Origin of the sequence: Streptomyces sp. NEAU-YJ-81, assembly GCF_017592595.1 — a bacterium.
GTDB classification, from domain to species: domain Bacteria; phylum Actinomycetota; class Actinomycetes; order Streptomycetales; family Streptomycetaceae; genus Streptomyces; species Streptomyces hygroscopicus_B.
Genome location: NZ_JAGFNO010000017.1, coordinates 112,093 through 227,435, shown reverse-complemented (window position 1 = coordinate 227,435; position 115,343 = coordinate 112,093). Strand labels below are relative to the sequence as shown.

Genomic DNA, 115,343 nt, shown 5'->3' with positions numbered 1-115,343 from the left:
GAATCCGGCCTGCGCGACAAGAAGGCGCTTCCGTACGGCGTTTTCCGCCAACAGGTGCTCGGCTCCTCGTACACCAAGAAGGCGGTGGACATCCTCAGCAAGGCCAACAAGCAGGTCCACATCGTCAGCCAGGACGCCGATACCAGTGTGTCGACCACCAAGGGGATGGGCGTCCTCGCCGCCTACACCAAGGTGCTGGGCGAGATGCGGGAGCACCCGCTGCTCACCATTGGGGGCTACACCTTCGAGAACTTCGACTGGAAGAAGGACGCCGACCCCCGCACCGTCCAGCTGACGACGCTCTCCAACCAGGTGGACCGGGCGATCCGGGAGGCCATCGACAAGCGGTACACGCAGATGCTCTACCCGACCGAGCCGAACATGCTCATCAAGGCGTGGGACAAGGAAGGCTCCCCAGGCATCTTCCAGGATCCCCGGACCCAGGGCCTGCTCGAGGCCCAGGGAGAGCTGTACCCCATCGGCGGTGCCGAGGGCCGGAAACTCAAGATCAAACTGATGGAGCTGTTCGGCGACGGCTTCTCCATCGTCTACGCGCCCCTGGCCGGCACCACCACGAGCCCGGCCCCGGGCGACGACAAGCGCGGTCTCTCCGTGACCCCGCGGAACGTCGTCGGCGCCGAGCACGGCGAAGGTCTCGATCCGAGACTCGGCGCTGAGGAGATCGCCCGTCGCAGCCACCGGGCCTACGCGCTGGTGCTCCAGTCGCAGTCCATGGCCAGCGCCACCCGGCTCGCCCAGGAGTTCATCCTGTCCACCCCGAAGCCGCAGGGCGTGAGCAAGAAAGCATGGGCGAAGCTACAGGCCCAACTCCAGGACGTCGTCTTCGTCCATGTCGAAGAAGTCGTCAAGCTGATGGCCGACGATCCTCGGCGGACCGTGCACAGCGTGGTGATCAGAACTCGCGCCAAGAAGCTCAGGCAGGACGCCAAGCACCTGGCCCAGACTCTGTCGGAGGCGGGCACACCGCAGGCCGGGCAGGTGGTCGAGCAGGCCCGGAAGGTGACGCGCCGGATCATCACCGCGCTGACCGCCGACGCGCTCAAGAATGTCTGGGGCGAGCTCGCCCCGTTGCTGACGAGCATCATGGAGGCCGAGCGGACCGGAGAGGGGCCGGAGTGACCGAGGACGCGCTGCGGCGGCTGCGCGCCGAGTCGTCACGCGACGACTACGCGTCGATGGCAAGCCTGGCCAGGGCCCTCTACACGCACGGACTCGGGCCCCAGGAGGTGGTTCGGGAGTGCTACGGCGTCGGCTTCCCGGAGGAGTTCTTCGTGCTCGCCGATGCGGGCCCCCACTCCCTGGACCTCATGGTGGACTTCCCCCTTCTGCCCTGGCGTCTGGCCGTACCCCCCGATCGCGGTGGCGTGCCGGAGCGGCCCGATCCGATGGCGGACATCACGCGCAAGGTCTTCGCCCGCGAGCCGGACCTGGTCCCCCTGTTCCTCGGCATCAACGTCAACCTCGAGCACGGCGGCCGGGTGCACTGCTACAGCCTCTCCGAGCTCGGGGCGGGCCGGACGACCGTATTCGGGATCTGGAAGGACGTCGAGCCGCACAACGAGGTCGAACGCTGCGGCGATTCCCTGCTCGCCGTCCTGCACGAGCACCACACGCAGTACGTCGACTGGCTGGAGAACGAGTCATGGGACCCCGCGAACGTGCGGACCGACCCGGTCGACGAAGAGACCGTGGCCGAGATCCGCGAACTGGTCCCGATGATCGAGGGGTTCCAGCGTCGGGCCGCCTCGCGTGGGGGCGGCTGAAGCACCTGGGATTGTGGTGCGTGGCTCTCCGGTCCCCGGGGGACCGGAGGCCGGGGCTCACGGCCTCGGGGTCGTGGTCTGCGGCACGGGCGCCATGACCGGCACCGCCCGCAGCGCGGCATGGGCCACGGCCGCGTTCCCCGACTGGTCCTGACCGGCCAGGAGCGAGGTCCCCACCGTGGCAAGAGGGTGCGCTGCGCGGGCCACCGTCGCATTGCTCACGGGCGCCGGAGCGGGAGTCGGTGCCGGGCTCGGGGCCGGCCCCGGTCGGACCGCCGTCGCGACCTCCTGGGGGCGGGCCGGTGGGATCGGGGCCACCAGGCGGTGGAGGGAGAGCGGGGGTTCGGTGGGCAGCATCGGCTTCACCCCGGGATTCCGTCGTCGAGCAGATGGGCGTGCGGGCCTAGTTCGGCCGGGCGGAGCAGGCGGGCCTCGCGTTGGAACTGGCGTGCCACACCACGTACGACATGGCGCATGGTAATCGTATCGCCGCTTCCGTCCGCCGCGGCCAGTGCCGCCGTGCGGGCCGCCGCGGCGATGGCGGCGCCCGTCATGTCCAGGCGGGCCAGGGCCTCCAGGTCCACGTCGGGCGCGAGCGGGGCCTCCTCGGGGAAGGCGAGGCGCCACAGTCTGCGGCGTTCGGCGGCGGCCGGGCGGGGGAAGTGGACGACGAAGTGGAAGCGCCGGGTGAAGGCCGGGTCGATGTTGTCCTTCAGGTTGCTGGTCAGGATGACCAGGCCGTCGCTGGCCTCCAGGCGTTGCAGCAGATAGCCGACTTCCAGGTTGGCGTAGCGGTCGGTGCCGTGCTTCACCTCGCCGCGCTTGCCGAACAGGGCGTCGGCCTCGTCGAAGAGCAGCACGGCGTGGCTCTCCTCGGCCTGCCGGAACGCGATCTCCATGTTCTTCTCCGTCTCCCCCACCCATTTGGAGACGACCTGGGCGAGGTCCACCTTCAGCAGTTCCAGGCCGAGCATGCCGGTGACGATCTCGGCGGACATGGTCTTGCCGGTTCCGGGCTCCCCGGTGAACAGCGCCTTGACCCCGCCGTGCCCCGAGCGGCGGGCGAATCCCCAGCTCTCGGCGATCCGGGGCCAGGCGCGGAAGGCCGACGCGATCTCCAGGATCTGGCGGAACTGGACATCGGGCAGGACCAGGTCCCCGACGGTGCGCCGGGGCGTGATCGCGTGGACGGCGCTGCCGCTGCGGCCGCGGGTGACGGTGGCGATGGCGGGCTCGACGTGGTCGGCGACCGGCTCCGGGTGTCCGTTGCCGGCCAGGCGCGCCCCGGCGTCCGCGACCGAGGCGACGGCGCGCAGTTCGCCGCCGCTCATCCGGTAGCGAACGGCGAGGTCTTCGAGGAGGGTGCCGTTCAGGTCCGGGAGCGCGGCCGACCACATCGCCCGGCGCTCGGTGAACCCCGGGACGGGCACGGTGAGTTCGGCGTATGCGCGCGCGGCGAGCAGGCCCGCCGGGCGCCAGGGCTTCAGGCCGGTCAGGCACACCGGCACGCGCGAGCGCAGCAGCGCGGCGGACACCGCGTCGGCGGCGGGCCTCTGCCCCTCGCCGTGCAGGTCGTCGGTGGGGATCCACAGCACGGCGCCCAGCACGGCGGCCGTCCGCAGATCGGCCTCGGGGTCGGCGGTCAGGGTGCGCAGCGGCGCTCCGGCGGCCCGGGCCAGCGCCTGTACGGCGTCGAGCTGGCCGTCGGGCGGGCAGCCCCACAGCCCGGCCAGGTCGAGGTCGCCTGAGCCCAGCGCCCGGCCCAGCCGGGTGAGCCGGTCCGAGGAGAGGTACGGGGACAGCACGCGGGGCTCCGGCGGCGCGACCTCGCCGGGGTCATGGCCGAGCAGTCCCACGTCGCCGCCCCAGCCCAGCAGGAAGTCCAGCACCCCGGGGCCGGGGACCAGTTCCTGGGCGAGTTCGACCGCGGCCTCGCCGTGCGCGCGCAGCAGCCCGTACCGGCGCAGTGGCCCGGCCGGGCCGAGGGCGCGGCGCAGGGCGAGGCGGGCCGCCGCGCCGTCCGCGCCCACGGCCACCAGCAACTCCACGCTCGGCAGCCGCCGGTTCAGGTTGTCCACGACGTAGGCGTAGATCCGCTCATAGCCGCGGTCCAGTTCGGGCGCGGCGGCCAGGAGCAGGGCGTCCTGCTCCGCGCGGGTCAGGCCGAACCGGGTGGCGAGCGCGTCCAGCGGCAGGGTCGTGCCCTCGGCGGACGCGCGCCGCCTCAGGTCCCGTTCGGCTTCCGGCTCCGGCTGCCGGGGGGCGTACGGCTCGGCCATGGTGTCGGCGAAGACGTGCACCTCGCCGAGCAGTACGTCGACCTGTTCGTCGGTCACGCAGTACGGGGTGAGGTCGGGCCTGGTGAGCCGGGCGGCGAGCGCCGCCTGGCGCTCGACGGCGGCCCGCAGCGCCCGGTGCAGGCCCGCCAGCCGGATCCGCAGATGCTCAAGCGCTGGTTCGCCCATGTGTCTCACCCGGCCGAGAAGGTCAGGGTCCGGCCTCCCAGCCAGGCCACGTCGGGCACATCGGCGAGCAGGCCGCCGCGCAGGAGGTCCGCATGGCGCCGTCCCATCGGAACGCGCACCCGGACGGCCGCGGCCTCGAACCGCACCGTGGCCTCCAGGTCGGCGAAGCGGTCCAGGGCCAAGAGCGGATCCGGGGTCTCGCGCTCGCGCCAGAGCGTCCAGGCGATCGTGGACAGGCCGAGCGCGGCGGCCAGGGTGACAGTGCGCTCCAGACCGCCGTCCTGGCCGAGCGGCACCGCCCGGCGCTCGGTGACCAGGGCGGTCACCAGGTCCGTGCACCGCTGGGCGTGGGCGGGCAGCTCCGCGGCGAGGCGCATGTCCGGTGCGGTGCCCGGCGCGCTCCACAGCGGGGTGCGCCAGGGCAGCCGCGCCACCGGGTCGCCGCGCAGCGGCCGTACGCCGGTGAGGAACGGCACGCCCGCCGAGGCGAGGTCGCGCAGAGTCCCCGGGGGCAGGGGCCCGTCGCAGAGCAGCACGGGCGGATGCCCGCAGAACTGCCAGTACGGCAGCAGCCCGGCGGCCTCCGCGGCCCACGCGATCGGGAACATGCCGTGGGCGTCGATGAGAAGCAGTCCGTCGTCGGCGCCCGTGAGCAGCAGCGGGTCGGCGGGGGCGTGGCCGCGGCACACGGACAGCGCCAGGACGCCGTCGAGGACCGGGAGCGCGGGGCGCACCTGCCGGGCGAAGGCGGTCAGCCGCTCCTCGTCCAGGGGTGGGGAGAGACCGGCGAAGGCGGCCGCGGCCTCGCTGTCCCGTTCGGTGCGCCGCCAGCCCCGTGCGGTGGCGCCCAGCACCTTGTACGCCAGGGCTGCCGCGAACAGCGGTGCGTCCTCGGCCAGTTCGACACCGGACAGGGCAGGCCGGATCGCGTCGAGGTACCCGATGCGGGCCAGTGGCCCGGCGAGCAGGAAGGGCAGGGCGGACCACACCTGCACCTCGCCGGTGGTGCGCACCCCGGCGGCGGTGCTCGCCCCGGCGGGGGTGCCGCCCGCCGCGCCGGTGCCGCCCGCCGCGCCGGACGGCTCCTCGGCACCCGGGTCGTACGGACCGGCCGGGGGCTGGATCAGCCGTACCGCCTCCGCACGGTCCGCCGACGCCAGGAAGTCGGCGAGCAGCCGCGGCAGGTCCGCAGTGTCGGCGCCCGCGACCGCCGCGCGCAGCCGCTCGGGCAGCGGCTCGGCGGGCCCGGGGCGGGCGGCCTCGCCGTGCGGACCGGCGGGCGGAGGGCCTGCCGTGAGGACGCGCCCGACGAGTTCGGCGAGCAGCCGGGCGGCCGCCGTGTCGTCGACGCCGAGCAGGGCCGGCAGATACGCCCGTACCGACACGTCCGGCAACAGCGCGAGCAGCGCGTCCAGTTCGCCGCGCTCCGCGAGTTCGGCGAAGAGCGCGGCGGCGCTCGGGGCGGTCCACGGATCCGGCGCCGCCGCGAAGGACTCCTCGAACGACACGGCGTCGGTGTCGGTGCCGGTGCCGGGCGCCTCGGCGGGGACCTCCACCATCGGCACCGGCGCGAAGTGGACCTCGACGGGCGGCCCACCGCCCGCCGTCCGACCGGACCAGCCGTCCCGGCCCGGCCGGACGGTGACGGTCAGCGGCTCGGTGATCTCCACATCCGGCCCGTCGGTCGCCAGCCGCTCGGCGAAGTGATCCGCCAGCAACTCAGGCAGGGCCTCGACCACCTGGCGGACCAGGCCGCGTGGCTCGGGCCCCCAGCTCCACCCACCGCGCCGGACCACCGTCACGGTGCACCGGTGCACCGTGATCTCGCCGGGCTCACCGTCGTCGCCGGTCTCGCCGGTCCCGCTGGCGGTCGGCGCGGTGGGCGCGCTCACGTCACCCTCACCTTCCCCAAGTGGCCCGCCCAGCCGGCCGCGAGCACCAGCACACCGTGCACGCTGTCCGCCACGAGGGTCACCGGCAGTTTCACCTGGGTCTGCTGGGCGGGGATCTCCCCGGCGAGCACATGGGTGTCCTGCTCGTCGGAGACCAGGGCGACCACGGGGGTGGGGCGGGCCACGGCGACCTTCACGGTGACGGTGAGCCCGTCCGTGGCCAGCGCGATGCCGTCGGTCCACGACGCGAGCCGCACCAGCGCCGGTTTGGGTTTGCCCTCGGGCGTCATCTCGACCCCGAAGGCCAACGGCTCGGCGAGGGCGGCCGGTTCGTCGTCCACGGCCGCCACGGCGAGGTCCCGGGCACTGAGCGGAAGGGCCGCGACGCGGCCTCCGTCCAGGGATACGCGTAACGGCAGCGCGCGGCCGACGAGCGCGGCCACCTCGTCCGGGGCAGCGCCGCCGGTCAGAGCCAGCGCGCCCACGACGTGGCCGGTGTCGACGGCGTACACCACGGAAAGTGCCATCGTCAGCCACCGCCGTTCGTCGGCGCGACCGTCGCCAGGACGAGGAAGTCGACCGCACCGGGCTGTTCGACGACCTCGGGGGTGGCCTTCAGGGGGTCGTACAGGCGCACCCGGCAGCGGACCCGCCGGTCTCCGTCCACAGCGACCTCCACCGGGCTGTAGAGCATCGTGCCCGCCAGGGGCGGTGTGCGCGGGGTGAGATGGACATGGATCACGACCCGCCCGTCGGCGACCTGTTCCGGGGTGATGCCGGACGGCAGCGGCAGCAGCATTCCGTCGGTGGCGGTCCCGGAGGTCACCAGCGTGCTGCCGGCCGGCATCCGGCCGCTGAAGCTGCCCTCGATCGTCAGGTTGCCGTTGGCCGCCACGGTCATCAGCGGGGCGACCGCGCCGCCGCCCTGGTAGAGGCCGAAGACCAGGGTGGGCTGATCGCCGCCGGACAGGACGAGGGCGGGCTTGCCCTCCTCGGCCTCCGTGCCGGTCCGCAGGGTCAGCGCGCCCGACCGGGCCGAGACGGTGTCCGCACGCACTCCGGCGAACCGCGCCGCGACGCCGCGCGCCGTGGTCTCGATGCCACTGAAGTGGCCGTCCGCCCAGTGGACATAGCCCAGCAGGACGAGCCAGCGGGCGGGCGGATCGGCCGGTGGGGCGCCGATCGCGGGCGGCTGCTGCTCCGCCGCCAGCCGCTCGTCGCCGAGGCGCCCGAAGAGGATCTGGTACGACTCCTCGACCCGGGTCTTCGTGGCGCTGCCGGAGCAGGAGACCGGCCCCGGGAGCTGGGCCGGTTCCCGGTCGGCCGCGGTGAGGAAGACCGGGTAGGGCTCGTCCGTCGGCTGGTCCGCGCCGTTGACCTCTTCGAAGTCGCTCTCGCGCAGCACGACCGGCTCGGTGACGACCACTTCGCGGCCCGTCCCGTCGACGGCGATCCCCGCCGAGACGCTCACCTCGACATGGCGGACACCCGTCAGCGGGTCGGTACGGGGCTCGGTGGCGAGGCCGAGCCCTTCGACGATGCCCCACTCGTGCAGGTGCCGCGCGTGCCGGGCGGCCCCGGCGCGCGCGTACTCCACCGTGGCCGACAGGTCCGTGGCGGCCAGCACCTGGCCCTCGTGGAAGGCGGGGCGCAGGGGGCCCGTCATGGCGTCTCACCGGGCTTTCGGGTACGGGGCGAGCGGCTGCGCTTGGCCGGGGGCTTGGCGGGTTCGGCCCCCTGCTCCGGCCCCTGTCCAGGTTGGTCGGGCTGGTCCGGCTGATCCGGTCCCTGGTCCGCCGCTCGGTCCGGTGTGCCTTCGAGGTCCGCGAGGCGGGGCCCGAGCCGTTCCGGCACCTGCCCCTCCAGGTGGGTCATCTGCGTCCGGGCGCTGCCCAGTTGGGTGCGCAGCCCCTCCACGGCGGCGGTGAGGTCCGAGACCTGGGTCCTGAGCCGGGCGAGCTCCTGCATGCTGTCGGTGACTTCGCTGGGGGTCGTGTAGACCTGTTCGTGCAGCGCCTTGGGCGGTGTCTCGCCGGGTGCGGGGGTCAGCAGCAGGGACAGCATCTCCTCCAGGTCCCCGGTGCGCGGCCAGTCGCCGAGCAGGTCGTCCGCGTACGGGCGCGCCACCGGTCCCTCGGACGGGAGCGTCGGCTTCTGGTGGTGCGGAACGGGCAGGCAGCACACCCGCTCGGCGAGTTCCCGCAGCCGGTAGAGCTTGGGCAGCCACTCGCCGTACGCCGATCCGCCCGGCAGCACCTGCTCCCGGGTGGCCGAGCAGACCCGCACGACCTCGCAGCCGTCCAGCTCCAGGCGCGCGAGCAGGACGTCGGTGTCGGCGCAGTCACCGCACGGCGGGTTGAGCGTGGCGCACGCCGCGTCGGTCAGGAACCGGCGCAGCGCGGTGCCCAGGGCCGCGGCCGCCTCCGCGATCTGCTGCACCTCGGCGACGGTGGCCTTCTCGGTGCTGTCCGGCGGCGGGGGCGGCAGCAGCGGGGGTACGTCGACGGCGGCGACGTCCGTGCGCAGCGCGCAGTCGGCGAGGTCGGCGGCCTGGTCCAGCCGGCACAGCAGCCACTCCCGGATCAGGCCGAGGTCGGCGCGGAACTCCACCCGCAGCGCGTGACCGAGCGGTGTGCCCTGGGCCAGCATCCGCACTTCCAGCGGCGCGTCCGGGTCGCCCCGCTCCGGTACGACGCGGGCCGCGGTCTCGGTGACGACGGCGCGGGCGATCGTACGGCGCAGCGGGTCCGGCCACGAGGCTTCCATGTCGGCGCCCTTGAGCCGCTCGCACGCCGTGCCCAGGACGCCGCGGGCCTCCCGCACGGTGGCGAGGTCCGGGTAGTCCCTCCCGAGCTGCTCCTGTCCGGCCGGGTCGTAGGTGTCGTACCGGGCGACGGCGGCGGCCAGCGCGCGGACGTGCTCGGTCATCTCGCGGGCCGTCGGCGGGGAGGGCGGGCCCTCCCCGCCCGCGTTCTCGCGCAGCCAGGCGAGGGCGGTGGCGTACCGCCCCGCGTCGGCGGCGTCGAAGCGGAAGGCCCGGCCCGTGGCGAGCGACGCGACGGTCAGGGCGTCGGTGTAGTGGCCGAGCCGCCGGTCGCGGGTGCGGGCCCGGTCGGCCCGTGCGAGGTCGCCGAGGCTCATGAGGAGCCGGGTGCCGGGGTTGTGGCGGTGGTCCTCGAAGTCGTCGCACTTGACGACGAATTGGACCCCCTCCTGGATCCTGGAGGGGACGCATCCGGGCGAGGGGCAGGGCTCCTCCGTGGCGTACGGGGCCACCGGCTCGACGGGCAGCTCCCGATAGCGCACGTAGAGCCCGTAACGGCGCCCGCCCTCGTCGGCGTTGTCGGCGCAGTTTTCCCCACAGTCCACACCGAGGCCGCTGATGCGCCGCTCCCGCACCAGTGCCTGGACGTCGACCCGCTCAGCGCAGGGCACCACGATGTCGTTTCCGGCGCAGTCCAGCGCGTGTCCTGGGTGCACCGCCACGGTTCCGCCGCCGCACGGGTCGCAGGTGACGCCGAGGCCGCAGATGACACCCGGCCCGTACAGGGAGCGGTTGTGCAGTCTGGCCTTCGCCGTCGTGTACTCGACCAGCAGGCTGAGATCGTCCTCGGTCAGCAGTTGCCCTGCGAAGAAGCGAGGACGTACGAAGGCGGAGGTCCGGGTGGCGTCGCCACCGCAGCCGCATCCGCAGTCTGTTCGCATGATCAGCGCTCCTTCACGAAGAACCAGCTCTCGAAGACGTCCCCGCCCGCGCCGGTGCCGGACGTCCAGGGCCCGATGCCCGAGGGCGGGAGGTCGCAGCACTCGTCGCCGTGCGCGGCCGACAAGGTCGCGCCGGTGTGGATGACCGGGACGCGTCCGCCGACGTGGGTGCCGTCGACCGGGCGGCAGCAGCGGTCGAGGAGGAACGCGGCGCGGACGGTGATCAGTACGCGGTCGCCGTCCTGCAGCGTCTCGCGGGTGGTCTGGCGGTAGCGGAACTCCCGGGTGAACTCGTCGCATTCGTCGGCTTCCGGGTCCGGTTCGGTGAAGGTGCCGCCCATGTACCAGGTGGAGGCGTTGCGGCCGCTGCCGCCCTCGATCACCTGGAGCTCCACCACACCGGGCCGCAGCGTGTCGGACCGTACGTCGGCGGAGAACCGCACCACGAGCCCGCCGTCCTCGTGCTGGGTGCCGAGGAGGTCCTTGGCCTCGTCGATGGTGTAGGTGTGTCCGTGGATCCAGTTGATGCCGGTGATCACCGTAGGCAGATGGCGGCCGAACGGGCGGCGTACGTTCATATGGATCTGGTCGCGGCGCACCGGCTCGTACCAGTCGACGTAAGTGATCCTGGCCAGCCACAGCACCTTGTGCTCGCACGCGGAGCAGCAGGTGTCACAGCGCTCGTCCACCGGTGGCTCGCACCCGGTGACCCGCACCGTGTAGCACTCCTCGGTCCAGCCGAACTCGCAGTCGGAGGTGTCCGCGCAGGCGTCGTTGTAGACGGCGCGGGTGGGTTCGACGGGCCGCTCGGCGTACTCGATGCCGACCCAGACGGTGTCGGTGTCCCGTTCGTGCGGGGGCAGCGCCTTCCACAGGTCGATCTCGCAGCCGCCGCGCACCACGACCTCGTTGCCCTCGCAGTCCACGGCGAGACCGGGAGTGATCCGCACCTTGGCCCTGCGCCGGGTGCGCTCCGGCTCGGTACCGCCCTCCTCCGCGCTCTCCGCGGGCCGCGTGGACTCGTCGGCGGAGTCGTCCGGCGGGCAGTCGTCCTCGTCCCGCGGCACCGGCTCCACGTGCAGGCCGCACACCACGCCGTAGCCGAGCAGACAGCGCATGCGCAGTCTCAACTTCTCACGGTGGTAATCCTGTTCGCGCTGGAAGTCCCGCGCACCCAGCATCTGGCCGTGGAAGTACCGCAGCCGGCGCAGTGGTGGCGCGTCGAACTCCTCGGTCCTCGGTGTTCCTGGCTCGGTCATCGCCCCGTCCTCTCACGACACTTGTGTCTGAATGCCGACGGCGGAGACGACTCCCACGCCCACCCCTCGGCGCAACCCTCTCGGTCCTGGCCTGAGCACCCCGTCGCGGTTCAGCCGCACGGGGTGCGCACCGCCCAGTACGGGCGCCGGGAGCGGAACGAACGCGGTGTCCACGCCGACCGTGGACCGCGAACCGACCACGAACCCCGCGCCGCCGGTGCGTACCGACCCCACCGTGTGCGCGGGCGCCTGCCGCTCCACCAGCCGTCGCAGCGCCGCCACGTCCGCCGATCCGGCGGGCAGGAGCAGCCGGAACCGGTGCGCGTGCGCGGTGAACGGGTCGCTGTCCGGCGTGCCGAACGCGCGCAGCGGCGCCGCGCCCAGCGCCGTGCCGCCGACCCGGAAGCGGCTCGCCGACCGGCCGAACAGCCGCACTGCGCCGAGCCCTTGGGCCGGTCCGCCTCCTTGCCGCGCCTCGCGCAGCCACGCCCAGCGGCGATCCGTCGCCAGCTCGTCGACGACCGGAGTCACCCCGAACACGATGCGCACCGCCTCCCGCAGCGCCCACGGCGTGCCCCGGCGCCGGTACAGCTCCGGGGCGGCGGCCAGCAGCGCGCGCCGGGTGCGGGCGTCCCAGCCCGCCTCGAACGACAGGCCCAGCAGACCGGCCAGCCACGGCAGCGCCTGGTCCGGCACACCGGCCGGATCCAGGAGCGACGGATACCGCTCGATCACCCGGTCGAGCTGGGCTAGCGTGGCGTCGAACAGCGACAGGAAGCGCTCGGTGAAGTCGTCGGCCGCGGGGTCCTCGCGGAAGGCGGGCGGCAGCAGATCGGCGCTGGTGACCCGGGGGAAGTCCAGCCGGATCCGGCGGACAACCGGAGTCGAGCCGCCGTCGCCCGACAGCCGCAGCCGTAGCCGGAGGAAGCGGCCGGGCGGCTGGTCGACGAGGAAGTCCGTGGCGCCGGGAACCGACGCCTGCCAGTCGCTCTCCTCGTACCGCCCGTCCTCGCTCACCACGATCTCGACGGCGGCCGCCGTCCCGGCGGGCACGTCGGCGTCCACGCGCACCCGGTGCCAGCGGCACCGCGAGATGCCGCTGTCGATCAGAGTGGTGAGGTACGACCCGCTGGTCACATACGCGCCGGTGGCCGGTGGCGCGGGGTCCCTGGGCAGGCCCTGCCAGGTGAAGCAGCTGGTCTCGGGGCCCTCCGGGCCCTTCTCGCTCAGGCAGAACCCGTCCTCGTCCGCCGAGGTGAGCGTGGACGGCGGCAGGTCCGCGGCCAGTTCGTCCACGGTGACGGGGCGGAAGGGGCGGCCAAGACCGCCCCGGTGGATCCCGAGCCGTCCGCCGTCGTCGGTGAGCAGCCACACGGTCCGCTCCGGTCCGGTGCGCAGGCCGATGACCTCGCCGGGCGCGTCGGTGCGCAGCACACCGCGGAAGCCGCCGGTCGAGTCGAACCGCCGCAGGTCCGTGCCGCCCTGACAGGCCACCAGGACGTCGTCGCCGGGACCGAGGGCGGCCCACCGGGGCCGCTCGGCCCGGATCACACCGGCGAGTTGCTCGCCTTCGCGGCGCCACACCAGGACCCGGTCGGACTCCACCACGGCCAGCCGGTGTCCGCGCGCGGCGACGGAGACCGGCTCGCGCAGCGGGCCGGGGTCGCAGCCGGGTGGCCAGACGGGGGTGAAGGCACCGCTGCACATATCGCGGCGCAGCAGCCGCCGCTCGCCGGGAACGAGCAGGTACCAGCCGCACGGTCCGCATCCGGGCGCGAGGCGGGGGTCGGGGAACCACGGCAGCAACTGGTCCCGGGTGGGGCCTTCCGGGTCGGCGCCCTGGTGGGCGAGCCGGAGGCCGGCCGGGTCGTCGAAGCCGACGATGCCGTCCACGCCCGGTTCGCCGCCGGTCGGCTCGTCCCAGCCGACGTAGGCGTCGAGGAGCCGGAAGGTCGCGGGGTGCGGGGTGCACGTCATGGCCGGTCTCCTACCGGGATCAGCAGCGGGCGCTCCGGCCAGATCAGGGTGTGGGGCGGGAGGGTGTGGTCGGTGCAGGGCGGGCGGCGCACTCCGTCGACGGTGAGCGCGAGCCGGGTGACGGCCAGCACCCCCTCGACCGCCAGCAGCCGCCGGACCAGCGCCGTGTGGCGCAGCGCGCCGCCGAACGGCCAGCCCGCGCCGTCCTCCCCGCCGCGCAGTGGATCCAGGTAGGTGCGCACCGCGTCCCCGGCCCGGGCCAGGACCGCGGCCCGGTCGAGGTCGGGGTCGAGGGAGACCCAGGACTCCACCGCGACGCGGCGGTACGGCGCGGGGGCGGCGACCACCGTGACTCCGGCGGGGGCGGCTTCACGGATGAGGAAGTCGGCGACGGCCCGCAGGGTCGCGGCGGTGGGGACCGGCGGTTCGCTCGCGTCGTCGCCCGGCGGTAGCGGCGGTACGACGAGGACTCCCACCACGCCGGGGATCGGCACCCCGGCGAAGTCGGGGTGCAGGCCGGGCACGCCCCGGGCGCGGGCCACCGACGCACCGGGCGCGCGGGTGGCGAGCTGCCCGTAGTCGGCCGGGGCCACGGCGCGGCCGCGGGCCCGCAGTTCACCGGCGCCGCGGCGCATGGCGTCGGCGTCGGGTTCGGCGTCCGTTCCGCCGGAGGCCGGGAAGGGGTTGCCCACGCCGGTGACGAACGGGAGCGCGGTCACCACCCCGTTCACCGCGCCCGCCGGTACGGCGCCGGCGCTGCCGCCGCCCACGCGGTAGCGCACGGCGCGGACGTTGCGGAAGCCGGGCGGGACGGCCGCGCCGCTGACGCCGTCCCCGAAGGTCACCTCGCCGCTCTCGTGGTCCACGGTGAACACCCGGTCGTCGGCGCCGTATCCGGCCAGGCTCTCCACCTCACGCCACCGGGACGCGGTGCCGGCCGTGGTGCCGGCCGTGGTGCCGGCCGTGGTGCCGAACACATCGCCGCCCGTGTCGTCGTCGACCTCGATGACCACCGATCCGGCGAGGATGGGCACCTGACTGAGCTTCATGCGCCGCCGCCCGGCCGCCGCGAGGTCCTGGACGGGCTGCAGCGGTTCGTCCCGGATGGTGCGGGCGGCGGTGGCGGCGACCACGTTCAGCCGCAGTCCGGACAGCACGGGCGCGGGTCCGGCGAAGGCGCCGTGCGCGATCCGCAGGCGCAGCCAGCGCAGCCGGGGCCGGGTACCGGACGGACTGCCCGGCTCCCAGGAGCGCGGGACCCTCAGCTCGACGGTCCCGTCGGCGCCGAGCCCGGCCGTGGAATCCCGCATCACCTCGGCCGGTACGAGCCGGGCGCCGTCCAGTACATCCCAGCGCAGCAGCGGCGCGGGCGGCAGCGGCAGGGGCGCCGCGCCGCCGGCGGCCGCGGGGGCGGGGGGTGCGGCGACGACCACGAAGCCCAGCGACAGCCGCGGGTAGGGGGCGGCCGGCCCGGCGAGTCCGATCCACAGCGCGTTGCCGGGCTCCGGGTCGCGGCCGAAGGGCTCGAAGGGGCGGCTGGGCCCGGCCGGGCCCAGCGGCAGGGCCTGCAGCGTTCCGGCCTCCTGGACGGCGAGGTCGGCGAGGGCGGCCGGGGTGGCGTACAGGTCCTGATCCGTCTCGTAGACGACCTGCCCGGCCGGGGTCGAGGCAGCGCTCTGGAACCCGGCGGGGACGAGCACGGAGGCGCCCTCCGGCGGGTTGACGGTGAACTCCAGGAGCGCCGCCGCCGCACCGGCGGGGCGCCTGCGCACGCCCGCCGTCGCCAGATGTTCGGCCAGGACCTTCTCCGGCAGCCGGTTGACGCGGCCGAGCACGGGTTCGGCCTGGGTGCCGAAGAGGCGGACGAGGGCGACACCGGCGTCCTGCCGGTCGGGGTCGGTCCAGTCCGGGGTGTAGCCCGCGATCCGGCCGCGTACGTCGGCGCGGACGGCCTCGCGGGTCGCGTCGACCAGTTCGGGCCGGCCGCCGGTCGGGCCGGGGCCGGGCACGATCCGCCCGTCCTCCCTCTCCCGTTCCCGCGCGTCCTTCTCCCACCACACGTCCCCGGTCATGCCAGCCCCTCCCCCGGTTCGGCGGCGGGCACGATCCGGGTGTGGACCGTCCGCAGGACGGGAAGCTCCCCCGCGCCGAGCGGCACCTCGTCGCACTCCTCGTCCGGTTCGGCCCCGTCCAGGCCGATCGCCACGGCGGCTACGTCCGCGAGGTCCCCCAGCGACCGCTGCGCGGCCCGCAGCAGGGCCGAGGGCCGCAGCGGCTGTCCGAACGGCCAGCCGTCCTGGTCCTCACCGCCCACGAGCGGGTCTAGGAAGCGGCGCAGCGCGGCGGTGAGCACGGTGGACACGCGGGTGTGGTCGGCCGGGTCCCCGGACAGGGTGACGCGCAGCGTCACCTCGCGGTAGCGGGGCGCGCGGACGAAGACCTCGGAGGTGAGCAGCCGCGCCTGGTCGAGGCGGGCGGCGGCCGCGCACAGCATGCCGGGGTCGGGGAGCGGCGCGGCGACGAAGTCGTCGCGGGTGAGGTCGTCGCGGGGCGCGGCCGGGACGATGTGGACGGTCACCGCGCCGGGCACCGTGGCGCACGGGAAGCCGGGGTGCTCGCCGACGGCCGGGTGCGCGCGGGCGATGGCGACGCCCGGCGTCGTACGAGCCAGGGTGACGTAGTCGTCGGCGGTGACCGCGCGGGTCACCTCCCCCAGGGACGCGGCGGCGCGTTGGCGCGCCTCGGTGATCGTCTCCGGGTCCGCGCCGCCTTCGGCCCGTACGAGGTTGGCGGCCGAGACCGCTCCCGGCGGGGCCGGAAGGTCCTCGGCCGGCAGCCAGTTGCCGGTCATGCCGCCATTGCCGCCCCGGCCGCCGCCGGTGACGTAGTCGATGTGCGCGTCCGGGTCCGGGCGGGGGATGCGCCCGGTGAGTCCGTCGCCGAACACCAGCGCGCCTTCGGCCCGGTCGAGCACGAAGATCCGGTCGGCCGGTGCGCCGAAGGTGAAGTCCGGCGCCGGCTGCCACTCCTGGCCCGCCAGCCGAAGGGTGGCCTCCAGAAGGCGGCCTGCGGCGCCCGGCAGGACGAGGTGCTGGCCCGGCAGTCTGAGCCAGGCGTCGATCTGCTCCCGGAGGTCGGCGCCGCTCGCGGTGCGGTACGTGCGGTGGTGTGCGGCGGACACGTTGACGGCGAGTTGGAGGAGGCGGGGCGGGGCCGTGTAGGTGGCGGCCGGGGTCGAGACCAGGAGCCCGGAGTCCTGTGTGGTCCAGTCGGCCGAGGGGTGCAGCCGGACGACACCGGACCGTCTGAGCCCGGCCGTGCCGTCCTCGACCTTCTCGAATCCGCCGGAGACGTCCGTGCCCGGCCGGAACCAGGACCAGGTCAGCTCCGCCGGAGGCGGTACGTCGGCGACCGCCCCGGGCAGCCATGAGGGCGCGGACGCGGCGGGCGCGTCCAGCTCGACGAGCAGGCCGATCGGGCCGGGCGCGGGGTGCGCCCCGGTGAGCGGCAGGGTGAACCGGACCTGTGCCGGGGCGCCGTCGCTCGCCAGCAGCGCGATGCCGCGGCGGGCCCGCAGGTCCGCCGTACGGTCGCGGTCGGTCCACACGGTGACCTCACCGCCCTCGGCGAGCGGGAGGACGGCCACGTCGTCGTCGAGGGTGAAGACCACCTGCCCGGTGGGGTCCCGGGTCAGCGCCGTCCCGGCGGGGACCACGGGTACGTCGGTGCCCTCCTGCCGGGCGGCGAGGCGCAGCACGGTGGCGGCGGGCCGGGCGGGGCGCGGCGGTTCGAGGCCGAGCAGCCGCAGTATGGCGACCACGAGCGCGTCCGGCACCTGGTCGAGCCAGTACAGCCGCTGTTCGAGGAGGTAGGCGAAGAGTTCGAGGAGGGTGACACCGGGGTCGACGGGCGCGTGCAGCGTCCAGGTGCCGTCCGACTCGGCGGGGATCCGGCGGCGGATGGCCGCCATCATGTCGGCCCAGGTGAGGTCGTCCAGCTTCGGTGCGGGCAGGGTCATGAGATGCCCCCGGTGAAGCCGGTGAGGCCGGTGTAGAACGGGAACACCAGGTTCGCCTTGGTGTTGCTGCGCCGGATGCGGTAGACGACCGAGACGGTGATCCGCGACTCATCGGCCGGGTCGGCCTCCGCGCGGACCTCCTCCAGCTCCACCCGCGGCTCATGGTCACGGACGGCGGCGGCGATCGACTGCTCCAGGTCGCGCAGGTTCTGCACACTGCCGGGGGCGAACACCAACTCATGGGCGCGGGTGCCCAGTTCGGGCCGCATGACCCGCTCGCCGGTGCCGGTGAGCAGCAGCGCCCGCAGACAGTGCTCGATGCTCTCCTCCCCGACGGCGTACCCGAGCCGCCCGGACGCGTCGGGCAGGATCGGGAACCGCCAGCCGGTCCCGAGAAACTCCTCGCTCATGCCGTCCTCGCCTTCTTGGCCAGTACGGCGGGGGTGAGCGGCGGGGTGGGCGGGCCGGTCGGCCCGGCGGCGGAGGGGTGGGTGTGGGTGTTGAACGCCTGGAGCAGCGCGTTGCCGAGCACAAGCGGTTCGGTGGCGCCGCCGCCGAGGTCGATGGAGGGGGAATCGACCGTCACCTTCGGCGCCTTGAGGGTGATCTCGCCCTGTGCCGTCACGGTGACGCTGCCGCCCTCGGCCGCGGTGATCCGGAGCGCCTTGCCCTGGTCGTCCAGTTCCACCACGTGTCCGGCGGCGGAGGTGATGCGTACGGCGGCCTTGGACTCGGTGTCGTCCAGGAGCACTTCATGGCCGTGCCGCGTCCGGATCATCTTCTGGTCGCGGCCCTCGGTGCGGGCGGTCGGCGGCTTGTCCTCGCCGTTGTAGAGGCCGCCGAGCACGATCGGGTACCGCATGTCCCCGTGGACGAAGGCGACAAGCACCTCGTCGCCCTTCTCGGGGACGAACACCGAGCCGTAGCCGCCGCCCGCGTACAGCTGACCTACCCGGACCCAGTCGGTGACCGTGGTGTCGTCGAACCAGGGGAACTTCAGCTTGACCTGGCCCTCGTCATCGCCCTCGTTCTCCACCACGAGCGCTTCGACGACGCCGTAGTAGCGCTTGTCGGTGGAGCGGGCGCGTGGCGTACCCCTCATCGTCACTGGTCCCCCTGATGGATCCGCCGTGCGGTGAACTGGGTGAAGAAACCACCAGTGCCCAGGGTGTGCTCGACCCGTTTGACGAAGTAGGTGCCGGAGAAGCGGCGGCCGAGGCCGTAGATCTCCAGGTTGTCGCCGGGCCGCAGCTCGGGCAGGCCCGCCACCTTGCCGGTCGCGGTGATGAACTCGTACGCACGCTCGCGCAACAGGCTGATCGCCAGTTCGCGGGCCTCCTGGTCGCTGCCGACGGGCGCGTCGACCACGACCTCCTGGCGGCCCTGCAGGGTGGACTCGGCGGCCTGCGGGCCGCTCTGCCCATCGGCCGTGTTCTGCCCGGCGGGAAGGTTGTCGGCGGTCGCGGTGAACGCGATCGGCTGTTTGGTACGGGGGTCCCAGCCGCGCACGGTGACCTTGCTGACCTGCTGGGAGACGGTCAGGGTCGGGGTGAACTCGATCAGGTTGGGAATCAGCCCAGCGGGCTGCCCGGTGGGGCCGGTGCTCAGCCCCGGCGCGTACGCCAGCCGGTACAGCCGGATCGGGCGGCCGTCGCGGCCGTCGGTCGGCTTGATGAAGTACAGCGTGTCCTCGCCGGTCGTCGCGTCGGGGAGGATGTAGCAGTCGAAGTCGAGCCGCTTGGCCCGCTCCAGCAGGAACGTCGCGTCGTCCTGGTTCTTCTGCACCACCCGGTCGTGGGTGGGCCCTTCCCTGGTGACCTCGATGCGCAGGTGGTTGCGCTGGGCGATCTGCTCGGCGATCCGCCAGTCGGGCAGATTGCGGTAGATCTTGGTCTCGTTCTCGGTGGGCTTGCGGTCCTTGAGCCGCAGCAGCCCGTCCACCCCGCTGACCTGGACGGTGGGCGACGCGCCGTCGGTGAACTTCGGGCTGAGCGTGGAGATGGTGCCGGTGGCGACGGTGAGCAGCTTGTCGGCGTAGCCGAGCCGCACCGAGACCCGGCCGCCGAGCCGGAAGCGCGGCGAATCGCTGTGCTTGAACCGCAGATTGGCGTCGTCCCAGTTGTTCAGGGTGAGGTCGAACCCGGACATCTCGTCGATGTCCCGGTTCACCTTGATGTCGATGATGTCGTTCTTGGTGGACGGGTCCATCTCCAGGCCCTCGATGCGCACATCGAACTCGGGCGCGTACCGGTCGGGCGACGCGACCTCGGGTGTGGGGGTGCTCATCGGGCGCTCCTCACGGCAGCCGGGGCACGGTCAGCACACGGCCCGGCCGCAGCTCCCGCGGGTCGCTGATGCCATTGGCGCGGGCCAGCTCCCGCCAGGCGTCGGGCCGCCGGTACAGCGCGGCGGAGATGGAGCTGAGCGTGTCGCCGCGGCGCACCACATAGCTCTTCTCCACCGTGGGCGACGAGCGTGGTGTCTCGGCGACCTGCACGGCGGCCGTGCGGAACTCCTTGAGCGAGAGGTCCAGCATGGCCCGCAGCGGCACACCGTCCGGCCGGAAAAGCTGGTAGTTGACGTCCAGCTTCTCCACGACGCCGGTGAAGACCTCTTCGTCCCAGACGAACCGGACGACCGGCGGGGCGTGTTCGCGGCTGTCGGGCCGCAGCAGATTGCGCACCGCGTTGACGTAGAGCTTCCGTACGTTCTCCAGGGTGTCGGAGGTGTCCACCAGCGCCTGCACGGTGAGGGTCTCCGTGCCGCCGCGGACGTACTGCAGGGGCGGTGTCTCCAGGCCGGGGATGGTGATCTCGGCGAAGGTGTTGCTCTTGCTGAGCTTGTAGTCGGTGGGGTTGAACCGCAGCGGGATCCGCCGCTGCCGCTCGTCGGCGATCACGGGCCGGACGATCTCCAGCCGGGCCTTGGCGGCGCCCTGCCGGGCGAAGGACACGGGCGTCACGCTCACGCTGCCTCCTTGTTCGCCCCGCCGCGGCAGCGGCTGATGTCACTGCCGCCCGCGCGGCGCAGAGGTGCGGCTTTCGTCGCTGTCTGCGGCCCGGCGGCCGCGCGTGCGACGCTCATCGCACCTCCTCGTTCGTTCGCCTCTCCGCCCGCGCGGCGCAGAAGTGCGGCTTTCGTCGCTGTCTGCGGCCCGGCGGCCGCGCGTGCGACGCTCATCGCGCCTGCTGGTTCGTTCGCTTCTCCGCCCGCGCGGCGCAGAGGTGCGGCTTTCGTCGCTGTCTGCGGCCCGGCGGCCGCGCGTGCGACGCTCACAAGTGGCCCTCCCCGTCGCCGAAGCTGCGTTCGCCCTGGGTGTGTTGGGCGCGCGCGCACTGGTCCTCGTACAACTTCGCCCACGCCTGGATGTGCTTGTTGAACAGGCGGGTGAACACGGCGCCGTCGTCGCCGTCCACCTGGAACCGGACCTCGAGATGGTGAATGGTCACCTTCGGCACGTCGGTCACCTCCCTTGGATCAGGCGCGGCAAGGCGCTCGCCGCGGCGTCCTGCAGGACCTTCGTCAGCCCCTCGTGCGCGATCTCCAGCGACTCGATGGCGATCGCGTTCTGTTCCGCGTGCAGGTCCGGGCCGGTCCACTTGGCGGCGAGTCCGCCGTGGAAGGCCCACGCCGCGCCGGGCACCCCGTCCGGGCCGAGCACGATCACCGCGCCGTCGCGGCGGGCGCCCAGCGAGTCGGCGAGCCCGGCCTGGTACCAGGACCACAACCCCGGGTCGCGCACCACCCCGCGCTTGAGCGTGATCCGGTTCCACGAGTGGCGCAGCGGCAGTTGGTGGACCGAGTCGTTGCGTCCGCCCTCCGCGTAGCTCGTCACCTCGAGCTGTGCGCCGAGCCCGGTGACCTCCTGGAACGCGCCGGAGGCGGCCAGGGGCAGCAGCAGCGCCTGCGCGGCCGGCAGATATGCGTCGCCGGGGTCGAGGGTGACCAGGAAGCGGTATTTCGGCAGCGGATCCAGGCTCACGCCTCGATCACCTCCAGACCTCGGTCCTGGCCGAGTACGAGACGCAGCCGGATGAACTCCATGGGGACGGCCGGGGCGACCTCGATCTCGCAGACCAGCTGCCCCGGGTCCTGCTCGGGCGGGTTGTTCGTGTCGTCGCACACCACCCGGAACGCCTGCTCGGGCCGGGCGCCGGCGAGCGCCCCGGCCCGGTAGGCCGAGAGAAGCACGGAGGTCAGCGCGCGCACCAACGTCAGCCGCAGCTCGGCCGAGTTGACGTCGAACACCAGCGGGCTCGCCGCCCGCCGGATCGCGCGCACCAGCAGATGCACCAGTCGGCGGTGGGCGATGTAGCGGGTGCTCGGGTCGGCGGACAGAGTGCGCCCGCCCCACACCACCAGCCCTCGCCCGCGGGTGCAGCGGATCAGGTCGAGGCCCGCGTCGAACAGCCGGACCTGCTGCGGCTCGGGGTATTCGGCGGCGAGGTCGACCGCCTCCAGGATCACGGCGCCCGCGGGCGTGTGGTGCGCCCCGCGCTCGCCGTCGAGGCGGGCGATGACGCCCAGGACGTGGCCGGAGGCCGGGACGGTGCGCACGTCCTGCCCGTCGGGGGTGCGCAGCGGCGGGTGGTAGACGGCGGCGCAGCCGAGTAGCCCGCTGTCGCCGCTGGCCGCCAGGGCGCCCACCCAGTCGACCGCCTGGTCCACGGAGGACAGCGTGGGCGGCACGTCCAGCACGGCGAGGCGGTCGTGCAACGGCTGTACGCTCCGCAGCAGTTCGAGCACCGCATCGGTGTGCGCGGCGCCGGATAAGTCCGAGCCCAGGTCCGGCAGCGCCACCAGCGCGGGTTCCGGCAGTTCGGCCTGTACGGCCACGGCGTCCGTGTACGCGCCGCGGGTGGGCGCCGCGTCGGCGCCGCCCGCGAGCGTCAGGTCCCAGGACATCGAGATCGGGCCGGACCGCCCCGGTGACGGTGGTGGCCCGTCTGGGACCAGCCGGATGTAGCGGGATGCGATCAGCCGGTCGGCCAGGCCGGCCGGCGGCAGTCCGGGGAAGGTCTCGGGCGGCTCGCCGGGCATCATGACCCGTACGCCCACGGTGGGCGGACCGGCGACGGTGCTGGCCTGGTAACGGATGGCGACGCGCCCGCCGTTGGCCCAGGCGCCCGGGCTGGTGGCGACCACCTGGTAGCGCGTGGTGTCCCAGCCGCTCAGCGGCCCGACCGTCCACGCTGTCCGGGCCGTGGTGGCCGGCCCGGACACGCGGAGCACCCAGGCGGTGCGGCCGCCGTTCTCGAAGAAGCCGCGCAGTGCGTACGGGGTGGCGAAGGCGCCCTCCGGCGGCCCGAAGGTGCCCACGACGTCGTTCCAGCTCTCCACGCGGACCGGTGTGGCGACCGGGCCGCGGCGGAGCCGGCCCAGGAACGCCGCCACATCGGTGCGCAGCGGCTCCGCGTCGGAGTCGCGTGGCGCGAACGCGAGGGATACGCCGGGGAGCGCTTCGCCTGCCATGTCAGACTTCGATCTCCAGCTTCTCGACCGCCAGGACGAGCGTCTCCATGGCGATCTCGTTCTTGGTGGCGCTGAGCGTCGGGCCGGTGTACTTGGTGGGCCAGCCACGGTCGAAGTTCCAGCGCATCACGTCGTTGCGGTTCTCGTCGCACAGCACGATCGAGCCGTGGGTACGCTTCACCGTGCCGTTGAGCGCGTCGGCCACCCACTTCCAGAAGGCGGCGTGGCCGGTGATGCCGCGTTTGAAGGTGAGGTTGGTGAACTTCTTCAGTCCCGGGATCTTGCGGACGGTGATGTCCTCGCTCCCGTTGCGGTACTCGATCGGCGGGATCTCCAGCTCCAGCCCGCTCGCCTCGGTGAAGGACCCGCTTACCGCGAGCCCGTCGTCGCTGACGTTGAACACGAAGATCTTGAAGTTATAGGACGCGTACGGATCGTCCCTGGTCACAGGTGGCATGGTGGACTCTCCTCGGGCACTCAGGCGAGTTGGGTCTCGCGGGTCTTCTGCTGGATCCGGAAGATCACGAACTCCGCCGGGAAGACCGGCGCGACGCCGATGGCGCAGATGAGCCGGCCGTTGGCCAGGTCGTCCTCGGTCATCGTGGTGCGGTCACAGGCGACGAAGAACGCCTCGTCGGCGGTGGTGCCGGCGAGCGCGCCGCTGCGCCAGACCGTGGTGAGGAAGTTCGTGACCGTCTGGCGGACCAGGGACCACAGCGCCTCGTCGTTCGGCTCGAACACCACCCACTGGGTGCCCTCTTCGATCGACTCCTCCAGATAGAGGAACAGCCGCCGCACGTTGACGTACTTCCACGAGCTGTCCGAGGAGAGCGTGCGCGCGCCCCAGACCCGGTGGCCGAGCCCGGGGAAGAACCGGAGCGCGTTGATGCCCTTGGGGTTGAGCACGTCCTGATGGCGCTTGGTGATGTCCTGGGCGATGCCGTCGGTCAGCCGGATGCCCCGGATGACCGTGTTGGCGGGCGCCTTGTGCACCCCCCGCTCCACGTCCACGCGGGCGTAGATCCCGGCCATATGGCCCGAGGGCGGCACCTCGACATCGCGGCCCGCCGACAGGTCGCGGGTGACCAGCCACGGGTGGTAGAGCGCGGCGTACTTGGTGTCGAACCGCTCGCGGAACGCCTGGACGCCCTCGATGTCCAGACCGTCCTGCGGATCGAGGATCGCGAACCGGTCCCTGAGCAGTTCGCAGTGGGTGACCAGGGCCGATTCGACCGTCCCCGACCACATGCCGGGCACCGCGCAGACCGCGACCTCGTCGATGTCCTCCAGCGCGGTGATCCCGGTCCGCTTGCCGCTGCCGCCGTCCTCGCCGACGAAGTCGGCCACGCTCAGACTCCCGTAGGCGTCGTCCCCGCCTCCCAGCGTCAGCCAGGAACCGACCGCGGGCAGGGGGAACTTCGCCGGGTCGGTGGACAGGGCGCCCAGAGCCGTCGCCCGCACCAGCCGGGAGCGGACGGCCAGGGCGGTCACCAGGTTCGCCGCGGTGTCACCGGTGAGCCGGAGGTTGCGGTGCGTCTCCGTCTCCACGGCCCCGGACGGATCGGTGAACCGGGCGTCGACCTGCGCCTCGACCAGTTGCAGCCGGTCGGTTTCGAACAGCGTCCCGGGCACGTTCCCATCCAGGGTGACCACGTCCGCGGCGATCGACTCGACGGTGCGGATGGTCAGCTGGGTGCCGTCGTCGAGCTGGACGACGGCGCCCTCGTACAGCCGGCTCGCTCCGCCGATCCGCAGCGTCGGCCCCGCCGAGGTGGTGCCCCGGCGCACGCGGCGCACCAGCAGCCCGCTCCGCCACGCCTCATGTGCCGTGCCGGACGGCAGGGTCAGCGTGACCTTCCCGTCCGCCGGCTGGCTCAGTTGGACCTTGAACCGGCTGGAGCCGATCTGCACCCAGACGTCGGGCGGCAGTTCGTCGGGGTCGAGCCCGGTCACCGCGGCGACCTCGACCGTCTCGCTGTCCGCGGCGGCGTCCGCGGCCAGGCGCGTGACGAACAGCGGGCCCTCCTGCGGATCCGGCAGCACCGGCAGCGCGGCCGAGGCCATCGGCTGGATCCGCACCTGTACCGCGTCGCCCCATGAGCCGGGGCTGACGGCGGCGAACTCCAGTGTCTCCTCCGCGTTGCGCGTCCCGATCTGTACGTAGTCGCCGCGGCCCGCCCTGACCTCCGCGGGCAGCTGGGCGTCCAGCTCGATCCGGCGGGTGGTGGCGTCGTAGGCGGCGACACCGGCGGTGTGGATCGACTGCTGGTCGTCGCCGCGGAAGAGCTGGATCTGCTGCCCGACGCCGGAGAACCCGATCAGGTGGCCGAGCTCCAGCCGGGTCGCGCCCTTGGCGGCGTCGCCGGCGACCGGGCTCACCAGGCCGTGGCCCAGCACGCCCGAGGACGGGCTGGCCTGCCTGCTGGCGACCCGCTTGATGTACAGCCGCTGGCCGCCGTTGTCGAAGAAGCCCTTGACCGCCAGTGGGAACAGCCACCAGCGGCCGCCTTCCGCCGGGTCGTTCGCCCAGGTGTCCCGGATCAGCGGGTCCGGCCCACGGAGAAATCCGCCGAAGGTGTTCTGGAACTCCAGGAAGTTGGTGACCAGCTTGGGCTTGCCGGTGTACGGACCGCGCACGGTGACCCCGGCCATGCCCGCCGTACTGGTGCTCACCCCCGCGATCGGCCGTGGGCCCGCATCGATCTCCTCGATGTAGACCCCGGGGCTCAGATACTCCGCCATGGACGGCTCCTTAACTCTCGCGGATCTCTATGACGTGCCGGCGCTCGATGTCCTGGGGCAGCCGCACGACCAGCGATCCGGTCCGGCCCGGCCGCTCGGTGGCCTGCAGGCGGAATGTCTCCTCGACGGCGTGTTCGTCGGCCTTCTCGCCCTCCCACCGCAGGGCCAGCCGGAAGGCGCCCGCTGCGTCGGACAGGGTGCGCTCATGCCATGGCGTCAGGTCCCGGCTGGTCCGTCCCCTGGCCTCGACCAGCGCGCCCGCGACCGGCGCCCGGGTGGCCGCGTCGACCACGGCGCCGTGCACCGTGCGCAGACCCGTCGGGTAGGGGAAGGAGACGCTCGGCAGCAGCCGGACCAGCCGCGGCTCGGTCACCACCGGCGGCGGGTGGGCGTCGTCATACGGGTACACCAGGAACTCGACGCCCACCAGGGCGGCCGAGAACGGCTGGCCGTCGGCCGGGTACAGCGGCTGGTAGCCGGCGGCCGCGAAGCGGGCCCGGTGGCGCCGTGGCCGGGCCGCCCACGGCTCGGCGCACCGGCCAAGTCCCGGATAGGCGAAGGCGGCGCTGGGGGTGCGCACCGCCGTGTCGTCCAGCGGCAGCCAGCCGCCGTCCTCGTAGCGGTCCAGTTGGACCGTCACCCCGGCGCCGCGCACCCGCCGGGCGTAGTCGTCGAAGGGGATGAACCAAGCCGGACTGTGGAGCGTCGACCGCTCCAGCGGTACGAAGCGGCTCATGGCATCGCCGTCCCGCTGATGACCCGGCTGTGCACCGGGCGGACCGGGATCTCGACGGCGGAGTCCAGGTTGACCACGCGGACCTCGTAGTTCAGCGACAGCCGGTACGGCTTCTGAATCGCGTACCAGACCCAGGACTTCTGGTCCAAGGTGAGCGGGGTCAGGCTGAGGTGCAGCGAGTCGGTGCTCGCCGCCAGGCTGCCGGACAGCTGTACGCCGTCCAGGATCGCGTCGTCGTAGAAGGTCTGCAGGGCCCGTCCGAGCATCCGGTGCTGGGTGGCCTGGTCGCCGCCCCAGGGGGTGACCAGGTAGCGCAGCAGCAGGGCCATCGGCGGCTTGCGGGTGGTCGGTGGGTCGGGTGGCTGGGAGCGCACCGGCGGCCGGTTGCGCGAGGTGGGGTCCTCGGCGATCTCGTAGAGGAACACCGTGAGCTTCGGCGGCGGTGTCTGTACCGTCTCGGAGAGGTCGTTGAGTTCCGCGATCGGCGGTTCCACCTGGCTGAGCCCGCGCAGGGATTGGGTCAGGCTCTCCACGATGACCGTCGAGACGTCGGCGATGACGCCGAAGTCCCCCATGCGAATCCCCCCTCTCCGCGCTCGAAAGCGTGCTCCGAGAGAATGCCGGTCCCGGCGTGGCCGGACCGCGATGCGCTCATCACACGAGCGTCACCGGTCCGTTTTCGCGGCCGACGATGACGAATCCGGACACACATCGACAACGCCGAGGTGACACGGGGAGGCATATCTTCTTTTCATGGAAATCCCCTCAGAACGGACCGGTGTCCTGATCCTCCGGGTCTGGGTGGAAGGCGGCAGGCCGGACGGATTCCGTGCTCGCATCGTGCGGACGGAGGACCGGCACCAGGCGCCCCCCACCGCGGTGAGCGCGGTCGACGACGCACTCACCGCCGTGCGCGCCTGGCTCGATCAATTCATCGAGCCCGACAGGTGACGTTGCCGCGACGTCCCGGTGATGCCTGGCCATATAGCGTCCTTTAGCGGGAAGGCCGGACACACGATCATGATCTGCTCGTAACATGGCTTTAGGGCATCCCGATGGGACGCATGGGATGGGTCGCTGAAGCCAATATCGCCCCGGGGGGCCGATGAGCGCAGAAGGCCATGTCATGACGTTGAGACTGCTCAAGAGTTTCGCGTTGTCGGTCGATCACAAACGCGTTCCGATATCCTCCAGCGCCCAGCGCCTTCTTGCGTTCCTCGCCCTGCAGAACATGCCACGGAGCCGGACCTACGTGGCCGGCACGCTGTGGCCTGACGTCACGGCGCCCCGCGCCAACGCCAACCTCCGATCGTCGTTATGGCGCGCCACGCGAACGGGACATCAGGTCATCGACGCGTCCGCACAAGAACTGGCGATCTGCAAGCACATCACCGTGGACATCCACGCGGCGGCGACGCGCGCACACCGGCTACTCGACATGTCACGCCCCTGCGACGACATCCTCACCACGCAGATGCGGGAGGATCTCTCGGCCGACCTCTTACCCGAATGGTCGGAGAACGAGTGGGTGCTGGTCGAGCAGGAGCAGTACCACGAACTGCGGCTGTACGCCCTGGAGGCGATGACCGAACGGCTGACGGCGGCGGGCCGCCACGGCGAGGCCGTCGCCGCCGGACTCGCCGCCGTACGCGCGGAGCCCCTGCGGGAAAGCGCTCATCGCGTCCTCATGAACGCGCATCTCGCGGCCGGCAACAGAGGCGCGGCACTGCGGCAGTACGAGCAATGCCGCCGCGTCCTGCTCGACGAGCTGGGCCTGGAGCCCTCCCCGACGCTGAGAAACCTGGTGCCACCTGGGGGTGCCGCCCCAGAACCCCCGGCGCGCCGGATCGTCTCCCGCCCGGCGAGCGACGCCCCGGCGCAGGGCACCGACACATCGGCCCCGGCGGGCACCGTGCCCGCGTAACGGGCGCGGTGCGCGGACCAGCGGACCAGCGGACCAGACGGACTAGACGGCAGGGACCACCGGCGCCAGGTGGGTGTCGCGCCGCACCAGTGCTGCGTAGCGTCCGTCCCTGGCCAGCAGCTCCTCGTGAGTGCCCCGCTCGGCGACTCGGCCGCCGTCGAGGACGACGATCTGGTCGGCGTCGCGCACGGTGGAGAGCCGGTGCGCGATGGTGATCGTGGTGCGACCGGCCGAGAGGGCGTCGATGGCCTGCTGAACGGCCTGCTCGGTGCGGGTGTCCAGGGCGCTGGTGGCCTCGTCGAGGATGAGGACGGGCGGGTCGCGCAGAATCGTGCGGGCTATGGCCAGACGCTGCTTCTCCCCGCCGGAGAAGCGGTAGCCGCGCTCTCCCACGAGGGTGTCATAGCCGTCCGGGAGGGAGGCGATGTGGTCGTGGATCTGGGCGGCCTCGGCCGCCGCCACGATCTCCTCATCGGTCGCGTCGGGTTTGGCGAAGCGCAGGTTCTCGGCGACGGAAGCGTGGAAGAGATAGGTCTCCTGGGAGACAACGCCGATGGCCCGGGCGAGAGTGTCGAAGTCGAGGTCGCGGACGTCCACCCCGTCGAGCAGCACCCGGCCACCGGTCACATCGTAGAGCCGGGGCACCAGATAGCTGAGGGTCGTCTTGCCGGAACCGGTCGGTCCGACGACTGCCAGGCTGCCGCCCGCGGGGACGGTCAGATCGATGCCGCGCAAGGTGCCCTTCGACGAGCCGCCCTTCGTGCTCTTCGACGGGCCGCCCTTCGATGCGCCGGGGGCCGTGCCCTCGTAGTGGAAGTCGACGCCGTCGAAGCGGACTTCGCCGCGCACCTTCTCCAGCCGCACCGGGTCGGGCGGCTCGGTGATGTCGATCGGCAGGTCGAGGTATTCGAAGATGCGGGCGAAGAGGGCGAGGGAGGTCTGCACCTGCACACCGGTGGACAGCAGGCTCACCGTGGGCCGGAGCAGCCCCTGCTGGAGCGAGACGAAGGCGACGAGCGTGCCGATGGAGACGGCCGGGCCACCGGCCTGGAGGGCGATTCCCGCGGCCCAGTAGATCAGCGCGGGCATGGCGGCCATGACGATGCCGATGGTGGACATCCGCCAGCGGCCTGCCATGTTGGAGCGCACTTCCAGGCCCACGAGGCGCTCGGATTGCTCAGCGAACTGCTGGGTGAGCGACTCGGACCGGCCCATGCTGCGGCCGAGCAGGATTCCGCTCACCGACAGCGACTCGGTGACCATCGCGGACATGGTCGCCATCTGCTTCTGGCGCTGCGAGGTGATCTTCTTGCGCTCGGCGCCGACCCGACGGCTGATCCAGACGAACACCGGCAGCAGGAGCAGCGAGACGATGGTCAGCCGCCAGTCGAGCGCGAGCATCGCGACGACGGTGGCGACCACGCTGGTGAGGTTGGAGACCAGCGAGGTCGCGGTGGAGGTGACGGTGGCCTGCATACCGCCGATGTCATTGGCGATGCGGGACTGCACCTCGCCGGTGCGGGTGCGGGTGAAGAAGGCGAGCGGCATGCGCTGCAGCCGGTCGTAGACGGCGGTGCGCAGATCGTGCATGACGCGCTGGCCGACGGTGGTGGAGATCAGGGTCTGCAGAACGCCGAAGACGCTGTTGACGACGGCCGCGGCGATCATGCCGAGGGCGAGCAGGGTGAGCAGTCCGGTGCGGCCGTCGGGGATGGCGGTGTCGAGGATCTCCCGGAGCAGGAACGGGGTGGCGACCGAGACCAGCGCGGAGGCGGCGACCAGCAGGCCGACCACGGTGAGCCGGCCGCGGTAGGGACGGAACAGCCGGAGGATGCGGCGCACTTGGGCGGGCTGCTCGGGCTCCTGGGCGGACGGGGTCCATGACGGTGGTGTGTCGGGGTGCATGGGCTCCTTCTGGAGTCAGGGAGGCCGCCGTGAGTGACGGCATGGTCGAGCCGTGATCGCGGCGGCGCGGGCTTTGAGAGCATAGCTCATTGTTACCTATACTCACAATGAACCCGGTCCTGATAAACTCCGATCATGCCCACCCCCGAGACATCCGGCCTCCTCGCGGAGCAGCTGCTGCGCCTGACCCGCAGACTGCATCGCGCCCAGATGCGCCATATGGAGCCACTGGGCATCACCCCCGCCCAGTCCCGCCTGCTGCGCACCGTCTCCCACAGCGACCAGCCGCCGCGGATGGCGGACCTGGCGCAGCGCCTCGAGGTGGTCCCGCGCGCCGTGACCACGCTGGTGGACGCCCTGGAGGCGCATGGCTCGGTGCGCCGCGTACCGGATCCGTCCAACCGCCGGGTGGTGCGCATCGAGCTCACCGACACCGGGCGGGCGACGCTGCGCGCGCTGCGCGAGGCCCGCCGAGCCGCCGCGGAGGACATCCTGGCACCGCTCAGTGATCAGCAGCGCGACGCGCTGGGCGATCTGCTGGACACCCTCTCCGGCACCCCGGACCACCGCTGCTGAGGTGGTCCGGACCCTTCAGCCGCTGCGGGAGACACTGCCCGCGGACTCGGTGCGGCCGGTCCCCGCCTGGGCGACGGGGTCCTTCTCCTCAGCCGTCTTCTCCTCCTCGGCCGCCACCCCCTCGGGCGTCGCCTCTTGAGCCGCCGCCCCCTCGGCCGCCCCCTCGGCCGCCTCCTCGCCCGAGAGAACCCGCTGGGCCTTCCGCGCGTCCAGTGCGCCCTCCCAGCGCGAGACGGCGAAGACCGCGACGCAGTTGCCGAGCAGATTCGTGGCCACCCGCATCGAATCCATGATCCGGTCCACTCCCAGCAGCAGGGCCACGGCGGCGGCCGGGATCACCCCGAGGGCCGAGGCGGTGGCGGACAGCGCGAGGAAGGCGGAACCCGGCACTCCGGCCATGCCCTTGCTGGTGAGCATCAGTACGAGGATGACGGTGATCTGCTGCCCCAGGCTCAGGTCCACCCCGACCGCCTGGGCGATGAACAGCGTGCCCATGGAGAGATAGATCGAGGCACCGTCGAGGTTGAAGGAGTATCCGGTGGGCAGCACCAGGCCCACCGCGTCCTCCCGGCACCCCGCGGCGCGCAGCTTCTGCATCATGCGCGGCATGACGGTCTCGCTGGACGCGGTGCCGAGGGCCAGCAGCATCTCCTCGCGGGTGTACTTGACGAACTTCCAGAGACTGAGCCCGGTGATCGCCTTGAGGGCGACGGCGAGCAGGACCAGGAAGAGCAGTGCGACGCCATAACACAGCGCGATCAACTTTCCGTACGTCGACAGGGCCTTCAGGCCGTACTCTCCGACGAGATGGGCCATGGCCCCGAAGACGGCCAGCGGCGCGAGCCGCATGATGAAGCCGACGACGGCGAAGACGATCCCCTGGGCCTGGTCGACGGCCGAAAGGATCGCGGGCACCTTGGTCTTGCCCAGATGCAATACCGCCGCGCCCACCAGACAGGCCAGCACCAGCACCTGGAGCAGGGAGTTCTCGGCGAAGGCGCCGACCGCGCTGTCCGGCAGGGCCTCCAGGATGAACTGGTCCGTCGACGGCAGATGGCCGCCGCCGGTCTGCTCGTCCACAGCCGAGCTGTCGAGCGAGGCGGGATCGATATGCATACCGGTGCCCGGCCCGGCCAGATTGGCGGCGAGCAGACCGAGGACCAGCGCCACGGTGGTGGCCACCTCGAACCAAATCAGCGCCTTCAGCCCGATTCGCCCGAACGCCTTCAGATCCCCGGCCTTGGCGATACCGCCGACGACCACGCAGAAGACGAGGGGCGCGATCACCGCCTTGATAAGGCGGACGAAGCCGTCGCCGAGCGGCTGAACGGCCGTGCCCACGTCCGGCCAGAGCCGGCCGACCGCGACACCGAGCACGAGGGCGCAGGCAACCTGCGCGAACAGGGAGGTACGCAGCAGTCTTGCTACGCGCCGGGGAGCCGAAGGCGCTGATACGGAGTGCGGCACGGAATCTCCTCCGGGGCGGGACTTCTGGGATGCGGAAGATTGATTCCGCGCGGCGCCCACTATGGCGAGCGCACGTTTCCGCCGATGAGATCCGTGTAACAGCCGGGAAAACCCTGGCGCCGCGCTCAGGCGGCCAGATGCGCCTTGTCCCCCATGACCACCACCGGGTGCAGCTTGGGGTCGAGGTTCTTCAGCAGATACTCCATACCGGACTTGGAGAGGCTGACGCAGGCCGAGGTGCCGCTGCCGTGATCCATGTGCAGCCAGATGCTGCCGCCCTTGCTCTGCCCTTCGGGCCGGGTCTGGTCGAGCGGCGAGGCGCCCTTGACCCGGTTGTAGTCAATAGCGATGACGTAGTTGAAGTCCGTCCAGTGGGACTTGGGCCAGTAGTGGGGCGCCGCGAAGGAGCCGGAGGCTGTATACGGCAGCCGGGCGCCGGGGTCGGGCAGCACCCCGCCCGCGTCGCTGAGCGTGTAGACGCCGACCGGGCTGCGCTTGTCGCCCTCGTGATGGCTCGTCGTCCAGCCGCGCTTGCCGTTGTGCGCCGTCCAACTGTGTGTCCGCTCCCATGCCTTGCCCTGCTTGGTGTAGAGGACCACGGTCGCATCCGCGGAGTTCACCCCTTTGCCGTAGACCGCCACGACCTGACGGGACTGGTCCGGGATCCGGGACTGGAGCGTGTCCCCCACATCCGGGATGCGCGTGGGATCCGGCGCGGGCGCCCCGCTGCGCAGCGCTTGTTTGCCCGAGTTTCCGCCCTTGTCACCGCCGCTGTCCCCGCCGCCGTCGCCGCAGGCGGTAAGAAGGACAAGGGCCGCGGCGGCCGCCGCCGCCGCGCGCATGGACATCGTGCCGGAGATTCGCATGTCCCCATGGTCCCACCTGCGTAGGACAGTGCCGTATGCGGGATTGGCGTGTTCCGGCCGCTCCCGGGAAAACCAGTTGAACTCCGCACCTTGGGAACGTCAACCTTTCACGTCTCCTACCAGCCCTCCTCAGCCCGCCCGACCTTGGGACGTCATGCACATTCGCGATCTTCCGTATCCCGACCCCGGCCGACCCGACGTACGGTCAGGTCCGCGGTTTCTCTTCTGGCTGGGCCGGAATCAGTTGGGCGGGCAGATCAAGGCGGCCCTCTGGGGTCTGGTGCATATGGCCGCGCTGGTGTCCTTCCCCATCGCCATCGGCTTCGGCGTGCAGGCGGTCGTGGACCGCTCCGGCTCCCGGCTGGCGATGGCCGGAGCGCTGATGGTGGGGCTCACCGTGCTCACCGCGCTGGGGGACGCCATGCTGCACCGCGCGGCGGTCACCAACTGGATCACGGCGGCGGCACGGGTGCAGCAGTTGCTGGCCCGCAAGGCGGTGGAGCTGGGCTCCGCCCTCACCCGGAGGGTGGCGGCCGGTGAGGTCGTCGCCGTCTCCACGGGCGATGTCGAGAAGATCGGCTGGTTTGTGGAGGCCCTGTCGCGCTTCACGGCTGCCGCGATCACCACCGTCGCGGTCTGCGTGGCCCTGGTTCTCTACCAGCCGGCGCTGGGAGTGGTGGTGGCGGTCGGGGTGCCCGCGCTGGCGCTGGCCGTGCTGCCGCTGCTGCCGCGCGCGGCGCGCAGGGCGGATGAACAGCGGGAGAAGGCGGGCCGTGCGACCGAGCTGGCCTCGGACACCGTGGCCGGGCTGCGGGTGCTGCGGGGCATCGGCGGGGAGGAGCTGTTCCTGGGGCGCTACCGGCATGCCTCGCAGGAGGTGCGGATCGCGGCGGTGCGCAGCGCGCGGATGTGGGCGCTGATCGCGGCCGTGCAGGTCGCGCTGCCGGGGCTGCTGCTGATCGGTGTCGTCTGGTACGGGGCGTCGCTGGCCCGCGACGGACGGATCGAGGTGGGCGAGCTGGTCACCGTCTACAGCGCGGTGACCTTTCTGCTCTTCCCGCTGCGGCACTTCGAGGAGATCGCCATGGCGTACTCCTTCTCCCGGCCCTCGGCGCGGCGCGCGGCCCGGGTGCTGGCGCTGCGGCGCTCCTCCCCGGACAGCGAGGGCGCGGCCACCGTGGACAGCGGTGAGCGCGGGAAGGTGCAGGAGGCCACCGCGCCGCTCGGCGGGGATCTGTACGACCCGGCGAGCGGGATGCTGGCGCCCAGCGGGCTGCTGACCGCGGTGGTGTGCGGCGACCCGGACGCGGCGGGGCGGCTGGCCGACCGGCTCGGCGGACATCCCACCCACGACGGCCCGGGCGACGGGGACCCCGGCGGGGCACCGTCGGCGCTGCTGGGCGGGGTCGCCCTGGACGAGGTGCCGCTAACCGCGGCGCGCGCGGCGGTGCTGGTGCAAGACAAGGATCCGGTGCTGCTGTCGGGGGCGCTCGCCGAGCTGCTGGATGTGCCGAGGTCCGGCGAGGTCACGGCGGAGAAGGCGCTCGAGGCGGCCCAGTGCGGCGATGTGCTGGACGCGCTGGCGCAGGCGTCGGCCGCTGAGGCGGATGACGCCGGCCCCATGCGCACCCGGATCACCGAGCGCGGCCGCTCGCTGTCGGGCGGCCAGCGGCAGCGGCTGGCGCTGGCCCGCTCGCTGGTGACCGATCCGGAGGTGCTGGTACTGGACGAGCCGACCTCCGCGGTGGACTCGCACACCGAGGCGCGGATCGCCGACGGGGTGCGGGGCCTGCGGGCGGGCCGGACGACCATCGTGCTCACCTCCAGCCCGCTGCTGCTGGACCGGGCCGACCGGGTGGTGTTCGTGCCCGACGGCGAGGCGGCGGGGGTGGGCACCCATCGTGAGCTGCTGGGCACCGATCCCGCGTATCGAGCGGTCGTCACCCGCGAGACGGAGGACGAGGCCGCCGTGCGGCGGGCCGGGCGGGGCGCCGGGCCGGCCGGACACGGCGTGAAGGGAATCGGGCGGATCGAGGAACAGATCGAGGAGTCGGCATGATCGGCGTGGCCCCGCCCGTCTATGACCCGGCCGCACCGGAGTCGGCGACGACGCTGCCGGTCGGCACACCCATCACCGTGCGGGCCTATGTGCGTGAGCTGCTGCGGCGGCATCGGGCCGCGTTCACCGTGCTGATGGTCGTGAACGCGACCGCGGTGATCGCCTCCATGGTCGGCCCCCAGCTGCTGGGGGGCCTGGTCGAGGATCTCTCCCAGGGCGAGGAGGACCTCCACATCGGCCGCATCGTGGCGCTGTTCACGGTGGCGCTGGTGGTGCAGACCGTGTTCGTCCGGATGGTGCGGCTGCGCGGGGCGGTGCTGGGCGAGGAAATGCTGGCGGATCTGCGGGAGGACTTTCTCGTCCGGTCGGTGGGTCTGCCCCCGGGGGTGCTGGAGCGGGCCGGGACCGGGGATCTGCTGTCCCGGATCACCACCGATATCGACCGGCTGGCGAACGCGATGCGCGAGGCCGTGCCGCAGCTGGCCATCGGCGTGGTGTGGACCGGGCTGCTGCTCGGCGCGCTGACCCTGACCGCTCCCCCACTGGGGCTCGCGGTGCTGGTGGCGCTTCCGGTGCTGGTGATCGGCTGTCGGTGGTACTACCGCCGCGCGCCGAGCGCCTACCGTTCGGAGGCGGCCGGCTACGCGGCGGTGTCCGCGTCCCTCACCGAGAGCGTGGACGCCGGACGGACCATCGAGGCCCACCGGCTGGGCGACCGGCGGATCGCCCAGTCCGAGCTGCGCATCAAGCAGTGGACGGCGTGGGAACGGTACACGCTCTGGCTGCGCTCGGTGCTCTTCCCGGTGATCAATGTGAGCTACACGCTGATCACCGGTTCGGTGCTGATGATCGGCGGCGTCTGTGTGATGCGGGGCTGGATGTCGATCGGCGATCTGACCACCGGGGCGCTGCTGTCGCAGATGCTGGTCGAGCCGATCGGGCTGATCCTGCGCTGGTACGACGAGCTGCAGGTCGCTCAGGTCTCGCTGGCCCGGCTGGTGGGGGTGCGGGAGATCGAGGAGGGCCCCGCCGACAAGGGGGTGGTCCCCGGGGGCCGGGAGGTGCGGGCGGACGAGGTGCGGTTCGGATACCACGAGGGCAGCGATGTGCTGCACGAGGTATCCATGAAGGTGCCGCCGGGGACGCGGCTGGCGCTGGTGGGCCCGTCCGGGGCGGGGAAGTCCACCCTGGGGCGGCTGCTGGCCGGGATCTATTCGCCACGCACCGGCCGGGTGACGCTGGGCGGGGCGGAGCTGGCGCGGATGCCCGCCGAGCGGGTCCGTGAGCATGTGGCCCTGGTCAACCAGGAGCACCATGTCTTCGTGGGCTCGCTGCGTGACAATCTGCTGCTGGCCCGCGCCGTCGCCAAGGACGCCGAGCTGTGGGCGGCGCTGGGCGCGGTGGACGCCGACGGCTGGGCCCGCGCGCTGGACGAGGGCCTGGACACCGAGGTCGGATCGGGCGGTCTCGCGCTCACCCCCGCACAGGCGCAGCAGATCGCGCTGGCCCGGCTGGTGCTGGCCGATCCGCATACGCTGGTGCTGGACGAGGCCACCTCGCTGCTGGACCCGCGGGCGGCACGCCATCTGGAGCGGTCGCTGGGCCGGGTGCTGGAGGGCAGGACCGTGGTCGCGATCGCCCACCGACTGCACACCGCGCATGACGCGGATGTGATCGCCGTGGTCGAGAGCGGCCGGATCACCGAGCTGGGCAGCCATGACGAACTCGTCGCGGCGGACGGGGCCTACGCCGCGCTGTGGCGCTCCTGGCATCAGTGAGGGTGGCCGCGCCCCGGCGCGGCCACCCCGGTACCGTCCGGGATTCAGATGATGCCGAGGGCGGCCAGCCCACCCATGCCGCCCAGCAGCATGAAGACCGGCATCAGCACCTTCAACTCGACCCAGCTGCCGGCCCGGAACCGCATCCCCTTCGGCGGACCGAGCGCGTACCAGCGCTTGCGGCCGATCGGGATGGGCCACAGGATCGGGCAGCCGGAGACGGTGAGCGCGTCCCCGATGTCGTGGACCAGGGCGCCGAGTACGATCGGCAGGCCGAGCCAGAGGTACTCCTGGCCCGGTGCGGTGAACAGCCAGTCCGAGCCGTTGCCCGGCTGGTGCAGCACATCGGCGAGGATCCAGGCGCTGGCCGCGCCGAGCAGCCATACCAGGACATCGCTGGAGACCCGGGCCGCGCGCCACAGCAGCCCCTCGACGGCCAGCACCATATGCACGAAGAGGATGCCCAGCACCGCCCAGCGCCCGCCGACCATGGCGAGCGCCGAGGCTCCGGCGCCGATCAGCACCGCCCATACCCAGGTGTGGGTGAGGGTGCGGTGGCCGCCCGAGCGGCGCGGGTCGCCCTGCTTCCTGGTCGCCTTGTAGACGGAGTACGAGAGCTTGTCGATCACCTCGCACAGTCCCTTTGAGATGGGCCCGAAGGCGCGCGATATGGTCGCCGCCTTGTGGTCGAGGTCGGGGGCGAGCGCCGCTCCCGCGCAGATCAGCGCGCCGGTGACCAGCACCGGCCAGGGCATCGAGTGGCCGGCCGCCGCGGCCGCCGCCCCCACCCCCAGCCAGGCCGCCGCTCCGGACAGCGAATGCGCCGGTCCCATCATGGTCGTACCCCGCCCCTGTTCTTTCCCGCTTCCGTGCGGGAGTTGACTGCTTCGGCCCGGCACAGCCTAGCGGCGGGCGATCTTCGTCCGCACAGCCGGTTCCCGTCCCGGCGGGGAAACCAGGCAGTATAGGTGCGTGACTCTTATCGATCAGCTGCCGAGCGACGCCGACCCCGACGCACTTTTCGAGGCGTTCTCCACCTGGGTCGAGGAGCGGGGCATCTCGCTGTACCCCGCCCAGGAGGAAGCGCTGATCGAGGTGGTGTCCGGGGCGAATGTCATCCTGTCCACCCCCACCGGATCGGGCAAGAGCCTGGTGGCGGCCGGCGCCCACTTCGCCGCGCTCGCCCGGGACCAGGTGACCTTCTACACCGCGCCGATCAAGGCCCTGGTATCGGAGAAGTTCTTCGAGCTGTGCAAGCTCTTCGGCACCGAGAACGTCGGGATGCTGACCGGGGACGCGTCGGTCAACGCGGACGCGCCGGTCATCTGCTGTACGGCCGAGGTGCTGGCGTCCATCGCCCTGCGGGACGGCAAGGACGCCGATATCGGCCAGGTGGTGATGGACGAGTTCCACTTCTATGCGGAGCCGGACCGGGGCTGGGCGTGGCAGATCCCTCTGCTGGAGCTGCCGCAGGCGCAGTTCATCCTGATGTCGGCGACGCTCGGTGATGTGAGCCGGTTCGAGGGGGATCTGACCCGGCGCACCGGGCGGCCCACCGCGGTCGTGCGGTCCGTGACCCGGCCGGTGCCGCTGAGCTACGAATACCGGACGACGCCGCTGACCGAAACGCTGACCGAGCTGCTGGAGACCCAGCAGGCGCCGGTCTACATCGTGCACTTCACACAGGCGGCAGCGGTCGAGCGGGCCCAGGCGCTGATGAGCATCAATATGTGCTCGCGCGCCGAGAAGGACGAGATCGCCTCGCTGATCGGCAATTTCCGGTTCACCACCAAGTTCGGCCGGAATCTGTCCCGTTACGTCCGGCACGGGATCGGCGTGCACCATGCGGGCATGCTGCCCAAGTACCGGCGGCTGGTGGAGAAGCTGGCGCAAGCCGGGCTGCTCAAGGTCATCTGCGGTACGGACACCCTCGGCGTGGGCGTCAATGTGCCCATCCGCACCGTCCTGTTCACCGCGCTGACCAAGTACGACGGTCAGCGGGTGCGGACGCTGCGGGCCCGGGAGTTCCACCAGATCGCGGGCCGGGCCGGCCGGGCCGGCTTCGACACCGCGGGCTTTGTAGTAGCCCAGGCGCCCGAGCACGTCGTCGAGAACGAGAAGGCGCTCGCGAAGGCCGGGGACGATCCGAAGAAGCGCCGCAAGGTGGTCCGCAAGAAGGCGCCGGAGGGCTTCGTCAACTGGGGCCAGAACACCTTCGAGAAGCTCATCGCCTCCGAACCCGAGCCGCTCACCTCCCGCTTCCGGGTCACCCACGCGATGCTGCTGTCGGTCATCGCCCGGCCCGGCAACGCCTTCGAGGGGATGCGCCGCCTGCTGGAGGACAACCACGAGCCGCGCAAGAACCAGCTGCGGCACATCCGCCGGGCGATCGCGATCTACCGCTCGCTGCTGGACGGCGGGGTGGTCGAGCAGGTGGAGCCGCAGGGCGCCGACGGTGCGGACGGGGCCGCCCCGATCGTCCGGCTGACGGTGGATCTGCAGCAGGACTTCGCGCTCAACCAGCCGCTGTCCACCTTCGCGCTGGCCGCCTTCGAGCTGCTGGACCCCGAATCGCCCTCCTACGCCCTGGACATGGTCTCGGTCGTCGAGTCGACGCTGGACGATCCCCGGCAGATCCTGGCGGCGCAGCAGAACAAGGCGCGTGGTGAGGCGGTCGCCGCGATGAAGGCGGACGGCGTCGAGTACGAGGAGCGCATGGAGCGGCTCCAGGACATCACCTACCCCAAGCCGCTGGAGGAGCTGCTCTTCCATGCGTACGGGCTCTACCGCAAGAGCCATCCCTGGGTCGGCGACCACCCGCTGTCGCCCAAGTCGGTGATCCGCGACATGTACGAGCGGGCGATGACCTTCACCGAGTTCACCTCGTTCTACGACCTGGCGCGGACCGAGGGCATTGTGCTGCGCTATCTGGCCAGCTCCTACAAGGCCCTTGACCACACCGTGCCGGACGACCTGAAGTCCGACGATTTCCAGGACATCGTCGCCTGGCTCGGCGAGATGGTGCGGCAGGTCGACTCCAGCCTCCTGGATGAGTGGGAGCAGCTGGCCAACCCGGAGGACGAGTCGGCGGAGGAGGCGCAGGAGCGCGCCGACCAGGTCAGGCCGGTCACCGCGAACGCCCGCGCCTTCCGCGTGCTGGTGCGCAACGCGATGTTCCGCCGGGTGGAGCTGGCCGCTCTGGACAAGGTCGCCGAGCTCGGGGAGATGGACGCGGACTCCGGCTGGAACGAGGATGCCTGGGCGGAGGCGATGGACGGGTACTGGGAGGAGTACGAGGAGCTCGGCACCGGACCGCAGGCCCGCGGGCCGAAGCTGCTGCTGATCGAGGAGGACCCCGAGCACGGCCTGTGGCGGGTGCGGCAGACTTTCGACGACCCGAACGGCGACCACGACTGGGGCATCTCGGCGGAGGTGGATCTCGCCGCCTCGGACGAGGAGGGCCGGGCGGTGGTCCGGGTCACCGACGTGGGCCAACTGTAGCCTCCTGGACGCGGTCCACGCCGAGGACCGGCACGGCCCCCTCAGTGAAGGAGCACCACCGATGACCAATCCCGCCGAGCGCCTGGTCGATCTGCTCGATCTGGAACGGATCGAGCAGGACATCTTCCGCGGCCTCAGCCCCGATGAGTCGCTGCAGCGGGTGTTCGGCGGGCAGGTGGCGGGCCAGGCGCTGGTGGCCGCCGGGCGGACCACCGACGGGCTGCGTCCGGTGCACTCGCTGCACGCGTACTTCCTGCGGCCGGGGCGGCCGGGCGTGCCCATCGTGTACCAGGTGGAGCGGATCCGGGACGGGCGCTCCTTCACCACCCGCCGGGTCGTCGCCATCCAGCAGGGTCGCACGATCTTCAATCTGACGGCCTCCTTTCATTCTCCTGAGCCGGGTATCGAGCAGCAGCTGCCGATGCCCGAGGTGCCCGGGCCGGAAGGTCTGCCGAGCCTCGCCGACGAGGTCCGCTCCCATCTGGGAGCGCTCCCCGAGGCGTTCGCCCGCATGGAGCGCCGACAGCCCTTCGACGTCCGCTATGTGGAGCGGCTGCGCTGGACGGACGAGGAGCTCAAGGGCGTGGAGCCGCGCAGCGCCGTATGGATGCGCGCGGTGGGGCCGCTCGGGGACGACCCGCTGGTGCACACCTGCGCGCTCACCTATGCGAGCGACATGATGCTGCTGGACGCGGTGCGGATGCCGGTCGAGCCGCTCTGGGGCCCACGGGGCTTCGACATGGCCTCGCTGGATCACGCCATGTGGTTCCACCGGCCGTTCCGCACGGATGAGTGGTTTCTCTACGACCAGGAGTCGCCCGTGGCCACGGGCGGCCGGGGACTGGCGCGCGGCCGTATCTACGACCGTGCGGGCCGGCTTCTGGTGTCGGTGGTGCAAGAGGGGTTGTTCCGCCCGCTGAGGCCCGCCGAAGGTGCCGCCGGAGAAGCCGTCGACGGCGGCTGAACGCCCCCGGGGTGCGTGCCGCGCCGTGTCTCATCGCCTGCCGACCAGCTTCTGCCACAGGCTCCGCGGGCGGCCCGGAGCCCGGGTGCGGTCCTCTGGCGGTCGCTCCGCCGCGCCGTCCGGGCGCGGCGCCGGCCGGGCCCGGCGGGCATCGCCCAGTGAGGAGGCGAGGGCGGCCCGATAGCGCCGGATCTCCCGTGGGTCGTCGGCCGTGACCACCGCGTCGATGACGTCCCGGACCGCGCCGGCTTCGGGGCGCATCCGGACGAGCGCGGGGCGCAGCTCCCGCAGATGTGCCCGCTCGTACGGATCGGCCACGGCCGAGGCCAGTTCGACGGAGCCCAGCACCGAGGCCAGGACCGCGGCCCGCTCCCAGGGGTCCTCGGTCTGCGCGAGCAGCTGGCCGATCCTGCGGCCGCGCCATTTCGCGGCCCGCCAGTCCTCCCCGGCGGCCAATGCGGCGCTCAGCCCAGGCGGCGTGCGACCGCTCAGCAACTCCGGCTGCCTGATGGCGAACTCGGTCAGCTCCGATGCCAGATAGAGCCATACGACGGCCCGATAGCGATTGACATAGAACCGGACGGGGGCGAAGAAACCCCCGCGCGCGAGACGGGTGAGCCGGCCCTGGCTGATGCCGAGCAGCTTCGCGCCCTCCGCCGTGCCGACCACGCGCAGGCGGACGATGAGCGCCTCCGGGAAGCCCTCGGCGGCGGTCACCCGCCTCAACTCCTCGCACGCCACCCGCCGGCCCAGGCCGGTGGTGACGGTACGCACCTCTCCCAGCTGCACGGCCAGCTCGAACTCTCGCGGCTTGAGCCCCAGCGCCCGGGCCGCCGCGCCGAACGCGACGCTCTCGCCCGGTCCGCCCGGCTCCGCCGGCCCGCCAGGGTCTCCCGGCCCGCTCGCCTGTCCCGGTACGCTCGGCTCCCCGAGCCACTCCAGGCTCCACGGCCCCTGGCTCTCCCGCAGCTCCTGATCCATCCGCACTGCCATGGCGACGTCCTCCCCCGCACTGCCTCAATCACTGACAGTGACGACGATAGCCGCGAAGCAAGACGGCCGGTCAGCCCTGTGGATAACTTCCGCGCGGCATCAGCTGGGTGTGCCGGTCTCCTGCCTGGCCTCGACTCCCAGGTGCTCCCCCACCCGGTTGACCAGCAGCGCCATCTCGTAGGCGACCTGCCCCACATCGGAGTCCGGCCCGGTGAGCACACACAGACAGCTGCCGTCCCCGGCCGCCGTGACGAAGAGGACGCCCTCGTCGAATTCGACCATCGTCTGCCGCACCCGGCCCGTCCGGAAGTGGTGCCCGGACCCCTTGGCGAGGCTGTGCAGTCCCGAGGCCACCGCGGCCAGGTGCTCGGCGTCCTGGCGCACCAGTGTGGAACTCGCCCCCGTCACCAGCCCGTCGTTGGACAGCACCAGCGCATGCCGTATCTCCGCGATCCGCTCGGTCAGGTCGTCCAGTAACCAGTCGAGCCCCTTGTTCACTGCCATATCCGATTCCTCCCCGATTCCCCTTCAGCTGCGTGCCAGCCTTTCTCACTGCCGCCGTCTGGGCAACCCGCCCCGCCCGGCACCCCACGGTTGTGCGCTGATTGACGCAGGATGGGGACATGGCACAGAACATGACCAAGGATCAGTGGCAGAAGTTCCTCATGGAGGGCACCCGCACCGCGAAGCTGTCGACCGTGCGGGCCGACGGAAGCGCGCACATCGCCCCCGTCTGGTTCCTGCTGGACGGTGACGACCTTCTCTTCAACACAGGTCAGGAGACGGTCAAGGGACGCAACTTGGCCCGGGACGGCCGGGTCGCCATCTGCGTGGACGACGACAGGCCGCCGTTCGCCTTCGTCACGCTGCGGGGCCAGGCCGAACTCATCGACGATCTGCCGCAGGTCCGCGACTGGGCGACCCGGATCGCCGCCCGTTATATGGGCGAGGACCGGGCGAAGGAGTTCGGCGACCGCAACGGCGTGCCGGGCGAGCTGCTGGTCAGGGTGCGCATCGACAAGGTACTCGCGCTCGCCGGAGTCACCGACTAGCGAGATTCGACCGAAATCCATTCCTTCATGACGCACCCCGCCCATCCGACGTTTACGGGCGCATGAGGATCTTTATCGCACCGTCCTCCTTGTGCTGGAACATCTCATAGGCGCGGGGTGCCTCCTCCAGCGGCATGCGATGGGTGGCGAACCCGTCGACGCCCAACGGGTCGTCGTCCGTCAGCAGCGGGAAGATGTCGTCGGCCCAGCGCCGCACGTTCGCCTGGCCCATCCGCAGCTGGATCTGCTTGTCGAACATGGTCATCAGCGGCAGCGGATCGGCCATGCCTCCGTACACGCCGCTGAGGGAGATCGTTCCGCCACGCCGCACCAGCGCGATGGCGAGCCGCAGCGCCGCCAGCCGGTCGACCCCGGTCTTCTCCGTGAGCTTGGCGGCCCAGTCCCGCGGAAGGAAGCCCGCGACCCGCTGGGCGGTCCGGCCGAGCGGGCTGCCATGGGCCTCCGCCCCCACGGCGTCGATGACCGCGTCCGGTCCGCGGCCGCCGGTGGTCGAGAGGATGGCCTCGACCAGGTCCTCCTGACGGGAGAAGTCATCGAGGTCATGGACCTCGACACCGTCGCCGCACGCTCGGCGCAGCCGTTCGGGGACGAGGTCCACTCCGATGACCCGGTCGGCCATCCCCCGGACCCTCGCCACCCGGCAGGCCATGATTCCGATGGGGCCCAGTCCCAGGACCGCGAGCGTGCCACCGCGCGGAATCTCCGCGTACTCGACGGCCTGCCATGCCGTGGGCAGCACGTCGGAGAGATAGACGAAGCGGTCGTCCCGGACCCCTTCGGGCACCTTGATCGGGCCGTACTGGGCCTGCGGCACCCGCAGATACTCCGCCTGGCCGCCGGCCACCGCGCCGTAGAGCTTGGTGTAGCCGAAGAGCTCCGCCCCCATGCCGTGCTCGGCGACCTGGGTGGTCTCGCACTGCGTCGGCAGACCGGAGCGGCACATCCAGCAGTGTCCGCAGGCGATCTGGAACGGGACCACCACGCGGTCGCCGGGGCTGATGTGCGTCACCTCCGGACCGGTCTCCTCCACGATGCCCATCGGCTCGTGGCCGAGGATGTCGCCGGGGGTCATGAAGGGCGTGAGCACCTCGTACAGATGCAGATCGGAGCCGCACAGCCCGGTGGTGGTGATCCGGACGACCGCGTCCGTCGACGCCTTGATGATGGGGTCCGGCACCGTCTCGACCCGCACATCATGCCGGCCCTGCCAGGTCACCGCTCGCATCGCCGCATCCCTTCGACATGGTCGTCGGCATGGTCTTCCGGAGGCCGTTCCGGGTACCCCGGCGGATCCGGCCGAAGCGTCGGCGGGACCACGGCCCGCGCCGCCGGTCCACCAGGTCCACGAGCCGGGATGTCTCCTCGGCGACCACGCCCGGCTCGGCGCCCGCGGTGCTCAGAACGGCCAGGCACGCGCCGTCCGCCAGCGCCGCGACGCAGAGGAGGCCCGCCGCCATCTCGATCATCGTCCGCCGGAGCGGGCCGCCGCGCCCCCGGCGCCCCGCGCTCGCGGCGACGCGGTGGAATCCGGAGGCGACGGCGGCCAGGTGCTCGGCCTCCTGGCGGGAGAGCCCACGGGACGCGCTGACGGTCGCCCCGTCCCGGGAGAGCACCACGGCATGGCGTACACCTCCGGCCCCCGCCACCAGATCGTCCAGGATCCGGTCGAGATCGGCCATGGAGCGTGCGGCGGCACTGCGGGGCTTGGTCATGGGCGGTCTCCCTCGGTCGGGATGCGCCGCGCCGGGCGGCGCTCCAGGTCCCCCCTGGGTCAGGGACGCTAGACCCGGCAGGGGTGCACCTTGGGGGCGCATTCCGGAACCTGTTGAAATTTGACAGAGTCAGATGCCAGAGCGATCGGTCAGCGTCCGAATCTGCACTCGATGCGGGCGTAGGCTGCTTGCTCATCGCATCGCTTCACCGTCGTATCCAAGGTGTCCCGAGGAGTTCCCGTGCCACATGAGCCCTCCCACGGAAACAGTGCGGCCGATGTGAGGGACTTCTTCACCCCCCGGGCGGCCGACTGGGACAGCCGCTTCCCGGACGACGGCCCCGCCTACGCCGCCGCCGTCGCCGACCTCGGGCCGCGCCCCGGGGACGCGGTCCTCGACGCGGGATGCGGGACGGGGCGCGCGCTGCCGGCGCTGCGCGCCGCGGTCGGCCCCGAGGGAACCGTCCTCGGCGTGGACCTCACGCCCGCCATGCTGGACGCCGCCGTACGCCAGGGCCGGGACGGCTTCGCGGGCCTCGCCCTCGCCGATGTGGCGCGGCTGCCGCTGCGCGACGGCCGCCTCGACGCGGTGTTCGCCGCCGGGCTGATCTCCCATCTCGCCGACCCCGGGCCGGGCTTGCGGGAACTGGCCCGGGTGGTGCGCCCCGGCGGGCGGCTCGCGCTGTTCCATCCGGTGGGACGGGCCGCTCTCGCCGCCCGCCACGGCCGCCCCCTGACCCCCGACGACCTGCGGGCGGAGCCCCGGTTGCGGCCGTTGCTGGCGGGCGCCGGCTGGCGCCTGGAGTCGTACACCGACGAGGACACACGCTTTCTGGCGCTCGCCGTCCGCGAAATCGACTGGACGGGGCGGAACGGCCGGCCGGACGGGACCGGTCAGCCGGATCGGTCCGGTCAGGGCTGATCCCCGATCGCCGCCGCGAAGCCGGGGGCGTTGTCGAACATCACGTTATGCCCCGCTCCGGGCACGGTGCGAACCGTCACTCCGGCCGCCGTCAGCTCCTCGCGCCCGGTGAGCTCCTCGCCGTTCCCGCCGACGAGATACATGCGGGGGATCTCCAGGCCGAGGAGCATTTCTCGCATGGTCGGCCGGGTGCCGCGGGCCAGCGCGCACGCGCTGCGGTGCAGGGCGGTCGGGTCGGCGAGCCGCATCGTCGCCCGCCACACCGGCCCGATCCGCTCCAGGGTCTCCTCGAAACCGCCACCGCGCACGAACACGTCCTCCGTGTACGTGCTGATCCGGCTGCTGCCCGCCGTCAGCGGCGGGTCCGGATCCAGATTGGCCTCGGTGAGCACGAGACGGGACACCAGCTCCGGGCGGCGCACCGCCAGCACGATGGCCACCGATCCGCCCATGCTGTGCCCGATGAGCTCGGCGCCCCGCACCCCGGCCGCGTCGAGGGCCGCGGCCAGTGCGTCGGCGTGGTCCTCCAGCGTGTAGCCGAAATCGGCGGGGCGGTCGCTGATCCCGTGGCCGGGCAGGTCCACGAAGAGCGACCGACGGCCCGCGAGGGCCGGGACGGCGGCTATATGGGCGTGATAGACGGCCGATGACGCGCCGAGTCCATGGACATAGACCCGCGGCGGGCCACCGTCCCCGGCCCCGGCCGTGCCGGTCCATCCGATGTGGGCCCCTTCCGGGCCGAATGAAGCGTGCTGCATGGCCTGACTCCCGCCTTACGGATCGCGTCGAACACCGACAATACATCGTTCTCGATGTATTGCGCCTGCGAGGTACAGCGGCCATGCGACACAATGCGGTCATGCTCGAACTCGCCATCCTGGGCTTCCTCCACGACGCCCCCCTGCACGGTTACGAGTTGCGCAAGCGCATCGCCGCGCTGACCGGACATGTGAAACCCGTGGCCGAGAGCACCCTCTACCCGGCGATCAAGCGGCTGGAGAAGGCCGGGCTGCTGGCCCGCCGGACCCAGCCGGGCGCGGGAGCCGCGCCCCGGCACGTCCTCACGCTGACCCCCGAGGGACATGCGGAGCTGCGCCGCCGCCTCGCGCATCCGGCGGACATCGACATCACCGACGAGAACCGCTGGTTCACCCTGCTGGCGTTCCTGCGGCATCTGGACGACCCGTCGGCACAGGCGGAGCTGCTGGAGCGCCGGATGGCCTTTCTGCGGCAGCCGTCGAGCTTTTTCTACGAGGGTGACCGTCCACTGCGGGCCGAAGAGGTGGAGGACCCCTTCCGGCGCGGCATCCTCACCATCGCCCGGGCCACCAGCCAGGCCGAACTGTCCTGGCTGCGGCGCACGCTCGACACGCTCCGCGCGGCGACCGACGACTGAGGACCGACCGCGACCCGATGTCTCGACTCCATGGCTACTGGGTGGTTAAGGTGCGCGACGACGGATCGCCCTTCGGATCCGCATGCGCAAGAGGAGGCTGTCGTGCCCGCCACGGAGGAGTCAGGCGACGAGGCACTGTATGTGCTGACCGCGGTGCTGCTGACACCCGCTCAATTCCCGAGCGTGCTCGGTGACGACTATCCCGAGGCATGTGCCGTGCTCGGGCTGGAGCCGTACGAGACCGGCTACGGACTGGTGCTGGGGCAGGACGGCGGCGGTGCCCGCTGGACGGTGGTCACCGACGATGTGTCACTCGTGGCGTGTGCCATCGCGACCTGGGACTGCGGTATGGAGTACGCCCTGGCCATCGACGACCGGACGGTGGTCGCCTCCCTTCCCGGCTGGCCGCTCGCGGTGGCCGTGGCCGCCCCGGGCGTACCGGCTCCGCATGACCCCGCTCCCGGCGCCGAACTGGGGGCGGACGCCTCCCGGGCGGCGCTGACACCACCGGACTCCGAGCGGTGGGGCCCGGCCCAGCGGCGGCTGGGTGCCGATGAGATCGCGCTCCAGTGGGCGATCTGGCGTGAGCAGGTCGACAGCGACGTGACGTTCGTGGCCCCGGGCGAGAAGCCGCACGGGGGCGTACGGCGAGTGCTCGAGGAGGCGCGCGGCTATCTGGCCTCGCCCCCGCCGGCGGGCCGGATCCGTTCGGCGTTCGCCTCCGGTGACGCGCGGACCCTCCGGGCCGACGGGCCGGGCTGGAGCATGGTGGCCCGGACCGACGACATCGCCTTCGTGCTGCTGGACGACGCTCCGGGCGAGGTGCTGCCGGTCGGCCGTGGCCCCGAGCTGCCGGAGCTGCTGACGGCCCTGGACAAGCTGGCCATGCGACCCCACTGAGAGCACGACCTCGCCGAGACCTGAGCGGCCGGCCTGGCAACCCCACTGAGAACCTGAGTGCCCTCCTCCGTCCGGGCCGGTCAAGGACGACGAGCGCATGGCCCGCCGTCCTTACGGTCGCCACGGCCCACTGCGCCCGTCCGGGCCATGGACGCCACCCCGGGCCTCAGCGAGACATGACCGCTCCCCCAGCCGGCCGAGCCCGAACGGGGTCGCGGGCGGTCCGCGATCGGTGCTGCACGGTCACTCCCGGGTGCGCGCCGCCCGTGACCCCGAGCCCGGCCGGCCGCCTTCCGCGGCCGCGCTCGGCGGCCCCGGCTGCTTCAGCGGCCCAGCTGCTTCCGGGAGACCCTGTGCAACCTGCGGCGCTGGGAGGAGTCAAGCAGCAGATAGGCCGCCGCCGGCACTCCCACGATCACCAGCAGCGCCGCCCAGAAGGGCAACACCCAGAGCAGGATCACACCTGCCACCACACCACCGGTGGCGACCTTCGCGCGTGTGGACATTTCACCCGCCTCCTTCACGGCCCATAGCCGCACTCACTCCACACAACGGACACCGACGGCACCCGGTTCCTCCTCGCGCCGTCATCCTGTACCCTCGGGCGGCCCGGGCTCCACTAGTCAAATTTGAGGAACGCTCAGCGCTGTGACCCCACCCTCCGCGGCAACACCCTCCGACGTCGCCGAACTCTCCCGCTGCACCGCGGTCTTCCTTCCCGGTGATCCGGCACGCACCGGCCGGATCGCCTTCTGGCGGCCGGACGGGTCCACCCCCTCCGGTCCCGCCACCGGCTCCGCCGAGGAGGTGACGGTCGCCGTCCCGGTGGACGGCGCCGACGACGCCTCCACCGGCCCCGCCCCCACCGGCTTCGACATCCGGACACGGACCGTACGGGCGCTCGTGCTGCCCCTGGGCGAGGCGCTGCCGGTGCTCACCCGCGCCCGGGCGCGGGCCGCACAGGCCGGTCCGGGCCAGTGCGACCCCGCCACGGCCTTCTGGGGCGCCGCGGCCGTACTCGCCCTCCAACTCGCGGCCCGCGGAAAGCTGCTGCCCGGGCTCACCGCCACCGACCACGACGCCTGGCGCGTCGGCCCACTCACCCCCGACGACCTGACACGGGTGCGGGCACTGGCCGCCGCCATGCCGCCCAGCGCGCACGCGACGCCGCTGCCCGCCTCCGGCCCGGTGCTGCTGCCCGAGCCCGAGCGGCATCTGCGCGCGTTCCTGGACGCGGTGGCAGACGGGCTGCCGCGCTCGCCCGCCGCGGCGCCGGCCGCGGGCGGCCCCGCCTTCGCCGCCACCACGCCACGGCGGCTGCCCGAACAGCGGGCCTGGGCCGCCGATGTGGCCGCCGGGCATGACGCGGGGGTGCGGCTCTCGGTCCGTATCGAGCTGCTGCACGGCGGCGGTGGGAACGGTAAGGCGGACAGGCCGCACTTCCGTGCCGTCCTCCAGCTGCACAGCCTCACCGACCCGGCGCTGGTCGCGGACGCCGCCGATGTCTGGGCGGGCACCTCGCCCGTCATCCCGGCCCTCGGTCCGCGCGCCCGTATGGACGCGCTGCTGACCCTGCGGCGCGCGGCCCGCGCCTGGTCGCCGCTCGCCCCGCTGCTGTCGGCCGCCGTGCCCGACGCCCTGGACCTGGCCGACGAGGAGGTCGCCGAGCTGCTCGGCCCGGCGGCCGGGGCGCTGGACGCCGCCGGGGTCCAGGTGCACTGGCCCAGGGAGCTGGCCCGCGGGCTCACCGCACGTGCCGTCATCGGCCCGGACGACGACGAGGCTCAGGACGACGCCGGACCCCGGTTCCCCGCCTTCCTCTCCGCCGACGCGCTGCTGCGCTTCAGCTGGCGGTTCGCCGTGGGCGACCAGGAGCTCACCCGCGCCGAGCTGGACCAGCTCGCAGAGGCCAGCCGGCCGGTGGTGCGGTTGCGCGACCAATGGGTCCTCCTCGACCCCGAAGCGGCCCGCCGCGTCCGCGACCGGCAGGACCGCAAGCTCACCCCCGCCGACGCCCTCGGTGCCGTCCTTACCGGTCGCGCGGAAGCCGACGGCACCGAGGTGGAGGTGCGGCCCACCGGCTGGCTGGAGGCCCTGCGGGACCATCTCGCCGACCCCGAGGGGGCCGCCGGCGCACAGCCGCCGCCCGTGTCCCAGCCGGCCGCTCTGGCCGCCACGCTGCGCGACTATCAGCTGCGCGGCCTGGACTGGCTGGTCCGTATGACCTCGATCGGCCTCGGCGGCTGTCTCGCCGACGACATGGGGCTCGGCAAGACCATCACCCTGATCGCCCTCCATCTGCACCGCCGATCCATCCCCAAAGCCTCCGGACCCACTCTGGTGGTCTGCCCCACCTCGCTGATGGGCAATTGGCGGCGCGAAATCGAGAGGTTCGCGCCGGGCACCCCGGTGCGCCGCTTCCACGGCCCCACGCGCAGCCTGGACGGCCTCGCGGACGGGGAATTCGTCCTCACCACCTACGGCACGATGCGGCTCGACGCGCAGCGGCTGGCCGAGGCCGGGCCGTGGGGCATGGTGGTCGCGGACGAGGCGCAGCATGTGAAGAACCCGTTCTCGGCGACGGCACGGCAGCTGCGCACCATCGGCGCGCAGGCCCGCGTGGCGCTCTCCGGAACCCCCATCGAGAACAACCTCTCCGAGCTGTGGGCGATCCTCGACTGGACCACACCGGGCGTGCTGGGCACCCACGGTGCGTTCCGCAGGCGCTACGCCCAGGCCGTGGAGAGCGGAAGCGACCCCGAGGCCGCCGCGCGGCTGGCGAAACTGGTCCGCCCCTTTCTGCTCAGGCGCCGCAAGTCGGACCCCGGTATCGCCCCCGAGCTGCCGCCGAAGACCGAGACGGACCGGGCCGTCGCGCTCACCAAGGAGCAGGCGGGGCTCTACGAGGCGGTGGTGCGCGAGATCCTCGCCGAGATCTCCGGCACCGGCGGTCTCGTCCGGCGTGGGCTCATCGTCAAGCTGCTCACCGGTCTGAAGCAGATCTGCAATCACCCGGCGCAGTATCTGAAGGAGGACCGGCCCGTGATCCCCGGGCGCTCCGGCAAGCTGGAACTGCTCGACGAGTTGCTGGACACCATCCTGGCCGAGGGCGCGAGCGTCCTGGTCTTCACCCAGTACGTCCAGATGGCACGCATCCTGGAGGGCCATCTGGCCGCGCGCGGGGTGCCGGCCCAGCTGCTGCACGGCGGTACGCCGGTGGCGCGGCGCGAGGAGATGGTGCGGAGCTTCCAGGACAGCGAGGTCCCGGTGTTCCTGCTGTCGCTGAAGGCGGCGGGCACGGGGCTCAATCTCACCCGGGCCGGGCATGTCGTGCACTACGACCGCTGGTGGAACCCGGCCGTCGAGGCCCAGGCCACCGACCGCGCGTACCGCATCGGCCAGACCCAGCCGGTGCAGGTCCACCGCATCATCGCGGAGGGGACCGTGGAGGACCGCATCGCCGCGATGCTGACGCGCAAGCAGGAGCTGGCGGACGCCGTGCTCGGCTCCGGCGAGGGCGCGCTGACCGAACTGACCGACGCCGAGCTGGCAGAGCTCGTGGAGCTGCGGGGGACCGAACGATGAGCCGTGCCGAGGTCGAGCGCACCTTCGCCGCCCTGCCGCCCGCCCGCGGCCGCGGCTTCGCCGGCACCTGGTGGGGCCAGGCATGGCTGAAGGCCCTGGAGGACACGGCGCTGGACGGAGAGCAGCTGAGGCGCGGCCGCAAGCAGGCGCGCGAGGGCGCGGTGGGCGCGGTGTGCGTACGTCCGGGCCGGGTCACCGGCGTGGTGCGGGACCGCGACCGCACGCCTTACCGATCCGACGTGCTGCTGCGGGAGTTCACCGAGGCGGAATGGGACCGGCTGCTGGAGGTGGTCGCGGACCGCTCCGGCCATATCGCCGCCCTGCTGGACCGCGACATGCCCCCGCAGTTGGCCGAGGACGCGGCGGCCGTGGGCGTCGAACTGCTGCCGGGGATAGGCGATCTGGAGCCGGAGTGCGGCTGCGAGGCGTGGGACCACTGCCTGCACACCGCCGCGCTGTGCTACCAACTGGCCCGGCTGCTGGACGAGGATCCGTATCTGCTGCTCCTGATGCGCGGGCGCGGGGAGCGGGAGCTGCTGGACGAGCTCCAGGTGCGCAGCGCGGCGCGGGCCGCCCCGCACCTCCCGCGGACGGCGGAGGACGCCTCTCCCCCTGCCCCGGAGGGCGTACCGGCCCGGGAGGCGTTCGCCGCGCCCGGTCCGCCGGCGCTGCCCGCACCGCCGCCCGCCGTCGCGGCGCCCGGCCGTCCTCCGGCGCTGGCGGGCGGCACGGACCCGGCCGAGGGGCTGGACGTCGCCGCGCTGGAGTTCCTGGCGGCGGACGCCGCCGTACGCGCCCAGCGGCTGCTGGCCGAGGCCCTCTCGCCCGGCCACGCCTCCTCCCCGGTCCCGGCGGCACTGACGGTGTGGCAGGACACGGTGCGGCTGACCGCTGCCGGTCCCCCGGCCCCGATCGCCGCCCGGCTCGCGGCCGGTTGCGGGCGTGACCGCGCCGATCTGGCGCGGGCCGTCCGTGCCTGGGAGCACGGCGGGGCCGCCGCGCTCACCGTTCTGGAGGAGGAATGGACGCCGGACGCGGCAGCCCTCGCGCGTGCCCGCGTGCAGCTCGCCGCCGCCTGGGAGGATGACGAGCGGGCGCCCGGGCTACGCGCCGCGGGGAACCGCTGGACGGTGGTGGGCGCCGATCTCCAGGTGCGCTACGGACGCGACGGCCGCTGGTGGCCGTACCGCAAGGAACACGGCCGCTGGTGGCCGGCGGGCCCGGCCGGACACGACCCGGCGGCGGCGCTGGCGATGCCCGGCTCCGACGGCTGACGCGGCGCACGGCCGGTGGCGGCATCCCTCCGCCACTGGCGCGCCGGGAAGCCGCCCAGCGTCGACGGCGCGCCTGTAAGGGAGAAGCGCCAGTGAGTGGCCCCCGGCCGTCAACCCATCGCGGAGGCGGCCTCGGGGTTGCCCCTTCCAGGCGGCCGTCCCGTGGCCGGTGAGGGCGGACAGGACGGGTGGAAGATCCAGCCGGGCCGAAGGCGACGGGGCGGCAACCTTTGGGTGGGCCGTGGAGACCGTAAGGGCGTCAACCCCCTCGGCACGTCTCCACGGGACGGAGTCACCGACCATGACCCTCAGCCCACGGCGCCCCCGGCGGCGCCGCCCCGCTCCGCTCATCGGCTCCCTTGCCCTTGCCACCGGCGTCGGGCTCGTCGTCGCCCCGGCCGCCGGCTGGCTCGGCGACGGCGCCCGGGCGCATGCCGCCACGCCTCCGGCCGCGGCGGCCACCATCGTGGTGGCCAAGGACGGCAGCGGTAACTACACCACCGTGCAGGCGGCCGTCGACGCGGTGCCGGCCAACAACCCGTCCGCCGTCACCATCTCCGTCAAGCCCGGTACATACCGCGAGACGGTGAAGGTCCCCGCCAACAAGCCGCATATCCGGCTGGTGGGCACGACGAGCGGCAAGAACGATGTGACGATCGTCTACAACAACGCCTCCGGCACCCCCAAGCCCGGCGGAGGCACCTACGGCACCAGCGGCAGCGCGACCGTCGCCGTCGAGGCCGATGACTTCCAGGCCCGCAATCTGCAGTTCGTGAACGACTTCAACGAGGCCAACAGCGCCATCACCGACAAGCAGGCGGTCGCGCTGCGCACCGCGGGCGACCGGATCGTCCTGGACAACATCGGGGCGGTCGGAGACCAGGACACCCTGCTGCTGGACTCCGCGAGCAAGTCCACGGTCGGCCGGGTGTACATCAACAACGCCTGGATCCAAGGGAACGTCGACTTCATCTTCGGCCGTGCCTCCGCCGTCATCAACAAGTCGGCGATCCGGCTCGCCAAGCGCTACGACGGCAGCTCCGGCGGCTATGTCGCGGCGCCCTCGACGGCGGCCGGAAAGAAGGGCTTCCTGTTCATCAACAGCAACATCACCGGGGATGTCAGCAGCCGGTCGTTCTACCTCGGCCGCCCCTGGCACGCGGGCGGCGACGCCAGTCTCGATCCGCAGGCGATCGTCCGCAATACGGATCTGTCAGCGGCGATCAAGACCACTCCGTGGACGGACATGAGCGGCTTCTCCTGGAAGGACGACCGCTTCGGGGAGTACAAGAACACCGGCGCCGGTTCCGGTGCGGCGAGCACCGACCGGCCGCAGTTGACCGACGCCCAGGCCGCGGACTACGAGATCGCCGACTGGCTCGGCGGCTGGCAGCCGTCGGCCTGACGATGAGCCCCGGCCGCCGGTCCCGTCGGGGGGCGGGACCGGCGGCCGGACGCGGTCAGCCGCGCGCGGCGAGCAGATGGTCCATGGCGAGCTGGTCCAGGCGCTCGAAGGCCATACCGCGCTCGGCGGCCGCCTCGACGTCGAAGTCCTCGAAGGCGGTGCGGTCCGCGAGCAGCGCCGCCGGGGTCTCGCCCTCCCCGAGGGTCGGCTCGCCCAGCTGGTCCAGACGCGAGGCGCGCAGCGCCTCCTGGACCTCGGGGTCGGCGCGGAAGGCGGCCGCCCGCTCCTTGAGGATGAGGTAGTTGCGCATGCAGCCCGCCGCCGAGGCCCAGACGCCCGAGATGTCCTCGGTGCGCGGGGGCTTGAAGTCGAAGTGGCGCGGACCCTCGTAGCCACCCGTCTCCAGCAGGTCGACCAGCCAGAAGGCGGCCCGCAGATCGCCCGCGCCGAACCGCAGGTCCTGGTCGTACTTGATGCCGTTCTGGCCGTTGAGGTCGATGTGGAAGAGCTTGCCCGCCCACAGTGCCTGCGCGATGCCGTGCGGGAAGTTCAGCCCGGCCATCTGCTCATGGCCGACCTCCGGGTTGACGCCGTACAGCTCGGGCCGCTCCAGCCGCTCGATGAAGGCCAGCGCGTGGCCGACGGTCGGCAGCAGGATGTCGCCGCGCGGCTCGTTGGGCTTGGGTTCGATGGCGAAGCGCAGATCGTAGCCCTGCTCGATGACGTAGGCGCCGAGCAGGTCGAACGCCTCCTTCATCCGGTCGAGCGCGGCGCGCACGTCCTTGGCACCGCCGGACTCCGCGCCCTCGCGGCCGCCCCAGGCCACATAGGTCTTGGCGCCCAGTTCGGCGGCGAGGTCGATGTTGCGCATGGTCTTGCGCAGCGCGTAGCGGCGCACATCGCGGTCGTTGGCGGTGAAGGCGCCGTCCTTGAAGACGGGATGGGTGAAGAGGTTGGTGGTGGCCATGGGGACGGTCATCCCGGTGGCGTCCAGGGCCTGCCGGAAGCGCTTGATATGCGATTCGCGCTCGGTCGCCGAGGCCCCGAAGGGGATGAGGTCGTCGTCGTGGAAGGTGACGCCGTACGCGCCGAGTTCGGCGAGCCGGGTCACGGACTCCACGGGGTCGAGCGCCGGGCGGGTGGCGTCCCCGAACGGGTCCCGGCCCTGCCAGCCGACCGTCCACAGTCCGAAGGTGAACCTGTCCTCGGGGGTGGGGTTGTAGCTCATCGCGGCTCCCTCGCCTATTTCGTCATGGCGCTTTACAAATTAGTATGCGCGAGCATTCCGGGGAAGCCCCGTTCCACCCGCACACCGCACCACCCATGGACGCAAGGGAGAGCGCGAGATGGCAGCAGCAGCCGTGCCCGTGCCGCAAGGACCGCTCGTCGTCGGCGTGGACAGCTCCACGCAATCGACCAAGGCGCTCGTCGTCGACTCCGCGACCGGCGCGGTCGTCGCCCGGGGACAGGCCCCGCACACCGTCGGCGGCGGCAGCGACGGCACCGGTAAGGAGTCCGCCCCCGAGCAGTGGTGGGAGGCGCTGACCGAGGCGCTGCGCCAGTGCGGGAACCCGGCCCGGGAGGCGGCCGCGGTCTCCGTGGGCGGCCAGCAGCACGGCCTGGTCACGCTGGACGCCTCGGGCCGCTCGGTGCGGCCCGCGCTGCTGTGGAACGATGTGCGCTCCGCGCCGCAGCGCGACCGGCTCATCGAGGAGCTGGGCGGCCCGAAGGCATGGGCGGAACGGGTCGGCAGTGTGCCCGCGCCCGCCTTCACCGTCACCAAGTGGGCCTGGCTCAGGGAGAACGAGCCGGAGGCGGCCCGCGCCACCGCGGCTGTCCGGCTCCCCCACGACTACCTCACCGAGCGGCTCACCGGCTACGGAACCACCGACCGGGGCGACGCCTCGGGCACCGGCTGGTGGTCCTCGGCCACCGAGTCCTACGACGAGGAGATCCTGGACCGGGCCGGGCTCTCCCCCGAGCTGCTGCCGCGCGTGCTGCGCCACGGCGAGGCCGCCGGGACCGTACGGGAGCTGCCCGATCTGCCGCTGCCCACCGGCGCCCTGGTGGCCACCGGCACGGGCGACAACATGGCGGCCGCCCTGGGGCTCGGCCTGCGCCCGGGGCAGCCGGTACTCAGCCTGGGCACCTCCGGCACCGTCTACGCGGTCTCGGCCCACCGGCCCGCCGACCCCACCGGGGTGGTCGCGGGGTTCGCCGACACGCGGGACGCCTGGCTGCCGCTGGCGTGCACGCTCAACTGCACGCTCGCGGTGGACCGGATCGCGGCGCTGCTGGGCCGCGACCGGGAGGCGGTGGAGGCGGGCGGCTCGGCCGTACTGCTGCCGTTCCTCGACGGCGAGCGCACCCCCCATCTGCCGCACGCCTCGGGACTGCTGCACGGTCTGCGCCACGACACCACACCGGGACAGGTGCTCCAGGCCGCCTACGACGGGGCCGTCTTCGCCCTGCTCACCGCGCTGGACCAGGTGCTGGACGCGGACGCGGCGCCCGACGCCCCGCTGTTGCTCATAGGAGGTGGCGCCAAGGGCACCGCGTGGCGGGAGACGGTCCGGCGGCTGAGCGGGCGCCCGGTTCAGGTGCCCCGGGCCGAGGAGCTGGTCGCCCTCGGGGCCGCCGCACAGGCCGCGGGGCTGGTGCTGGGCGAGGACCCGGCGGCGGTGGCGCGGCGCTGGGCGACGGCCGAAGGGCCGTCCTACGGTCCGGTGCCCCGCGACGAGGCGGCACTGGAGCGGCTCTCCCGGGTGCTGGCGGACGCGGACGGCCTGCTGCGCCACGCGTGAGCGCCGTATGGCTCGCGTGAACGCCGCGGCTCGCGTGAACGCCGTACAGCTCGCGTGAGCACCGTACGGCGGCGGCCGGGCGGACCGGTGTCGTAGCGGCCCGGCACAATGAGCGGATCGGGCGATCGGTCGAGAGGAGACGGATTCAGGTGGCAGCGCCACTGCCCAACACCCAGCAGGCGATGCGCCGGCGCAATCTCTCCCTCGTGCTGCACGCCGTGGCCGCCCACGGCCCGCTGTCCCGTGCGTCGGTGGCGGCCCGCGTGGGGCTCACCCGGGCCGCCGTCTCCACGCTCGTCGACGAGCTGATCCGGGACGGGCTGCTGGTCGAGCTGGGCCCCTCCCGGCCCGGTACGGTCGGCCGCCCCGGCAGCGCCCTGCAGCTCAATGAGCGCGGTCCGGCCGGACTCGGCGCGGAGATCGGGGTGGATCATCTCGCGGTGTGCGCGGTGGACCTCGCCGGGCGGGTGCGGGCCCGCACCGAGATAGCTTCGGCGAACCGCGACCGTGCACCGGCCCCGGTGCTCACCCAGCTCTCCTCCCTGGTCCGGCAGGTCGCGGCGGAGGCGGAGCTGGGCGGGCTGCGGCCGGTGGGGCTCGCGGTGGCGGTGCCCGGTCTGGTGGCGCGGGACTCGTCGCTGGTCGTCCGCGCCCCCAACCTGGGCTGGGAGGGGGTGGACATCGGCCCCGAACTGCGCACGGCGCTGCCCGGGCTGCCGGTCACCGTCGACAACGAGGCGAATCTGAGCGCGCTCGCCGAGCTGTGGCGGGGCGGCCACGACCCGGCACCCCAGGACTTCATCCATGTCTCGGCCGAGATCGGCATCGGCGCCGCGGTCGTGCTGGAGGGACAACTGCTGCGCGGCACCCACGGTTTCGCGGGCGAGCTGGGCCATGTGCCGGTGCGTCCCGAGGGGCCCGAGTGCGCCTGCGGCGGCCGCGGCTGTCTGGAGCAGTACGCGGGCGAGGAGGCGGTGCTGCGGGCGAGCGGCCTGTCCCCCGAGCAGGCCGCGGCCCAGCACCCGGGCCCCGGCGGCCGTATCACCGTGCTGGCCGTAAGGGCGGCGAGCGGCGACCAGCGGGTGCGGCGTGCGCTGCGCGGCGCGGGCTCGGCGCTCGGGATCGCCCTCGCGGGCGCGGTGAACCTCCTGGACCCGGAGAAGGTGGTGCTCGGCGGTGCGCTGACGCCGCTGGCGCCCTGGCTGCTGCCCGCCCTGGAGCGGGAGTTGGGACGGCGGCTCACCGACCCGGCCCGTCCGGGCAGCGGCGCGGTGACCGTCTCCCGGCTCGGCCCGGACGGGCCGCTGCTGGGCGCGGCCAACTCGGTGGTGCAGGCGGTCCTCGACGATCCGGCGGGGTTCAGGGACCCCGCCGGAGCCGGAGAGCCGGCCGGGGTCAGAGGAAGCGATGCATGATGTGCAGCCCCACATAGCCCTTCGTGGGGTGGTCGAACGCCTTGGGGATGGTGCCGATGACCTCGAAGCCCAGTGAGCGCCACAGCGCCACCGCCCGGGTGTTGCTCTCCACCACGGCGTTGAACTGCATCGCCTTGTAGCCCTCGGCGCGCGCCCACTCCAGCACATGCTCCCCCAGGGCCCGGCCCACACCGCGCCCACCCTGCTCGGGCGCGACCATGAAGCTGGCCCCCGCGATATGCGCGCCGGGTCCCATGTGGTTGGGGTTCATCTTGGCCGAGCCCAGGACCGTGCCGTCGGGGTCGGTGGCGACGACGGTACGGCTCGGGGGCTCCGGCATCCAGATGTCGCGGGCCCGGTCCTCGTCCAGGTCGCGGGGGTAGGTGTAGGTCTCACCCGCGGCGACGATGCGGCACAGGAAGGCCCAGATGGCGGGCCAGTCCTCGGCGGTGGCAGTCCTGATGAGCATGCGGGCCAGCATGGCGGTGCGGGCGACGGCGCGCGAGGGATTTTGCCGGCCGCCGCCCGCGAGGCGTCAGCGGGCGGCGCGCAGGAACGCCTCCAGCCCGGCCAGGTCGTCGGTGTTGAGGTAGTCCACATCGGCGGCCAGGAGCTCACGCCACAGGGCGTCTCGCTCCGGCCCGGCCACGTCCGGGGTGGCCCAGAAACGCACGGTCTGCCGGGCGGCGTGTGCGGAGGCGACGAGGCGGTGCAGCGTCTCGCGCTCCGCCCGCGGCATCGGACCGGTCCCCGTCCAGGTGAAGGTCTTGGTCCAGTCGGCGCTGATGAGCGGGATGAAGGAGGCGGGCACACCCGAGCCGAGATCCTCCAGACGGCCGTCGTAGAAGGCGTGGCGCACCTTCTCGGCCTCCATGGGGGCCCGCGCGCCGCGGTCGCCGGAGATGACGGCCGTCACCGCGCCGCGGCGCACCCGGCCGTCCACCCCGCCGTAGGCGGCGCTGAACAGGGGGCCGTAGTGGCGCAGCCGCTTGGCCAGCTCCAGGTAGGTGGCCTCCCCGGCGGTCTTGAGGTCGATCAGCAGCTGCAACGACAGGTCGTAGCCGCGGTAGACCCGGCCGCCGTTGGCCTTCACCCGCCGGGCCAGCGGGTCGAGGTAGAGCGACTCCAGGGTGCGGGTGGGGTCGAGGTCGGTGGCGTCGTGCGCGACCAGCAACTGGCCGTCGACCAGCCAGATGTCGGCCTCGACGCTGCCGAAGCCGTGGGAGAGCGCGTCGAGGAGCGGACGCGGGTGCTCGTAGTCGTTGTGGGCGTGGGCTCTGGCCAGCGGCCGCTTGCCCTTCGAGCTGTCCTTCGGGCTGTCCTTCGGGCTGTCCTTCGAGACGGACGTGGTGCCGAGCGAGCTGGCCGTGCTCGCGAACGCGGGCGCGGCCGCGCCGCCCGCCAGAGCGGCTCCGAGGGTGACGACAAAGGCACGGCGTGTACGGCGGACCATGGGGCCTCCCGGCTCTCGTCCCGGCGCGGTGCCGGATACGCAGGATGGACGCCAGTGAGTATCGGGCGGCCGTGTGCCCAAAGGGCAGTGCTGCGCGAAGAGTTCCACGGGTGGTCCCCGGCCATTTCCTCACCGTTCCCGGGGTGGCGAGGCGATGGCCCGCGGTGGCCGCATACGGGGACGCACGACAGGTGCGCGGGCGCCGGGTGGACGGGCGGGGTCGGTCGCGAAGGCCGTCGGCCTGCGGCGCGCATTCGGAGTGTTTACCCGTCCGCGACCGCCGACATAACCATCACCCAGGCACTCTTTTGAGTGAATGCACCACCCAAAGTCCGCTGATAGCTTGGCAGTTGCTCGAGCGGAATTTGTCCTCAAGGTCCGTACAGGGATGGGTGAGCATTCACGATGACGACGTCCGTTGAACCGGGTTCCGGTACCGAAAATTCGCAGCCGCAGTTGAGTCTCGGCACGGCGGCCGCGCGGAATCTGGCGACGACGACCAAATCCGTTCCGCAAATGCAGGGCCTCAGCTCCCGGTGGCTGCTGCGCATGCTGCCGTGGGTGCAGGTTCCGGGCGGTTCCTATCGTGTGAACCGCCGGGCGTCCCATACGCTCGGCGACGGCCGGGTGGAGTTCACCACCACCGGGTCCGAGGTGCGGGTCATCCCGGTCGAGCTGCGCGAGCTGCCGCTGCTGCGCGGTTTCGAGGACGCCTCGGTGCTCGGGGCCCTGGCGGACCGCTTCACCCAGCGGGAATTCGCGCCGGGCGAAGTGCTGGTCGAGGCCGGGCGCCCGGCCGATGAGCTTCTCCTCATCGCCCATGGCAAGGTCGACAAGTTGACCGAGGGCGCGTTCGACGAACCCGCGGTGGTCGGCTCGGCCGCCGACGGGGACCACATCGGGGAGCCGGAGCTGACCGCCGCCGAGGCGGGCACCTGGGGCATCACCGTGAAGGCCGTGACGTCCTGCACGGTGCTGGCCATGCCCCGGCAGGAGTTCGAGGAGCAGCTGGACCGTTCACCGCGACTGCGGGCGCATGTGGAGGGGGTGCGCTCGGCGCCGGAGGCCGAGCAGAACGAGCACGGGGAGGCCGCCATCGCGCTGGCCTCGGGACATTCGGGCGAGCCGGTCCTGCCGGGCACGTTCGCGGACTACGAACTGACGCCGCGCGAGTACGAGCTGAGCGTGGCCCAGACCGTGCTCCGCGTCCACACCCGCGTCGCCGACCTCTACAACGAGCCCATGAACCAGGTCGAGCAGCAGCTCCGCCTCACCATCGAAGCCCTGCGCGAACGCCAGGAACACGAGCTCGTCAACAACCCCGAGATCGGCCTGCTGCACAACGCCGACCTCTCCCAGCGCATCCACACCCGCAGCGGACCACCCACCCCCGACGACCTCGACGCGCTGCTGGCCACCGTCTGGAAGGACCCGGGGCTGATCCTGGCGCATCCGCGCGCCATCGCGGCCATCGGCCGCGAGTTCAACAGCCGTGGCATCTCCCCGCAGCCCACGGAGGTGAACGGCCATGCGATGCCGGCCTGGCGGGGCGTGCCCATCTTCCCGTGCAACAAGATTCCGGTGTCCCGGAGCGGGGTGACCTCGATTCTCGTCCTGCGCACCGGGGAGGAGAACCAGGGGGTCATCGGACTGCACCGCACCGGAATTCCCGACGAATACCAGCCGAGCCTCTCGGTGCGGTTCATGGGAATCAGCGAGCAGGCCATCATCTCGTATCTCGTCAGCGCCTACTATTCCGCGGCCGTGCTCGTCCCGGACGCGCTCGGAATTCTGGAGAACGTGGAAATCGGACTCTGACGCCCGCCCGACCGGGCCCGTGGCCTTCGCATACCTTCCCGAAGATCTACCGAAATGGGTGATGAGCACTTATGACCACTTCCGTGGAGTCCGGTGAGCAGCCGCTGAGTCTGGGCACGGCCGCCGCACGTAATCTGGCGACCACCACCAAGTCCGTTCCGCAGATGCAGGCCATCTCCTCCCGGTGGCTGCTGCGCGTCCTCCCCTGGGTGCAGGTGTCGGCCGGTACGTACCGGGTGAACCGCCGACTGACGTACACGGTCGGAGACGGTCGGGTGGAGTTCATCAGCACCGGATCGCAGGTGCGGGTCATCCCACCGGAGCTGGGCGAGCTGCCGACGCTGCGCGGCTTCGGGGACACCGCCGTACTGGAATCGCTGGCCGACGGGTGCGTTCAGCGTGAGTACGCGCCCGGGGATGTGCTGGTGGAGGCGGGCCGCCCGGCAGACCAGGTGTTCCTGATCGCCCACGGCAAGGTCCGCCAGGTCGCCCCCGGCGCCTATGACGAGGGCACCACGCTGGCGGTGCTGGCCGACGGGGAGTACTTCGGCGACGCGGTGCTGACCGGTCCGGAGCACGCCTGGGAGTTCAGCGTCCGGGCCGTCACCCGGACCACGGTGCTCACTCTCCCCCGCCGCGTCGTCCAGGAGGCCGCCGACCGCTCCGATGCGCTGCGCGACCATCTCCAGGGGCTTTCGGAGCGGTCCACACCCGCTCAGAACCGGCGCGGTGAGGCCGATATCGCCGTCGCGTCCGGCCACGCGGGCGAGCCGGTCCTGCCGGGCACGTTCGTGGACTACGAGCTGGCGCCGCGCGAGTACGAGCTGAGCGTGGCCCAGACCGTGCTCCGCGTCCACACCCGCGTCGCCGACCTCTACAACGAGCCCATGAACCAGGTCGAGCAGCAGCTCCGCCTCACCATCGAAGCCCTGCGCGAACGCCAGGAACACGAGCTCGTCAACAACCGCGAATTCGGCCTGCTGCACAACGCCGACCTCTCCCAGCGCATCCACACCCGCAGCGGACCACCCACCCCCGACGACCTCGATGAGCTGCTGGCGCGGCGCCGCAAGACCCAGTATCTGCTGGCGCATCCGCGCACCATCGCCGCCTTCGGGCGTGAGTGCAGCGACCGTGGTCTGTATCCGCAGGGCATCGAGGTGGCCGGGGTCGCGGTGCGGGCGTGGCGCGGGGTTCCGCTGCTGCCCTGCAACAAGATCCCGATCAGCGAGTCCGGCACCAGCTCCATCCTGGCGATGCGCACCGGGGAGGAGAGCCAGGGGGTCATCGGTCTGCATCAGACCGGTATCCCGGACGAGTACGAGCCCAGTCTGAACGTCCGGTTCATGGGCATCAGCGAGCAGGCCGTGACGTCCTATCTGGTCTCCGCCTACTACTCGGCGGCGATTCTGGTGCCCGATGCGGTCGGTGTGCTGGAGGACGTCGAGATCGGCCGCTGAGCCCGGGCTGGGATTGGCCGGTCGCCGCGGGCGTGGGTCAGGGGTGGACGCTGCTGACCACGTCCGCGGTGGCGGCGAGCCCCTCGGAAATGGTGGGCGCCACGCTGCTGCTCGCCAGGTAGAAGCCCAGCGTCACACAGACCAGCGCATGCGAGATGCGCAATCCGCCGCTGCGGAGGAAGACCACCGTCAGGATCAGAAGCAGCAGGACCACGGAGATGGAAATGGCCATGGGGAGCCTCCTCGGCCACGGAGCATCGGAATCCGGCCGTCAGTGTGGCCCAGAATCGCCCCTGCACCGCCGTCGGCTGGTGCTCCATACGGGTGCCGATCTGCTGTGCGGTTACTCCCCTGCTATCGCCCCTCGGTGGTGAGCGGGCGTGGCGAGCCGTCTCAGGCGTCGTGGCGGATCAGCTCGGCGGCCATCTCGCCGATCATGACGCAGGCCGCGTTGGTGTTGGCCGAGACGATCGACGGCATGATCGATCCGTCGGCGATCCGCAGCCCCTCGACACCCCGGACGCACAGCCGGGGGTCCACCACGGATTCCTCGTCCCCGCCCATCCGGCAGGTGCCGACGTGGTGGAAGTAGGTGCCGGCGTTCTCGCGGACGAAGTCGGCCAGGCCGTCCCGGCCGCTCACACCGGGGCCGGGCAGCAGTTCGCGCGGCTGCCACGCCCCGAGCGCGTCGGTGGCGGCGAGCGACCGGGCCAGTTCGACTCCCTGGACCAGGGTGGCGAGGTCCCTCCCGTCGCTGAGATAGCCGGGGTCGATCAGCGGCCGGTCCTCGGGGTCCGCGCCGGAGAGCCGGACCGTGCCCCGGCTGTGGGGCTGCATCGCGGCGGCCGTCAGGGTGAAGGTGTTCCGCGGGAACGGCAGCAGCCTCGGGTGGAAGGGGATGTGAAAGAGGAACACCTCGAGGTCGGGGCGGGGCAGCCCGGGGCCGGTCCGGGTGAACAGGGCCGCCTCGGCGGTGGTCAAAGGGGGCGGCGGCAGCGGGGTGCCCGCCTCGTGGACCAGCCCGACCAGGGGGTGGTCCTGCAGATTGGCCCCCACCTCCGGGGCGTCCACCAGCACCGGGACGCCCACCTCGCGCAGATGGCCGGCCGGGCCGATCCCGGAGAGCATCAGCAGCTTGGGCGAGTCGACCGAACCGGCGCACACGATGACCTCCCGCGCCGCGCGCACCCGCCGTGCCACACCGCCGGAGCCGGCGTATTCGACGCCGACGCAGCGGGTGCCCTCGAAGAGCAGCCGGTGCGCGTGGGCCTCGGTGCGGACGGTGAAGTGAGGGCGGTCCATCGCCGGATCGAGATAGGCGACCGCCGTGCTCTGGCGGCGCCCCTCGTGGATGGTCCACTCATGGCGTCCGGCGCCGTCGCTCTCCGCCCCGTTGAAGTCGTCGTTGAAGGGGTGGCCGAGTTCCTTGGCGGCGTCGAGGAAGGCGGCGGTCAGCGGGTTGGGCGTGTCGGCCCTGCTGAGCCGCAGCGGGCCGCCGGTGCCGCGGAAGCGGGGGTCACGGCCCTCGGTGTGCTCGATGGCGCGGAAGATCTGCAGCACCGACGCGGCGTCCCAGCCGGTGCAGCCGTCGGCGGCCCACGCGTCGAAGGTGCCGAGGTGGCCGCGGACGTAGGTCATCACATTGATGCTGCTGGAGCCGCCGAGCACCTTGCCGCGCGCGGCGGCCTGCGGATGTCCGGCGAGGCCCGGCTGCGGGACGGTGGTGTAGCCCCAGTCGTGCTCACCGCCGATGAGGGTGAACCACGCGGTGGGGTCGTGGATCTGCTCGGCTGCGTCGTCCTTCCCGGCCTCCAGCAGCAGCACCCGCGTGTCCGGGACTTCCGTCAACCGGGCCGCGACCACCGCGCCCGCCGAGCCCGCGCCCACCACGATGTAGTCGAATTCGCTCATCATGTGCCCCCGTTCCGGCCTCGCACGATGTGTCGTACAGCTGTTCGCCACTAGAGCGCCGTACAGTTGTTCGGCACTCTAGTGGCGTGATCGCGGAACGGGGGCGGGTTCGCCGGATCCGGCCGGTCAGCCGGTGGGGGCCGCCAGATCCACCAGCCCGGCGAGCGCCTGCCGGTGGCGGCCGGGGGTGCCCAGCGCGATCTCATCGCTCTTGGCCCGCTTGAGATACAGATGCGCCGGGTGCTCCCAGGTCATGCCGATGCCGCCGTGCAGCTGGACGCACTCCTCGGCCGCGCGCACCGCCACCTCGGCGCAGTGCGCCTGGGCCACGGCCACCGCGACCGGTGTGTCCGGGCTGTCCGTGGCCAGTGCGTCGGCCGCGTAGCGGGCGGTGGCGCGCGCCGAGACCAGCTCCAGCCACAGCGCGGCCATGCGGTGCTTGAGCGCCTGGAACGAGCCGATGGGGCGCCCGAACTGATGGCGCTCCTTGGTGTGGCGGACGGTCTCGGTCAGACACCATTCGGCCACGCCCAACTGCTCGGAGGCGAGCAGCCCGGCCCCGGTCAGCAGCGCCCGCCCGATGACCGCCGCGGCCCGGTCGGGCCCGGCCAGCCTGCGGGCCGGGGCGCCGGTGAGGGTCACCGCGGCGAGCGGGCGGGTGAGGTCGAGCGAGGTGAGGGGTTCGACGGTGACGCTGGTCTCGGCGGTCTCCACGGCGTACAGCCCGTATCCCTCCGCGCCGGCGGCGGGGACGAGCAGCACATCGGCGCCCGCCGCGCCCGCGACCCCGGAGACCTGGCCGCTGAGCGTTCCGTCGCCGTCGGCCCGTACGGTCGCGGCGGGTGCGCCGGGCACACCGGCCACGGTGGACAGCGGCACCGCGAGGGCGCCGACCGTGCGGCCCTCGGCGAGCGCGCCGAGCAGCCGGGCCACCGGCTCCTGGTCGGTGTCGCAGCCGAGCAGGGCACCGGCGGCGAGGACGGCGCTGGTGAGGTAGGGCACGGGGGCAACGGCGCGGCCCAGCTCCTCCATGACGACGGCCGCCTCGCGCGCGGTGGCGCCCTGGCCGCCGAGCTTGTCGGGCACCAGCAGTCCGGCGGTGCCCATTTCGGCGCCGAGCGCGCCCCACAGCGCGACGTCGTGGGCCCGGCCGCTCTCGGCCTGGGAGAGCACCGTGGCGGGCGGGCAGCGGTCGGTGAGCAGCGACCGTACGGCCGCGCGCAGATCGTCCTCCGCCTCGGAGTAGAGCAGGTCCGGGGTGCTCATCGGGGCAGGTCCTTCCACGGGACGTCCTTGTCGGTCCGCGGCTCGGGCGGCAGGCCCAGGACGCGTTCGGCGATGATGTTGAGCAGCACCTCCGAGGTGCCGCCCTCGATGGAGTTGCCCTTGGCGCGCAGATAGCGGTAGCCGGCCTCGCGTCCGGTGAAGTCCACCAGTTCGGGGCGGCGCAGCGTCCAGTCGTCGTAGCGCAGCCCCTCCTCCCCCAGCAGCTCGACCTCCAGCGCGCTGATGTGCTGGTTGAGGCGGGCGAAGGCGAGTTTCATGGCCGAGCCCTCGGGGCCGGGCTGGCCGACCGCGAGCTGCTGGCGCAGCCGTTCGCCCGCGAGCCGGGCCGCCTCGGACTCCATCCACAGCCGCAGCAGCCGCTGGTGGAGGTCGTGGGTGCGCAGTTCGGGCCGTTCGCGCCAGGTGTCGGCGACCAGGCCGATCATGCCGCCCTCGCGGGGGATGCGGCCGCCGCCGATGGCGACCCGCTCGTTCATCAGGGTGGTCTGGGCGACGCGCCAGCCCTCGCCGATCTCGCCGAGCCGCCGACTGTCGGGGATCCGCACACCGGTGAGGAAGACCTCGTTGAACTCCGCCTCGCCGGTGATCTGGCGCAGTGGCCGCACCTCGACCCCGGGGTCGGTCATATCGCAGATGAAGTAGCTGATGCCGCGGTGTTTGGGCTGGTCGGGGTCGGTGCGGGCGATGAGGATGGCCCAGCGGGCGATATGGGCACTGGAGGTCCAGACCTTCTGTCCGTCGACCACCCAGTCCTCGCCGTCGCGCACGGCCCGGGTGGCCAGGGCCGCGAGGTCGGATCCGGCGCCGGGCTCGCTGAACAGCTGGCACCACACCTCCTCACCGGTCCACAGCGGGCGCAGCAGCCGCTGCCGCTGCTCGTCGGTGCCGAAGCCGAGGATGGTGGGGGCGGCCATGCCCAGGCCGATGCCGATGCGGCGGGGGTCGTTGTCGGGTGCGCCGGCGGCCGCCAGCTCGGCGTCGACGACGGCCTGCAGGGGGCGCGGGGCGTCCAGGCCGCCGAGTCCGGCCGGGTAGTGCACCCAGGCGAGTCCGGCGTCGAAGCGGGCGCGCAGGAAGTCCAGGGGGTCGGTGGTGGCGGGCGGATGGGCGTCCAGGAGGTCGCGGACGCGGCGGCGCAGCTCGTCGGCGTCCACGGCGGGGTGCTGCCCGGCGGCGCTCATCGGGCGCCTCCGGCGGACTGCCCGGGGACGACCACCACACGGCCGGTGGTCACGCCGTCGGCGACGCGCTGCACGGCGTCGGCCGCGCCTTCCAGCGGTACGCGCTCGCTGACCAGCGGCTTGACGGTGCCCTGTGCGGCGAGCTTGGTCAGCTCCTCGTGGCAGGCGAGGACCGCGGCCGGGTCGTGGGTGTTGTACAGGCCCCAGTGAAGGCCGAGGATGGCGTAGTTCTTGACCAGGGCGTGGTTGAGGGCGGCCTGGGGGACGACGCCGCTGGCGAAGCCGACGACCACGATGCGGCCCTCGAAGGCGACGCATTTGACGGACTTGACGAACGCGTCGCCGCCGACCGGGTCGTAGACGACGTCCGCGCCGCGTCCGCCGGTGGCCTCCTTGACGGCCGCCACGATGTCATCGGCGCGCCGGTCGAGGACGAGGTCGCAGCCGAGCTCGCGGGCGACCCGGGCCTTGTCGTCGCCGCCGACGACCCCGATCACCCTCGCCCCGGCCGCCTTGCCGAGCTGGACGGCGGCGCTGCCGACCCCGCCCGCGGCGGCGTGCACCAGGAGCGTTTCGCCGGACTGGAGGCGGGCCCTGCGGTGCAGGCCGAACCAGCCGGTCTGGTAGCCGATGTGCAGCGCCGCGGCCTCGGCGTCGTCCAGGGCGTCGGGCGCGGGCAGCACGTTCGCCGCCTCCACGGGCACCAGCTCGGCGAAGCCGCCCGCGGGGAGCGTGGGCGTGGCCAGGACGCGGGAGCCCACCTCGCCCTCGGTGCCCTCGCCGACGGCGACGACCTCGCCGCACACCTCGACACCGGGGGTGAACGGCAGGGGCGGCCGCACCTGGTACTGGCCGCGGCACAGCAGGGCGTCGGGGAAGTTGACGTCGACGGCCCGGACCCGCAGCAGCAGCTGTCCCGGTCCCGCCTGGGGATCGGGCACGTCGTCGAGGCGCATGACCTCACCCGGCTCGCCATTGTCGTGCACTCGCCATGCCTGCATCCGGTGGCCTCCACAAACGGATCGTCGGGACGCGTTACCCGCGCCGGGCGCACATACTAACCAGTCGGTACGAGCAGGGGAACCGCCACGGCCGTCAGCCATCCTGCCCGGCCCACCCGGCGGCGGATGAACTCTTGTGCAACTCTGGAGGCACCCTTGAGCCCGGTGCGTCGGCAGGTAAAGGTGGACGGCGACATATCGGCTCGTTTCACAGCGAGCCGTTGCCGGAACGGGACGGGAGAGAGACAGTGCCCGACGACAAGGCGATCAGCGAGGCCGAGATGGAGGCCCGGCTGCACGGCATCTGCTTCAAGACAGGGCCGCCGCGCCGCATCGGAGTCGAGCTCGAATGGCTCCTGTACGACCCGCACGTCCCCGCACGACCCATCGAGGCGGCCCGGCTCGAAGCCGCGGTCACCGCCCTGCGCGGACTGCCATTGCGGTCCGCCATCACCTTCGAACCCGGCGGCCAGGTGGAGCTCAGCTCCCTTCCGGCCGACTCCCTCACCGAGTGTGTGGAGTCCGCCGCCGCCGATCTGGTCCTCGTACGATCTCTTCTCGCCGGGCTCGGCCTCGGCCTGGCCGGCCATGGCCACGACCCCTGGCGCGCGCCGAGACGGTTCCTCACCACACCCCGGTACGAATGCATGGAGACCTACTTCGACCGCCGGGGGCCGGCCGGGCGCTCCATGATGTGCAGCACCGCCTCCGTGCAGGTCTGCGTGGACGCCGGACACGAGGAGCCCGGACCGCTCGGCATGGCACGGCGCTGGCGGCTCGCCCATCTGCTGGGCGCGGTGCTGACCGCCGCGTTCGCCAACTCGCCGCTGCGCCAGGGCCGCCCCACGGGCTATCGCTCCACCCGGCAGGCGGTGTGGACGGCGATGGAGCCCGGCCGCACCCACGCCCCGCCCGACGGCGGGGATCCCCGCACCGCCTGGGCGCACTACGTGCTGGACGCGCCCGTGATGGCCATCCGGGACGAGAAGGGGCCCTGGGCGGTGCCGTCCGGGGTGACCTTCCGCCAGTGGGCCCGGACGGGGCTGCCCCGGCCGCCCACCCTCGACGATCTCGACTTCCACGTCTCCACGCTCTTTCCCCCTGTCCGCCCGCGCGGCCATCTGGAACTGCGCATGATCGACGCGCAGAGCGGTGAGGACGGCTGGATCGTCCCGCTCGCCGTCACGGTCGCCCTCTTCGACGATCCGCAGGCTGCTGAAACGGTTTACCGGGTGGTGAAGCCGCTCGCCGAGACGGCGGGCGCACGCCCCGCACCTGGCAATCGGCTCTGGCGGGCCGCCGCGCGCCACGGTCTGGCCGAACCCGAGCTGCGCGCCGCCGCCGTCAGCTGCTTCGCCACGGCGCTGGACGCGCTGCCCCGCATCGGCGCCTCCCCCGCCATCACCGCCGCCGTCGCCGCCTTCACCGACCGCTATGTGGCCCGCGGCCGATGTCCCGCCGACGATCTGCTCGCTCCTCTCACCGGTAAGGAGGGACGGCCATGACCGCCCCCGATTCCGACCTCACGATCGATCCCGAGGCGCTGCGCCGGCGCGCCGAGCTGGCACTGCGCACCGCGCGCGACCGTACCCACGCCCTCACCACGTGCGTGGACGAGCCCGACCTCACCGCCCAGCACTCCCCCTTGATGTCCCCGCTGGTCTGGGATCTGGCGCATATCGGCAACCAGGAGGAGCAGTGGCTGCTGCGCGCGGTCGGCGGCCGTGACGCGCTGCGCCCCGAGATCGACTCGATCTACGACGCCTTCGAGCATCCGCGCGCCGAGCGGCCCGCCCTGCCGCTACTGGCGCCCGCCGAGGCCCGCGGCTATGTCCACGAGGTCCGCGGCCGGGTGCTGGACATTCTCGAGCGGATCGAGTTGCGCGGCGCCCCGCTGGTCGACGCGGGCTTCGCCTTCGGCATGATCGCGCAGCATGAGCAGCAGCACGACGAGACGATGCTCATCACCCACCAGCTTCGCCGCGGACCCGCCGCGCTCACCGCCCCGCCGCCGCCCGACACGGCGGACGGCGCGGCGCTGCCCGAGGAGGTGCTGATACCGGGCGGCCCGTTCACGATGGGCACCTCGACCGAGCCCTGGGCCCTGGACAACGAGCGGCCCGCGCACCACCGGCTAGTCCCGGCCTTCCACATCGACACCACACCGGTGACCAACGGCGCGTACGAGCGGTTCATAGCCGATGGCGGCTACGCCGAGCGGCGCTGGTGGACGGCCGAAGGATGGGCCTACATCCAGGAGCACGGCCTCGCCGCCCCGCTGTTCTGGCGGCGCGAGGGCGGGCAGTGGCTGCGCCGCCGGTTCGGGGTGACCGAGCCGGTGCCGCCCAACGAGCCGGTGGTGCATGTGAGCTGGTACGAGGCGGACGCCTATGCCCGCTGGGCGGGGCGGCGGCTGCCGACCGAGGAGGAGTGGGAGAAGGCCGCCCGCCACGACCCGGACAGCGGCCGGTCCCGGCGCTATCCGTGGGGCGACGCCGACCCGGCCCCCGACCAGGCCAACCTCGGCCAGCGCCATCTGCGGCCGGCACCGGCGGGAAGCTATCCGAAGGGCGCCTCCCCGCTGGGGGTGCGGCAGCTGATCGGCGATGTGTGGGAGTGGACCTCGAGCGACTTCCTGCCCTACCCGGGGTTCCGCGCCTTCCCGTACCGCGAGTACTCGGAAGTCTTCTTCGGCCCGGCGCACAAGGTGCTGCGCGGCGGTTCCTTCGCGGTGGACGAGGTCGTCTGCCGGGGCACGTTCCGCAACTGGGACCTGCCGGTCCGCCGCCAGATCTTCTCGGGTTTCCGCACCGCTCGGGACGCGTCCTGATGTGCAGGCATCTGGCGTATCTCGGGCCACGGACCCCCATCGGCGAGGTGGTCATGGCGCCCGAGCACAGCCTGTTCCGGCAGTCGTGGGCGCCGCGACGGCAGGCACACGGCACGGTCAACGCCGACGGGTTCGGCGTCGGCTGGTACGCGTCGGGCGACCCGGTGCCCGCGCGCTACCGCCGCGCCGGGCCCATCTGGGGCGATCTGTCGTTCGCCGACCTCGCCCGCGTGGTGCGGACCGGGGCGCTGATGGCCGCCGTAAGGGACGCCACCGAGGCGAGTGCGGACGGTGAGGCGGGCGCCTCGCCGTTCGCCGCCGGGACCTGGCTGTTCAGCCACAACGGGGCGATCCGCGACTGGCCGCACGCGGTCGCGGACCTCGCCGCCTCCCTGCCGCCCGCGGATCTGCTCGGCCTGGAGGCGCGGTGCGACTCGGCGTTCGTCTGGGCGCTGGTGCTGCGCCGGCTGCGGCTGGGCCACGAGCCGCCGGAGGCGCTGGCCGAGGCCGTCGAGCAGCTCGCCGGCGCGTCCCCCGACTCACGGCTGAACCTGCTGCTCATGGACGGAGAGACCATCGCCGCCACCGCCTGGGGCGACACCCTGTGGTACCTGGCCGAACCGGACCGGGCCGTGGTGGTGGCCTCCGAGCCGTACGACCAGGACCCCGGCTGGACGGAGGTCCCCGACCGCACCCTGCTCACCGCCACCCGCACCGATGTACTGCTCACCGCCCTTAAGGAGGCTTCCCGTTGAGCCCCTTCACCGTCACCCGCACCCTGCCCGCCGATGCCACCGCGGCCGCCCTGCGCGCCGATGTGGCCGACGGGCTGACCAGCACCCCCAAACAACTTCCGCCCAAGTGGTTCTACGACGCCCGGGGAAGCGCGCTCTTCGAAGAGATCACCCGGCTGCCGGAGTACTACCCGACCCGTGCCGAACGGGAGATCCTCATCGCCCGCGCGGCGGAGATCGCCGACGCCACCGGGGCCCGCACCCTGGTCGAACTGGGCTCCGGCTCCTCCGAGAAGACCCGCCATCTGATCCGGGCGCTGCCGGATCTGCGCGTCTACGTCCCCGTCGACGTGAGCGAGAGCGCACTGGAACTGGCCGGGGAGGCCCTGCTGGCCGAGCATCCACGGCTGACGGTGCACGCGCTGGTCGCCGACTTCATGAACGGGCTCGCGCTGCCCGACGACACCCCGGGTCCAAGGCTGCTGGCCTTCCTCGGTGGCACGATCGGCAATCTGCTGCCGGCCGAGCGGGCCGCCTTCTACGCCTCGGTGAGCGATCTGCTCGAGCCCGGCGACGCGCTGCTGGTCGGCACCGACCTGGTCAAGGACGAGGCCACGTTGGTCTCCGCCTACGACGACGCACAGGGGGTCACCGCGGCGTTCAACAAGAACGTGCTGGCGGTGCTCGACCGCGAACTGGGCGCCGACTTCGACCCCTCCGACTTCGACCACGTGGCGGTGTGGAACGCCGAGGAGGAGTGGATCGAGATGCGGCTGAGGGCCCGTAAGGACCTCACGGCGAAGATCCCCGCCATGGATCTCGCGGTCCATTTCGAGGCCGGGGAGGAGGTCCGTACGGAGGTGTCCAGCAAGTTCCGGGAGGAGAAGGTGCGGGCCGAACTGGCCGCCGCGGGGATGGACTCGCGGCGCTGGTGGACCGACGCGCAGGGCCGCTTCGCGGTGTCGCTGGCCGTCCGCCGCTGACCGCTCGACAGATCACCGCACGCTGCCGCCCGGGGCCTCCGCCCCGGGCGGCGGCACGTTCACGGATGGGGCGAGGCGATGTGGTGGCGGCTCGGCGCGCTCGCGGTGCGCGACGCCGCATCGGCGGCGCCCGCCGCCGTGTCGTTCGCCTGGCAGCCGGGACAGTCCGTCACCCTGCGTCCCGCTCGAACCACCGACAGAAATTGTGTGATGCACATCACATAAGCGGAAGAGGGCCGCAGCACAGCGCGCTGTGGCCCTCTTTCTAGGCGATCCCCCTCTTGTTGTGGCCAAATCGGCCCCCTTATCTTTGGCCCGCCCGGCAGCGCGCCGCACCCGGCAGCACGAGAAGGAGCCGTCCATGCCCTTACGGGGACGCCACCGCCGTTACAAGCCCAACCGCATCTCCCGTGCCTCACTGAGCGTCACGGCGGGCGGCGCCGGAATCGCCCTTCCGCTCATCGGCGCCGCGGGCGCGTCCGCGGCCTCGGGTGAGACCTGGGACAAGGTCGCCCAGTGCGAGTCCACCGACAACTGGGACATCAACACCGGCAACGGCTTCTACGGCGGGCTGCAGTTCACGCAGAGCACATGGGAGGCGTACGGCGGCAGCGCCTACGCGGGGCGGGCCGATCTGGCCACCAAGGACCAGCAGATCGCGATCGCGGAGAAGGTGCTCGACGGCCAGGGTCCCGGCGCCTGGCCGGTGTGCTCGGGGAAGGCCGGGCTGACGCGGGGCGACGCGGCGCCGCAGAGTGCGCCGGAGATCATCAAGACGTCCGCCGCCCCGGTCAAGAAGGCACAGCGGCCCGAGAAGGCCCAGCAGGCGGCGGCGAGCAAGCCCACACCCACCAGCCTCCCGGGGCACAACTCCACGAAGTCCGGCCGCTATGTGGTCGTCAGCGGCGACTCGCTGTCCGGTATCGCCGACTCCCACGATGTCACCGGCGGCTGGGAGGCGCTCTACGAGAGCAACCGCGAGGCGATCGGCGGCGATCCGGATCTGATCTACCCCGGCCAGAAGCTCTCTCTGAAGGGCGGTAAGGCCACCGCCAAGCCCAAGGCGGAACCCGAGCGCCACCACCAGACCAAGGAGAAGCCCAAGCCGAAGCCCAAGGCGAAGCCCGCGCCGCAGCCGAAGGCCGAGAAGCCCCACAACAGCCGGGAGCAGAACACCAAGCGCGTCGCCTCCTCGGGCTTCACCGCCCCCGTCAACGGCGTCAACCCGAGCACCGCCTACCGGGCGGCCGGCTCCAGTTGGTCGAGCGGCTATCACACGGGCGTGGACTTCCCCGTCGGCATCGGCACCTCGGTGAAGGCCGTGGGCACGGGCCACGTGGTCTCGGCGGGCTGGGGCGACGCGTACGGCTATCAGGTGGTCATCCGGCATCCGGACGGCAAGTACAGCCAGTACGCCCATCTCTCGCAGCTGTCGGTGCGGGCCGGGCAGAGCGTCAACGGCGGCCAGCAGATCGGCCGTTCCGGCTCGACGGGAAACGCCACCGGCCCGCATCTCCACTTCGAGATCCGCACCGGCCCCGGCTACGGCTCGGACGTCAATCCGCTCGCCTATCTGCGGTCACACGGCGTCAGCCTCTGATCCGGCGCCCGGGTGAGAGCCGGGGCAGGCGGGCGAATCGGGCCCCTGTGGTGAGCGTGGTGGCCACCGTGTGCCCGGAGATGCCGCCCAGCCCCGGCCCCGGGTGTGTGGACGCGCCGATGTGCCAGAGCCCGCGGATGTCGGTCGCATGCCGTCCGGAGGAGGGCAGCGGGCGCCAGAGAAAGCTCTGGTCGAGTTCGAGCGAGCCACCGTACGGGTCGCCGTCGACCGCGTTGGGGTTCCGGCGGGTGAGGTCCGGGGGCGCGATGACATCGACGGCGAGGACCTTGCCGGGCAGATCCGGGGCGTGCCGGGCAATCCGGCTCAGGACCCGGTCGGCGTAGCCCTGGGCCAGCTCCGGTGTCCAGCCCTGAGCGGTGTCCAGCTCACCGGCCGAGTCTCCGCGCGGGGTGAACGGCACCTCCTGCAACTGCAGCCACAGCGCGGCGGCCCCGGGCGGCACCCGGCTGGAATCCAGGACGTACTGCTGCCCGACGACCACCGTGGGCCGCCGGGGCAGAAGGCCCGCCTCGGCCTCGGCGCAGGCGATACCGGTGCTGCCGGACCCGTCGGAGAGATGCACGACCGGGATCGTGTTCAGACGCGCGTCGCGCCAGCCCAGCGGCCGGGACAGCGCCACATGGATCTGCATCGCGGCGCGGCCGTAGCGGAATCGCCGTGCTTCGTCCCGCAGTTCAGGCCGGACCGAGCCCTCCGGCAGGAGGGTGCCGTACAGGGCGGTGGGCGTCACCGAGGCGAGGACGGCGCGGCGGGCGCGGAAGACCCGGCCGCCGGACGCCACTCCTACGGCGCGCCCCTGCTCGACGAGGATGCGGTCGACCCGGGTGCCGGTCTCCACCCGTACCCCCGTCGTCGCCAGCAGCGACTTGAAGGCGTCCAGGAACCGGCCCGCACCCCCGGCCACCACCGGCACCCCGACGCCATGCAGGCCGGCGGCCAGCAACGTCATCACGAACGCGCCCGACGCGTGGTCCGGCGACAGCCCCGCGTGCAGCAGCCATGGGGCGAAGAGATGGTCCACCTCGTCCCCGCGGAACTCCGCACGGGTGTATCCACGGCCGTTGGCGGCCACCGAGCGCACCCACCGCTCCACCCCCCGCCGCCCGCCGCCACGGAGCAGCGCGGACGCGGGGCGGAAGACGGCCGGCGAGCGGAGCTCACCGTTCATCAGGCCGCTGATCGCCGCCATGTTGTCGCCCAGTCGGCCGAGCGCGGCCAGATACGCGGCCCTGTCCTCATCGTGCGCGAAACCCTCGGCGGTGCGCCGCGGATCGCGGTGGGCCAGGGTGACCCGGCCGTCGTCGGCCACGCTGGCGGTGACCCACTCGTCGGTGTTGCGGTACTCCAGCCCATGGCGGTGCAGCAGCTCCCCGAGACGCGCGTACGCCGGGCCGGAGACGAACAACGGATGCCATGAGGAGTAGGTGTCGTGGAGATAGCCGGGCAGGGTGCGCTCCTCGGTGGCGATGAACCCGCCGATGTTCGGCTCGCGTTCCACCAGGACGACGGACCATCCGGCCAGAGCCAGCTCCGCCGCGGCGACGAGGCCATTGACACCGGACCCGACGATGACGGCGTCCGCCTCGGCCATCTGGTGTCCCTCCTGCCGACCGTCACACAACAGGGCCCGTATGCCCGGATTCAGCATGCTATGCGAAGAACGCGGGGCGGGCCGAAGGCCGCAGGGCGGTGTCGTAGAAGGGGTGTCGTAGGGGGGTGCCAGACTCGCGCCCATGCAGACCCACCCCGTCCGCGCCCAGCTCGACATCCCCCACGACGATCCCCGGCTGCGCTACCCGGGCGCGGTGTCGCTGCAGCGCGGCCCCGGGTGGACCGCCCCCTGGCGGCTGCCGCGCGAGGAGGCGGCGCTGCACCTCCCCGGGGGCGGGCTGGGCCGGGCCGCGATGCCGTCCGGGGTGCGGGTGACGCTGCGCACCGACAGCGCCTCGCTCGTCTGCCGCTACCAGGCCGACCCCGCGCCCAGGCTGAACGGGCCCGAGGAGCGGGCCCGCCTCGATGTGCTGTGCGACGGGCGACCGGCCGCCACGGTGGAGCTGGAAACCCACGGCGGGGACGCGGAGTTCCGGTGCGACGGCCTGCCGGGGCGGATGGCGACGGTCGAGCTGTGGCTGCCCTTCTACCATCAGTTCCGGTTGCGCGGACTGTCCGTGGAGGCGGGCGCGGCCCTGGAAGGCGAGGCCCCCGGGCGGCAGCCGCGCTGGGTCCACTGCGGCAGCTCCATCTCTCAGGGGCGCGGCGCCGCGTCCCCCAGCCGGACCTGGACCGCCCTGGTGGCCCGGCGGGCCGGGTGGGATCTCACCTCGCTGGCCCTGGGCGCGTCGAGCTGTCTGGAGCCCATGACCGCGCGGCTGATGCGGGACCTGCCTGCCGATCTCCTCACCCTCTGCGTCGGGGTCAACGTCCAGGCGCTCGGCAGCCATAACCGCGACGCGCTGGTCTCGGCGCTCGTCGGTTTCGTGCGCACCGTGCGCGAGGGCCACCCCACGACCCCGTTCGCCGTGATGTCCACGATCACCGCACCCGAGCGGGAGGAGGCGCCGGGCCCTTCGGGGATGACGATGCGCGAGTGCCGGGCGCACATACGCCGGGCCGTGACGCTGCTGCGCGACCACGGCGACACGCGGCTGCACTACCTCCACGGCCCCGATGTGTTCGGCCCCGCCTGTACGCGGCTGATGCTGGAGCCCGAGGGCTCGGACCGCCTGCATCCCGCGGCCGCCGGCCATCCGGTCCTCGCCTCGCGCTTCACCACCCTGCTGCACCGGGCCCGCTGTGTGCCGATACTGATGACCGCGGCGGAGTAGCGGCTACGACGGCGATACGAGAGCCGCCGCCCCTTCGCCCGCGGCCCGCATCGCCCGCATCGCCCGCAAGGAGAGGAGAAGTGACGGAGCAGTCCCAGCGCGGCCTCGACCGCCACCGGCTGATGAAGGTACTCGCCGACCGGACGGAGGCCGGCAGCCTGCCCGGGGCACGTACGGACGGATACCGGGTGGTGCTGGCGATCGAGGGTGGCGGGATGCGCGGCACAGTGTCGGCCGGTATGGCGCTGGCCCTGCACGAGCTGGGGCTGCTGAACGCGTTCGACGCGGTGTACGGGGCCTCGGCGGGGGCCATCTCGGCGGCCTGGCTGGTCAGTTCGCGACCGGAGGGCCTGCACGGCTGGGCCGACCCCCGTTTCGCCAGTGCGCTCATCCGCAAGCGCAATCTGCTGCGCGGGCGCCCCATGGTCGATATCGAGACCCTGATCGAAGAGGTCTACATCCGTCAATTCCCGCTCGACTACGCCTCGGTGCTCGCCGCGCCCATCTCACTGCACCCACTGGCCACGGATCTCGAAACCGGCCAACCGGCGGATCTGCACGAGGAGTTGACGGACGAGGTCGCCCTCCGCCTCGCACTGCGGGCGAGCGCCGCGCTGCCGGTGCTGGCGGGAGGCCCCGTCACCCTCGGCGGGCGCCGCTTCTACGACGCCGGACTGGCCGAGTCGATCCCGTTCCGCCAGGCACTGCGGGACGGCGCGACCCACGTCCTCGTCCTCCGCAGCAGACCGCCGGCCGCGGCCCCCGCGCTCCGCGCCACCCCGTCGGTGGGCTCCCGGCTCGTCGCCGCGGTGGCCTTCCGCCAGTACACCCCTCAGTTCCGCGCCGCCTTCCTGAACCGGCCCGCCCGGCTCGCCGACGACGACCGGCTGCTGGCCGCCTACGACACCGACACCGCCGAAGCGCCCACGGACCCCGCGGTGCTGTCCGTCCGCCCCGATGCCGCGGCACCGTCCATCAGCCGCCTGGAAACGGACAGCGCTCTGCTGGAGGAGGCTCTCGAGGCGGGCCGCCGGGCCATCACGGCCCAGTTCGCCCCGGCGGCCCGCTCCTGAGCAGGGTGGCGGGCCTCCCCCGGCTCATCATCGTCGAGGAGGGGGTGCGGGTCGCCTCGTTCGCGCCGGCCCCCAGGCGTGAGCTGATCGACCGGCTGAAGGACGCGGGCGTGGTGGTCATCCCCTCCGTGGGCGCCCGGCGCCATGCGGAGAAGGTCGCGGGCTGGGGCGCGGACGCGGTGCTGGTGCAGGGCGCCGAGGGCGGCGGCCACCACCGTGCTGCTCCCCCAGGTCGTGGACGCGGTGGACATCCCGGTCGTGGCCGCGGGCGGCTTCCACGACGGACGGGGGCCGGCGGCCGCGCTCGCCTACGGGGCGGCGGGGATCGCGATGGGCACCCGGTTTGCGCTCACCTCCGACAGCACGGTCCCGGACGCCGTGAAGGCGCGCTATCTGCCGGCGGCGGTCACCGATGTCACCGTCACCACGGCGGTGGACGGGCTCCCGCACCGGATGCTCCGTAGCGAACTGGTCGACTCCCTGGAGCGCTCCGGCCGCACTGCCGCACCGCCGCGCTGCTGCGCGCCGTGCGCCATGCCGCCGCCTTCCGGCGGCCGGCCGGGCTGAGCCGGCCGCGGATGGTGCGCGACGGGCCGGCCATGCGGCACGGCAAAGACCTCACCTCGAGCCAGGTCCTGCTGGCCGCCACCACCCCGACGCTGCTCAAGGCGTCGATGGTCGACGGCCGCACCGACACGGAGGTGATGGCCTCCGGACAGGTGGCCGGGGTGATCGGGGATCTGCCCTGCTGCGCGGATCTGGTGGACCGGATCATGGCCGAGGCCGCCACGACCCCGGCCCGGCTGACCGGCGGTCGTACAGTGGGGTGAAAGCGGCCAGACCATGACACGGGTAGTGGGAGGTCATCATGGCCGATCCCAAGGGCTTCCTCACCACACCCCGTCGTCTTCCGCCCCGCCGTCCGGTGGACGAGCGGGTGCGGGACTGGAACGAGGTCCAGGCGCCCGGCGCCCTGCTGCCGATCATCAACGCCCAGGCGGACCGCTGCATGGACTGCGGCATCCCGTTCTGCCACGACGGCTGCCCGCTGGGGAACCTCATCCCGGAGTGGAACGACCTGGTCTCCCGTGACGACTGGCTGCGCGCGAGCGAGCGGCTGCACGCGACCAACAACTTTCCCGAGTTCACCGGCCGGCTCTGCCCGGCGCCGTGCGAGAGCGCCTGTGTGCTGGCCATCAACCAGCCGGCGGTCACCATCAAGAACGTCGAGGTGGCCATCGCCGACCGGGCCTGGGAGAGCGGATATGTGACCCCCAAGCCACCGGAGCGGCTGTCCGGCCGGACCGTCGCCGTCATCGGCTCGGGGCCCGCGGGCCTGGCCGCGGCCCAGCAGCTCACCCGCGCGGGACACACCGTGGCGGTGTACGAGCGCGACGACCGGGTGGGCGGGCTGCTCCGCTACGGCATCCCCGAGTTCAAGATGGAGAAGCGCCATCTGGACCGGCGGCTGGGGCAGATGCGGGCGGAGGGCACCAAGTTCCGTTCCGGCGTGGACGTCGGCACCGATCTGGACGCCGCCGAGCTCAGGTCGCGCTACGACGCGCTCGTGATAGCGGTGGGCGCCCGGGCCTGTCGCGAACTCCCCGTACCAGGAAGGGAGTTGGCCGGGATCCATCAGGCGATGGAGTATCTGCCGATGGCCAACCGGGTACGCGAGGGCGACTACGCCCGGGCGCCGATCACCGCCGAGGGCAAGCATGTGGTCATCGTCGGCGGCGGGGACACCGGCGCGGACTGCCTGGGTACCGTGCTGCGGCAGGGCGCCGCCTCCGTGACCCAGCTGGACATCCACCCCCGGCCCGGCGACGAACGGGCCGACGGCGAGCCCTGGCCCACCTACCCCAAGATCTACCGGATGTCCGCCGCCCATGAGGAGGCGCGGGAGCTGGCGGCCTCTCCGGAGGCGGACGTGGACGCGCGGGTCTTCTCCGCGACCACCGTCCGCTTCGAGGGGACGGCACCGGACGCGGAGCGGCCGCACGGCGGCGTCCGGGCGCTGCGCCTGATCGGGGCCCGGGCCGACGGGCAGCCCGGGCCGGACGCGGAGCGGGTGCTCCGGGCGGATCTGGTGCTGCTGGCCCTCGGCTTCCGTGGCCCGGAGCCGGACAGCGGGCTGTTCGACCAGCTCGGTCTTGAGCTCGACGAGTGCGGCACCGTCGCACGCGACGCGTCCTTCGCCACCGGCGCGGACGGGGTGTTCGTGGCGGGCGACGCGGGCCGTGGCCAGTCGCTGATCGTCTGGGCGATCGCCGAGGGCCGCTCCGCCGCGGCCGCCGTGGACCGCTATCTCGCGGGCTCCACGACACTCCCGGCGCCGGTCGGGGCGGCCGACCGCCCCATGACGGCCTGACGGGGCGGCGCTCCGATGGCCGACGCAGGTGGCCGACACCGGTGGCCGGACACCTGCGCACACAGACCCCAGCACCTGGAGCCCGACGCGCCCGGCCACCGGCGCGCGGAGGGCGGGCCGCCTGCCGCGGGTGCGCGGCGCGGGAATAGTGTGCGTCCATGATCTCGCAATCGCCCCTCCTCACCGTGGCCGACGGTGTGCACATCTGGTCCCCCACCCCGAGCGCCGGATGGGGTCTGGCCAACTGCGGTCTGATCGTCTCGCCCGACGGCGCCGCCGCCTGGGTCGACACCCCCTACGACCGGCGGATGGCCGGTGACTTCCTGGAACGCAGCCGGGCCCTGCTGCCCGGCGGGGCCCGGATCGAGCGGGTGATCGTCACCCATGCCAACGGCGACCACCTGTGGGGCGCGGAGGTCGTACCGGACGCGGAGATCGTCGCCACCCGCGAGGCGCTCGGCCATATCGAGTACGAGCCCTCGCCGCAGCAGCTGCACGCCCTGGTGCACGGCAGCGATCCGGCGACCCCGCTCGGCTGGTATCTCCAGCGGCACTTCGGGCGGTTCGACTGGTCGGGCACCGAGGTGGTCGAGCCGACGCTCACCTTCGTGGGCGAACTCGACCTGCGGGTGGGCCAGGTGCCGGTGCGGCTGTTCAGTCTGCCGTCCGCGCACACCGCGGGCGATCTGGTGGCGTATCTGCCGCGGCAGAAGGTGGCGTTCACCGGCGATGTCATCTTCGCCTCCGGTCCCCAGGACCCCGGCGACCACGCGGTGCACTGGGCGGGCCCCCTGGACAATGTGATCTCCGCCTGCGAGCGGGTGCTCGCGACCGGGGCCGAGGTGATCGTCCCCGGCCACGGGCCGGTCCTCGACCGGGAGGGGGTCCGCGGCCACATCGGCTATCTGGAGCATCTGCGGGACCGCACCCGGCAGCTGCACACGGCAGGGGTACCGGCCCTGGAGGCCGCCCGCGCCCTCATCGCCGAGAACACCTATCCGGCGCTGGGCCTGCCCGAGCGGCTGGTGATCACGGTGGGCTCGGAGTACCGGCATCTGAACGGCACGGACGAGGCGGCGGATCTCGTGGCCACCATGGCCGACCTCGCCCAGGTGGCGTGGGAGCGGCGCGAGGGCGCGCCGACGGCCTCGGCCTGACGGCATCCGCGGCGGAACGCGGGTGACGGGGGCCGCGGACGGCGGCCGGGGCCGGTCGACGGCGGTCCGTACGTCGCCGGTGTCACCGCGGGGCGCGTTCCGCGGCCGGGAGATCCTGCTCGGTCCAGATGATCTTGCCGTTCCTGGTGTAGCGGGTGCCCCAGCGCTGGACCATCTGGGCGACGAGGAACAGCCCGCGTCCGCCTTCGTCGGTGATGGCCGCCCGGCGCAGATGCGGTGCGGTGGTGCTGCCGTCGGCGACCTCGCAGATCAGCGCCCGGTTGCGCATCAGACGCAGCCGCACGGGGCCGACGGCGTGCCGGATGGCGTTGCCGAGCAGCTCGCTGACCACCAGCTCGGTGGTGAAGGCGGCCTCCTCCAGGTTCCAGTCGGCCAGGGTGCGGGCGACGGCCGCCCGCATCCGGGCCACGACCTCCGGGTCCGGCGGCAGCTCCCAGGAGGCCACCCGGCGCTCGTCCAGCGCGGTGGTACGGGCGATGAGCAGGCAGACGTCGTCGGTGCGGCGCGGCGACAGCAGGGCGGCCATCACGGCGTCGCAGGCCCGCTCCGGATCGGGGTCGGCATCGGCGAGGGCGTCACGCAGCTGGTCGAGCCCGGTCACGAGGTCCCGGTCGCGGTCCCGGACGAGTCCGTCGGTGTAGAGGACGAGGCGGCTGCCCTCGGGCAGCTCGGTCTCGGTCGCCTCGTAGAGCCGGCCGCCGAGTCCCAGCGGCGGTCCTGCGGGCAGGTCGAGGAAGGTCACGGAGCCGTCGGGGTGGACCAGGGCCGGGGGCGGATGACCGGCCCGCGCCAGGGTGCAGTGCCGGGAGGCCGGGTCGTAGACCGCGTACAGACAGGTGGCCCCCGCCGCCCCGACGCCGCCGTTCACGGCCGTCTCCTCCCGGTCGACCCGGTCGACCACGTCATCGAGCCGGGCCAGCAGCTCGTCGGGCGGAAGGTCCACGACGGAGAAGTTGAGCACGGCGGTGCGCAGCCGGCCCATGGTCGCGGCGGCGTGCAGTCCGTGGCCGACGACATCGCCGACGACGAGGGCGACCCGGGCCCCCGACAGGGGGATGACGTCGAACCAGTCGCCTCGCACCCCGCCGGGGGCGGGCAGATAGCGCTGGGCGGCGACGACGGCCTGCTGTTCGGGGCGGCCGCGTGGCAGCAGGCTCTCCTGGAGGGCCAGGGTGGTGGCGTGCTCGCGCGCGTAGCGGCGGGCGTTGTCGATGGCGACGGCCGCCTGGCCGGCCAGCTCCTCGGCGAAGGACCGGTCCTCCTCGTCGAACGGCGGGGCGTCCCCCGAGCGCCAGAACGCGACCTGGCCCAGCCGGACGCCGCGCCCGCTGAGCGGCACGGTCAGCAGCGAGCGGATGCCGTAGGCCACCAGCCATCCCACCCGCTCCGGGTCCTGCGGCGTCCAGTCGGGGTCGGACGGCAGCCGCTCCACGGCGAACACGCGCGCCTGGCCGGTGCCGCCGGCCCGCTGGGTGACGGGGAAGGCGGAGACGTGCTCGCCGACACGGCGCAGCGGGGCGTCCTGCCGGATGCCGCTGAAGGCGGCCCGGCGCAACGACGAATCCTGGTCGCCCGGCTCCCCGCCGCGCAGTACGGCCTCGTGCAGATCGACGGTGGCGTAGTCGGCGAAGCGCGGCACGGCGACCCGGGCCAGTTCCTGGGCGGTCCCTTCCATGTCGAGGCTGCTGCCCACGCGGACACCGGCCTCGTAGAGCAACTGAAGGCGTGCGTAGGCCAGGTCGGCCTTGTCCGTCAGGGCGCGCAGCTCGGTGGTGTCCCGAAGGGTGGCGACGCTGCCCCAGGGCGCTCCGTCCCGCTCCGCCGGGCGCTGGTTGACCGCCAGCAGCCGGTCCCCGACCTGATACACCGCGTCGGTGGCCGCACGGCCGGAAGCGAGCAGCCCGGCGAGCTCCGAGGGCAGGCCGGCGTCGGTGATCTGCCGTCCGTGCGCGTCGGGCGTGAGGCCCAGCAGATGCAGCGCCTCGTCGTTGGCGAGCAGCAGCCGCCCCTCGTCGTCGACGATCAGCACCCCCTCCTTGACGCTGCGCAGCACGGCGTCGTGGTGTTCGTACATCCTGGTGATCTCGGCGGGGTCGAGCCGGTGGGTCTGGCGCCGCAGCCGCCGGGCCACGAGTGCCGCACCACCCCCGCCCAGGACGAGGGCGAGCGCCGTGGAGCCGTAGATCACCGGCAGTTGGCGGCCGACCGTCCGGGCCACGGAGGGGATGGAGACCCCGGCATTGACGATGCCGATCACCCGGCCCCGGGCGTCGGTGACCGGCACGGCGGCACGGATCGAGGGGGCCGAGCGGGTGATGCCCGGGACCTTGTCGGTGAAGGTCCGGCCCGCCGTGGCTGGATAGAGGCTGCGGTCGATGTGCTTGCCGAGCAGCTTCGGATCGGGATGGGTCCAGCGGATGCCCCGAGGGGAGGTCACCACGATGTAGTCGACGTCGGTCCGGCTCCGTACCTTCTCGACGAAGGGCTGGAGGGTTGTGGAGGGGTGGCGGGACTCCAGCGCCCGCTGGACGCCGGGGGCGAGGGCGACGGTCCGCGCGACGGTCAGGGCACTGACCCGGGCCTGGCTGTCCCCGCTGCTGCGGGCCTGGAGGGACAGCGTGGCACCCGCGGCGAGCACCAGGAGCGTCACGATGATCAGCATCAGGGCGCACACCTGCCCGCCGACACTGCGCGAGCCCAGCGCCGAGCGCACCTTCACATGCTCTGTCTAGCGCATATCCCCGGGTCGCACACCCGGTGGCGGCCGGGGCGGGGCATCGGCGGTCACAGATTGATCATGTGTCCGGCGAGCCCGTGGACGGCCTCCTTCACCGCCTCGCTGAGGGTCGGATGGGCGTGGATGTTGCGGGCCACCTCGTGCACGGTCAGATCCCACTGCTGGGCGAGGGTGAGCTCGGGCAGCAGCTCGGTGACCTCGGGGCCGATGAGATGGCCGCCCAGCAGCTCGCCGTGGCGGCCGTCGCTGATGAGCTTCACGAAGCCGACCGGGTCGCCGAGGCCCTGGGCCTTCCCGTTGGCGGTGAACGGGAACTTCGCCACCCGGACGTCGAAGCCGCGCTCCCGCGCCTGGGCCTCGGTCCAGCCGAAGCTGGCGATCTGCGGCTGGCAGAAGGTGGCGCGCGGGATCATCACGTAGTCGAGCTCCATGGTCTCGGCCCCGGCGATGGTCTCCGCCGCGACGATGCCCATGGCCTCGGCGGCGTGCGCCAGCATCAGCTTGGCGGTGACATCGCCGATGGCGAAGATGTGCGGCACATTGGTGCGGCAGAGGCCGTCCACGTCGATGGCACCCCGCTCGGTCAGCCGGACGCCGGTGTGCTCCAGCCCGTATCCGTCCACCCGCGGCCGGAATCCGATGGCCTGCAGCACCCGGGCGGCCTGCAGGGTCTGCCGCTGGCCGCCCGTGGTCACCATGACCTTGACCGCGGGGCCCGCGTCGTTGATCGCCTCCACCCGGGTGGAGGTCAGGATGTTCATGCCGAGCCGGCGGAAGCGGCGGGTGAGCTCGGCGGAGACCTCCTCGTCCTCCAGGGGCACGATCCGGTCCATGAACTCCACCAGCGTCACCTGCACCCCGTAGCTGTGCATGATGTACGCGAACTCCACGCCGATGGCGCCCGCGCCCGCGATCAGGACGCTGCCGGGCAGGGTGGGGGCGAGGATCTGCTCCTCGTAGGTCACCACCCGCTCGCTGAGGGAGGTGCCGGGCAGCAGATTGGTGAGCGAGCCCGTGGCGATGACGCAGTGGTCGAAGGTGACCGTCTCCGTGTCACCGCCGGTGAGGGTGACCCGCAGTTCGTGGGGTCCGGTGAAGGTGCCCCGTCCCTCGTACTTGGTGATCTTGTTCTTCTTCATCAGATAGTGGACGCCCTTGACCCGTCCGTCGGCCACCTTGCGGCTGCGCTCGAACGCTTCGCGGTAGTCCACGGTCACATCGCCGTTCACCCGGATGCCGAAGTTCTCGGCCTCATGGATGAACAGATGGGCCAGCTCGGCGTTGCGCAGCAGGGCCTTGGACGGGATGCAGCCCACGTTCAGGCAGACGCCGCCCCAGTAGCGTTCCTCGACGACGGCCGTGGTCAGGCCCAGCTGGGCGGCGCGGATCGCGGCGACATAGCCACCCGGGCCGGCTCCCAGAACCACCACGTCGAAATGTGCGCTCATGCGTCGCACCTTAGACATTAGAGTCGGGGTATGGCTTCAGACGAGGGGTCCGTACGGGTGGACAGCTGGATCTGGTCCGTGCGGCTGACCAAGACGCGTTCCATGGCGTCCTCGGCCTGCCGCGCGGGGCATGTCCGGGTCAACGGCGAGCGCGTCAAGCCCGCGCACGCGGTGCGGCCCGGAGACGAGGTGCGGCTGCGCCATGCGGGGCGCGACCGGGTCGTGGTCGTCTCGCGCATCGTGCGCAAGCGGGTCGGCGCGCCGGTGGCCGCGGAGTGCTTCGTCGACAACAGCCCGCCTCCGCCGCCGCGCGAGCACGCCGTGCCGATCGGGCTGCGCGACCGCGGGACGGGCCGCCCCACCAAGCGCGACCGGCGCGAGATGGAGCGGCTGCGCGGTACGCCCGGCGACATCGGCTGAGAGCCGGTCGGTCCACCGAGATCCGGTCAGTCCACCGAGATCCTTACGGGGCCGCCGTGTGCGTCGGCCCCGGCGATCCAGTCGGCGGGCACGTAAAACGGGCGGCCCGGCGCCACCGTGCGGGGAAGGCGCCCGCGGTGCAGCGTCCGGCCGTCCTGGCAGACGGTGAGCACCGGCCGGGTCAGGAACCGCGTGGTGCGCAGGGTGAACCGGCCGCGCGGCGGGCGGGGCCCGTCCGGGGCGATCCGGTTGGGTGAGACCCACAGCAGCGGCGCCTCGACCCGCACGGGCAGCGCACCCGGGGTCCACGGCCGGCCGGCGAGATGGCGCAGTACGGGCCCGGCGGCCAACCGGCCGTCGAGGGCGGCGATATCGGCGGTCTCGACGGGGTGCAGCAGATTGCCCACGGCGAAGACCCCGGGTTCGCCGGTGCGGAACTCGGCGTCGGCCGCGGGGCCCCGGGTGCCGGGGTCGAGGGCGATCCCGGCGCTTCTGGCCAGTTCGTGGTCGGGGATCCAGTCGCCGGTGAACACGACGGTGTCGCAGACGACGGCCGCCGTCCTGCCGTCCCGGTGCCGCAGCCGCACGCTCTCCAGCCGCCCCTGGCCGGTCAGTTCGGCCACGGTGGCGTCGGTGACCAGCGGAAAGCCATAACGCAGCCGGGTGCCGAGATGGCGCGCCGGGTGGGTCTGGTGGCGGGGCTGGTCGGTGACCATGGCGGCGACCTCGGCCCCGGCCCGGCGCAGGGTGGCCACCGCGGAGTAGCTGACGCGTTCCGCGCCGACGATGACGGCGCGTCGGCCGACGTTCTGATGGTGCAGATGGACGGCCTGCTGCAGCTGTCCGGTGGTGAGGACACCCGCCGGCCGGGTGCCGGGCACCAGCCGGGCGCTGCGGGGGCGTTCCCGGGCGCCGGTGGCCAGGACGACGGCCGTCGCGGTGATCCGCTCCAGGCCCGTCGGGCCGGTGATGTCCACGGTCCTCGGCGCCGCCCAGCCCGTGGCCGTGACCGAGGTGCGCAGCACCGCTCCGGCGCGGATGGCGGCGGCGATGTGGTGGCGGGCGTAGTCGGGGCCGGTCATCACCCGGCGCAGATCGCGCAGTCCGAACCCGGTGTGGTGGCAGTGGCGGGGAATGCCGCCCGCGTGCTGTTCGCGGTCGAGGACCTCGACCCGGTCCACCCCGGCGGCGGCCAGCCGCGCGGCGAGTGCGAGTCCGGCCGGTCCGGCCCCGATGACCAGCACGTCGACGGTGCGGTGGGTACGGTCGGTGGGGGTCATCGCCGGGCCTCCGTCCGGTCCTGGGCCGCGGTGGCCGCGTCGAACTGGGCGCGCACCGCGGCGCCGCAGAAGAATCCCTGGCAGCGCCCGCCGAGGGCCCGGGTGCGGCGCCGGAGGCCGTCGAGCGAGCCCGGTGGCACGGTGGCGGTCAGCGCGTCGCGGATCTCGCCCCGGGTGACGCGTTCGCAGTGGCAGACCACGGTGCCGTACGCGGGGTCGGCGGCGATGAGATCGGCGCGCTGGTAGGGGCGCGGGAACGCCTCGCCGATGGTGGGCATCCGCACGGGCTCGATCTCCCGCTCGGGCCCGGGGTCGAGACCGCACTCGGTGAGAAGCTCCGCCACATGTGCGGCGATCGCCATCGAGGCGGTGAGTCCGGTGGAACGGATGCCGCCCACGGCGACATACCGCCGGCCGGGGTCGGCGTGGATCTGGAAGTCGCCGTGCTCGGTGGCGGCGCGCAGCCCGGCGTAGACCGCGGTGACCTCCTCCGCCAGCAGCTCCGGCATGATCCGCGCGCCCTTCTCCCGGAGCGAGGCCAGTCCGTCCGCCGACGATCCGGTGGCGGTCTTGTCGCCGAGGTCCTCGGCGGTGGGGCCGAGCATCACATTGCCGTACACGGTCGGCGCCACCAGCACGCCCTTGCCGAGCGCGGTGGGCACCGGCAGCAGGATATGGTCCACCAGGCCGCGGGCGAACTTGTCGAAGACGATCAGCTGGCCGCGGCGCGGGGTCACGGTGAACTCATCGTGGCCGAGCCGCCGGTTGATCTCGTCCGAGTACAGCCCCGCGGCGTTGACCAGGTGACGGGTGCGCAGCACCCCGCGCGGGGTGGCGATCTCGTGGTGGTCCGCGCCGGTGGTGATGGCCCCGGCCGGGCAGTTCAGATGCAGGGCGACGCCCGCGCGCACCGCCTGGGTGGCGTAGGCGAGCGTCGTCGTCCAGGGGCAGATGATGCTCTCCCCGGGGACTTCGAGCGCGCCGAGGGCGCCCGGTCCCAGATGGGGTTCGCGGGCGTAGACCGCCTCCGCGTCGAGGATGCTCGTCTCGTCGTAGCCGTTGCGCACGGCCTTCTCGGCGAGTGAGGGCAGTGCGGCGAGCTGTTCGGCGTCCCAGGCGACGAGGAGCGCGCCGAGCGGTTCGAGCGGGATGCCGGTCTCGGCGGCGTAGGCGGTCAGCCGCTGGTAGCCCTCGCGCACCAGACGGGCCTCCAGGGTGCCCGGGGTGGCGTCGAAACCGGTGTGCAGGATCGCGGTGTTGGCCTTGGAGGTGCCGTTCCCGACATCGTCGGACGCCTCGACGAGGGCGATCCGCAGCCGGTGGCGGGCCAGTTCGCGGGCGATGGCGGTGCCGACCACCCCGGCGCCGATGATGGCCACGTCGTAGACCTCGCCGGGGAGGTCACCCGTGGTCGTGACGGTCATTGTGGTCCCTTGCTCGGTGGTGCGAACGGCTCCTGGCGCGCGGCGGTCCTGGGCGGATGTCCTCAGCGGGGTCCTCAGTCGTGGGCGGCGGCCGTCGGCGCCTGGTCCAGCAGCGCGGCCACGGCCGAGCGGAAGCCGGCCAGGCGCTCGGCGGCCCGCTCCGCGCTGATCCGCGGTTCGTAGACGGCGGCGGGCTCCCACGCCGGGACCGCCTCCTCGACCGTCAGGCCCGGGTCGAGCCCCAGCCGCGCGGCGGCTCCCACGCCCAGCGCCGTGACATCCGGCAGCGCCGACACCTCCACCGGCCGCTGCAGCAGGTCGGCCTGGGTCTGCATCAGCAGCGCCGAGCGGGTCAGCCCCCCGTCGACCCGCAGGACGGTCAGCGGCGCGCCCAGGTCGGAGGCGGCCGCCTCGGCGATCTCCACCACCTGGGCGGCGATGCCCTCGCACAGGGCGCGCACCAGATGCCCGGCGGTGGTGTCGAGGCCGAGCCCGGTCAGCGAGCCCTTGAGGTCGCCGCGCCACCACGGCGCCGCGAGTCCGGCGAGCGCCGGTACGAAGGTGACTCCCCCGGTGTCGGACACGGTCCGGCCGACCGGGTCGAGGTCCTGGGGCCCTTGGATCACCCCCAGGTCGCTGAGCCAGCGCACCGCGGAGGCGGCGGTGTACACCTGGCCGTCCAGGCAGTAGCTGGTACGCCCGCCGAACCGCCAGGCCACGCAGGAGACCAGGCCATGAGGGCCACGCCGGGGCCGGTCGCCGGTCTGGGCGAGGAGGAAGGCCCCGGTGCCGTAGGTGCACTTGGCGGTGCCCGGCTCGGTCACCCGCTGCGCCAGCAGCGCGGCCTGCTGGTCGACGAGGAGCCCGGTGAGCGGGACCTCGCCGCCGAAGGCCGTGGTGGTGCCGACGGGCCCGGCGGCGTCGACGACGCGCGGCAGCCGTTCGGCGGTCAGCCCGTAGAGGTCCAGCGCCTTGGGGGACCAGGCGACACGGTCGAGGTCGAGCAGCCCGGTGCGCCCCGCGGTGGCGGCGTCGGTGACGAACGCGCCGGTGAGCCGGTGGATCAGCCAGGCGTCGCTGGTGGTGACCACGCCCTCGCCGGTCAGATGGCGCCGGATCCATGCCATCTTGGGCGCGGCGAAGTACGGATCGAGCGGCAGTCCGGTGAGTTCGCGCAGTGTCTCGGCGTGCGGCGCGAGCTGCTCGCACACCGTCCGCGCCCGCCGGTCCTGCCAGACCAGCGCGTCGGTCAGTGGGTCGCCCGTGACGGGGTCCCAGGCCAGCACGGTCTCGCCCTGGTTGGCCAGCCCGACCGCCACGACCGGCTCCCCCGCGGCCGCGAGCGCCTGGCGTCCGGCCTCGAGGACCGAGGTGAGCAACGCGGCCGGATCGACCTCGACCAGCCCACCGGGCAGATAGCGGGGGCGCACGGAGACCTCGGCGGAGCCGATCACCCCGCGCTCGGGACACAGCACCAACGCCTTGGTGCCCGAGGTGCCTTGGTCGACGGCGAGGACCGGGCCGGTCGCGGGGTCGGCCGGGGTGCGGTGGCGACGCTCTGCAGGCAGCATGTCCGGTTCTTCGCTCGGGACTGGTGGATCGCTTCGGCTCGGGGACGGTGCGCGGAGATCTTGCCGGAAAGCCTGGTGCAGTCACCGGGCGGGCGTCAAGACGGCCGGTCCGGGCACGCCCGTGGTCCCCCGTGCCCGAGTCGCCGCGGCGGGACTATAGGATCCCTGCAACCACCCCCCAGGCCCCTCGTTCTCCGCGTCCGGTACGTCAGCTCCGTACGAAAGTCATCCGATGCCCGAGGAAGAGTTCCGCCCCGTGTACCACCCCGCGGGGTATGACGGCGGACTGCGCATCGCGCTGCAGGATCTGCGCACCGGACGCTGGATATCGATGCGCAATCTGCTCGCGGAGACTCCCACGTGGGCGCTGTGGACCCAGCGCACCCAGGTGCTGGCCACGGCCGCCGCCGGATCCAACGTGGTGGACGCGTGGCGGGCCGAGGAGCCGCAGAGCGTGGCGGCGCTGGTGATGGGCGCCCGGGTGGGGGTGGAACGCGCGGTGCGCGCACACCGCGAGGGACATCCCCGCACCCGGGAGCTGTGGCGGGAGGCGTGGCAGTCCTGCCAGCTGGCCGCGCACCACTCCCCGGCGGATCCGGTGCCGTGGGTGTGTCTGCTGGCCCTGGCCCAGCTGGACAAGGAGCAGCGGCAGGAGGAGCACCGGGTGCCCCCGCCCGGTCCGCTGCTGTTCCCCGGGCCCTGGGGGCTGCTGGCGGAGGCCGACCGGCGCGATCCGCACAACCGCGAGGCGTACCACCGGATGCTGCAGTTCGTGTACGCCCGGCGGGCCGGAGGTTCGCTGGCCGAGGCGGTCAACTTCGTGCAGTGGGTGTCCTCGGGCGCGCCCGGGGAGTCCGCGCTGCAGGTGCTGCCGCTGTATGTGCACGTCGAGCGGTACCGCGAGGAGCGGGGCTACGAGAAGGCGCTCGACCTGCACTGGGCCACCGAGGACGCCACCCGGGACGCCCAGAAGGCGCTGCACGGCTGGTTCGACCACGCGGATCTCACGACGAGTTCACTGCTGGATCTCAACCATCTGGCGCACGCCCTGTGGGGCGCGCTGCGATTCTCCGACGCGGCCCGCGTCTTCGAGGCGCTGGGGCCGTACTTCACCCCGCTCCCCTGGGCCTACCGCACCCCCGACCCCGGCGACCGCGCCGTAGCTGAAGAAATGTTTCTTCGCGCCCGGGTCCGCTCGCTGGCCGGCGCCCGTGGGCCAAGACCCGGGGTCAACGGCTGAGCCGGGGTCCTCCCCGGCGTTTCCGACCACCGCTCCCCCATCCGCCCTTCTGCCAGACCGATTTCCCCACCTGTACCACCACCCTCGCCCGCCCCAGCATTCGGGAGGTACATTCATGTCCACGGCATGGTCGAGTTCGGGTCCCGCTCCCCAACGGGACGACGAACAGCGGCTGCGTGAGCTTGGCTATCAACCCGTACTGGCCCGCCGCATGGGCGGGTTCGGCAATTTCGCCATCAGTTTCTCGGTCATCTCCATTCTCTCCGGCTGCATGACGCTGTACGGCTTCGGGCTGGACACCGGAGGCCCCGCGGTCATGATGTGGGGCTGGGCCGGAGTGGGGCTCTTCGTCCTGTGCGTCGGGCTCGCCCTGGCGGAGGTGACCAGCGCCTATCCCACCTCGGGGGCGCTGTACTACATGGCCGACCGGCTGGGCGGACGGAGGTGGGGCTGGTACACCGGCTGGCTCAATCTGCTGGGGCTGCTCGGGGCCATCGCCGGAATCGACTACGGCGCCGCCCTGTTCACCGGGGCGCTCTTCAACCTCCAGTGGGGATTCGATCCCACACCGGAATCGACCATGGTCATCTTCGTCTGCATTCTGCTGCTGCACGCGGCGCTGAATCTGTTCGGGGTGCGGCTGGTCAGCGTCCTCAACTCGGTCAGTGTGTGGTGGCATCTGGCCGGTGTCGCCATCATCGTCGGCGCGCTGGCGATCGTGCCCTCCCACCACCAGTCGCCCGAGTTCGTCTTCACCGAATTCGTCAATGACACCGGCTGGTCGAATTCGCTGTACGTGGCCGCGATCGGACTGCTGCTCGCCCAGTACACCTTCTCCGGCTACGACGCCTCCGCGCATCTGTCCGAGGAGACCTCCAACGCCTCCGTCTTCGCCGCCCGGGGGATCGTCCGCGCCATCTGGGTGTCCTGGGTGGCCGGGTTCGTGCTGCTGGCCGGGCTCACCTTCGCCATCCAGGACTACGCCGGTACGCAGAAGAGCGCCACCGGAGTGCCCCCGGCGCAGATCCTGATCGACGCCCTGGGGACGAGCGGTGCCACCGCGATGCTGCTCATCGTCATCGTGGCGCAGCTGTTCTGCGGGAACGCCGAGGTGGCGGCGGCCAGCCGGATGGTGTTCGCCTTCAGCCGGGACGGCGCGCTGCCCGGCTCACGGCTGTGGCAGCGGGTCAACTCCCGCACCCAGACGCCGGTGCACGCGGTCTGGCTGTCGGTGGCGGTCGCGTGTGTGCTGGCCCTGCCGTCCCTGTACTCCGAGACGGCCTACGGCGCGGTGACCGCCATCAACGTCATCGGGATCACCCCCGCCTACGCCATCCCCATCTTCCTGCGGCTGCGCGCCGGGGACCGGTTCCAGCCGGGTCCGTGGCACCTGGGCCGCTGGAGCAAACCGGTGGGCTGGATCGCGGTGGTGTGGGTGGCCGTAGTGACGGTGCTGTTCTGTCTGCCGCAGTCCAGTCCGGTGACGGCCGACTCGATGAACTACGCCTCGATCGCCCTGGCCGTGGTGCTGCTGCTGGCCACGATCTGGTGGTTCGTGGCCCGCCGCTCGTACAACACGCCCTCCGCGTACGGCACGGCGCGCGAACAGGCGGAGATCGCCGAGGGCATCGTCTGAAGGTGTCTGTCCGGAACCGGGGTGCGGAGGGATTCCGTACCCCGGTGCCGCGCGATCGGACTCATCCGGAATGCCGCAGCGACGCGGCCGGGGGCCGCTCGCGGCCGGCGCCGTAGGCGAGGAAGTACGCGGGCCCCCGCTTCAGCCAGGGCGCCTTGGTGAGCACCTGGGTCAGCCGCAGCGGCTGCCCCGCGACGGCCGGTGAACGCCCCTGCAGCAGCGGCTCGATGACCTGTGCGTGGGCGATCCGCTGCAGTATCTGCGTCCCGGCGGCGGTCGGCCACCGGCGGTTCTGGATGGCGCGTACGTCGGCGAGGCCCACGGTGCCCTTCCGCAGCGGCCCGGCCAGATGGCGGGCGGCGGCGACCGCGTCCTCGACGGCAAGGTTGATGCCGATCCCGAACACGGGCGACATCGCGTGGGCCGCGTCCCCGATACACAGCAGTCCGGGGCGGTGCCAGCGGCGGAGCCGGTCCATCCGGACGTCCAGCAGCTTGACCTCGTCCCAGGACCGCGGGCGGGGTTCGCGGTCGGCCACGCCCTGCCGTATCCATGGCGTGGCCTCGGCGAACGAGGCGAGGAACTGGTCGAGGGGCTGGGCGCGCCAGGCGTCGTCGGCCCCCTTGGGGATCAGGGCGGCGCACTGCCAGTAGTCCCCGCGGTCGATCATGGCCGTGAGATAGCGTTCGCCGGCGTTGCCCACCAGCCCCTGCGGGTCGCGCTCCTCGCGTGGCAGCCGGAACCACCAGACGTCCATCGGGCAGGGGAACTCCCGCAGTCCCAGCTCGGGCAGGACGCGGGCGAGCGACCCCCGGCCGTCGCAGGCCACGGTGAGGGTGGCGCGCAGCTCTCCGGTGGAGCCGGCGACGCGGTCGCGGTAGCGCACTCCGGTGACCCGTCCGCGCTCCATGAGGAAGGAGGTCACCTCGGTGTTCATCCGCAACTGGAAGGTGGGCTCCCGCTTGGCCTCGTCCGCCAGCAGATCGAGCAGATCCCACTGCGGCACCATCGCGACGTAGTTGTACTTCCCCGGCAGCGAGCTGATGTCGCCGACCGTGAACAGATCGCCGTCCCGTCCGATGGGCAGCTGGACGGAGTGCACATGCCGCTGCGGCAGGGCCGCGAACCGCTCGGCGAGGCCCAGATCGTCCAGGAGCCGCAGCGTGCTCGGATGGACCGTGTCGCCGCGGAAGTCGCGCAGGAAGTCCCCGTGCTTCTCCAGGACGGTGACCTCCACCCCGGCCCGGGCCAGCAGCAGTCCGAGGACCATCCCGGCGGGCCCGCCGCCCACCACACAGCATGTGGTCCGCTCCATCTCACGGCTCCCTTCGACGTCCCCGAGGCCATGGGCACCCTCTCAGGAGGGCTTACCCCGTGGCGGCACGCCACACCGGCGCCGCGCGTGCGCCCGATCACGATCGGCTTGAATCCTCCCGGGCCCGCGTCCGTATCCCCGCGTGATGGTGTGGGGCGCATAAGGAGGTCTGTATGGCAGCCGAACCCGATCCGGACCGACCAGCCGGGCGCGAGGTGCTCGAGCCGACCGCGATCTTCCGTGCGACGCCGGAGTACGACGACGACTCGGAGCGGCCGGTCGAGGGGTGGATGGAGGAGCTCGACCTCTTCCGGCCGCCGGGCACCGAACTTCCGCCCGAGGCACCGCCCATGGCGGACGCGGACACCCAGGAGATGACCGGCGGCCCGGCCGCGGCCGACGCCTGGCCGGTTCAGGACGCACCGGCCGAGCCGCGCCGTCCGGCCGAGCCGCCCGCCCCGGCCGGGCGGCGCTACCCCAAGGCCGCCCTGCTGGTGCTGGCCGGACTCGGCGCGGGGGTCGCCCTCTCGCTGGTGGTGATGGTGCCGCGGGACTCGGCGTCCGGTGCGGCCGAGGGCGGCGCGTCGGCCACGCCGACGGCGCCCGCGACCTCCGCCGCGCCCGGGACGCCGAGCGCGCCCGCCTCGCAGCCGCCGGACGACGCGTTACCGCCGCCGGGCGATCCGGGCGATGTGCTGACCCTCGGGTCCACCGGCCCGGAGGTGACCGAGCTCCAGAAGCGTCTGCTGCGGATTCCGAACGTGTATCAGGACGGGCCGGTCAACGGGCAGTACGACCAGAGCCTCGCCCAGGCGGTCTCCCGGTTCCAGGTGTGGTACGGGATCCGGGGCGATGCGAACGGGGTGTACGGGTCCGCCACGCGGCAGCAGTTGGAGTCGCGCACCTGACCATTCCGCCGTCGGCCGGGGGACCGTCGGCCTGGCTCGTCAGACGGCGCCGAAGACCTGGGTCCAGTACGTGCCCGCGCGACTGCCGGTGGCGTGGCCGACGCCGATATGGGTGAAGTCGGGCTTCAGGATGTTGGCGCGATGGCCCGGGCTGTTCATCCAGCCGCGTACCACCTCCGCCGGGGAGCGCTGGCCGCATGCGATGTTCTCGCCGATGCCACGGTGCGTGGCCCCGGCGGTCCGCGCCCGGTCCCAGGGCTGATGTCCCTCGGGGCCGGTGTGGGAGTAGAAGTCGCGGGCCACCATGTCGTCGCTGTGCGCCTGTGCGGCGGCCGTGAGCCGCGGGTCCGGGGCGAGCGGTGCCAGCCGGGCGGCGGCACGCTCCGCGTTGGTGAGGGCGATGACCTCGGAGGCCAGGCGCAGCAGTCCGTCCGGGGTGAACGGCCGGGCCCATACCGCCGTCCAGTAGACGTCCCCGGTGGTGGGGCCGTCGGCCCGGCCGATCCCCAGGTGGACGACGTCCGGATCGTGGAACGGGCCCCGGCGCTCATCGCCTTCGAGGCAGTAGTCCACGAACTCCCGCGGGGTGCGCGGCCCGGAGACGATGTGCTCGGCGATGGTCAGCGGGGTGTATCCATGCGCGGCGATCCGGTGGAAGAGCGATATGCCGTCCGGGGTCTCCAGCGCCAGCGCGCCGTGGGCGGCCATGGCCCGGGCGTGCGCCTCGGCGGCAGCGGTCAGCCGTCCGTCGAGGGCCACGGGGGCGGCTCCGGCCCGTGCCCGCGCCGCGTTCACCACCTCCAGGGCCTGCCGTGAGGCCCCGTCGGCGGGCGGCTCAGCGGTAGGCACGGGAGGCGCGGCCCGGGCGGAAGGCGCGGTCCCGGCCCGAGTGGTCGGCGGGGGCATGGGCCGGGTGGTCGGGGCGGGCGGGGGCGGGGCTCCGCCGTCGTCGGCGACGTCGACGCCGAAGTCCCGCGCCACACCGGCCAGTCCGTCGGCGTAGCCCTGGCCGATCGCCCGCACCTTCCATCCGCCGCCGCGGCGGTAGATCTCGGCGAGCAGCAGCACCGTCTCCGCCGAGGGACGCGGCGGGGCGAACCGGGCCAGTGGCGCTCCCCGTTCGTCCAGGACGCTCAGCACGGGCGCCGGCAGCCGCCCGAGCGGGGTGCCCGGGTCGGCGGGACTGATGACGAGGGTGACCCGAGCGGCGCCGGGCCGCAGCCCCCGGGGCCGCAGGGTGACGGTGTCGCCGTCCAGCCAAGCGCCGGGCGCGGTGGGCTGGTTGAAGAAGACGAAGTCGCCGTCACCCGCGACCTTGCCGTCCTCGCCGGTGATCAGCGCGGACAGGTCGAACGGGCCCGGCACCCGGATGGTGAGCGCGCCGTCGGGCAGCGCCTGGTTGCCGCCGGGCACCAACTCGCCCATGTCCGCTCCTCACCGCCGCGTTCATGGAGGCAACGCGTCATGAAGGCAACGGCCGGGCGCGCCCGGCGGTTCCGACGGTGTGCTCCCGGCCGTTGCGGCGGTGGGGCCGGTCGTCAGACCGGCACCGCGACGTACTTGTACTCCAGGAACTCGTCGATGCCGACGCGGCCGCCCTCACGTCCGAGCCCGGACTGTTTGACGCCGCCGAAGGGGGCCGCGGGGTTGGAGACCAGACCGGTGTTGAGGCCGACCATGCCGACCTCGAGCCGCTCGCTCACCCGCAGCGAACGGCTCAGGTCCTGGGTGAACACATAGCCCACCAGGCCCCATTCGGTGCTGTTGGCGGTGGCGACGACCTCGTCCTCGTCGTCGAAGGTGAGGACGGCCGCGACCGGTCCGAAGATCTCGGTCCCCATCAGCCGGCTGGCCGGGGAGACGCCGGTGAGCACCGTGGGCGGATAGAAGCAGCCGGGGCCCTCGGGGGTGCTGCCGCCGACCAGGACCTCGGCGCCGCGTGCCACGGCGTCCGCGACCAGTTCCTCGACCTTGGTACGGCCGGCCCGGTCGATGAGCGGCCCGACGTCGACACCGGGCCGGCTGCCGGGGCCGACCTCCAGCGCGCCCATGCGGCGGGCGAGCCGGTCGGCGAACTCGGCCGCGACGGAGGAGTGGACGAAGAACCGGTTGGCCGCCGTGCACGCCTCGCCCATGTTGCGCATCTTGGCGGTCATGGCGCCCTCGACCGCGACGTCCAGGTCGGCGTCCTCGAAGACGATGAAGGGGGCGTTGCCGCCGAGCTCCATGGAGGTGCGGACCACCGCGGGCGCGCACTGGGCGAGCAGGGTGCGGCCGACCTGGGTGGAGCCGGTGAAGGAGAGCTTGCGGATGTGCCCGCCGGTCAGCAGCGGCTCCACGACCTCGCCCGCGCGGGAGGTGGTGACCACGTTGAGCACCCCGGCCGGAAGCCCCGCCTCCGCCAGGATGCCGGCGAGCGCCAGGCTGGACAGCGGGGTCTGCGGGGCGGGCTTGAGCACCATGGTGCAGCCCGCGGCGATGGCCGGGCCGATCTTGCGGGTGCCCATGGCCAGCGGGAAGTTCCACGGCGTGACGAGCAGACAGGGGCCGACCGGGCGGCGCATCAGCAGCATGCGGTTCCTGCCGTCCGGCAGCGTGGAGAACCCGCCCTCGATGCGCACGGCCTCTTCCGAGAACCAGCGGAAGAACTCCGCGGCGTAAGCCGCCTCACCCCGCGCCTCGGCCAGCGGCTTGCCCATCTCGGCGGTCATCAGCGCGGCGAGCGCGTCGGCCCGCTCCATGATCAGCTCATAGGCGCGGCGCAGGATCTCGCTGCGCGCGCGGGGCGCGGTGGCCGCCCACTTCTCCTGGGCGTCCTCGGCGGCGGCCAGGGCGCGCTGCCCGTCGGCGGGGGCGGCGTCGGCGACCTCGCACAGCACCTCACCGGTGGCCGGGTCGTCGACCGGCATGGTCCGACCGCCGGCCGCGTCGGACCACGATCCGGCGATGTAGAGCTGCTTGGGCACCGCCGCGAGGACCTCGGCGGCCGAGGGGTACGAGGGGGTGGACATAGGGGCAATCTCCTTCGTGACCGCCGCCGGTCCGAGGGGTTCGGACCGGCGGGCGGATCGGGCTCCCGTTGGGCGATATGCGGTGCGCGTCAGGAGTCCGCTGTTCCGGCGCTGACGGCGGCGGACCAGGCGCGCAGACCCTCGTCGATCGCCGCTTCGTCGACGACGAGGGCGGGGATCATCCGGACCACATGGTTCCAGGCCCCGCACAGGAGCAGCAACAGTCCCTCGTCCACGGCGGCGCGCTGCACCCGGGCCGCGGTCGCCGGGTCAGGTTCCCCGTCCTCGGTGACGAATTCGCTGGCCAGCATGAGGCCGAGGCCGCGCACATCGCCGATGGCCGGGGTCTTGGCGGCCACGTCCTCCAGACCGCTGCGCAGCCGCGCCCCCATGGCCTCGGCGTTGGCCACCAGGTTCTCCTCGCGGACCACGTCGAGGGTGGCGGCGGCGGCCGCGCAGGCCACGGCGTTGGCGCCGTAGGTGCCGCCCTGGGAGCCGGGCCATGCCTTGCTCATCAGCTCCTCGGAGGCGGCGATGCCGGACAGCGGGAAGCCGCTGGCCAGTCCCTTGGCGGTGACCAGGATGTCGGGGCGGATGCCGAAGTGGTCATGGCCCCAGAACCGTCCGGTGCGGCCCACCCCGGTCTGCACCTCGTCCAGGATCAGCAGGAAGCCATGGCGGTCGGCCCGCTCCCGCAGGCCCTGCAGGAAGCCCTCGGTGGCGGGTACGTAGCCGCCCTCGCCGAGCACCGGTTCGACGATGACCGCGGCGGTGTCGTCGGGCGGGGAGATGGTCTGCAGGACGTAGTCCAGCTCCCGCAGGGCGAACCGGGTCGCGGTCTCCTCGTCCCAGCCGTACCGGTAGGCCGTGGGGAACGGCGTCACCACGACGCCGCTCATCAGGGGCGAGAAGCCGGAGCGGAAACGGGTTCCGGAGGTGGTCATGGAGGCGGCGGCCACGGTGCGGCCGTGGAATCCGCCGTGGCAGACCAGAACGTTGGGCCGGCCGGTGGCCTGGCGGGCGAGGCGCAGGGCCGACTCCACGGCCTCGCTGCCGGAGTTGGAGAAGAACAGACTGTCGAGGCCCGTGGGGAGCACCTCGCCCAGCTTCTCGACCAGCCGCCGCAGCGGTGGGTGCATGACGGTCGTGTACTGGCCGTGGATGAGCGTGCCCACCTGCTCCTGCGCGGCGGCGACGACCCGCGGATGGCAGTGTCCGGTGCTGGTGACGCCGATGCCCGCGGTGAAGTCGAGGTATCGCCGCCCGTCCTCGCCGTCGATGTAGGCGCCCTCTCCTCGGACGGCGACCACCGGAGTGGCTTGACGGAGCTGCGGCGACAGATTGGTCATGTTCTCTCCCACACGCACAGGTCGGCGATGCGCTCGGACACTTCGAGGGTGAGGGGGCGAACCCGGTCAGGACAATGATCACTGTGTCGCGGGGTGGTGATCGGTATGGACGATCTGTCAACGACCTCCCACACAGCTCTTGTCAAGATGCCGGGCGGGGTGATGGTTGCGCTCGGCGCGCGGGCTTGCCAGAGTGAGCGGCATGAACGGCTCCGGCGGCACCGCGTACGACGCCGCCGGACGGCCGCCGTCCCGCCCCGCCGGGCCCCCGCGGGTCCCGGGGCGCTCCCCCCTCAGCCTTGCCGACGTGCTGCGGCTTCCGGTGCTGGCCGCCGGGGTGCCGGAGGTGGTGTCCGGCCATGGGCAGCTGTCCCGGCCGGTCCGCTGGGTGCATGTCACCGAACTGCTCGACCCGGCGTCCTTCCTCAAGGGCGGGGAGCTGGTGCTGACCACCGGGATGCCGCTGCCCGAGGACCCGGCGCTGGTCCGCCGGTATGTCGACGAGCTCGCGGACATCGGCGCCGCCGGGCTGGTCATCGAGCTGGTGCGGCGCTACCACCGGCCGCCGTCGGAGCTGGTGCGGGCCTGTCTGGCGCGGGACTTCCCGCTCGTCCTGCTCTCCCGGACCGTGAACTTCGTGGAGGTCACCCAGGTTCTCCACTCCCTGATCGTCGGCAGTCAGGTGGAGAGCCTGCGCCGGGCCCAGGACGTCCATGACACCTTCACCGCGCTGACCCTGCGGGGCGCCGGGCCCGAGGAGGTGGTGGACATGGCGGCCGAGATGAGCGGGCATCCCGTGGTGCTGGAGAACCTGGTGCACCAGGCCGTGATCTGCGGTTCGCCGGGGCGCGGCGTGGAGGGGGCGCTGACCGGCTGGGAGCGGCGCTCGCGCGCCACGCCCTCGCCCGACCGGACCGGGCTGAGCGGTCCGGAGGACTGGCTGGTGACCGCGGTGGAGTACCGGGGCGAGCGGTGGGGGCGGCTGCTGATGCTCCCGGACGGGGCCGGGCACTCGGCGGTCGGTCCCGAGGACGCGATGGTCCTGGAGCGCACCGCCACGGCCCTGACCATCGCCCGGCTCACCCATCACACCCGCTGGGAGCGGCGGGCCCAGCGCACGCTGCTGCTGGACCTGGTCGAGCAGCGCTGCCGTTCGATGGGGGAGGCCCGGGCCAGGGCCGAGGCGCTGGGCGTGCCGGTCGCGGGCCGCCGGCTGATGGTGGCGCTGGTCAGCCCCGGCCCCGGCGCCGGGGAGACGACCGAGCTGGAGGACCGGCTGACGGACGAGCTGGGGGCGGCCGGGGCCGCCGTGCTGGTCGGCGCGGTGCCCGGTGACCACATAGGGGTTCTGCTGGCCCTGCCCGCCGCCACGCCCTGGCGGCCGCTGGTGGAGCGGCTGAGCCGGTCGGTGCGGGAGTCCCGTCCGGAGGCCGTGATCAGCGTCGGCTCGGAGGTGTCGGAGCTGTCACAGACCGCCCGGTCGTTCCAGCAGGCGGCGCGGGTCGCGGACGCCGCCGTTCCGGGGACGTCGGACAAGGCGTTCCACGAGCTGTCCGACATCGGGCTGCGGCAGTTGCTGTACGCGCTGCGCGGCGATGTGCGGCTCCAGGAGTTCGTGGAGCGGCAGTTGGGACGGCTGGTGGACTACGACGAGCGGCACGGCACCGATCTGCTGCCGGTGCTGCACACCTTTCTGGACGCGGCGGGCAACAAGACGGTGGCCGCCAAGCGCGCGAACCTGTCCCGCCAGGCGTTCTACCAGCGGCTGCACTCGATAGAGCGGGTGCTCGGCTGCGATCTGGAGTCGGGTGAGCAGCGCACCCAACTCCATGTGGCGCTCACCGCCTTCCGTCTGTTGCGGCTGTCCCGGGGCCCGGCCCAGTCCTGACATGGCGACGCGCCACGGCCGGCCCGGATCCGGGCCGGCCGTGGCGCGTCTGTCGGCACCCGCGGGGCGCGCGTCATTTGACGAAGTCGTCGACGACCTTTGGCGGCCAGCAGCCGACGTTGAGGACGCCGATGGAGTAGGCGCGGGAGACGAGGGCGGCCCGGTTGGGCACCCGCAGCTTTCGCAGCAGCCGTGTCACGTGGTACTCGACACCCTGCCGGCTGAGGTAGAGCCGGGAGGCCAGGGGGATCGTGGAGAGCCCGGCAGCGATGCCCTCCAGAATGCGCGCCTCGGTCTCGGTGAGGAGCTTCTTACGGTCGGTGACCATGTCCACCTCCTCGCCACCCGCCGTGGGCCGCAGGACCACCAGGATCGAGGCCACATGGGCGGAGCCCTCGCGCACGGCGACCGCCGTGAGCCCGCTGGTGAAGGCGGCCCCCTCGGCCCCGATGGCCACCACATGGGTGGTGAACCGGTGACGGGAGCCGTCGAGGAGCCGGGTGAACTGCCGCTTCACCGCCTGCCGCACACTGGGGTGCAGAAGGTCACAGAAGTCACGGCCGCACACGTCCGTGGAGGCGTCGTCGAACTGCCGGAAGAACTCCCGGTTCGCCTGCTGGACGGTGAGCGACGGGTCAAGACAGACGACACAGGCCCCTGGCTGGTCGAACTGGCGCAATAGATCCGTGTACTCGGTCTGCTCGTGTCCAAGCTCGTGGGGGGTTGGCCGAGCCGAATCGGTCAGTAAAGGCAATGCCAAGGGACTGCCATCCCTTCCTAATTCTCAGAATTCGGAATCGAATACCGAATATTCAATTCCAAATGTTCATTTCAGAATTGAGACTAGGGATCTACGAGCACGGAAGTCAACGTCAACAGGGGTGTCGCCCCCCAATCCCGTGGTGGGGTGGTCCGAAGGTTCGGTCCGCACCCCACCCCTTCGGTGGGCCGGTACGGTCGGTTCACGAATCCTCGTCAAACACCCGCCAATTATCGCCGTTAACGCTACGTTCACGAATCCATGCGAGGCAGCAGCTCGATGAGCTCGCGGCGTCCGGAGACGCCCAGTTTGCGATAGGAACTCGTCAGATGCTTCTCGACGGCGCGGGAGCTCACCCCCAGCTCGGCGGCGGCCTCCTGGTTGGTGAGGCCGCGTCCCACGAGGGAGGCCACGGTGCGCTCGGTACGGGTGAGGGCCGCCTCCGGCGGGGCGGCCGACCCACCGCTGCCGTCCGCGGCGCGGATCCGCTCGACCAGCCATGGGACCCCGCACGCCGCGGCCAGCGCCCCGGCCTCCTGGAGTACCGCCGCCGCCTCGCCGCCCGGTCTCAGCTGCCGGCCCAGCAGCAGGAGCGTGCGGGCGAGTTCCAGTTCATCGGCCGAGGCGCGCAGCACATCGACCGATTCACGCAGCAGCCGCACCCCCTGGTCACCGCCGAGCAGCCGGGCCTTCACCCGCAGCGCGCGGCCCAGCGCCACCGGGGCGCCCCACTCCTTCGCCCGCAGCAGCTCCTCCTCGGCCAGCGCCCCGGCCGCGCCGGGGTCGCCGACACGCCGGTGAAGTTCGGCCGCCCAGGGCCGCCAGGCGAAGAGCACAGGGTTGCGCCAGCCCGACGCCTCCAACTGCCGGCCGCAGGCCAGGAGGGTTTCCAGGGCGCTGGTCCAGCGTCCGTTCCCGGCGTCCTGCGCCGCCTTGGCGAACTGCAGCGTCGCGGTCAGCGCCAGGCTCGGGGAGCGGCGCCGCCCGGGCCCGTCCAGAATCCGCTCGATCAGTACGGGGTCCTGAAGGTCCAGGGCGACGCGGGTGAGGGCGAGGGTGGAGACGACCCCGGCCTCCTGCCAGTGCACCTCGGCCAGCCGCACGGCCCGCTCGGCGTACTCACGCGCCTGGGAGACGCGCCCCCGGGCGCTGAGCACCATGGCCTGCTGGACGTTGACGAGCGCGTCGGCGACCGTGCCGCCCTGCCGCCGCGTCTGCTGTTCCATCGCGAGCCAGGAGCTGATCCCCCGTACCGAATCGGCGGCGACCAGCCCGATCACCACCAGCGGCAGCGGGGTGTGGACCTGTTCGGAGGTGGCCGGTTCGCGCTCCAGGATGCGGTTCGCCAGCCGGGAGACCTCGGCCGCGGGCCATCGGGCGGTGAGCACCGCCGAGTTGAGCAGCACCGCCGTCAGCTCACGCTCGGCCGCGGTGATCAGCGCCGGCTCCTCCCCCAGCGCGGACAGCCGCTCCACCGCGGCGGCCAGCTCCGCCGGATCCTCGTGCCCGGCGTGCCGCAGCCGCGCCTCGAGCCGCAGCGCCACATCGCGCGCCGTGCCCTCCAGCGCGGTCGCGGGCCCCAGGTCCTCGGCGACCTGGTGCAGCAGATCGATGGCCGACGGGGGGCCCAGGCCCACGATGGTCGGCGAGATCCGCAGGGCAGCGGCGGCCCGGAGCCTGGGCGTGGTCAGCAGGGGTATCGCCTGGGAGATATGGCGTTCGCAGGCGGCCGGGTCGAAGCCGCGCTCCGCGGTGGCCAGATCGATCAGCAGCCGGGCCCGGCCCTCCCCCACCAGCGAGCCGTCCAGGAGGGCGCGGCGCAGATAGCGGGCGGCGGTACGCGGCGCTCCGCGGCGCAGCGCGGTGTCCGCCGCGGCCCGCAGCACCTCCACCGCCCAGGGATGGCCCGAGTTGGTGACGGCCATGAGCTGGGCGGCGACCAGTTCGGCGGGGCGTCCATTGTGGTACAGCAGGGCCGCCGCGGCGTCGTGCAGCCGCTCCCGTTCCGCCACGGTCATCGAGGACTCGACCGCGTCCTGCACCACCCGGTGGAGGAAGCGCGGCTCCTGCTCGGCGGCGAGCAGCCCCACCTCGTGGAGGTCGCGCAGCGTGGCCAGGAAGCCGATCGGGTCCAGCCCGGCCAGCCGGGCCAGCAGGTCCGGTTCCGCCTGGCCGCCGAGGACCGCGATGGCCGCGGCCAGGTCCCGCGCCGGCCGCGGCTGGGCGCGCAGGGAGCCGGCCAGCCGCTCGCGCAGCAGGGCGGGGCGCAGCGAGCGGACCGCCGCGACCTGCTCGGCGGTGGGCCGCAGGCCGCTCATGGCCAGGTCCGCCAGCACCGACTTCAGGTACAGCGGGTTGCCCGCGGAGGTCTCATGGCAGGCGCGGGCGAACTCCTCGTCCCCCGGCACGCCGAACTGCTCGTGGATCACTTCCTTGGTGGCGCCCAGCGACAGCGGCGCGGGGCGCAGCTCCCGCCGCGCCGCGTCGACGACCTCCCGCAGCAGAGGGTCCCCGGGGCGCCGGTAGCCGTCCCGCAGCGCGCAGACGACCACGGCGCGCAGCCCGTGCAACCGCTTGACGAGGAAGGCGAGCCAGCGCAGCGACGGGGCGTCGACCCACTGCAGGTCGTCCACCAGGATGAGCAGCGGGCTGTCGGCGCTGACCGCTGCCAGCGCCGAGCGCAGGCCGTACAGCGCCTCCTCGGGCATCGTGAGAGTTCCGCCGTCGTCGAGCAGCGGGGCGTCGTCGGAGAAGACCGTCCGGTAGAGGTCGCCCTCTCCCCCCAGCCGGCACTCGTGGAGTTCCTCCGGGACACCGGTCAGCAGGCTGTCGAAGAGCTGGCGGACCACGCCGAGGGCGAAGTCCTGCTCCACCGGCGCGGCGTTGGCGCGCAGGACGTGGATCTCCTCGCCCTCGGCGAGCATCGGCAGCTGCTGCAGCAGCGCGGTCCGGCCGATGCCCATGGGGCCGGTGAGCAACACCAGCGACGAGTCGCCCGCCGCCCCGGCCCACAGGGCCTCCGCGACCTGGGCCAGTTCGGCCTCCCGTTCAAGCAACATCCGTTCCGCCTCCCTCTGCCGCCCGCAGCAACGCGATCAGCTCTGCTCGGCCGCTGATCCCCAGCTTCCGGTACGCGCCGCTGAGCCTCAGCTCCACGGTGCGTCTGGTGACAGAGAGGGTTTCCGCTATCTCCCGGTTGCCATGACCGAGTCCGACAAGGGCCGCGGTGCGCTGTTCGGGTTCGGTCAGGCTCGCCCACGCCGGGTGCGGGACGCGTCCGCGAACGGCGGACGGCCCAGCCCGCTCGGACAGCGCGCGCACCCGTGCGACCAGCCGGCTGGAGGACCGGTGGGCGATGACGAAGGTGAACAGCTCGGCCACCAGGGGGGCGGCGGCCTGCGGGTCCCCCGCTTCGATCTCGGCCGTGGCCAGCTCCATCAGGGACCCCGCGTAGGCGAGCCGGGCCGGGGTGTCGCGCAGGGTGGCCACCGCCTCGCGGAGACGGTCGACCTGCCCTTCGCGGGCCACCCGTCCGGCGCCGAGCTGAGCCCAGCCGATCGTGTTGGGGGCGCCCCACAGCCGGGCCAGCGCGAGCTCCTCCTCGGTGAGCCGCCGTGCCTCCTCGTGGTCGCCGAGGGCGTCGTGGACCCGGGCGGCCATCGAACGCCATGGCATCAGGGCGGGGTTGATCCGTCCGCGGCCCAGCTCCCACCTGCCGGTGGAGCGGAACAGCTCCAGCGCCTCGGGCAGCCGGTCGTCCTTGACGGCCACCAGCGCCCTGGCGAAGAGCAGATAGCCCCAGGAGCCGCCCTCCCGCGACTCGGCGGGCGCGGACGCGCCCGCGAGCGCACTGGCCTGGCCGACGTCGCCGTTCTCCAGGGCGACGAGGATCCGGATAGCCATCAGATACGGGACGGTGTAGCGATGCCAGAGGGAGCGCGGCAGTGACCGCTCCGCGGCGGCCACGTCCCGTTCGGCCATGTCGAGCCGGCCGCGCCGCAGGTTCAGCTCGCCGCGCACGGCCATGGCCTGGGCGGCGGCCGCGCGGGCGTGCCGCCTGCGCAGATCGGTGTTGAGCACGTCCAGCCGGACCTCGGCCTCGTCCAGGTCGTCGGTCAGCAGCAGGGTGCGGGCGGCGGTGAGCCGGGGCAGGATCAGGGCCCCCGCGGCGCCGTCCACGGTGAAGACCCGCTGGGCCAGCGTCCGGGCGGTGGGCAGGTCCTCGCCGCGCAGCGCCAGCCGCCAGGCGAGCGCCGCGGCCTGCACCGGGCAGGTGGGCTCGGCGGGCAGCGGGGGGATGCCGTCCGGAACCAGATCGGTGTCCTCCTGCCCGACGGACTCGGTGAGCCAGAACAGCCCGGCCAGGGCCCCTCGCTCCTCGCCGTCGGTGAAGGGCAGCACGTCGGCGATCGCGCGGCGCAGCGCCTTGTCGTCGCCGCGGGAGAGCCCCAGGTCGGCGGCGCGTACCCGGATCCGGCCGGGCCCGCCGTCGCCGGTGCGGATGATCTCCGCCAGCCGGCGGCCCGCGGCCTCGGGGACGGCCAGCACTTCGATGGCGGCCAGTTCCAGGCCCAACTGGGCGCGCGGCGCCGGGTCCAGCGGTTCCTCCAGCGCCCGCGACAGGCAGGCGATCGCCTGGGCGGTCCGGCCCCCACGCAGTGCGGCGGCGCAGGTGCGGCGCAGTACGGGGATCACCCAGGGCTCGTCGACCGGGCGGGCGGCGAGCAGCAGCCGGGCGATGTCCTCGTCGGGTACGGCCGCCCGGTAGGCCAACTCGGCGGCGCGGGCGTGCAGTTCGGCCCGCTCGTCGCCGGGCATCTCGGCGAGGATCCAGCTCCGCGCCTCGGGCCGGCTCAGCCGGAGCCCGGTCTCGGTGGCGGTGGCGAGCCCGCTTTCCTGGAGTGCCTCGGGCAGTCCGGGCTCGCTCGCGGCGCGGGGGTCCGCGAGCGCGTACAGCAGGGACAGATCCAGCAGATCGCCGCAGACGGCGAGGGCGCGGACGACGGCGACGGCCGTGTCGGACAGCGCTCCGAGTGCGCGGACGGCGTGTTCACCGCTGACGGCCTCGGCGATCGTGGACAGTTCCGGCACCCGCCCTGCCACCGGTGCGTATCCGCGTCTGATGAAGCGCCTCAGCACCTCGGACAGCACCTCGGGGTTGCCCGCGCTCGCCTCCAGGGCGGCCGCGGTGAAGGCGGGCTCGCCGGGGCGGTCGCAGATCAGCGCGACCGTGGCGGCCACATCGCGCGGAGCGAGCGGGGCCAGCTCGACTTCGAGGGTGATCACCTGCTGCGGCGCGGTGGAAAGGGGGCAGGCGCCCGGGCGGAGCCGGCAGGTGCCGCTCACCAGCAGGGCGATCCGGGCGTCGGGCAGGCGCCGGATGAGCGCCCCGAACCAGCGCTGCGAGGCCGGGTCCAGCCATTCCACATCGTCGACCACCAGCAGCGTGGGCTGTCCACGCGCGGTCCGTAGCAACTCGGTCAAGCCCGGTAAGCGGCTCTCGGGTCCCCGTCCGGTCAGGGCCTTCAGCGAGCCGTCGGTGAGTCCGTCCATCGGGGCCAGTAACTGTGCCACCACGCCGTAGCGCACCTCGCGTTCGCCCGGCGTCGCCTGGGCGCGCAGAACGCGGTAGCCCTGGTCCTCGGCCAGCCGGGCGGCGAGGTTCAGCAGGCGGCTCTGTCCGTAGCCGGGCCTGCCGATCAGCGTCACCACCGAGGAACGGCCTCTGCCGAGATCGGCGACGGTCTGGGCAAGCATGGCCTGCTCTCGTTCACGGCCGGGGAACGGGAGCCCGTTGAGCTGCATGGTGTGACTATATGCCTGGGGCGGGGAGCGGACGTGGTACCCGGCCCCGCGTGCGCGTCAGCGTCGGCCGCGTGAGGCGAAGACCCACGCCGGTGCCTGTGGGTCGGGAAGGCTCGGGGTGTTCAGCACCGAGGCCAGCTCACCGCGCTGACTCACACTCAGCTTCCGGTAGACGCTGGTGAGATGGGTCTCGACGGTGCGTACGGTGACGAACAGCGACTCGGCGATCTCACGGTTGCCCGCCCCGCGCGAGGCCATTTGGGCCACTTTGCGTTCGGTGCCGGTGAGCAGGTCGACCGGTGAGGCGGTGATCTCACGCATCCGGCCGCCCGCGGCGACCAGCCGGCTACGGGCGTCCTTGGCGAGCGCGAGCGCGCCGCAGCCCTGGGCGAGGTCGACGGCCGAGCGCAGCCGCTCCCGGGCGTCGCGCGGCCGCCCGATGTCCAGCAGCGCCCCGCCGAGCAGGAACTCGGCCCGAGCGTACTCGGCGCGGGCCGGCGACCCGGAGAGGTGCTCGACCGCCTCGGTGAGATGCGCGATGCCCTCCTCGCCGGGGGTGGTCACCCCGCGGGCGAGGGCGGCGAGCCCGAAAGCGCGCGGAGTGCTCCAGCGGCGGGCCAGCTCGGCACCGTGCTCGACCAGGTCCCGCGCCTCGTCCGCCCGCTTCTCCGCCGCGAGCACACACGCCGCCTCGGTCCACCAGGGCAGGAACGCCGGGTTGGCGAAACCGGAATCCTCCAGGGAGGCGCCGCAGTCGAGCAGCAGCCGCAGCGCGGTGGCGCCGTCGCCGAGCGCCCAGCGGGCCCGGGCGCGGGCCATGAGATACCAGTGGTACTCCATGACGAACCCGTCCAGGTTCGGCCGGGTGACGGCGGCCAGCAGCTCCTCGGCCCGCTCCGGTTCGCCCCGGTCGATCAGGATCGTCGCCAGCGCGGTCTGGGGCATGGTCACATTGCCGCTCCAGCGCTCCCCGCCGATGATCTCGACGGCGGTCTGGGCGTCGGCGAGCGCGTCGGGGATCGCGCCGAAGCCGTGCAGCAGCATGGCGCGGTAGGACAGGGTGATCACATACGACCACACCGCGGCGTTGTCCTGGCCCTGGCGCAGCGCGTGGTCCAGCGCCTCCATCGCCCCCTCGACCTCGTCGGCCAGGCCCAGGGTGAACGCGGAGAAGAGCAGCGACCAGTTGTCGAGCCGGTCCGAGGAGCTCAGCGCGCGGTGGGCCTGTTCCACGGTCCGCCGCACCGAGCGGCCCTCCATCGCGGACAGGACCGTCATCATGGCGAGCATCTGCCGCTGGGCGGGGGTGTCCCCGGAGGGTTCGGGGATCCGCGCGAAGCGCTCCCGGACCGTATGGATCGTGGCCTTCTCGTCCGATCCGCTGATCAGCAGCGCCGATTGGACGAGGGTGAGCAGCTCACGGTCGCGCGGATCGGGGTCGGGCCCCAGCTCGGCCTCGAGCTCGTCGAGCACCTCGCTGAGTACCCGGACGGCGGTCGGTGACTGCTGGACGGTGAGGCAGGTGAGGCCGAACTGCACGGCGATGGGCGCCTTGGTACGGACGTCGGTGGCCAGGGTGAGCGCACGCCTGAGCAGGCGGATGGCCTCGGCGGGATTGATCTCCGCGAGCGCCTTGGCGAGGGGGACATGGGCCGACAGGCTGTCCGGCTCCGCTTCCAGGACGCGGTAGAGATAGCGGGCGGCGGCCTCCGGGGCGCCTCGGTGCTCGGCCTGGACGGCGGCCTCCCGGAGCACCCAGCCCATCCACGGCTGGGGAGTGCCGGGCACCAGCAGCACCTGGTTGGCGACCTCCTCGGCGGGCCGTCCGGCATCGCTCAGCAGCAGGGCCGCCCGGGCGCGCAGCTCGGCCAGCGGCTCCTCCCCGGCGGCCTCCAGCACCGCGGAGCGCACCACGTCATGGGCCAGGTCCGCCCGGTCCGGCGCCATCACCTCGGCCCCGCGCAGCAGCTCCACGGCCTCCGCGACACGGGCCGCGGGCACCCCGGCCAGCGCGCCGATGTGCTCCACGTCCTCCTCCCCGAGCACCGCGATGGCGGTGGCCACCTCCCGGACCCAGTCGGGCCGGGCGTCGAAGAGGGCGCGCACGGAGAGGGCGACCACGTACTGCCCGACCTCGGCGATCTCGCGCAGGCCGGTCTCGTCGGGTGAGACGCCCTTGGCCCGCAGCTCGCGCAGCAGCCGGGTGACGGTCAGCGGATTGCCGCCGCAGACGGCGGCGGCGCGCCCGGCGAAGGAGTGCGCGACGGGGGCAGCGAAGACCTGGCGGGCCATTTCGGCCACTTCGGTGTCGGTCAGCGGGTCGAGGCGGATCACCGAGGAGCGGGGATGGGCGAAGATGTCCGCCAGGGTCGCGGGGGCGACCGGCTCCTCCTCGGTGCGCTGGGCGAGCACCACCAGCAGCGGCAGCTCGTCGGCCCGGCGCAGCAGGAAGTCGATCCAGCGCAGGGACCGCTCGTCGCACCAGTGCACATCGTCCAGGACCAGCACGAGCGGGCCCTGGGTCATCAGGTTGGCCGCAAGCCAGTACAGGCCGTGCAGCACCGGGTAGACGGAGGCGGCCGTGGGCGGCCCCTCCTCGCCCGGGTGGGGGCTGAGCGCGGGAAGAGCGCGGCGGGCGCTCCCGCGCAGCAGCGGGGAGTCCTGGGCGTCCTCGGCCGAGAGCCCGAGTCCCCCGAAGAGAGCACGCACTCCGCTGTAGCCGGCGCCGGCCACCACCTGACCGCAGGTGCCGTGCAGAACGGTCATCTTCCGGCAGACGTCGCTGTCGAGGAAGGCGCGCAGCAGACTGGTCTTGCCGATTCCGGCCGGGCCCGACAGGACCACCAGACCGGAACGGTTGTTGTGGGCGGCCTCCGCGTGGGCGGTCAGCGCCGCGAGTTCGGCAGCGCGCCCGACAAGCGCGCCGGGTAAACCGGAATCGATTTTCCGGTCCACCACGCAGCCTCCTAGAGCCACAAAACGCGAACAATCTTCCGGAAAAGTTTGCAACTGACGCGATCAGGAGGCTACACGACCGCTGTGACGACGATCAATATCGATCAGTGAGGCCCGGAGACGGAAGGCGTGGTGAGGGCGATCACCATTCCGTCCCCGGGCCCTTCGGTATCACTGTGTGGGTACGAGGCATGAAGTCGTCTATGGCATCTCCTTTCGTCGGCTCACGTTCACGGGGTCATGCGCGCTTCTTCCAAAGCGGCTTCCAGCGCGACGGCAGGTGGATGGAGCTCGAACCAGACGACCTTGCCCGCCGCCGTGCAGGTGGAGCCCCAGCAGCGGGAGAGCAGGTCCAGCAGATGGAGCCCGCGGCCGCCTTCGTCATCGCCGCATGTGCGGCGCACCCGGGGCTGCCCGGGGTGCTCGTCCGCCACCTCGCACCGGAAGGCGCGGTCGACGGAGCACAGGGAGAGCGTCAGGCGGATCGGTCCGCCCGCGTGCCGCAGGGCATTGGTCACCAGCTCGCTGACGAGCAGCTCGGCATCGTCGGAGAAGTCCGGCAGCGCCCATACCTCGAGCTGGGCAATGGCCAGCCGCCGGGCCCTGGGCACCGACGAGGGCTCGGAGGGCAGCAGCCACGACGTCCCGCCACTGGTGGCGGGAGGCCGGGCGGCCTCGGGCCGGCGCTCGGTACTCACCGGGGCGCCGTGCGAGATGGTGAGAGTGGTCGCGTTCATGTCGACTGGTCGGGGCTGGTCCGGGGGGCGGGGATGGCACGCCCGTCGGGAAGGAGTTCACCCGTGTCCGCGAAGATCACCACTCCGTTGCAGAGCAGGCTCCACCCCTGCTCGGGGTGGGTGGCCACCAGACGCGCCGAATCATGATCCGATGCGTCGGCCGACGGACAGGGAGGTTGATGGAGGCACATGGTCCGAACCTTCGATCTTCCGCCATGGACCGGCGGAACTCGTTTCCGAGGTCACCATGGTGGGTCGGCGCGGCAATGCGCGACGAGGGGAGATCTCCCCGCATCGGTACCCGAACCCGCCCCCGGCCCCCGGGGAGGTCACGGGTGGCCGACCCCCGCTCACCCTCGGTGAAACACCGCCCCGGCAGGCAGACCGCCCGCCCGAAGTGCGTGCGGTGGCTCGCGGCCCGGGCATAGCCTGGAAGCAGGGCCTCGGGTCCGTGCGGGCATCAGCCCGTCCACCCGAGCCCGGTGCGAGGCATCGATGGGTGCGGTGGCGATGAGCACCCCGACCGGACGGCAGACAGTCAGGCTGCCGGCCGAGGTGACGAGTTTTGTGGGACGTCGGCATGAGGCGGCCGAGGTCAAGGAGATGCTGTCCGCGTCCCGCCTGGTCACCCTCACCGGCGTCGGCGGAGTGGGCAAGACCCGGCTGGCGCTGCGGGTGGCGGACGAGGCGCGCCGGGCCTTCCCCGACGGCGTCTGGCTGGCCGAACTCGCCGCCTTGGACAACCCCGCGATGCTCGCCCAGGGCGTCACCGAAGCACTGGAGATACGGGACCACTCCCCCCGCCCGGCGCTTGACGTCCTCGTCGACCATCTGCGGGACCGGCAGGCGCTGATCGTCCTCGACAACTGCGAACACCTCCTGGAGGAGTGCGCCCGGCTCGCCGACCGGCTGCTGCGCGCGGCGCCCCGGCTGAGGCTGCTGGCCACCAGCCGTCAGGCGCTGGGCACGGCCGGTGAGCAGAGCCTGGCCGTCCCCACCCTCGGGCTGCCGGACCTCGAAGGGCCACGGCCCACCCTCGCCACCCTCGCGCGGTGCGACGCGATACAGCTGTTCACCGAGCGGGCGGCGGCCATCGTGCCCGGATTCCAGCTCACCGAGGACAACCGCGACGCCATCGAGCTGATCTGCCGCCGGCTCGACGGCATCCCGCTGGGCATCGAGATCGCGGTCGTACGCCTGCGCGCCCTGTCCGTCCAGCAGCTGCTGGACCGGCTCGACGACCGGTTCCGGCTGCTGACCACCGGCTCCCGGACGGTCCTCCCCCGCCATCAGACGCTGCGGGCGCTGATCGACTGGAGCTATGAGCTGTGCACCGAGCGGGAGCGGCTGCTGTGGGCCCGGGTCTCGGTGTTCGCCGGAAGCCTGGACCTGGACGCGGCCGAGGCGGTCTGCTCGGACGAGGGCATCGACCGCGAGGAGATCCTGGACCTGGTGACCGAGCTGGTGGACAAGTCGGTGCTGCTCAGAGAGGAGTACCGGACGGCGGTGCGCTACCGGATGCTGGACACACTGCGCGGTTACGGCCGTGAGCGGCTGGCCGCCGCCGGGGAGGAGGCCGTACGGCTGGAGCGGCATCGCGACTACTACCGCGGGCTCGCCGCGGACGCGCGGGCGGCGCTCTTCGGACCGGCCCAGGTGCAGTGGTTCGCCCGGCTCCAGCTGGAGCACGCCAATCTGCGCACCGCCCTGGAGGGCTGTCTGACCGAGCCCGGGCAGACCGGCCGCGGTCTGGAGATGGCGGCCGATCTGCTCTACCACTGGATCACCAGCTACTACCTCGGCGAGGGCCGCCGCTGGCTGGACCAGGCCCTGGCGCTGTGCACCGAACCGACCGGGGCACGGGCGCGGGCCCTGTGGACCGACAGCTGGCTGGCCGTCATCCAGTCGGACACCGACGCCGCCGCGGCCATGCTCGAGGAGAGCCGGTCCATCGGAACCCGGCTGGGCCTGGACCCGGTACTCGCCTACACCGCGCTCTACTCCGGCATGGTCGCCATGTACCGGGGCGAGACCCGATCCGCGATCGCGCTCTACGAGGAGGCCGTGACCCGCCATCGCGCGACCGGCGATCCGGTGGGACTGGCCCTGGCGCTCATCCGGCTCTCGCTCGCCCACTCCTTCATCGGCGACTCACCACGCGCGATCGCCCTGGGCGAGGAGTCGCTGGCGGTGTGCGACGCGTACGGGGAGGGCTGGCACCGGGCCTACACGATGATGGCGCTCGGCATGGACGTATGGCGCCAGGGCGACACCGCCAGGGCGGCCGCCCTGGAGAAGGACAGCCTCACGTTCAACCGCTCGCTGGACGATCCGCTGGGCGTCGCGGTCAATCTGGAGGTGCTGGCCTGGATCGCGGCCACCGACCGGGACCACACGCGAGCGGCCGGGCTGCTGGGCGCCCTGCGGACCATCTGGCACGCCATCGGCGCCCCGCACTCCGGCTACGGGCATCTCGTCCACTACCACGAGGAGTGTGAAGCCACGGTGCGGCGGGCCCTGGGCAAAGCGGCCTTCAACGCGGCGTTCAAACGGGGCGCCCGGCTG

89 protein-coding genes and 1 pseudogene (2 of these 90 only partly in view) are annotated in these 115,343 nt (G+C 72.7%); 36 read left to right on the top strand and 54 right to left on the bottom strand.

Annotated elements, in window-relative coordinates; translation table 11 throughout:
* Together J5X86_RS30900 and J5X86_RS30895 are read left to right on the top strand one after the other, a co-directional pair.
* Window positions 1-1,140, top strand: the 3' end of a protein-coding gene (locus J5X86_RS30900; protein WP_308124782.1) for a hypothetical protein. Its footprint begins 3,426 nt before the window's first position; the window shows 1,140 of its 4,566 coding nt (coding positions 3,427-4,566); its start codon lies off the left edge, out of view; it ends in the stop codon at window positions 1,138-1,140.
* Entirely contained in the window at window positions 1,137-1,784 is a 648-nt protein-coding gene (locus J5X86_RS30895; RefSeq protein ID WP_208519985.1) for a hypothetical protein, read from the top strand. Before J5X86_RS30900 ends, J5X86_RS30895 begins: the two co-directional genes overlap by 4 nt.
* 362 nt (window positions 1,785-2,146) lie before the next feature.
* Here the strand turns inward: J5X86_RS30895 and J5X86_RS30885 are convergent, their stop codons facing one another.
* The 20 genes from J5X86_RS30885 to J5X86_RS30790 form a co-directional block, all read right to left on the bottom strand.
* Window positions 2,147-4,249, bottom strand: a complete 2,103-nt coding sequence (locus J5X86_RS30885) for an ATP-binding protein (protein WP_208519983.1) — start codon at window positions 4,247-4,249, stop codon at window positions 2,147-2,149.
* A gap of 5 nt (window positions 4,250-4,254) precedes the next feature.
* Window positions 4,255-6,141 carry a hypothetical protein gene (locus J5X86_RS30880; RefSeq protein WP_208519982.1) on the bottom strand — a complete coding sequence of 629 codons (1,887 nt, stop codon included), beginning with the start codon at window positions 6,139-6,141 and terminating at the stop codon, window positions 4,255-4,257.
* Window positions 6,138-6,668 carry a hypothetical protein gene (locus J5X86_RS30875; protein ID WP_208519981.1) on the bottom strand — a complete coding sequence of 177 codons (531 nt, stop codon included), beginning with the start codon at window positions 6,666-6,668 and terminating at the stop codon, window positions 6,138-6,140. The genes J5X86_RS30880 and J5X86_RS30875 overlap by 4 nt, the downstream gene beginning before the upstream one ends.
* A 2-nt stretch (window positions 6,669-6,670) precedes the next feature.
* A complete protein-coding gene (locus J5X86_RS30870) occupies window positions 6,671-7,807 on the bottom strand; it encodes a hypothetical protein (protein WP_208519980.1) in 1,137 nt (378 codons plus the stop codon).
* Window positions 7,804-9,846, bottom strand: a complete 2,043-nt coding sequence (locus J5X86_RS30865) for a hypothetical protein (protein WP_208519979.1) — start codon at window positions 9,844-9,846, stop codon at window positions 7,804-7,806. Before J5X86_RS30865 ends, J5X86_RS30870 begins: the two co-directional genes overlap by 4 nt.
* 2 nt (window positions 9,847-9,848) lie before the next feature.
* The gene (locus J5X86_RS30860; protein WP_208519978.1) at window positions 9,849-11,105 is read right to left on the bottom strand and encodes a hypothetical protein; all 1,257 of its coding nucleotides are present in this window, start codon (window positions 11,103-11,105) and stop codon (window positions 9,849-9,851) included.
* A gap of 12 nt (window positions 11,106-11,117) precedes the next feature.
* Window positions 11,118-13,082: a phage tail protein I gene (locus J5X86_RS30855; RefSeq protein ID WP_208519977.1), complete on the bottom strand. Its 1,965-nt coding sequence runs from the start codon at window positions 13,080-13,082 to the stop codon at window positions 11,118-11,120.
* On the bottom strand, window positions 13,079-15,154 hold the full coding sequence (locus tag J5X86_RS30850; protein WP_208519976.1) for a putative baseplate assembly protein: 2,076 nt from the start codon (window positions 15,152-15,154) through the stop codon (window positions 13,079-13,081). The genes J5X86_RS30855 and J5X86_RS30850 overlap by 4 nt, the downstream gene beginning before the upstream one ends.
* Entirely contained in the window at window positions 15,151-17,100 is a 1,950-nt protein-coding gene (locus tag J5X86_RS30845) for a putative baseplate assembly protein (protein WP_208519975.1), read from the bottom strand. Before J5X86_RS30845 ends, J5X86_RS30850 begins: the two co-directional genes overlap by 4 nt.
* A complete protein-coding gene (locus J5X86_RS30840) occupies window positions 17,097-17,510 on the bottom strand; it encodes a GPW/gp25 family protein (RefSeq protein ID WP_119993565.1) in 414 nt (137 codons plus the stop codon). The genes J5X86_RS30845 and J5X86_RS30840 overlap by 4 nt, the downstream gene beginning before the upstream one ends.
* Complete coding sequence (locus J5X86_RS30835; protein WP_237299472.1) at window positions 17,507-18,202, bottom strand: phage baseplate assembly protein V; 696 nt, start codon at window positions 18,200-18,202, stop codon at window positions 17,507-17,509. The genes J5X86_RS30840 and J5X86_RS30835 overlap by 4 nt, the downstream gene beginning before the upstream one ends.
* Before the next feature lie 2 nt (window positions 18,203-18,204).
* A complete protein-coding gene (locus tag J5X86_RS30830; RefSeq protein WP_208519974.1) occupies window positions 18,205-19,386 on the bottom strand; it encodes a phage late control D family protein in 1,182 nt (393 codons plus the stop codon).
* A gap of 10 nt (window positions 19,387-19,396) precedes the next feature.
* Window positions 19,397-20,068: a LysM peptidoglycan-binding domain-containing protein gene (locus J5X86_RS30825; protein WP_014057289.1), complete on the bottom strand. Its 672-nt coding sequence runs from the start codon at window positions 20,066-20,068 to the stop codon at window positions 19,397-19,399.
* Between the two features lie 304 nt (window positions 20,069-20,372).
* Window positions 20,373-20,567, bottom strand: coding sequence for a putative phage tail protein (locus tag J5X86_RS30820; RefSeq protein WP_208519973.1), 195 nt, complete (start codon window positions 20,565-20,567; stop codon window positions 20,373-20,375).
* Window positions 20,564-21,082 carry a phage tail protein gene (locus J5X86_RS30815; RefSeq protein WP_078646079.1) on the bottom strand — a complete coding sequence of 173 codons (519 nt, stop codon included), beginning with the start codon at window positions 21,080-21,082 and terminating at the stop codon, window positions 20,564-20,566. The genes J5X86_RS30820 and J5X86_RS30815 overlap by 4 nt, the downstream gene beginning before the upstream one ends.
* Window positions 21,079-22,572, bottom strand: coding sequence for a phage tail sheath subtilisin-like domain-containing protein (locus J5X86_RS30810; protein WP_208519972.1), 1,494 nt, complete (start codon window positions 22,570-22,572; stop codon window positions 21,079-21,081). The genes J5X86_RS30815 and J5X86_RS30810 overlap by 4 nt, the downstream gene beginning before the upstream one ends.
* Before the next feature lies 1 nt (window position 22,573).
* Window positions 22,574-23,029: a phage tail protein gene (locus tag J5X86_RS30805; RefSeq protein ID WP_014057285.1), complete on the bottom strand. Its 456-nt coding sequence runs from the start codon at window positions 23,027-23,029 to the stop codon at window positions 22,574-22,576.
* A gap of 20 nt (window positions 23,030-23,049) precedes the next feature.
* Window positions 23,050-25,314, bottom strand: a complete 2,265-nt coding sequence (locus J5X86_RS30800) for a phage tail sheath C-terminal domain-containing protein (protein WP_208519971.1) — start codon at window positions 25,312-25,314, stop codon at window positions 23,050-23,052.
* A gap of 10 nt (window positions 25,315-25,324) precedes the next feature.
* Window positions 25,325-26,050, bottom strand: a complete 726-nt coding sequence (locus tag J5X86_RS30795) for a carboxypeptidase regulatory-like domain-containing protein (protein WP_208519970.1) — start codon at window positions 26,048-26,050, stop codon at window positions 25,325-25,327.
* On the bottom strand, window positions 26,047-26,625 hold the full coding sequence (locus tag J5X86_RS30790) for a DUF4255 domain-containing protein (protein WP_208519969.1): 579 nt from the start codon (window positions 26,623-26,625) through the stop codon (window positions 26,047-26,049). Before J5X86_RS30790 ends, J5X86_RS30795 begins: the two co-directional genes overlap by 4 nt.
* A gap of 178 nt (window positions 26,626-26,803) precedes the next feature.
* Between J5X86_RS30790 and J5X86_RS30785 the strand changes: the two genes are divergently transcribed.
* On the top strand, window positions 26,804-27,001 hold the full coding sequence (locus J5X86_RS30785) for a hypothetical protein (RefSeq protein ID WP_014057281.1): 198 nt from the start codon (window positions 26,804-26,806) through the stop codon (window positions 26,999-27,001).
* Window positions 27,002-27,176: 175 nt separating this feature from the next.
* On the top strand, window positions 27,177-27,974 hold the full coding sequence (locus J5X86_RS30780; protein WP_208519968.1) for a BTAD domain-containing putative transcriptional regulator: 798 nt from the start codon (window positions 27,177-27,179) through the stop codon (window positions 27,972-27,974).
* Between the two features lie 42 nt (window positions 27,975-28,016).
* On the opposite strand, the gene J5X86_RS30775 is transcribed toward J5X86_RS30780, so the two are convergent.
* Complete coding sequence (locus tag J5X86_RS30775) at window positions 28,017-29,879, bottom strand: ABC transporter ATP-binding protein (RefSeq protein WP_208519967.1); 1,863 nt, start codon at window positions 29,877-29,879, stop codon at window positions 28,017-28,019.
* A gap of 135 nt (window positions 29,880-30,014) precedes the next feature.
* On the opposite strand from J5X86_RS30775, the gene J5X86_RS30770 reads away from it, so the two are divergent.
* The gene (locus J5X86_RS30770) at window positions 30,015-30,455 is read left to right on the top strand and encodes a MarR family winged helix-turn-helix transcriptional regulator (RefSeq protein ID WP_078646072.1); all 441 of its coding nucleotides are present in this window, start codon (window positions 30,015-30,017) and stop codon (window positions 30,453-30,455) included.
* Window positions 30,456-30,470: 15 nt separating this feature from the next.
* On the opposite strand, the gene J5X86_RS30765 is transcribed toward J5X86_RS30770, so the two are convergent.
* Window positions 30,471-31,922 carry a cation:dicarboxylate symporter family transporter gene (locus J5X86_RS30765; RefSeq protein WP_208519966.1) on the bottom strand — a complete coding sequence of 484 codons (1,452 nt, stop codon included), beginning with the start codon at window positions 31,920-31,922 and terminating at the stop codon, window positions 30,471-30,473.
* Between the two features lie 125 nt (window positions 31,923-32,047).
* On the bottom strand, window positions 32,048-32,788 hold the full coding sequence (locus J5X86_RS30760; protein WP_208519965.1) for a L,D-transpeptidase family protein: 741 nt from the start codon (window positions 32,786-32,788) through the stop codon (window positions 32,048-32,050).
* Window positions 32,789-32,942: 154 nt separating this feature from the next.
* Between J5X86_RS30760 and J5X86_RS30755 the strand changes: the two genes are divergently transcribed.
* Together J5X86_RS30755 and J5X86_RS30750 are read left to right on the top strand one after the other, a co-directional pair.
* Window positions 32,943-34,847, top strand: coding sequence for an ABC transporter ATP-binding protein (locus tag J5X86_RS30755; protein WP_208519964.1), 1,905 nt, complete (start codon window positions 32,943-32,945; stop codon window positions 34,845-34,847).
* Window positions 34,844-36,625, top strand: coding sequence for an ABC transporter ATP-binding protein (locus tag J5X86_RS30750; RefSeq protein ID WP_208519963.1), 1,782 nt, complete (start codon window positions 34,844-34,846; stop codon window positions 36,623-36,625). Before J5X86_RS30755 ends, J5X86_RS30750 begins: the two co-directional genes overlap by 4 nt.
* Window positions 36,626-36,669: 44 nt before the next feature.
* Here J5X86_RS30750 and J5X86_RS30745 read toward each other — a convergent pair whose 3' ends face one another.
* Window positions 36,670-37,461, bottom strand: a complete 792-nt coding sequence (locus tag J5X86_RS30745) for a metal-dependent hydrolase (RefSeq protein WP_208519962.1) — start codon at window positions 37,459-37,461, stop codon at window positions 36,670-36,672.
* A 136-nt stretch (window positions 37,462-37,597) separates the two neighbouring features.
* On the opposite strand from J5X86_RS30745, the gene J5X86_RS30740 reads away from it, so the two are divergent.
* Together J5X86_RS30740 and J5X86_RS30735 are read left to right on the top strand one after the other, a co-directional pair.
* Entirely contained in the window at window positions 37,598-40,126 is a 2,529-nt protein-coding gene (locus tag J5X86_RS30740; protein WP_208519961.1) for an RNA helicase, read from the top strand.
* A 61-nt stretch (window positions 40,127-40,187) separates the two neighbouring features.
* Complete coding sequence (locus J5X86_RS30735; RefSeq protein WP_208519960.1) at window positions 40,188-41,090, top strand: acyl-CoA thioesterase II; 903 nt, start codon at window positions 40,188-40,190, stop codon at window positions 41,088-41,090.
* Window positions 41,091-41,120: 30 nt separating this feature from the next.
* Here the strand turns inward: J5X86_RS30735 and J5X86_RS30730 are convergent, their stop codons facing one another.
* The gene (locus tag J5X86_RS30730) at window positions 41,121-42,083 is read right to left on the bottom strand and encodes a DUF6397 family protein (protein ID WP_208519959.1); all 963 of its coding nucleotides are present in this window, start codon (window positions 42,081-42,083) and stop codon (window positions 41,121-41,123) included.
* 99 nt (window positions 42,084-42,182) lie between these two features.
* A complete protein-coding gene (locus J5X86_RS30725; RefSeq protein WP_208519958.1) occupies window positions 42,183-42,587 on the bottom strand; it encodes a roadblock/LC7 domain-containing protein in 405 nt (134 codons plus the stop codon).
* A gap of 119 nt (window positions 42,588-42,706) precedes the next feature.
* On the opposite strand from J5X86_RS30725, the gene J5X86_RS30720 reads away from it, so the two are divergent.
* Entirely contained in the window at window positions 42,707-43,135 is a 429-nt protein-coding gene (locus J5X86_RS30720) for a PPOX class F420-dependent oxidoreductase (protein ID WP_208519957.1), read from the top strand.
* A gap of 52 nt (window positions 43,136-43,187) precedes the next feature.
* Here the strand turns inward: J5X86_RS30720 and J5X86_RS30715 are convergent, their stop codons facing one another.
* Window positions 43,188-44,381 (bottom strand): alcohol dehydrogenase catalytic domain-containing protein, encoded by a 1,194-nt coding sequence (locus J5X86_RS30715; RefSeq protein WP_208519956.1) that lies wholly within the window; start codon window positions 44,379-44,381, stop codon window positions 43,188-43,190.
* Window positions 44,350-44,868, bottom strand: coding sequence for a roadblock/LC7 domain-containing protein (locus J5X86_RS30710; protein WP_208519955.1), 519 nt, complete (start codon window positions 44,866-44,868; stop codon window positions 44,350-44,352). Before J5X86_RS30710 ends, J5X86_RS30715 begins: the two co-directional genes overlap by 32 nt.
* Window positions 44,869-45,108: 240 nt before the next feature.
* Here J5X86_RS30710 and J5X86_RS30705 point away from each other — a divergent pair, with 240 nt between their 5' ends.
* On the top strand, window positions 45,109-45,789 hold the full coding sequence (locus J5X86_RS30705) for a class I SAM-dependent methyltransferase (protein WP_208519954.1): 681 nt from the start codon (window positions 45,109-45,111) through the stop codon (window positions 45,787-45,789).
* Here the strand turns inward: J5X86_RS30705 and J5X86_RS30700 are convergent.
* Complete coding sequence (locus J5X86_RS30700) at window positions 45,780-46,547, bottom strand: alpha/beta fold hydrolase (protein ID WP_208519953.1); 768 nt, start codon at window positions 46,545-46,547, stop codon at window positions 45,780-45,782. The two genes, J5X86_RS30705 and J5X86_RS30700, sit on opposite strands and share 10 nt — an antisense overlap.
* Before the next feature lie 101 nt (window positions 46,548-46,648).
* On the opposite strand from J5X86_RS30700, the gene J5X86_RS30695 reads away from it, so the two are divergent.
* Together J5X86_RS30695 and J5X86_RS30690 are read left to right on the top strand one after the other, a co-directional pair.
* Window positions 46,649-47,185, top strand: a complete 537-nt coding sequence (locus J5X86_RS30695; RefSeq protein WP_208519952.1) for a PadR family transcriptional regulator — start codon at window positions 46,649-46,651, stop codon at window positions 47,183-47,185.
* A gap of 102 nt (window positions 47,186-47,287) precedes the next feature.
* On the top strand, window positions 47,288-48,085 hold the full coding sequence (locus J5X86_RS30690) for a hypothetical protein (RefSeq protein WP_208519951.1): 798 nt from the start codon (window positions 47,288-47,290) through the stop codon (window positions 48,083-48,085).
* A gap of 323 nt (window positions 48,086-48,408) precedes the next feature.
* Here the strand turns inward: J5X86_RS30690 and J5X86_RS30685 are convergent, their stop codons facing one another.
* Entirely contained in the window at window positions 48,409-48,591 is a 183-nt protein-coding gene (locus J5X86_RS30685; protein ID WP_014057263.1) for a hypothetical protein, read from the bottom strand.
* A gap of 142 nt (window positions 48,592-48,733) precedes the next feature.
* On the opposite strand from J5X86_RS30685, the gene J5X86_RS30680 reads away from it, so the two are divergent.
* From J5X86_RS30680 to J5X86_RS30670, 3 genes are all read left to right on the top strand, one after another.
* Window positions 48,734-51,670 (top strand): DEAD/DEAH box helicase, encoded by a 2,937-nt coding sequence (locus J5X86_RS30680; RefSeq protein WP_208519950.1) that lies wholly within the window; start codon window positions 48,734-48,736, stop codon window positions 51,668-51,670.
* The gene (locus tag J5X86_RS30675) at window positions 51,667-52,944 is read left to right on the top strand and encodes an SWF or SNF family helicase (protein ID WP_208519949.1); all 1,278 of its coding nucleotides are present in this window, start codon (window positions 51,667-51,669) and stop codon (window positions 52,942-52,944) included. Before J5X86_RS30680 ends, J5X86_RS30675 begins: the two co-directional genes overlap by 4 nt.
* Window positions 52,945-53,245: 301 nt before the next feature.
* On the top strand, window positions 53,246-54,349 hold the full coding sequence (locus tag J5X86_RS30670) for a pectinesterase family protein (RefSeq protein WP_208519948.1): 1,104 nt from the start codon (window positions 53,246-53,248) through the stop codon (window positions 54,347-54,349).
* A 55-nt stretch (window positions 54,350-54,404) separates the two neighbouring features.
* On the opposite strand, the gene xylA is transcribed toward J5X86_RS30670, so the two are convergent.
* The gene (gene xylA, locus J5X86_RS30665) at window positions 54,405-55,577 is read right to left on the bottom strand and encodes a xylose isomerase (RefSeq protein WP_208519947.1); all 1,173 of its coding nucleotides are present in this window, start codon (window positions 55,575-55,577) and stop codon (window positions 54,405-54,407) included.
* Window positions 55,578-55,695: 118 nt separating this feature from the next.
* Between xylA and xylB the strand changes: the two genes are divergently transcribed.
* Both xylB and J5X86_RS30655 read left to right on the top strand, forming a co-directional pair.
* Complete coding sequence (gene xylB / locus J5X86_RS30660) at window positions 55,696-57,153, top strand: xylulokinase (RefSeq protein WP_208519946.1); 1,458 nt, start codon at window positions 55,696-55,698, stop codon at window positions 57,151-57,153.
* A 149-nt stretch (window positions 57,154-57,302) separates the two neighbouring features.
* Complete coding sequence (locus J5X86_RS30655) at window positions 57,303-58,568, top strand: ROK family transcriptional regulator (RefSeq protein ID WP_208519945.1); 1,266 nt, start codon at window positions 57,303-57,305, stop codon at window positions 58,566-58,568.
* Here J5X86_RS30655 and J5X86_RS30650 read toward each other — a convergent pair.
* Both J5X86_RS30650 and J5X86_RS30645 read right to left on the bottom strand, forming a co-directional pair.
* Window positions 58,549-59,049 (bottom strand): GNAT family N-acetyltransferase, encoded by a 501-nt coding sequence (locus tag J5X86_RS30650; RefSeq protein ID WP_208519944.1) that lies wholly within the window; start codon window positions 59,047-59,049, stop codon window positions 58,549-58,551. The genes J5X86_RS30655 and J5X86_RS30650 overlap by 20 nt on opposite strands.
* 54 nt (window positions 59,050-59,103) lie before the next feature.
* A complete protein-coding gene (locus J5X86_RS30645; protein ID WP_208519943.1) occupies window positions 59,104-60,021 on the bottom strand; it encodes a phosphatidylinositol-specific phospholipase C/glycerophosphodiester phosphodiesterase family protein in 918 nt (305 codons plus the stop codon).
* 405 nt (window positions 60,022-60,426) lie between these two features.
* On the opposite strand from J5X86_RS30645, the gene J5X86_RS30640 reads away from it, so the two are divergent.
* Together J5X86_RS30640 and J5X86_RS30635 are read left to right on the top strand one after the other, a co-directional pair.
* Complete coding sequence (locus J5X86_RS30640; protein WP_208519942.1) at window positions 60,427-61,839, top strand: family 2B encapsulin nanocompartment shell protein; 1,413 nt, start codon at window positions 60,427-60,429, stop codon at window positions 61,837-61,839.
* A 71-nt stretch (window positions 61,840-61,910) separates the two neighbouring features.
* The gene (locus J5X86_RS30635; protein WP_208519941.1) at window positions 61,911-63,299 is read left to right on the top strand and encodes a family 2B encapsulin nanocompartment shell protein; all 1,389 of its coding nucleotides are present in this window, start codon (window positions 61,911-61,913) and stop codon (window positions 63,297-63,299) included.
* 37 nt (window positions 63,300-63,336) lie between these two features.
* Here the strand turns inward: J5X86_RS30635 and J5X86_RS30630 are convergent, their stop codons facing one another.
* From J5X86_RS30630 to J5X86_RS30610, 5 genes are all read right to left on the bottom strand, one after another.
* A complete protein-coding gene (locus tag J5X86_RS30630) occupies window positions 63,337-63,531 on the bottom strand; it encodes a hypothetical protein (protein WP_208519940.1) in 195 nt (64 codons plus the stop codon).
* Between the two features lie 161 nt (window positions 63,532-63,692).
* On the bottom strand, window positions 63,693-65,213 hold the full coding sequence (locus J5X86_RS30625; RefSeq protein ID WP_208519939.1) for a GMC family oxidoreductase: 1,521 nt from the start codon (window positions 65,211-65,213) through the stop codon (window positions 63,693-63,695).
* A gap of 123 nt (window positions 65,214-65,336) precedes the next feature.
* Window positions 65,337-66,476, bottom strand: coding sequence for an acyl-CoA dehydrogenase family protein (locus J5X86_RS30620; protein WP_208519938.1), 1,140 nt, complete (start codon window positions 66,474-66,476; stop codon window positions 65,337-65,339).
* Complete coding sequence (locus J5X86_RS30615; RefSeq protein ID WP_208519937.1) at window positions 66,473-67,678, bottom strand: acyl-CoA dehydrogenase family protein; 1,206 nt, start codon at window positions 67,676-67,678, stop codon at window positions 66,473-66,475. Before J5X86_RS30615 ends, J5X86_RS30620 begins: the two co-directional genes overlap by 4 nt.
* Window positions 67,675-68,679: an NADPH:quinone oxidoreductase family protein gene (locus tag J5X86_RS30610; RefSeq protein ID WP_208519936.1), complete on the bottom strand. Its 1,005-nt coding sequence runs from the start codon at window positions 68,677-68,679 to the stop codon at window positions 67,675-67,677. The genes J5X86_RS30615 and J5X86_RS30610 overlap by 4 nt, the downstream gene beginning before the upstream one ends.
* 248 nt (window positions 68,680-68,927) lie before the next feature.
* On the opposite strand from J5X86_RS30610, the gene egtA reads away from it, so the two are divergent.
* From egtA to J5X86_RS30585, 5 genes are all read left to right on the top strand, one after another.
* A complete protein-coding gene (gene egtA / locus J5X86_RS30605; RefSeq protein WP_208519935.1) occupies window positions 68,928-70,184 on the top strand; it encodes an ergothioneine biosynthesis glutamate--cysteine ligase EgtA in 1,257 nt (418 codons plus the stop codon).
* Window positions 70,181-71,509, top strand: a complete 1,329-nt coding sequence (egtB, locus tag J5X86_RS30600) for an ergothioneine biosynthesis protein EgtB (protein ID WP_208519934.1) — start codon at window positions 70,181-70,183, stop codon at window positions 71,507-71,509. Before egtA ends, egtB begins: the two co-directional genes overlap by 4 nt.
* A complete protein-coding gene (gene egtC / locus J5X86_RS30595; protein ID WP_208519933.1) occupies window positions 71,509-72,264 on the top strand; it encodes an ergothioneine biosynthesis protein EgtC in 756 nt (251 codons plus the stop codon). Before egtB ends, egtC begins: the two co-directional genes overlap by 1 nt.
* Entirely contained in the window at window positions 72,261-73,226 is a 966-nt protein-coding gene (egtD, locus tag J5X86_RS30590; protein WP_078646044.1) for an L-histidine N(alpha)-methyltransferase, read from the top strand. The genes egtC and egtD overlap by 4 nt, the downstream gene beginning before the upstream one ends.
* A gap of 361 nt (window positions 73,227-73,587) precedes the next feature.
* Entirely contained in the window at window positions 73,588-74,826 is a 1,239-nt protein-coding gene (locus J5X86_RS30585; RefSeq protein ID WP_208519932.1) for a transglycosylase family protein, read from the top strand.
* Here the strand turns inward: J5X86_RS30585 and J5X86_RS30580 are convergent.
* Window positions 74,816-76,438 (bottom strand): NAD(P)/FAD-dependent oxidoreductase, encoded by a 1,623-nt coding sequence (locus J5X86_RS30580; RefSeq protein WP_208519931.1) that lies wholly within the window; start codon window positions 76,436-76,438, stop codon window positions 74,816-74,818. The genes J5X86_RS30585 and J5X86_RS30580 overlap by 11 nt on opposite strands.
* 142 nt (window positions 76,439-76,580) lie before the next feature.
* On the opposite strand from J5X86_RS30580, the gene J5X86_RS30575 reads away from it, so the two are divergent.
* The 5 genes and pseudogenes from J5X86_RS30575 to J5X86_RS30555 all read left to right on the top strand — a co-directional run bounded on the left by J5X86_RS30575 (window position 76,581) and on the right by J5X86_RS30555 (window position 82,273).
* A complete protein-coding gene (locus J5X86_RS30575) occupies window positions 76,581-77,672 on the top strand; it encodes an SGNH/GDSL hydrolase family protein (protein ID WP_208519930.1) in 1,092 nt (363 codons plus the stop codon).
* Between the two features lie 80 nt (window positions 77,673-77,752).
* Complete coding sequence (locus J5X86_RS30570) at window positions 77,753-78,745, top strand: patatin-like phospholipase family protein (RefSeq protein WP_208519929.1); 993 nt, start codon at window positions 77,753-77,755, stop codon at window positions 78,743-78,745.
* A gap of 26 nt (window positions 78,746-78,771) precedes the next feature.
* Window positions 78,772-79,575, top strand: a pseudogene (locus tag J5X86_RS30565) (NAD(P)H-dependent flavin oxidoreductase); the annotation flags it as partial.
* A 38-nt stretch (window positions 79,576-79,613) separates the two neighbouring features.
* Window positions 79,614-81,116 carry a glutamate synthase subunit beta gene (locus J5X86_RS30560; protein ID WP_208519928.1) on the top strand — a complete coding sequence of 501 codons (1,503 nt, stop codon included), beginning with the start codon at window positions 79,614-79,616 and terminating at the stop codon, window positions 81,114-81,116.
* Window positions 81,117-81,274: 158 nt separating this feature from the next.
* Window positions 81,275-82,273, top strand: coding sequence for an MBL fold metallo-hydrolase (locus J5X86_RS30555; protein WP_208519927.1), 999 nt, complete (start codon window positions 81,275-81,277; stop codon window positions 82,271-82,273).
* An 82-nt stretch (window positions 82,274-82,355) separates the two neighbouring features.
* Here J5X86_RS30555 and J5X86_RS30550 read toward each other — a convergent pair whose 3' ends face one another.
* Window positions 82,356-85,013, bottom strand: coding sequence for a SpoIIE family protein phosphatase (locus J5X86_RS30550; RefSeq protein ID WP_308124781.1), 2,658 nt, complete (start codon window positions 85,011-85,013; stop codon window positions 82,356-82,358).
* A 65-nt stretch (window positions 85,014-85,078) separates the two neighbouring features.
* Entirely contained in the window at window positions 85,079-86,479 is a 1,401-nt protein-coding gene (lpdA, locus tag J5X86_RS30545; RefSeq protein ID WP_208519926.1) for a dihydrolipoyl dehydrogenase, read from the bottom strand.
* Between the two features lie 30 nt (window positions 86,480-86,509).
* Here lpdA and J5X86_RS30540 point away from each other — a divergent pair, with 30 nt between their 5' ends.
* On the top strand, window positions 86,510-86,899 hold the full coding sequence (locus tag J5X86_RS30540; RefSeq protein WP_208519925.1) for an RNA-binding S4 domain-containing protein: 390 nt from the start codon (window positions 86,510-86,512) through the stop codon (window positions 86,897-86,899).
* 26 nt (window positions 86,900-86,925) lie between these two features.
* Here the strand turns inward: J5X86_RS30540 and J5X86_RS30535 are convergent, their stop codons facing one another.
* From J5X86_RS30535 to J5X86_RS30525, 3 genes are all read right to left on the bottom strand, one after another.
* A complete protein-coding gene (locus J5X86_RS30535) occupies window positions 86,926-88,179 on the bottom strand; it encodes an NAD(P)/FAD-dependent oxidoreductase (RefSeq protein WP_208519924.1) in 1,254 nt (417 codons plus the stop codon).
* Window positions 88,176-89,603: an NAD(P)/FAD-dependent oxidoreductase gene (locus tag J5X86_RS30530; protein WP_208519923.1), complete on the bottom strand. Its 1,428-nt coding sequence runs from the start codon at window positions 89,601-89,603 to the stop codon at window positions 88,176-88,178. Before J5X86_RS30530 ends, J5X86_RS30535 begins: the two co-directional genes overlap by 4 nt.
* 74 nt (window positions 89,604-89,677) lie before the next feature.
* On the bottom strand, window positions 89,678-91,174 hold the full coding sequence (locus J5X86_RS30525) for an FGGY family carbohydrate kinase (RefSeq protein WP_208519922.1): 1,497 nt from the start codon (window positions 91,172-91,174) through the stop codon (window positions 89,678-89,680).
* 232 nt (window positions 91,175-91,406) lie between these two features.
* Between J5X86_RS30525 and J5X86_RS30520 the strand changes: the two genes are divergently transcribed.
* Together J5X86_RS30520 and J5X86_RS30515 are read left to right on the top strand one after the other, a co-directional pair.
* Complete coding sequence (locus J5X86_RS30520) at window positions 91,407-92,414, top strand: hypothetical protein (RefSeq protein ID WP_208519921.1); 1,008 nt, start codon at window positions 91,407-91,409, stop codon at window positions 92,412-92,414.
* Window positions 92,415-92,529: 115 nt separating this feature from the next.
* Window positions 92,530-94,050, top strand: a complete 1,521-nt coding sequence (locus J5X86_RS30515) for an amino acid permease (RefSeq protein WP_208519920.1) — start codon at window positions 92,530-92,532, stop codon at window positions 94,048-94,050.
* Window positions 94,051-94,111: 61 nt separating this feature from the next.
* Here J5X86_RS30515 and J5X86_RS30510 read toward each other — a convergent pair whose 3' ends face one another.
* Entirely contained in the window at window positions 94,112-95,365 is a 1,254-nt protein-coding gene (locus J5X86_RS30510; RefSeq protein ID WP_208519919.1) for an FAD-dependent oxidoreductase, read from the bottom strand.
* 173 nt (window positions 95,366-95,538) lie between these two features.
* On the opposite strand from J5X86_RS30510, the gene J5X86_RS30505 reads away from it, so the two are divergent.
* Window positions 95,539-96,273 carry a peptidoglycan-binding protein gene (locus J5X86_RS30505; protein WP_243981839.1) on the top strand — a complete coding sequence of 245 codons (735 nt, stop codon included), beginning with the start codon at window positions 95,539-95,541 and terminating at the stop codon, window positions 96,271-96,273.
* A gap of 39 nt (window positions 96,274-96,312) precedes the next feature.
* Here J5X86_RS30505 and J5X86_RS30500 read toward each other — a convergent pair whose 3' ends face one another.
* The 3 genes from J5X86_RS30500 to J5X86_RS30490 form a co-directional block, all read right to left on the bottom strand.
* Window positions 96,313-97,698, bottom strand: coding sequence for a CAP domain-containing protein (locus J5X86_RS30500; RefSeq protein ID WP_208519918.1), 1,386 nt, complete (start codon window positions 97,696-97,698; stop codon window positions 96,313-96,315).
* Window positions 97,699-97,811: 113 nt separating this feature from the next.
* Entirely contained in the window at window positions 97,812-99,284 is a 1,473-nt protein-coding gene (locus J5X86_RS30495; RefSeq protein ID WP_208519917.1) for an NAD-dependent succinate-semialdehyde dehydrogenase, read from the bottom strand.
* Window positions 99,285-99,373: 89 nt separating this feature from the next.
* The gene (locus J5X86_RS30490; protein ID WP_208519916.1) at window positions 99,374-100,633 is read right to left on the bottom strand and encodes an aspartate aminotransferase family protein; all 1,260 of its coding nucleotides are present in this window, start codon (window positions 100,631-100,633) and stop codon (window positions 99,374-99,376) included.
* Window positions 100,634-100,835: 202 nt separating this feature from the next.
* Here J5X86_RS30490 and J5X86_RS30485 point away from each other — a divergent pair, with 202 nt between their 5' ends.
* Complete coding sequence (locus tag J5X86_RS30485; RefSeq protein WP_208519915.1) at window positions 100,836-102,521, top strand: PucR family transcriptional regulator; 1,686 nt, start codon at window positions 100,836-100,838, stop codon at window positions 102,519-102,521.
* A gap of 73 nt (window positions 102,522-102,594) precedes the next feature.
* On the opposite strand, the gene J5X86_RS30480 is transcribed toward J5X86_RS30485, so the two are convergent.
* From J5X86_RS30480 to J5X86_RS30455, 6 genes are all read right to left on the bottom strand, one after another.
* The gene (locus tag J5X86_RS30480; RefSeq protein ID WP_050993686.1) at window positions 102,595-103,200 is read right to left on the bottom strand and encodes a LuxR C-terminal-related transcriptional regulator; all 606 of its coding nucleotides are present in this window, start codon (window positions 103,198-103,200) and stop codon (window positions 102,595-102,597) included.
* 332 nt (window positions 103,201-103,532) lie between these two features.
* Window positions 103,533-106,340 carry an AAA family ATPase gene (locus tag J5X86_RS30475; RefSeq protein WP_208519914.1) on the bottom strand — a complete coding sequence of 936 codons (2,808 nt, stop codon included), beginning with the start codon at window positions 106,338-106,340 and terminating at the stop codon, window positions 103,533-103,535.
* Window positions 106,330-109,086 carry an AAA family ATPase gene (locus J5X86_RS30470; protein ID WP_208519913.1) on the bottom strand — a complete coding sequence of 919 codons (2,757 nt, stop codon included), beginning with the start codon at window positions 109,084-109,086 and terminating at the stop codon, window positions 106,330-106,332. The genes J5X86_RS30475 and J5X86_RS30470 overlap by 11 nt, the downstream gene beginning before the upstream one ends.
* Window positions 109,087-109,143: 57 nt before the next feature.
* Window positions 109,144-112,044: an AAA family ATPase gene (locus J5X86_RS30465; RefSeq protein ID WP_208519912.1), complete on the bottom strand. Its 2,901-nt coding sequence runs from the start codon at window positions 112,042-112,044 to the stop codon at window positions 109,144-109,146.
* Window positions 112,045-112,271: 227 nt separating this feature from the next.
* Window positions 112,272-112,778 carry an ATP-binding protein gene (locus tag J5X86_RS30460; RefSeq protein ID WP_208519911.1) on the bottom strand — a complete coding sequence of 169 codons (507 nt, stop codon included), beginning with the start codon at window positions 112,776-112,778 and terminating at the stop codon, window positions 112,272-112,274.
* Window positions 112,775-112,969: a DUF5999 family protein gene (locus J5X86_RS30455; RefSeq protein ID WP_208519910.1), complete on the bottom strand. Its 195-nt coding sequence runs from the start codon at window positions 112,967-112,969 to the stop codon at window positions 112,775-112,777. Before J5X86_RS30455 ends, J5X86_RS30460 begins: the two co-directional genes overlap by 4 nt.
* 319 nt (window positions 112,970-113,288) lie before the next feature.
* On the opposite strand from J5X86_RS30455, the gene J5X86_RS30450 reads away from it, so the two are divergent.
* Window positions 113,289-115,343, top strand: partial view of a LuxR C-terminal-related transcriptional regulator gene (locus J5X86_RS30450; protein ID WP_243981835.1) — the 5' portion only. The gene runs 306 nt beyond the window's last position; 2,055 of the gene's 2,361 nt are visible here — the first part of the coding sequence; the start codon lies at window positions 113,289-113,291; its stop codon lies off the right edge, out of view.

Coding starts and splice junctions, on each gene's coding strand:
- J5X86_RS30885 (WP_208519983.1), bottom strand. CDS start 4,249: ATGGGCGAACCAGCGCTTGAGCATCTGCGGATCCGGCTGGCGGGCCTG.
- J5X86_RS30875 (WP_208519981.1), bottom strand. CDS start 6,668: ATGGCACTTTCCGTGGTGTACGCCGTCGACACCGGCCACGTCGTGGGC.
- J5X86_RS30870 (WP_208519980.1), bottom strand. CDS start 7,807: ATGACGGGCCCCCTGCGCCCCGCCTTCCACGAGGGCCAGGTGCTGGCC.
- J5X86_RS30865 (WP_208519979.1), bottom strand. CDS start 9,846: ATGCGAACAGACTGCGGATGCGGCTGCGGTGGCGACGCCACCCGGACC.
- J5X86_RS30860 (WP_208519978.1), bottom strand. CDS start 11,105: ATGACCGAGCCAGGAACACCGAGGACCGAGGAGTTCGACGCGCCACCA.
- J5X86_RS30855 (WP_208519977.1), bottom strand. CDS start 13,082: ATGACGTGCACCCCGCACCCCGCGACCTTCCGGCTCCTCGACGCCTAC.
- J5X86_RS30850 (WP_208519976.1), bottom strand. CDS start 15,154: ATGACCGGGGACGTGTGGTGGGAGAAGGACGCGCGGGAACGGGAGAGG.
- J5X86_RS30845 (WP_208519975.1), bottom strand. CDS start 17,100: ATGACCCTGCCCGCACCGAAGCTGGACGACCTCACCTGGGCCGACATG.
- J5X86_RS30840 (WP_119993565.1), bottom strand. CDS start 17,510: ATGAGCGAGGAGTTTCTCGGGACCGGCTGGCGGTTCCCGATCCTGCCC.
- J5X86_RS30835 (WP_237299472.1), bottom strand. CDS start 18,202: ATGAGGGGTACGCCACGCGCCCGCTCCACCGACAAGCGCTACTACGGC.
- J5X86_RS30830 (WP_208519974.1), bottom strand. CDS start 19,386: ATGAGCACCCCCACACCCGAGGTCGCGTCGCCCGACCGGTACGCGCCC.
- J5X86_RS30810 (WP_208519972.1), bottom strand. CDS start 22,572: ATGGCAGGCGAAGCGCTCCCCGGCGTATCCCTCGCGTTCGCGCCACGC.
- J5X86_RS30805 (WP_014057285.1), bottom strand. CDS start 23,029: ATGCCACCTGTGACCAGGGACGATCCGTACGCGTCCTATAACTTCAAG.
- J5X86_RS30800 (WP_208519971.1), bottom strand. CDS start 25,314: ATGGCGGAGTATCTGAGCCCCGGGGTCTACATCGAGGAGATCGATGCG.
- J5X86_RS30795 (WP_208519970.1), bottom strand. CDS start 26,050: ATGAGCCGCTTCGTACCGCTGGAGCGGTCGACGCTCCACAGTCCGGCT.
- J5X86_RS30790 (WP_208519969.1), bottom strand. CDS start 26,625: ATGGGGGACTTCGGCGTCATCGCCGACGTCTCGACGGTCATCGTGGAG.
- J5X86_RS30785 (WP_014057281.1), top strand. CDS start 26,804: ATGGAAATCCCCTCAGAACGGACCGGTGTCCTGATCCTCCGGGTCTGG.
- J5X86_RS30780 (WP_208519968.1), top strand. CDS start 27,177: ATGACGTTGAGACTGCTCAAGAGTTTCGCGTTGTCGGTCGATCACAAA.
- J5X86_RS30775 (WP_208519967.1), bottom strand. CDS start 29,879: ATGCACCCCGACACACCACCGTCATGGACCCCGTCCGCCCAGGAGCCC.
- J5X86_RS30770 (WP_078646072.1), top strand. CDS start 30,015: ATGCCCACCCCCGAGACATCCGGCCTCCTCGCGGAGCAGCTGCTGCGC.
- J5X86_RS30760 (WP_208519965.1), bottom strand. CDS start 32,788: ATGCGAATCTCCGGCACGATGTCCATGCGCGCGGCGGCGGCGGCCGCC.
- J5X86_RS30755 (WP_208519964.1), top strand. CDS start 32,943: ATGCACATTCGCGATCTTCCGTATCCCGACCCCGGCCGACCCGACGTA.
- J5X86_RS30750 (WP_208519963.1), top strand. CDS start 34,844: ATGATCGGCGTGGCCCCGCCCGTCTATGACCCGGCCGCACCGGAGTCG.
- J5X86_RS30745 (WP_208519962.1), bottom strand. CDS start 37,461: ATGATGGGACCGGCGCATTCGCTGTCCGGAGCGGCGGCCTGGCTGGGG.
- J5X86_RS30735 (WP_208519960.1), top strand. CDS start 40,188: ATGACCAATCCCGCCGAGCGCCTGGTCGATCTGCTCGATCTGGAACGG.
- J5X86_RS30730 (WP_208519959.1), bottom strand. CDS start 42,083: ATGGCAGTGCGGATGGATCAGGAGCTGCGGGAGAGCCAGGGGCCGTGG.
- J5X86_RS30725 (WP_208519958.1), bottom strand. CDS start 42,587: ATGGCAGTGAACAAGGGGCTCGACTGGTTACTGGACGACCTGACCGAG.
- J5X86_RS30720 (WP_208519957.1), top strand. CDS start 42,707: ATGGCACAGAACATGACCAAGGATCAGTGGCAGAAGTTCCTCATGGAG.
- J5X86_RS30715 (WP_208519956.1), bottom strand. CDS start 44,381: ATGCGAGCGGTGACCTGGCAGGGCCGGCATGATGTGCGGGTCGAGACG.
- J5X86_RS30710 (WP_208519955.1), bottom strand. CDS start 44,868: ATGACCAAGCCCCGCAGTGCCGCCGCACGCTCCATGGCCGATCTCGAC.
- J5X86_RS30700 (WP_208519953.1), bottom strand. CDS start 46,547: ATGCAGCACGCTTCATTCGGCCCGGAAGGGGCCCACATCGGATGGACC.
- J5X86_RS30695 (WP_208519952.1), top strand. CDS start 46,649: ATGCTCGAACTCGCCATCCTGGGCTTCCTCCACGACGCCCCCCTGCAC.
- J5X86_RS30685 (WP_014057263.1), bottom strand. CDS start 48,591: ATGTCCACACGCGCGAAGGTCGCCACCGGTGGTGTGGTGGCAGGTGTG.
- J5X86_RS30675 (WP_208519949.1), top strand. CDS start 51,667: ATGAGCCGTGCCGAGGTCGAGCGCACCTTCGCCGCCCTGCCGCCCGCC.
- J5X86_RS30670 (WP_208519948.1), top strand. CDS start 53,246: ATGACCCTCAGCCCACGGCGCCCCCGGCGGCGCCGCCCCGCTCCGCTC.
- xylA (WP_208519947.1), bottom strand. CDS start 55,577: ATGAGCTACAACCCCACCCCCGAGGACAGGTTCACCTTCGGACTGTGG.
- xylB (WP_208519946.1), top strand. CDS start 55,696: ATGGCAGCAGCAGCCGTGCCCGTGCCGCAAGGACCGCTCGTCGTCGGC.
- J5X86_RS30650 (WP_208519944.1), bottom strand. CDS start 59,049: ATGCTGGCCCGCATGCTCATCAGGACTGCCACCGCCGAGGACTGGCCC.
- J5X86_RS30645 (WP_208519943.1), bottom strand. CDS start 60,021: ATGGTCCGCCGTACACGCCGTGCCTTTGTCGTCACCCTCGGAGCCGCT.
- J5X86_RS30640 (WP_208519942.1), top strand. CDS start 60,427: ATGACGACGTCCGTTGAACCGGGTTCCGGTACCGAAAATTCGCAGCCG.
- J5X86_RS30635 (WP_208519941.1), top strand. CDS start 61,911: ATGACCACTTCCGTGGAGTCCGGTGAGCAGCCGCTGAGTCTGGGCACG.
- J5X86_RS30630 (WP_208519940.1), bottom strand. CDS start 63,531: ATGGCCATTTCCATCTCCGTGGTCCTGCTGCTTCTGATCCTGACGGTG.
- J5X86_RS30625 (WP_208519939.1), bottom strand. CDS start 65,213: ATGATGAGCGAATTCGACTACATCGTGGTGGGCGCGGGCTCGGCGGGC.
- J5X86_RS30620 (WP_208519938.1), bottom strand. CDS start 66,476: ATGAGCACCCCGGACCTGCTCTACTCCGAGGCGGAGGACGATCTGCGC.
- J5X86_RS30615 (WP_208519937.1), bottom strand. CDS start 67,678: ATGAGCGCCGCCGGGCAGCACCCCGCCGTGGACGCCGACGAGCTGCGC.
- J5X86_RS30610 (WP_208519936.1), bottom strand. CDS start 68,679: ATGCAGGCATGGCGAGTGCACGACAATGGCGAGCCGGGTGAGGTCATG.
- egtB (WP_208519934.1), top strand. CDS start 70,181: ATGACCGCCCCCGATTCCGACCTCACGATCGATCCCGAGGCGCTGCGC.
- egtC (WP_208519933.1), top strand. CDS start 71,509: ATGTGCAGGCATCTGGCGTATCTCGGGCCACGGACCCCCATCGGCGAG.
- J5X86_RS30585 (WP_208519932.1), top strand. CDS start 73,588: ATGCCCTTACGGGGACGCCACCGCCGTTACAAGCCCAACCGCATCTCC.
- J5X86_RS30580 (WP_208519931.1), bottom strand. CDS start 76,438: ATGGCCGAGGCGGACGCCGTCATCGTCGGGTCCGGTGTCAATGGCCTC.
- J5X86_RS30575 (WP_208519930.1), top strand. CDS start 76,581: ATGCAGACCCACCCCGTCCGCGCCCAGCTCGACATCCCCCACGACGAT.
- J5X86_RS30560 (WP_208519928.1), top strand. CDS start 79,614: ATGGCCGATCCCAAGGGCTTCCTCACCACACCCCGTCGTCTTCCGCCC.
- J5X86_RS30555 (WP_208519927.1), top strand. CDS start 81,275: ATGATCTCGCAATCGCCCCTCCTCACCGTGGCCGACGGTGTGCACATC.
- lpdA (WP_208519926.1), bottom strand. CDS start 86,479: ATGAGCGCACATTTCGACGTGGTGGTTCTGGGAGCCGGCCCGGGTGGC.
- J5X86_RS30540 (WP_208519925.1), top strand. CDS start 86,510: ATGGCTTCAGACGAGGGGTCCGTACGGGTGGACAGCTGGATCTGGTCC.
- J5X86_RS30535 (WP_208519924.1), bottom strand. CDS start 88,179: ATGACCCCCACCGACCGTACCCACCGCACCGTCGACGTGCTGGTCATC.
- J5X86_RS30530 (WP_208519923.1), bottom strand. CDS start 89,603: ATGACCGTCACGACCACGGGTGACCTCCCCGGCGAGGTCTACGACGTG.
- J5X86_RS30525 (WP_208519922.1), bottom strand. CDS start 91,174: ATGCTGCCTGCAGAGCGTCGCCACCGCACCCCGGCCGACCCCGCGACC.
- J5X86_RS30520 (WP_208519921.1), top strand. CDS start 91,407: ATGCCCGAGGAAGAGTTCCGCCCCGTGTACCACCCCGCGGGGTATGAC.
- J5X86_RS30515 (WP_208519920.1), top strand. CDS start 92,530: ATGTCCACGGCATGGTCGAGTTCGGGTCCCGCTCCCCAACGGGACGAC.
- J5X86_RS30510 (WP_208519919.1), bottom strand. CDS start 95,365: ATGGAGCGGACCACATGCTGTGTGGTGGGCGGCGGGCCCGCCGGGATG.
- J5X86_RS30505 (WP_243981839.1), top strand. CDS start 95,539: ATGGCAGCCGAACCCGATCCGGACCGACCAGCCGGGCGCGAGGTGCTC.
- J5X86_RS30500 (WP_208519918.1), bottom strand. CDS start 97,698: ATGGGCGAGTTGGTGCCCGGCGGCAACCAGGCGCTGCCCGACGGCGCG.
- J5X86_RS30495 (WP_208519917.1), bottom strand. CDS start 99,284: ATGTCCACCCCCTCGTACCCCTCGGCCGCCGAGGTCCTCGCGGCGGTG.
- J5X86_RS30490 (WP_208519916.1), bottom strand. CDS start 100,633: ATGACCAATCTGTCGCCGCAGCTCCGTCAAGCCACTCCGGTGGTCGCC.
- J5X86_RS30485 (WP_208519915.1), top strand. CDS start 100,836: ATGAACGGCTCCGGCGGCACCGCGTACGACGCCGCCGGACGGCCGCCG.
- J5X86_RS30475 (WP_208519914.1), bottom strand. CDS start 106,340: ATGTTGCTTGAACGGGAGGCCGAACTGGCCCAGGTCGCGGAGGCCCTG.
- J5X86_RS30470 (WP_208519913.1), bottom strand. CDS start 109,086: ATGCAGCTCAACGGGCTCCCGTTCCCCGGCCGTGAACGAGAGCAGGCC.
- J5X86_RS30460 (WP_208519911.1), bottom strand. CDS start 112,778: ATGAACGCGACCACTCTCACCATCTCGCACGGCGCCCCGGTGAGTACC.
- J5X86_RS30455 (WP_208519910.1), bottom strand. CDS start 112,969: ATGTGCCTCCATCAACCTCCCTGTCCGTCGGCCGACGCATCGGATCAT.